A 113,010-nucleotide genomic window follows, 5' to 3' on the forward strand; every position below is an offset into this window, starting at 1 on the left:
TGGCCTTTTGCGAGTCGTCCATATGAGCAGAATGATCCGCTTCGGCCTTTACTGCAATGACGTAGGCCTCAACTTCACTAGGATGTGTAGGCAGCGGAATGTATGAATCGTCGTCGCCGTGATTATGCCCGTTGTCGACGGTGTCGTCGTGCCCTGTATGGTCGTCGCCACCATTATCGACGGTGTCGTCATGTCCTGTATGGTCGTCGCCACCATTATCGACGGTGTCGTCATGGCCTGTATGGTCGTCGCCACCATTATCGACGGTGTCGTCATGGCCTGTATGGTCATCACCGCCATTATCGACGGTATCGTCATGTCCTGTATGGTCGTCGCCACCATTATCGACGGTATCGTCATGTCCTGTGTGGTCGTCGCCGCCGTTATCGACGGTGTCGTCATGGCCTGTGTGGTCATCACCGCCATTATCGACGGTATCGTCGTGCCCGGTGTGGTCGTCGCCAGTCCCGTCGGTGTGGTCACCGTGGTCGTGATCGTCACTGGATCCGATATGCGACAGGTTGTCAGAACCGATCAGCTCTCTCTGACCGCCTGAATCGGGCCCTTGCCACTCAAGCTGCAGGGTCTGCGTGCCGCGGTTTTCGATATAGCGAATCTCGATCTCATGCGAGCCGGCTTCGAGCGTGATCCACCTGGCGGTTGTCCGGGGGTCGTTTGAATCCGAATGTTTGTTGAAAAGGACGCGCTTGCCGTCAACATAGACTGCTGCAGTATCGTCCGAAGACAAGTACAGTTTATACCGGCCGCCTTCTTCCACGTTCAGATGTCCGCTGTAGCGCGCAGCGAAGTGGTTGATCGCGCCATCTTCCCAGAAAGACTCACGGGTGCGGTAATAGCTCAGGTCGTCGACGTCTTCGACCGTGTCCGGGGTCTCGTTGAAATTGACCCGGCCCAGCGAAGTCGTCTCTTTCGACAGGATGAAATACTCGGCCTTGAGGCCCGCAACCTCCACACCTTGGTCGTCATCGTGACCGTCCATACCATCATGCAAGCCGCCGCGGGCATCCTCATGATCGTCGCGGTCAGCATGATCGCTGTCCGCCGGCGCATTCTTCTTTTGCGCGGCTTTCCTGACAGCTTCTTGATGTCTTTTCATCAGCGCGGCGATGTTGTTTTGGAAAATCCAGACGCTTGGGAATTGCCCGAGGAAGGAATCATTCTGGAATCCAGGAAAAAACAACTGGAATACCCCATTCTGGAGGTTTCTCATCGCGGACTTCTCCCGTGTTTCATACCCATCTTGGTCAATCCTTCTTTCACATTCTGGACATTTTTGAGGCCAACGCGCGGCAATATAGGGCCAGCACAATTGATACTCAGTTACGGAAAACCTTCACATTTGAACCAAAACAGAATAATTTTCGCGCGGCGAATTGCCTTGCGAAAACAATCACTTGTACATCACAACAAAACGCGCGGCTTGAGTGAGTTTCAAACCGCAAAGCGACGGGCATTCAGAACTGCGTGGACTGCCGCCACCTCAACGAGTGGATTCGCACCACCTCTTTTCTGCCGCGGACCCTAAGGCTGTTCATGATTCCGGGACAATTCAGAAACCGGAAACAACCATAAGTTGGCATTTTCCTGCTGAAACGGCTCTTTGGGATGGGGGTTTCCCGCCAATCGCTGCCGACTATACCAATGGTCAGGTTTTAATCCGGAAACCCGGCGCGGGTTGTCAGATGTTAAAGCAGAACTCGTCCTTGCTTAGGAAGGCCGATAGCCTGTCGCGCTGTGATTTCAGGAACACCGGAGAGTTCTGCAGCGCGGGTGACTGCAGCATTGCCTCATCTATCTGGATCATGCTGGGCAGTTCGGCCCGCGCCATCGGATCTTCCTGCGGAATGATGGTTGAGCCACGCAGCACGTGGAACAATCCCTGGCGGGTACCGACAAGATGATTGGGCACCCGGTTTGTGGATGTGTCTGCAGACATTCAGTTAACGGCCTTCTTTGAGCCCGATGTGAGCGTTTCGGGAATCATTAAAGAACAGTTAATGCGGGCTAAAAAATGGCAGGTTAGGTTCAATATTCTGAACGGGCTGGGTCCGCCGTCACATGGATCGCATGGCAAGGATTGTCGGACCCGTCGGCAAGAAAGCTCAGTTCCGGGACGCGAGGGCGTCCTGATAGATTTCGAGAATCCGATCGATTTTCTTTTCCCAGTCAAATTCGTGCTTGATCTTGTGTCTGCCTGCCTCGCCCATACCATACCTTGCTTGTGGGTCATTGGCCAAGTCAGAAATTGCCTGGGCCAGCCGATCGGCGAAACTATGTCGAGGCACGGGATGAACAAGAATGCCACAGCTGGAATCCAGGTAATCTGCGGGCCCGCCCCAGTCCGCGGCAATGACCGGTTTGCCAAGGCTCATCGCCTCCAGCACCACGGCACCGCCGCATTCTCGTAAAGAGTTCAGCAACAGCGCGTCGGATCTTGCCAGAATCTGCGCACATTCCTCTTGCCGGAGGAATCCGTGAAAGGTGACATGCGCGCTCAGCCCCAGCTCCGCGACCAGATTTTCAAGATCCGGCCGTTCGGGACCGTCGCCCATGATCTGCAAACTGACATCCAGGCCGTTGTCGCGCGCCAGCCGTATCGCCCTGAGCGAAACGTCCAGCGCCTTCAGCGGGATCAGCCGGCCCATGAAGACCAGGCGCAGCACGCCCGGTTCGCGCGAGGCCTCGACCGTATCCGGGCTTTGCCATATCGACAGGTCAACGCCGTTCTCGGTCAGGGTGATGACCCGCGAACGATCGTCGAATGGCAACCCGTCGCGGGTCCGATCGTTGGCCACAAGCAACACATCGGCCCGGCGCTTGCCGGGAATCACCACATTCACCAGCTTGGCCATCATTCGTCCCAGCGGGATCAGCATCCGGGCAATCCGGTTTTCATATTCCTCGTAACCTTCGGGGTAATCCATGTTGCCGTTCATCGGCCCGATCACCACGGGCACCCCAAGGCCGTAGATGCGCGAGGGGGCACGGGGCGATACGGGGATGGGCTGATGGATCAGGTCGACCTTCCCTTCGGCCAGCAGCTTGCGGATCAGGCGTTTCTGATAGACCTCGTTGACCTGGTTCACCAGGTTGCCGATCAGTGGGGTGCGGATCGCGTCGGGCAGGCGCCTACCCGCCTTCCAGATCCAGCGATGGTACCGGCTGTCCTCGATGTAATGAATATCGTCCCGATAATCGCTGAGCGCTTCCTCAAGATCGGCGCGGTTGCGGGCATGGGCAATCAGGCTGGCGCCCAGGCCCCGCTGTCTGAGGATCTGAAAATACTTCAACGGCAGAAATGCCTCGCCGCCCATGCGCGAGGAGGCGTTCGGCGCCACGATCAGGACATTGGGACCAGATGGTTTGTTCATGCTTCCGTTCCGCGCCGCGTGGCCAATAGCAAATGACCGACCCAAAAACCACCAGACCCACACCACGCCACGGCAGGGACATTTCTCTTGCCGCGGATACTATCCGCCGTGCCTTCAATGACAAGCAAATTGGCGAATGCCGTGCGCGCCCGTCGCTGCCGGGCAGAATTCGCCACCTGAGGCAGGACACACTCGAAATCTCTTCTTTTTTGGTGCCAGTTGAAACATAACAGTGCCACAAATGCGGTGTTTCTGGCGGCATGGAACAAGAAATGCGCAGGCAGCCCGGCGCAGGACGATATTGAACAAAGGCCATATTGATGAGTAACCCCCTGAGGACCGTCGCTGTCGAAGGCAAGAACACGCTTGGTTTTCTGGATCATGTTTTCAGGCTCTACGATGAGGGGCAGCTTTTTACTGTGCAGCGGCCCGGGTTGGACCTGACACGCTATCGGGGCCTGGAGGTGACCGAGACCCTGAGCGCGGGCAGCGATCTGGGCTGGGGCCGGCAGCGCTTTACCCCCGGCACATCGGATGCGCCGGCGCAGATCCTCTTTTCCTCCGGCACCGAGAGCCTGCCGAAGCCGATTGTACTCAGCCAGCGCAACATCTCGGATGTGGTAGAGCGGCTGAATGACGCGATGGCGCTGGATGACAGCGTCCGCGAATATGTCGGCGTGCCGGCCACATATTCCTTTGGCCTTGGCCGGATCCGCGCGGTGTCAGCCGTGGGGGGGCAGTATTACCTGCCCGCACGTTTCGATCCGATCGAGATCCGCGAGATGCTGGAACGCGGCGAGATCAACGCCATTTCCGCGGTGCCGACGCTGTGGCGGGTGATCCTGTCGGCGCCCGATGCGATCGGCCAGGCGGGCGAGGCGGTGCGCTGGATCGAGATTGGCAGCCAATACATGTCCGGCCCCGAAAAACTGGCGCTCAGGCAGCTTTTTCCGAAGGCCCGGATCGTGCAGCACTATGGCCTGACCGAGGCCTCGCGCACGACCTTCCTGGATATCGGCCAGAGCCCTGCCGACGCGCTGGAAAGCGTGGGCGCGGCAACCAGCCCGGCGGAAACCATGATCGGCCGCGAGGACGAGATCTGCATTCGCGGTGACCACGTGGCGCTGGGCCTGTTGCAGGAGGATGGGCAGGTTGCGCCGCTGACGGACAAGGATGGCTGGCTTCATACCAAGGACAAGGGCCGGATCGAAAACGGGATGCTCTTCTACGAGGGGCGTCTGGACGATCAGATGAACATCGCCGGGGTAAACCTGAACGCCGATAACCTTGAACAGGAGATCATCCGCATCTGCGGCGGCAGCGGCCAGATCGGCGTGACCCGCACCGATGATCCGCTGCGGGGCGATGCGGTGTTGATTGCCATCCGACGCGACGCGATGGACCGCGCAGCGATGGTGGAAAAGGCCGCCGAGATCGCGATGGCCAAGGCAGGGGTCAATCAGCCCGGCGGCGTGAACATATTTGCCGTCGACGACATCCCCGTGACCGGAACCGGCAAGGTCCAGCGCAGGAAAATCCAGGAAATCTACCTGGCGCAAAAGGACAACGCGAACGAGAGAGCCGCCAGCGTCCCAAATGCCGAGCTTTCCGAGGCGGAACAGCACGTGGCGGATGCGTGGCGCAAGGTGGTCGGCCCGGTGGCCATCCGCCCCGGTGACAGTTTCTACGATACGGGCGGCGATTCGCTGAGCGCGGTTCAGATCGGACTGGTGATGGAGAAGGAATTCAACCGTGCCGCCGTGCGGGCCACGCTGGAAGGTCAGACGCTGCGCGATGTCGCCGCCCTGCGGGATGAACCGGTTGCCGATGCCAGGACTGCCCCGTCGCAGCTGCCCGAACGGACGGCGCGGACCTGGTCGATCAACGTCACCCGCGGGCTGATGGTGCTGGCCGTGCTGCTGTCCCATTGGGGGCCGGGATTTTTCAAGCGTTTGGGCATCGGTGATCTGGCAAGCAATTACCTGGGATGGATCTACGTGATGGGCACCGAGGGCTTTGCGGTGATTTTCGGCATTGGCCTGGCGATCTTTTTCCTGCCCGGTTACGCCCTGAACAAACCCGCGGTGCGCAAGCGATTGCGCCTGTCCTTCTGGCTGGTGCTGTCCGGACTGACGATCATGGCGGTCTTTCACCTCACCCATTTCGCGCTGCGGGGCGATACAATCACCGGCCTCGGGGTCGCGTTGTCCTTCTACAATATCCTGGCCTATTACGTGCTGGCCTTTCTGACGGCGCGGTACTGGCTGGATTACCTGAGCGCGGGTGACAACGTGATCTTTCGCGCGCTTCTGGTCTGTGTGCTGGGAATGCCGGTCTACTGGCTGGCAACGATCGTGGCACCCGGCCGGTTGGACAGCATCCTGGAATGGCCCCGCCTGATGGCGGTCGCGGGCTACAGCTATTTCAAGATATCCGCCTTTGTCTTTGCCGGCATCGCGGCGGGCCACTGGTACGGCCAGCAGGCAGACAGCCAGAAGGCCAGCCGCGTCTTTGCGCTGGGCGGCGCGTTTGGCATGGCCTTCGCGATGATCGTCGGTGCGGATGCTCTTCCCGAGGCGGCCTTCGTCACGCGGGGATCGCCGTTCTTCACCAGCCTGATCGGGTTTGTGTTCTATTTCTTCCTGGTGATCTTCCTTGTAGGCGGGTTCGAAATCCTGCTGCGTGGCTGGACGGGGCTGGGGCGGGTCACGCGAGGTATCTTGCAGGTGATGATCGTGATCGGCGGTTTGGCCCTGCCGATCTATGCGTTTCACGGCGTGGTCATCCCAGCCAAGGACATCCTGAAAATTCTTGGTCTGCCGGGCGCGATCGCCCTGCTCATTCCGCTTACGGCCTTCCTGGCGCTGATGGGCTATTCCGGCTGGCGTCTGCGGCGGATGTATTTCGGCTGATCAGGACGCGCCGCGGATCAGCTCCAACAACCGGGCCGCGTTCTTGCGCACGTCGTGCCGGTCAATCACCCGGGCGCGCCCCTCGATCCCTTTTGCCTTGAGATCGGCGGGTTCGGCGGCAAGCGCCTCTTGTATCGCGCGGGCAATGTCATCGACCGAACCCGCCGGTATGATCCATCCGCAGCCCTCATCGACCAGTTCAGGAATACCGGCGATATAGGTCGAAATCGCCGGCCGACCCAGGGCCAGCGCCTCCATGATCACCACCGGCAGCCCTTCGGCGAAACTGGGCAGCAGCAGCGCGCGGGCGCGGCCCAGCTCGGCGCGGACGGTCTGGTTGTCCTGCCAGCCCATGAGCGTCACGTTCCCGGCAATGCCGTGCCGGGCAATCGCCGCCTCAACCTCGGCCCGGCTTTCGCCGTCGCCGATCAGGGTCACGCGAACCCCCGGATGATCCCTGGCGACGCGGGCCACCGCGTCGACCACCAGCGTCTGCGCCTTTTGCGGACACAGCCGCCCAACCGAGACGAAGGGCGCGGTGTCATCGAAAGGTGCCTCGCTGGGGGCAAATTCTTCCACGTCGATGCCGCAACCGACGATATGCAGCCGATCCCAGAATTCCATGCCTGCCGCGCGCGCCAGCTGCACCTTGCAGAAATGGGAAATGGCGATGACGAACCGCGCTTCGGCCACTTTCAGCCCCAGTGACGACCGGCCCCAATCGACAAATTCATCCGGCCCGTGCGCGGTAAAGCTGTAGCCCGGCCCGCCCAGCCGTTTCGACAACATCGCCACGGCGGCGGAGTTGGTGGAGAAATGCGTATGCAGATGACGTATCCCGTCGGCAGTGGCGCGACGTTTCAGCGAGACCGCCTCGAGCAAGTAGGCGACATGCGGCACGAACCCGCGCCCGGCATTGCGCCAGAGCCGCCACCAGGCCTTGAGCGCACGGGCCATTCCGGCCGGGTTAGAGACCAGTTCCTTGCCAAAATCGCCCAGCAACCCGCCCAGGCGACCCACCAGCAGATAAAAGGTGATGTCCTGTTCCGCCTTGTCCTGCGCATCCACCAGCGCCTCGGACCAGGGGCGGATGGCATAGCGTTTGACATCGACCCCCTGTTCCTCGATCGCGTGAATCTCGCGCCGGATGAAGGTGGTGGAGGTCATCGGATAGGCATTCATCAGATAGCCGATACGCATCAGGTCACGTCCCCTTGATCTGTTGACGCGCCTCGGCCAGCACGCCCTGGGTGTTCAGCGACAATTCCAGCGGCACCAGCGCGCTTTCGCTGAGGCCCTGGCGGATCAGGTCGCGGAAATGGGTCAGCATCGGTGCATATTGATCCGCCCCGTGCGGCAGGAACTGCGCCGCGCTGGCATCCTTCAGCCGCTTGAGCTTGCGCAGCACGCGGTTGGCCTTGAGCCTGTCCTTCAGGCCGGCAGAGGGCACATGTATCCCGTCCGAAGGCGCGCCACTCTCGGGCGTCATCTGCTGACCGAGGAAAGATTCCGAGCCCACCACCGGCGCCCCCAGCTGCATGGACCCATGCGTGCAGGACAGCGTGGCGGTGTTCGACATCAGCGCGTTCAGGGACACGGAAATCTGCGACGTCGCGCCGGAATAATGTTCAAGGTTGATGTCGGTCGTCAGATCGACGCCATCGCCGTTCAGCTGCGCACTGGCCTGGACCCGGTTGACCGGCCCCAGCAGGTGCAGCGCCAGAGACACGCCATAGACCCCGCGATCCAGCAGCGCGCCGCCATCCGTGGGATCGAACAGCGATGGGTAGGCCTGTGGCGTGACCGGGTAACCGAAGGAAAACTGCAGCTGCACCGCTTTGCCGTAGCTCTGACTGTTCAGACCCTCGGAGAGGCGGCGATAGGTCGGCAGCGCCAGACACCAGAGGTTTTCCAGCAGCAGGATCTTCGCCCCGCGCGCGGCATCGGTCAGGCGGGTCGCATCCTCGATACCGGTGGCCAGCGGCTTTTCCAGCAGGGTCGGTTTGCCGGCCTCGATCGCCGCCAGCGCGTCGGCAGTGTGATTGCCGCTGCGTCCGCAGATATAGACCGCATCCACATCCGCGTTTCCGGCCAGTTCCGCGGCGGAGGCACAATTGTGGGGGATGCCGAACGCCTCTGCGAAGGCGCGGGCGCGCTCGCCTGATCCCGATGCAACGCCCTGCACGGCAAACTCAGGCACGGTTGCCAGCGCCTGCATCATGCGTGAGGCCATGCGCCCGGTGCCGACAATCCCCAACTTGATCTGGTCCGCCATCACCACCTCATCCCAATCTCTGCGCCCAGGGCATCGGCTCCACCGGATCGCAGCGCGTGGTCATCCGCTGGGCGCCACCGGTTTCGCCCGCCCCCTGGATGGCAAGCGTCACCTCGGTCAGGTGCAGCGCCAGGTCGATGGACATCCGGCAGGGGCGGCCATCGCGGATCGCCTCTGCCATCTCGGTTACGCCCAGCGCGAAATTCATCGAGGCAGAGCCCCACCGGCCGACCTTGGGGTGGGTTTCTCCGGCCAGTTTCAGCCGCCGGGCAAGAGGCGATTCCATCAACCGGCGGCGCAGGTTGAACCGGCGGCGAAACCGCACCTTTGCGGCATTGTTCCATGCCTCGTCCAGCTCGATCACGCCGCGATCCCCGACAAGCCGCAGCGAATGGTTATGCGGCCCGATGATGGTACAGGTCAGCCGCGCCACGACGCCGCAGTCGAAGAACAGGGTCGCAACCGAGAAATCCGGCGCTGGATCATCCACCGGCAGCAGGTCGCTGACCTGCCGCGCCGAGGCCGCCACAACCGTGCGGACCGAGCCGAAGATCGCAATCAGCCAGGTCAGGTAATAACCCGCATGTTCCAACGTGCAGCCGACCTCGAATTCATCTCCCGCCGGCCAGGGCGCACCGCTTTCGCTGATCCAATCGGCATAGCGCGCCTGGGGGATGAACCCGTCATCCAGCTCGGCATAGATCGCGCGGATCGGGCCTGCCACATCCGCGCGGATGGCGGCCCCCACGGTCTGCGCCGCCTCGCCCAGAAAGCTGCAGGGCGCCGAGGCCAGCATCAGCCCTTTCTTGCGCGCCAGATCGCAGAGAGCCTGCGCGTCCGACACGTTCATCGCCAGCGGTTTTTCGGTGTAGACATGGCAGCCAGCCTCAAGCCCCGCGCGCCCGACCTCGTAGTGCGATGCGGGGTTGGTGAGGTTCAGCAATATGCCACCGGGACCGATCGCCGCCAGCAACGCCTCCGACGTCGCAAAGGCGGGCTGATCCCAGTGGGCACAGAATTGCGACAGCCGCTCGGGCCGGCGGTCATGGGCGCCGATCAGTTCGAAATCGGTGCCCAGAGCGAATGACCGCATGTACAAATCGGCCACAAACCCGGTTCCAATGATGCCAACCTTGATCATAGGGGTGTCCTGCCGGTCTCTCTTGTCAGCAATGTGGCCCGATTGGGGAATTCAACCATCTCTGGGCTCTCTGGTGCCGTCCGCGGGCGGATTTGTCCATGGCAATCCGTTCTGGCGGGCCGCATTGGGCGGCCGTATGTGACGCGGGGCCAACAGAAATCACCGTTTCACCCGCGATGCGGCTTGATTGTCGACAAATGCCCCAAGAAACGGGTAACGGTCTGAAAAGGGCACGAGGAACGGGCAAATCCATGGCAGCGGCGGCGGATCAGGACAATCAGGAGCGCGAGACAGCCCTGATCAACGTGATCATCGCGGCGCGCAACGAAGAGGCCTATATTGGCGCGTGCCTGGAATCGCTGTTGGGCCAATCGGACGATGCCGGTGCGGTCGAGACCATTCTGGCCGCAAACGCCTGCACCGACCGGACGGTCGAGGTTGCCCGCGCCTATTCGGACCGGTTCGCGGCGCGTGGCTGGACACTGAACATCGTCGAGGTGCCCGAGCCCGGCAAGGTCAACGCGCTGAACGCGGCGGACCAGCTGGCGGCGGGTCGTGCGCTGGTGTTTCTGGACGCCGATGTGCGGCTTGATCCCGATCTGCTGGCACAGTTGCGCGACGTTCTGATGACCGACCGTCCCCTATATGCCACGGGCCGTTTGCAGGTGGCCCCGGCGCGCAGCTGGGTGACGCGGCAATATGCCAGGCTCTGGGTCCAGCTGCCATTTGTCAAAGGTGGTGCGGTTGGCGCGGGCCTCTTTGCGCTTAACCGCGCGGGGCGGGACCGCTGGGCAGAGTTTCCCGCGATCATTTCCGACGATACCTTCGTGCGGCTCCAGTTCACCCCCGGCGAACGCATCGAAGTGACCGCGCGCTATCACTGGCCGATGGTCGAAGGTTTCGCCAACCTGGTGCGGGTGCGGCGCCGTCAGGATGACGGGGTGCGCGAAATCCAACGCCTCTACCCCGAGATCATGGACCGCGAGGCCAAGGCGCCGGTCACGGGCGCGGACCTGATCGGGTTGCTGCTGAAAATGCCGGTGCCGTTCGCCGTCTATGCGCTGGTGCATGTCGCGGTGCGGTTGCGCCGTTCGCGCGATGGCTGGGACAGGGGGCGCTAGCGCATGGAAAGGCACGTGATCCTGACCCTTGGCCGCAGCGGCAGCAACACGCTATGCGACATGCTGAACCAGAACCCCGCGGTGCTGAATTTCGGCGAGGTACTGGGCGAGTGGAACGCGGTACGGAAACTGCAGCGCAGGCTGCCGCTGATCCCGCAAGGCGACGAGGCGTTTCTGGACTGGGTGCTGTATTCCGGGGCATTTCTGCGCATGGTCAATGCCGTCCGGTCGCTGCGCAAGACGCTTGCGGGTCAGCGCGGCGCCGCCAAGCCGATACGCGATATCCAGAGCTGGGGGATCAAGGATTTCTCGCTCAATTTCACCCGCTTCGGCCTGTCGGATTACCTGGATAACCGCGCCGATCTGAAAGTGATCGGTTTGCTGCGGCAGGACGTGGTGGACCGGATGATCTCGAACGCGATGCTGGGGGCGACAGGGGTCATCAAGACGACCAGTGCCCGCAGCGGAGGGCGCAAGACCCTGCGGATCGAACCCACCCAAGTCGCTGCACTTTTGGCCGATATAGAGACTGAAAACACCGAGCTGGAGGCGATGCTGGGCCGTCTGCCGGAAGCGCGCAAGCTGGTCATCCGCTATGAAGACCTGTTTTCCGACCCTGAGTTGCGGCATCAGACGATGGCCGCGATCTTCGCCTTTCTGGGGGTCGAACCGGTGCGCACCGAAGAAAGGATGGTCAAGATCATCCGCAGGCCGGTCAAAGAGGTGATCGAGAATTTCGATGAATGCGTGGCGGCGGTGCGCGGGACACCGCACGAAGAGCTGCTGCAGCGGGCGGCGGCACGCGGCGCGACCTGAGCTACTTGTACTCCACCAGCCCGCGCGGCCGCCCCAGCAGGCGGCGCAGCCAGTATTCCATCACGCCGGTCATCTCGGCGAATTTGCCGACCACCAGCAGCACCGCTCTTTCCCACGCGGCGCTATCCCGCCCGTCGCGCAGCGCCAGGCGAACGATCTGCGCCGGATAGATCAGAAAGAGCAACAGTGCCTTGGGCGAAAAGAGCCATGCCAACAGCACAATCAGCAGCGGGATCAGCAGGCCCCAATAGATCGCCTTGCGGGTTTCGCGTACCCAATGCCGCTCGGGCGGCAACCCGTGCAGCGCGGCGCCTTCGGCAAAGGCGTGGCCGGCCCGATGGGTACGTTTCCAGAACTGCGCGAAACGGGTCATGTCGGCGTCATGCAGGGTCATTTCGTGATCCAGCCGCCAGATCTGCCAGCGCCAGGCGCGCAGCCGCACGCAAAGCTCGGGCTCTTCCCCGGCGATAAGCGACGGGTCGAAACCGTCCACGTCCTTCAGCGCCTGCACCCGCATCAGGGCATCACCGCCGCAGGAGTTAACCATGCCGATCGGCGTATCCCATTCCCAGTCGCAAAGCCGGTTGTAGATGGATTTTTCGGGGAAGCGTTCGCGCCTGCGTCCAAAGGCGACAGCCGCGTCGGAATGCTGGATCAGAAACGCGCTGGCGGTGGCAACCCAACCCTCCTGCAGCTCGCAATCGCCGTCGATGAACTGCACGAAATCCACGTCGCGCCCGGCGGTCAGCGCCTCCAGCCCGGCATTGCGCGCCCGTGCGGCGGTAAAGGGCCGGGTCATGTCCAGTTCGACCACATCGGCCCCGGCCATGCGGGCCCGTTCGACGCTGCCATCGTCGGACCCGGAATCGACATAGACGATATGCGATACCTGCTTGCCGACAGAGACAAGGCACAGGCCCAGGCGGTCGCCTTCGTTCCGGCCGATGATGACCGCGCCTATGACCGGTTCCCTATCCATGGGCAACAAACGGATAGCTGGCGTGCAGGTCATCCCGGTCCGGGAACAATGCGCGCAGGTGCTCGAAATCGCGGGCAAAGACGGTCTGAAGCTCGGCCCTTATCGCGCCCGGCAGTTCAGGCCTGTCCTGCATCTGGCGTTTCTTCTTCAATCGGTCACGTATCGACTGCGGCACCAGCGTCCGACGCAGCGCTGCGGCGACCGGGTTGCCGAAAACCAGCCAGTGCAGCGGGAATTTTCTGATGCGGTCGGCCGAGACATTGACCCGCGCATGCGCGTCCGACCAGACCGGCCGTTGATCGTAGCCCAGAAAACCACAGACCTGTTCCAGCACCTGCTGCGGCTGCGCCTTCATCGTCTCAAGGTTGAGGACCAGCACGTTTTCGGCGCCAAAAGCATGGATATAAGGGGCGATCTGTTCGGCGTAGCAACCGTAGGACACAAGTTCCGGGTGGGCGGCAAATGCCTCTTCGATGTCCGACGACATCACCCCCATCGTCCATTCATGAATGTAATGCGATACCGCCCGTGCGACCGGATCGCGGATCAGGTAGATAATTTTCGGGGCCTCCAGCATCTGTTGCATCCGTGGCAGGGCATCGGGATGCAGGGGGCTCTTGGTGTAATGCGTGCTGGCTTCGCCCCTGATGTCACCCGGGGCGGCCGGGGAGAAGAGATCCCGATACCATTCCGCACCGCGGGCAAAGACGTCGTCATCCGAAAAGAAGTTGGGTTCCTTCGGCGTGGTCATGAAAATACCGGGCTGCGCATCCAGCTGGGCCGCCAATGTGCTGGTGCCGCATTTCATGGCGCCGACGATAATGAAATCCGGTAGTGCCATAGCCTAATTCTTCGACTGGCGGCTGTCGCCAAGCGGTGAAAAGAAGTTGATCCAGATATCGCGATATTCCTGTTGATTGCTCGGTGGTACTTTCTTACCAGCTAACACGCGCATAAGGGCAATCGCACGTCCGAAAAACCACGTGAGGTTGGCAAGCAATAATCCGCCGGTGCCGTACATCTGGTACAGTACGCGCGTGCGCGAGGCGTAATAGTAGGCGGGCAAACGCTTTTTCGCCTTTGCCAGCGACTTGACCGGCCCGCTGCCGCCACGGAAATGAATGGCCCTGGCCTGGGGGACGTAGCGGATGCGCCATCCCGCTTGACGCGCGCGCCAGCAATATTCGACATCCTCGAAATAGAGGAAATACCCCTCGTCCATCGGTCCCAGCTGACGGGTCATCTTGGCGCGCAACAGGATACAGGCGAAACTGGCCCACTCCACCTGATCCGGTTCCGGCGGCATCTCCAGCGCGACGCGGCGATGTGCCAGCAGCTGCGCGACAGGTCTGCTCTCGGCGCCCCGGATCAGCTCACTCAGCGGCGACATGAACCGGAAACAGCTGATCTGCTGGCCGCCATCGTCATAGTCGATCCTTGGCGAGAAGAACCCCATAGCGGGCTCGGCATCCGCAGCGCTGAGGATCTGGTCGATGAAACCCGGCAACAAGACCGCATCGGAATTGAGTATAAGGTAGTATTCAGCGGGCATTGCGCCCATGCCCTGGTTATGCCCGCCCGAGAATCCGCTGTTTGTCGCGGACTGAACCAGGTGCACGCGATCGCCGTGATCGTTCTCGGTGATCCATGTGGAAATGCGCTCGACCGAGCCGTCATCCGATCGGTTGTCCACGATCACCACGTGGCCATCCACACCGCCGAGGCAATCCAGAACGGATTGCGTGCATTGGATGGTCAGATCGGCCGTCTTGTAGTTGATGACCGAAACCACGATTCTGGCGATCCGGGCAGGTGTGGCAGGTGGTATCGTCAATGTTCCAGGTTCCAGGTGACAGCGGGCCAGAGTCACGTCTTCATGCGTCAAAGCGGGGGCCAATCCAACCGCTGATTTCACATTTCGCTAACAGAGGGAAACAATAGCGCCGATCGTGCTACATTGTTGGGAAAGGCTGTTGCAATCGGGTTTTTTTGCGCGTCAAACCCGGCTTAGTGGTTTCTTGCGGAATACAAAATAGATACTACGGCAGCAAAATAAGTTACTGTTTCTTCTATGGCGTCTCAATTAGCACATCTTGTTCTGTTCGGCTGGCCGCTTGTGGTTTTCTTCATTTTCCGGCGGTTCGATCGGCCCACGGCCCTGTGCATATCGGTCGTGGCCGGTTATCTGCTGGTCCCGCAATTTGTCGGTTTCGACCTGCCGCTCGTGCCACCTTATGACAAGCAACTGGTGGTCAATGTCTGGGCGGCGGTGATGTGCCTCCTTGTGGGTGTAGCGAACCTGCAGAAGCAGAACGCGGGAATGACACGTGCGCAGCCGGCAGCGGGCGCGGCGGGCAAGGATCCTGCTGCCGATGGCCGCTTTGTCGTGCGGCGCGGGCGGCTCCTGTTCTGGTCGTTGCTTGCGCTGATGTTCGGTGCCACCATGATCACCGCCACGAACAACAGTGAACCGCTGATCCGCGGTACCCGGTTCCTGTCGGGCCTGCGCCCTTACGACGTCCTGTCGATCGACCTGGCGCTGCTGATCACGATCACCCCCTTTCTGCTGGCGCGGCGGTACCTTGCGACCCCTGAATCGCACGTCATATTGCTGAAGGTCTTTGTCGTTGGCTGCCTGCTCTACTCGGTGCTGGCCCTGTGGGAAATCCGGATGAGCCCGCAGCTCAACAAGCAATTCTACGGGTTCAGCACGCACAAGTTCGCACAGGCGGTCCGGGGTGACAGCTATCGTCCCATCGTCTTTATGAACCACGGTCTTTGGTTGGCAATCCTGCTGTGCATGTCTTCGATTGCGGCGATGGCCCTCTGGCGGGAAAAACTGAAATCGTCCGATGCCGCCAAATGGTTCCTGGCGTCGATTTATCTGCTGGTCATACTGTTCCTGTGCAGCTCGCTGGGCGCCCTGATAATCCTCGTTTTGCTGTTGCCTCTGGTGTTCCTCTTCGGCCCGGGGATGCAGCTGTTTCTGGCGGCGCTCGTGTCGGTCATTATCCTGCTCTATCCGATGCTGCGTGGCTCGGGTCTTGTGCCGACCCAGGCGATCTACAACGCCACCGCCCAGATTGACGCCAAGCGCGCGGAGTCGCTCTTGTACCGGTTTGACAACGAAGACGAGCTTCTGGCCCATGCGAACAGAAAGCCGCTGGCCGGATGGGGCACTTGGGGCCGGAACAGGGTCTTTAACGAGAAGGGCGGCGATATCGCCGCGACCGACGGATACTGGGTCATCGTCGTCGGCGTTTATGGCTGGCTGGGCTATATCGCGCAGTTCGGCCTGATGGGGATCGCAACGATTCTGCTGGCCCTGAACCGAAGGCGATTGCGTGTCACCCCGGCGACGGCAGGGCTGGCCATGGTCATGGCGGCGGCGTTGATCGACCTCATCCCCAACGCCACCACGTCGCCGGTGGTATGGATGATGGCCGGCGCGCTGATGGGCCGGTATCAGACCGCCGAGGCGGTCGCCAGGGAAACCAATGTCCGAAAGGCGGCCGCGGACCGGGGCCAGCGGCGCAGCGACCCGGCCGAAGCAGCGGACGGGCCCGGCCAGGTGGTACAAAAGCACCCCCCGCGCGGCGGGCGGGACAGGCCCTTGCATCAGCGGCGCCCACGTGAAGGATGACAATCGTTACAACCTCAACAATGCGATCCGCCTTGGGCGGTGATCGCGACCCCGGGACAAAGGCAGGGTAATGGCGGTGCAGACCTCTGGCATTCTTGAATTCGGACCATCCGTATGCCCCGAACACCATCTGATCACCGCCCGGTCCCACCTGATCGACCGGATCGTCGCCGCCTGCGAGATCATCCGCCTGCCGGAGAAACAGGTCGGCGGTGGCCGTCTGGAATATGCCCGGAAACAGCATGCCGCCGCGCCGCCGGACACCGGAAAACGCGGTCTGATGCCGTTCCGGAAACCGGCCGAAACCAAGACACTGCGCGATACCGTATTCTTTGATTTCCGGTTGAGAAACCCGCAGAACTGGGCGCATTTCCTCAACAACCACCTGCCCATCTGTTTTGCGCTAATGGACCGGACCGGCCTGACGCCCGCCGAGGTCACGCTGATCCTGCCCGCGCGGACACCGGGCTATATCGTCAAGGCCGCCGAATTTTTTGGTTTTAATGCCTTGCCAAGCGACGCCACGATCAGCGGCGACGCCGTGACATTTGCCTCCGAGCCCTGGATCGGAATTCGTTCGGTGCGCGAAGAATGGGCCAGCTTGCCGCGCGTCCGGGAAATACTGGCCCAGCAGAAGATTCACGACGCGGCGCCCGCGGACCAGCCGGAAAAAGTCTTTCTCTCGCGCAGGGGCACCCGCAATCTGGAGAATGAAGCGGAGGTCGAGGCATATCTTGCCGCGCGCGGATATGTGACGATCTATCCCGAAGACCTGCCCGTTGCCGAGCAATTGCGCCTGTTTGAACATGCGCATAGCATGGTCGCGATCCACGGCGCGGGGCTTGCGCCGCTTTTGTACCTTTCGGATGCGGCAAGGCTGAAACAGCTGGTCGAGATCTTTCCCTGCGGCCACATGACGGATGTATTCCGGGTGATGGCGCATCAGGTCGGCTGTAACTGGATCGGTGTGCGTGGCAAGATCAAGCCCGAACATATCGCGCCGGCCTATGATCTGGACAAGCCGTTTCTGGAATATTCCCTGCAATCGTTCGAGGTGGATCTTGCCTCGCTCGAACTGGCGTTCGAGATGATCTGATGAAGGAGCTGCTTGGGTGACGAAAAGAAAAGTGTTTTGCATCGGGTTTCACAAGACGGGCACCTCCTCGTTGGGTGTTGCCCTGGAAAAGCTGGGCTATCGGGTGACCGGCTACTACCCGTTCCGGGAGCTGGCGCAACAGGACGAGGTGGCGCTGCCCGAGCTGGAGAAGCTGGCCATAGAGGTCGCCGCCGACTACGACGCCGCACAGGACAGCCCCTGGCCCATTCTTTACCGGCAGATGGACAAGGCGTTTCCCGGCAGCCGCTTTATCCACATCACCCGCGACCGCGATGCCTGGATCAACAGCGCGCTCAAGGATTTCGACACGAACCCCAACGCCATGCGCAAGCTGATCTATGGCGCCCCGTATCCGCGCCACAACGAGGCAATCTGGCTGGAACGCTATGACCAGCACAACAGCGACGTGAAGGCGTATTTCAAGGACCGGCCCGATGATTTCATCTCGCTCGATCTGGAAAAGGGCGAGGTCAACTGGGAAAACATCTGCAGCTTTCTGGGTGAACCGGTGCCAACCATTCCCTGGCCGCACGCCAACCGGCGTGGCATCAAGAAGCAAAAGATGCTGCTCTACAAGGTACTGGAAACACTGGGCCTCAAGAGCCCCTGAGCGCCGGTAAACCCGCATTTGGCCCAATTGAGAAAGTTCTTGCCCAAATTGGCGGCAATCGGCCCGGTTCCGCCAAAATGGTGTTATTCCTTACTTCTGCCCCGTAGATTTTTCGCTTAAAGAACACGCAGTTATCGAATCCTGACAAAAGGCCCGAGATTTTCACCGCTACGCACCGTCCCCGTCAAACTAAAGACACAAAAAAACGGCACCTAGCATCCAATCAATTCACCTCACGAGCGTTTATGAGCACAAAAGTAAAAATTGCCGTTGTCGGTCTGGGAAAGATGGGCCTGTCGCATTTCGCGCTGGTCAATGCGCATCCCGATACGGAAACCTATGCCTGCGATGCGACCGGCTTCATGGTCGATGTCCTCAGCAAGAACATCCCGGCGAAGATCTACAAGAACTACGACGAGATGCTGGAGACGCAGCCGCTGGATGCGGTGGTGATCGCCACGCCCTCGCGGCTGCACGCGCCGATGGTACGCGCGGCGCTGGAAAAGGGCATTCATGTTTTCTGCGAAAAGCCGTTCTGCCTGGACTCCGCGGATGCCGAGGCGCTGGCCGATCTGGCCGATAGCAAGGGTCTGATCAACCAGGTCGGCTATCACAACCGCTATGTCGGTGCCTTCCGCAAGATGAAAGAGATCGTCGATGCCGGCGGGCTGGGCCGGATCACCCATGTGCTGGCCGAAGCTTATGGCCCGGTTGTCCTGCGTGCCAAACGCCAGACCTGGCGCACGCAGAAGACCGAGGGCGGCGGATGCCTCTATGACTACGCCGCGCATCCGCTGAACCTGCTGAACTGGATGTTCGGCGCGCCAGAACGGGTCAGCGGATCGGTTTTGAACTCGGTCTTTTCCGAGGGGATCGACGACGAAGTGTTCAGCACGCTGCAATTTCCCGATGGTCCCACCGCGCAGCTTTCGGTCAACTGGAGCGACGAATCGCACCGCAAGATGACCACCAAGATCAGCCTGATCGGCACCAATGGCCGCGTGAATGTCGACCGGCAGGAGTGCCAGGTCTACCTGCGCGAGCCCGTCGCCGCCCTGCCCGGCTATAGCAAGGGCTGGACCGTCAAATACACGACCGAGCTGACCGAAGACCCGTGGTTCTATCTGCGCGGCGAGGAATATTCCAACCAGATCGACGATTTCATCCAGGCGGTGCGCGATGGCCGCAAGTCGGCTGGCGAGAACGATTTCCGTTCCGCCGCGATGACCGACCGGTCACTGGCGATGATCCTTGACGACAGTGACGGCGTGACCCCTGCGAAACCGCAGGCAACAGACAAGCAACCGGCGCGGAAACGCGGCTGGTTCGGGCGGTCATGACAATGGGGAATGAGACCAAGATGGACCGTTTGCTGTTCGGGGATAACCAGTTTTTCGGCATCAACCACATGTCCGAGGAGAAGGCGCGCGCGCAGGCGATGCGTTTCCAGGAAACCAGTGCCATCATGGATGTGCTGGATACCGCCTACGCCGAGGGTATCAAGACCTTCATGTGCACCACCCATGACCGGATCGCCGAGATCTGCGAGATCGTGCGCGCGCACCCGGATCGTTACCCGGATTTCACCTTTTACCCCTGCATGCCCTATGCCCATAAATACGCCAATGCAGTCACCGATTACGGGATGCTGGGCGCGATCTCGCATTTCATGCCCGAAGACGGGTTCTTCAAGACCGCGCTCACCGGCGGCAAGGCGCTGGCGACCAAGGATGTGGACGGCATCGCCAAGGTTCTGATCGACGCCGAGATGAAGATGTTCAAGGGGCTGAAGACGCCCGTGATCTTCATGCAGAACGTGTTTACCGACCTGTTGCTTGGCATGGGCTTTACCGGTGCGTTCCGGGTGTTCCACGATCATATCCGCGAAAAATACAACGCCGAACCCGCCTTCATCACCATGAACATGCCGCTGCTGGTGGACACGCTCGAAGAGATCGGCATCACCAACCCGGTTGTCTGTTCCAACATCAACAAGCTGGGGTTCCGCATGTGCGGCGGGCTGGATGCCTACGTCAAAACCCTCGAAAGCGGCCGGGTGCGCGCGATCGCCATGTCGGTCTATGCCTCCGGGGCGATCTCGGCCGAAGAGGCGATCTCGTGGATTTCCGGGCTGCCGAATGTCGAATCGATCGTTTTTGGTGCCTCGAGCGCGGGCAATATTCGCAATACATGTGACCTAGTTAATCAGTATATGTGGAAGGAGTGAGAGATGGAGGGTGGTTTTATCGCCGCGCAGGATGACAGCATGATCGCGCCCGGGGGTGACAGCGCCACACGCGAGGTCGGCTATAAGAAAGTGCCTCTGCTCAACGCCTTTGTGCATGATGTAACGATGGATGAGGTCGTCCGCGACTTCAACGAGGGGCTGATGCTGACGCTGCATGTCGACATGATCATGAAGCTGCAGCAGGATCCGGAATTCTACGAGATCTTCAGGAAATTCGACCTGATCACCTGTGACAGCCAGATCATGTATTTCGCCACGAAATTCATGGGTACGCCGGTCAAGGAACGGGTGTCGGGCTCGGATTACTTCCCCAAGTTCTACATGCACCACAAGGACAACCCGGATGTCACCGTGTTCATGTGCGGGGGCAAGCCGGGGATTGCCGACATCGCGGCGGAAAAGATCAACGCCAAGGTGGGGCGTGAATTCATCTGCGGCACCTATGCGCCCAGCTTTGACTATGACCAGAAACCCGACGAGATCGAGCATATGATCGACCTCATCAACAGCTCGGGCGCGACGGTCCTGCTGGTCGGCCTGGGCGGCGGCCGTCAGGAAAAGTTCATCGTCAACCACCGGGACCGCCTGCCGAACGTGAAACTCTTCCTGCCTCTGGGTGGCACGATCGACTACGAGGCGGGAACGTTCAAACGCCCGCCCGCCTGGATCACCGAGGCCGGGTTCGAATGGCTCTATCGTCTGCTCAAGGAGCCGAAACAGCGGTGGCACCGCTATATCGTGCACGAACCGCCCTTCCTGTGGAAAATCCTGCTGCAGCGCCTGGGACTCTATCGCGACCCTTTCGCCAAGAAGTAGCGCCGCATTCCCGTCCAGCGATGCCGGATGGCACGACGGGCGCGTCCACCCGGTTCAGGTGTTCCGGGCGACGATCATGTATTGCTTTTCAAAGAACGCCCGGAAGATTCCGAAGGTGAACAGATTTGTCCATTTGTGCCACCGGGCCTTGGATTGCCTGCCCGTCACCTTCTCGACCGTCAACCCCGACGATTCCATTAACTGGATCGCGGATTCGCGGGTGAACCACCGCAGATGGGTCCGGTCACGGATACCGCTGTCCCTGAGCTCGAACTTGCCCTTGAGGACAAGCGGGCCAACCAGGTTCACATGGCGCATGTTGGGAATGCTGGCGACGATCACGCCGTTCGGGGACAGGCCCTTGTGCAGGGCGGCAATGACGTCCCATGGCTCGCGCAGATGTTCCAGCACGTCAAGGCACAGAACGCAGTCAAACGGGCCCTCTTCGTCAATGATCTGCTGAACGAAGGCCGGGTCGTCGAGGTTGCCGGCAAAGGCCCGGTCCACATCCGGATCATGGTTGTCGGCGACCAGGTCGGTCAGCACGACATATTCGGCCCTGCCCATCCGCTTGAGCTCGGAACTGGTGCCGCCAAAGCCGCCGCCGATATCGAGCAGTTTCTTGTTGTCCATCGGCACGAATGGAAAAATTTCATCTCTGATCAATCCGTAATACCGGTCCGACATTCGCCAAATTCCTTACTGTTTCAAAATGGTGCCATTACCCCTGATGCACCGGTTCTTGTGGCAAGAATAGGTCATACGAACACCATTGGCAGGTTTTGGCTAAACGGCGGGGGATTTTTCCCCGATGCGTGTTCCACGCACACCAGTTTCCTGCCGGCGCGGATTGCCTGCAGTTTTCAGAACCAGAAATCCAGCGGCTTATCGTGCCGTCTGAGGAACAACTCGGCATCGCTTTGGATTTCCGGCATCACCTTCTGCAGCAACGCGTCGTTCCAGACAATGTCTGCCTTGACCTCGTTGCTGATGCTCTTTTTCAGCAGCAGCTTGATGCGATCCGGCACAAGGGGTTTGAGCCGCTCAAAACTCCGAAATGCGCGCAGCTTTTTCATCAGCGGCGGATCGACGATTTTCTCATCCCTGGTGTTTCGGGCCTTTCGGGCCACGTAGACCGACGGATCGTCATCCACGTCGAGAAACCGCAACAGGGCCGAAAGCGTCTCTGGTTTTCTGGCCAGGTAATCTTCGAAAAAGACGACATGAACGCTCTCGGGCGAAAAAGCCTGGGACAGAATTTGATAGTTCTTTTCGTACAGACTGCCTTCGAGCAGGTTCCATTCGAACAGCGCGCGTTCGAAACTCAGAGATTTCCGGCCGTTTGCCAGTTCCTGCACATATTCCGATTCCAGACGTTTCAGCGGGCTGCGCGCCATGTAGATGATGCGCGCATCCGGGATATGTTCCAGAATTCTCTCAACGGTCAGCTTCGTCTTGCCCCGCACGCTGTATTCAGGCGATGCCTCCATGACGATTTTCTGGCCGGTCGGGCGGAACAGTGACTTGTAGTAATCGATGCCCTTGTCGTAGTTGAACGAAAAGAAATGCGTTTCTTTTGCCGGGTAGAGGTAGATATCGGGGTGGATTTCCAGATCACGGCACAGGCTGGTCGTCCCCGCTTTTGCGGCCCCGACCAGGATCGTGTTGGGTAGTGTTGCCACCTTGTCCTCCGCCGTACCGACCTTCGATTGGAGAAGTGACAAACAGGCCCGTAATTCAGTCCGGCGGCCCCATGTCAAACAGGGTCTGGGCTGCCTTTGTAATTTGCTTGTTGTCAATCACCGCACGAAAACTCGGATCGTTACTACTGCTTCGCCAGCGATCAAAGACCCCGGCCCTGACATCGGCACCCTGGGTCTGATACCCGTCAAAAGAGCTGCCATGTCCATATAACGGTACATCATCCAGACCTGTGCTGCCATCCTGAATGCGCAGCCGGCCCGCCAGATCTTGACGATAGGCGGGATCGCTCACCAACGGGTTGTAGAGGATCGGCACCACCGGCATCTCGCCAAACACAGGGACCGGGTTCAGCGCCAGCGCCGAATGGTCGGTGTAGAGTTCCTGCTGCCGCCGGATATCCGTATCGGTTGCAAACCGTTCCGGCCATTTTTTCAGGCGGCTGGCAAAGAGGTTGTAGGGATCGCGCAGGATCACGCCGGACTGGATATGCGCGTCATGCCGCGCGGCACGGTCCGCCAAGAATTCGGGCAAGGGCCCGTTCATGATTTCCGACGGTTTCAGATCCTCATAGCTGAGAATGATCTTGGGCCGCGTATTGGGAAAACGCAGACGGAACTCGCGCATGCCGACATCGAAGGGGTGCGCCGTCTGCCGGATGTTGTTGTAGAACACGGCTGATCCCGGCACCTGCCCGAGGATCCAGTTGATCGCCAGGTGATTGCCCGAACGCCGCATCCCGAAAAGCACCAGGATGTCATAGGACCGCCCGGCGGAAATCAGACGCTCGGTCAGGGTGCAGCCAAGCCTGATCAGGCCGGGTTTGAACGGGCGGGCGATTCGCCTTAGCCCGGCAAGGCGCCGGCGCTTGGGCTGCGGTTTCGAATTCATGCGGCGACACCTCGTACGGCGCCAGGCGCGCGCACTGGTCCGCTGCTATTCATTTGCCGCCATTCTGCGGAACGTGTCGCTGTTTGCGACCAGCTCATCGAATGTCCCGGCCGAGGCCAGGCGGCCTTCTTCAAGCAGGAATATCTGGTCGCAGTTTCTGACCGTACTCAGCCGGTGGGCGATCATGATGATGGTCTTGTCGTTCTGGATATTCTGCACGGCTTCCATCACGGCGCTTTCCGTCAAGTTGTCGAGCGCCGCCGTCGCCTCGTCCAGAATCAGCAGCGAGGGATCGTGGTATAGCGCCCGCGCGATCCCGATCCGCTGCCGCTGGCCTCCGGACAGGCGCACACCGCGTTCGCCGACGATCGTGTCATACTGGTCGGATAACTCGTTCATCACAAAGTCATGCAGCACGGCGGTCTTCGCCGCGCGCTCCACGGCGGCCATGTCGATCGCGTCACGGGGCACGCCAAAGGCGATGTTCTGCGCAATCGAGGCATCGGTCAGGTAGATGCTCTGCGGTACATATCCCAATGACCGACGCCAGGCGTGCATGTTGTCGCGATCAAGGGTCACGCCATCCACCTGAATGTCACCGCTGTCGGGCCGCAACAGGCCCAGGATCAGGTCTGCCACCGTGGTCTTGCCGGATCCGGTGCCACCAACGATGCCGATCGTCGAAAAGGCCGGGAATGTCAGGCTGAGGCTGTTGACAGCGGGCTTGTTGGCCTTGGCATAGCTGAAAACGATGTCGCGCAGGGCAATCTCGCGTTCCAATGGCAGCTTGTCGGTGCCGTCCGCATTGGTTGGCGCGTCGGCCTGGTGTTTCACCGCATCGGCATAATCCTCGTGAATATGATCGAGAACGGGTTTGGCATTCCGGATCTGGGACATGGCGCTGTAGATCTGTTGCAGCGCCGGCAGCAGTCGCATCACCGAAATCGCAAAGACGCCAAGGATTGGAATGGCGGTGGTAATGTCGCCCGAGTTCCTGAAGATCATGAACAGGATAACCGACAACAGCACCGCGAAGGTCAGCGCTTCGAGCGCGAAACGCGGAAGCTGATTGATGACCTGTGCCAGCGCGACGCTGCGAGCCAGACGTTTTGCCGGTTTCCGGAAGCTGGTGACGTAGCTTTCCTCGAGCCCCATCAGCTTGACCTCCTTGAAGCCGCCGGTTGCTTCCTGGGTCAGGCGGAACCGTTCCTGGTTCGCGGCTAGAATCTGCTCTCCCAACACCAGTAGCTTTACCCGCAGCTTGGCGTAGATCGCCGCATAGGCGCCCCCCAGCAGCAGCGCCGATACGATCGCGACACCGGGATCGACGATCACCAGGAAACAGATGATGGTTACCGCCAGAATCACGTTCGACAACAGCCGGCTGCCGGGGATCACGATCTGGTTGATCAGGTTCTGAACCTCGCCCAGCACGCTTTTTGACACGTCCGCGCTGTTGCGCTCCAGAAACCATGTATAGGGCTGGTGAAGATAGGCCTGCAAAAGCCGGCTGGACAGCGTGAAGCCGCGCATGGTGGAAAACCGGATGATCGCGTAATTGCCCCCCGCCTTGATGATCAGGCTGACCATCAGAATGACCAGGACGATGCTGGCCATGAAGACCTGGAAATAGAACGTGTCCGAAAATCCGAGAAACTCGTAAACCCGGTTCAGATATTCGTTTTCAAAGATGGCAGATGGGTTCGACAGGACCCGCAGCAGGATCAGGAAGGTGGAAATGCCGGAAACTTCGGCAAAGGCGACGAAGACCATCAGGCAAACAAGCACGTAGAACCGCCGCCGCTCACGCTCGTCAAACAGCGCCATCAGTTTCTTGAAAACATCAATCATTCGCGAATCTCATACTCCGAACGCTTTTTGGTCTGCCTCAAAGGCGGCGATAGGGCAAATCCTTGGCACTATGGTGTTGTCATGCACGGCGTCGACACCGATCAACCCCAGCCTTTTCACACTATATCGGCGTTTTGCCAATAGCTCCGCCCGGCTTGGTAAATATCCAACGGTTTCGGCCCGAAGACACGCTGTTTCCGCGTTGCCGCTTGACTGGACGAGGCTCATATATTCTACACCGGACCTATCCGCGTGCTAGAAATTGGTGCGTGCGGGCAAATTCGTTGGTCAATTTTACAAGCCGGGCTGGTGAGAGAAAGCATTGAGTGCCGTGACATCACAAACTTCGACTGCCAGCTATATACCGCTTCTTCGCCGGGGTGTTTCGGAGGCTTTCAAGGGCACTTCCCTGAGAGAACGCTGGCTCAAGGCCCGCATGTTCGCCGCGGGTATCCGGCATCGCGAGGCGTTGACGCGGATTAGGAACGCGCCGCAGGATTCCGCCCTGCGCATGGCGCTGGACGCGCGGGCGCAGATGCTGGGGCTTCTGATCTGGCCCTACCAATGCGCAAGCTGGGATACCGACAAGCGACTGGAGCGGTTTCAGGCGCACTATGCCGAGATCGACAGGATCGGCGCGCCGCTCAAGTTTGGTCTGGACGAAAAGCTGGTCCTGGCAAATCTGGATGCGCAATATCCCGGTTTGCGCGTCGTGCTGTACCAGCCGTTATGGCTGATGCGCGAAGGCGGGCTGACGATCAGCCTCTTCAACGAGGACACGCTGATATTCGCCCTGACCTTTTCCCTGTACAGCGATGCGGATGGCGACCGCTGCGCCCTGATCGGGGGCTGCCAGGGCCGCAATGTCGACGGGATTCTTGATGTCTACCGGGATCTGACGAAAGCGCTGCACGGATTGCGGCCGCGTGATTTCCTGATGGAATGTTTCGGCATCCTGTGCCGCATCATCGACGTGCGCCACGCCTATGCGGTCAGTGACCGGGAACGCCACCGGCGGCATCCCTTTTTCAACCAGACGGGCGATTTTCCGCAGGATTACGATATCCCCTGGCAGGAACGGGGCGGTGTTCTGGAGCCGAATGGCCTCTACAAGTTCCCGCAAGACCCGGTGCGCAAGACGCTGGACGAGATCAAGCCGAAAAAGCGGTCGCTCTATCGAAAGAGATTCGCGTTTCTGGATGAGCTGGAGCCAAGGATCGCAGAGGAATTTCCAACACTTAAACCCATTAAGTTCAAAGATTTATAGCAAATTCCGCGGATTTCCCGCGCGCTTGTCCGAACTGCTGTAATCTGGCCGAATGAGAGGCGGCAGAGAAGGAGCCGGCCCGCCCTGCACCGATGCTGGAATAATTTTGCTGGTCAAACATCGCGTTTTTGAGGAAAATTTGCCCCATGAAGTGCTTTAAAGATTTGGTCGCGCCGCGTTTGACCGCGATTTCGCTGGCATTGCTGATCTCACCCGTTGTCGCGAAGGCCGATCCCGGCGTTGTCGCGCGTGAGGATCTTGTGCCCTTCGGGCAGCTGGCCTGGAGCGCACCCAATTTCCAGATACCCATCGCCTCGCCCGGTTTGCCGCTTCTGGATCTTGCGGATAATTCCCCGGAGGCCACGCTGCTGCGGCGGCTGGACAACGAAGGCCGGGCGGCCGGGTTCAAGAACGTGGTCTATGACAACCACGATCGCGGCCATTCCCTCCCAAAGGTGGGATCGTTTCCCCGCGTGCCCAAGCTGCAGTTCAGCGATGAGCTGAAAGAACTGAACCTTGACTATGGGCTTGCCGGCAAGATCATCCTGCCCGCAATCGTCATCGGCAATTCCTCGACCGCGATCACCAAGGGGCAGCGCAAGCGCAGCCAGCCGCGTCTGGCCATGACCACCCCGGCGGGTCCGGCGCGGGCGTTCCTGACTTATGTGACCAACCATCTCTATATCTATCCCGAACACCGCGACTATGATGACAAGGACCTGTTTCCGGCAAACTGGCCCTACATGGTCATCGCCGAGGGTTCGTCTCATAACGACAAACCGTTCATCAGGGCGCTGTTGATGTCGCTTGCGGCGATGAGCCCGGAAACGCAGAAGAAACTGCAGGACAAGAACCTGATCGCGCCGACCCTGCAGATGATCATGCGGCGCAGCATGAAAACGATATATACCCGCCAATCATACCTGTCCGGGCTGGCGCACCCGCCGGTGTTCTCGAAAAAGGAGCTTGCCCCGGAACGCATGGTCACGTTGGCGGCATCGCTGAAACCGGATGAGATCCCGCCGATGGTCTTCATGGAAGTGGAGGAAGAGGATTTTTCCGACATGGCCGGGCTTGCCGGTCTGTCGGAGAAGATGTTCAACACGCCATCCGCCATCGCGCGCATATGGCGCAGCACCGATTACACCAAGCGGATGGTCGTCTCGGCCGGCAAGACCGCCGACCCGAATGGCCACGCGCTGAGTTTCAACTGGGTGGTGCTGCGCGGTGACCCGGAACGGGTGCGGATTACGCCCATCGGTGAAAACGGCGCCAAGGCGGAGATCAGCATAGACTGGCACAATACCCGCAAGATCGTGCCCACGAACAAGCGGCTGTCAAACCGCGTGGATATTGGCGTGTTTGCGTGGAACGGTTTCAACGACAGCGCGCCGGCGATTATCTCGTTCACCTTTCCCGGCCATCAGGAACGTGAATACCAGCCCGGCCCCGATGGCGAAAGCATGCGGCTGACATCGGTCAACTACGATGCCAAGCGGCGAAAGTCGTTCTACGACCCGGTGCTTTATTGGTCGGCGCCCTGGACCGACATCCTGACCTATGACGACGCCTCCGGGGGTTTGGAGATCACGAGGCAATTTCCCAAGCACACGGTCGTGCTCGATGCGCCTGACAGTCTGGCGGATGGGAAAAAGGTCAGCTACACCCTGAATGACAGAGGCAGTCACAGGGTTCTGAAAATGGACATTGACCCGGTTGAGTGAACAGTGCGTTTTCGCGGCAGGCCCCGGTGCCGCTTTCTTTCCCTGTTTATCCGTTGCATTAGCGTCAGGTGTTTGGAGAATTCGGTTTGCGTCATATCGAGAAGAGAATTCCGGCAAGATCGCACGGAGCGCCGGACGGTTGCGTTGCCGGTAAGATTCCCGCCATCATCCATCAGACTTTCCTGTCGACGGCACTGCCGGACCGCACGTTCGACGCAGCGCAGAGCTGGATCGAACACAACCCCGAATGTGAATACCGGTTCTACGACGATGACGACCAGATCGCGCTCTTGTCAGAGAAGTTCGGCAGCGATGTCCTTGCGGCCTATCACAAGATGCCGCGCGGCGCACACCGGGCCGACCTTTGGCGATACTGCGCGCTTTTCGAACATGGCGGCGTCTACGCCGATATTGATACGGTTTGCCGGGCCAGACTGAAATCCGTGCTGCGGCCTGATGATGCCTTTGTGGTGCCGAACACGGGCACGGTGCCGCATGCTGTATTCAACGCCTTCATCTGCAGTAGTGCAAGACATCCCATCCTGGAAAAGGCGATCGAATACGCCACCGAAACGATCCTGAATTCCAAGAGCTTCGAGGGCTACATGATGGCCGGACCCGGCGCATTGGGCATCGCGCTGAACCTGTGTATCGGCCGGGATGGGCATGCCCCGCACGAGATTGGCGGACATCAGGCCGGGCCGGTCACCTACCGGATCATCAAGAAATGCGCCGCATCGGACGGGCAGCCGCGCCGGGTGGAATCGGACGGAAAAACCGTCATGCTGACAAAATACGAGGGCTACATGGAAGACCTCGAAAGCGCCGGCGTCACCCATTGGGCGCATGACAAATCATCAGGCGGGCCGGTGAAATCCGTTTTCACGGCATTGAAACGGCTGATCCGATAACTATCGCTGCCGGGCGTCAGCTGTATTCCTTGCCGTATTCCTCATGCTTGCTGAGATAGCGGCACTTGTTCAGGATCACGCCCAGCACATTTGTACGCGCGGCCAGTTCCTGCTCGCATTTGTCGATCTCGTCGATGGATGATTTTTCAGCCTCGGCAATCAGCAGGACACAATCGACCTGATCCAGAAACGCCAGCGTATCGTCGCCCGAAAAGACGGGTGGTGTGTCAAAAATCATGATGTCGGGCTGCAGTTTCGCCTCGAGATCGTCGATGACCTTGCCGGCATTTGCGCCTTGCAACAGCTCTGCCGGGTTGCGCACCGTGGTCTTGTTATAGGCAAAGACAAGGTTCTTGCCATAGCGGCGCATGTGCGCCTCGGCGGTGTCCTCGCCGGACAACACGCGCGAGAACTGACATTCGTCGGTCAGCTTGAGCGTTTTGGCCAGGGCAGGCCGGCGCATGTCGAGCTCGATCAAAGCCGTGAAGAAATTGGTTTGCCGGGCCAGGCTGAAAGCCAGGTTCACGCAGGTCAGCGTCTTGCCCGCCCCCTGGGACGGTGACACGATCGCGACCCGTGTCCATTTGTTGGCGCGCATCTGATGCAGCAGCTTGGTGCGCATCACGTCATAGGGTACGGAATCGTGGCTGGACCGATACGCAACGATACGGCTGCTGGCCAGCTGCTTTTCCTTGGGGTGGAAGGCCGGCACGTTCTTCCAGACCTCTTCGCGGCTGGCGACGGACATGTCCCGGGGAATGACATAGGTACCCAGTTCGGGATCCGTGGTGCCCTCGGCGCTGGCGGCGCTGACGTCACGTTGCTGGTTTTCGCGCTGCTCCTGCCTTGCCTTGCGGGCTTTGTTCAGCGCTGACTGAATCCGTTCCATCTGTACGCCTCCAACTAGTTACCAAATGACTGCCGGAACTGCTTGACCAGATCGGCAATGCCCGTCTTGTTCAGGGCTTTTTCGATCAGCAGATCCATCGGCAGATAATACGTGTGCAACAGGAACAATGTAATGGGTATGCCAAGGCCGACCACCACAAGCGCCATGAAGATGATGAACCTTCTCAGGTTCGCCTGACGCCGCGTCCGGATATAGGGTACGGCGACAAAGGGCGCGATGCCCAGCCTGTTGGTCAGGTCGACGGAGCGGCGGACGGAATTGTTCAGAAGCTCGATCAGCACAACGACGGCAAGCCCCGCCATGATGCCGGCGGCAACACCGGCTGACGCGATCTTCTTGCGATTCGGACTTGTTGGCTGAAGCGGTACGACCGCCTGCTCGATCACGGTAATGCGCTGCCCGCGTGACTGGGCCTCGATCTGGTCTCCGGTCCGGGCCGCGGCAAAGTCGGCCTGCGCCTGGTTATACTGCAGGCGGATATTGTCATAGTCTCGTTCCAGCGAGCCGAGGGTGATCGCGTTCGCGGGGGTGCGATCAATCGATTCCTCCAGCGCCTTCAGCTCTTCCTCGACGGTCTTTTTCTCCTGCAGCAGGAATTCCATCTGGCCATCCAGATCGGCAAGCTGAACCTCATAGGCGGTCATCGCCTCGCCACCCGCACCGCTGCGCAGCGCCGCGACCTGTTGCTCTGCGGCATCCACTTGCGCTTTCAGCGCTTTCACCCGGGGATTGGTTTCCGAATAAAGTACCAGTGCCGACGCCAGCTGATTGCTGAGTTCCTGCAGGCGAAGCTCCTCCGGCGACAGTGACTCGCCGGTGACAACCACCTCTCCAGTGCGCTGGTACAGGTCAACCAGACGCGTGCGGCGGTCCCGCAGGCTGGCCAGCTCCCGCTCCATCTGCAATACCCGTTCCTGCAGCGATGCCTGACGGTTTCTGCGATAGTCCAGGCTGTCGGGCAACGCGCCCTGGTTCTGGCTCTTGAAAGCCAGGATTTTCTGACCCTGTTCTGCCAGCTCCTCGTCCAGATTCTTCACCTCGTTCTTGAAGAAATCCAGGGTTTGCCCGGTGACCGCGGTTCTGAGCGTCCGGTTTTCCTGCAGGATCAGCGTGACCAGTTCGTTCGTGACCTTGGCAGAGGTTTCGCCGGTCTTGGCCAGATACGATACCAGCACAAAAGACGCGGCATCGCGCCTGCCTGGCAACGTCATCTTGATGCGTTTTCGCATATCCGCGACGATCTGATCGGCGCTGATCTTTCTGTCATCCTCGTAGAGGTCGAATTTGCGCGCGACATCCAGCAGGTTGGCGCGGGCCAGGATCCGCTGAGCAATGATTTCAAGCAGTTCGGCCACGCCGGTGCGCACGGTGGAAGAGGCCAGGTCGCCCGGGATCTGGGGCGATTCGACCAACAGTTTCGCCTTCGCCTCGTAGCCGGCAGGCAGGGTATAGGCGACGGTCACGCCAAAGGCGGACACGGCAAGCGCGACCACAAGGAAATAGTGCAGCCGCCGAAGGAACAGCGAAAGGAAAAATTTAAAATCAAGCATCATTACGCGGTCTCGTCGTTCTTTTCAGGTGCGGGCGCGCCGAAGAAGGCGCCATCTTCGAGAACCTGTTCAACAGTCAGCAATGTTACCGTTTTCTGGTTCTTCGCAAAAGCATAGACCATAGATAGGTCGCAAAGCTGATTCACAAGTCTTGGCACGCCATGCGTATTCTTGTGGACCAGCCTGCTGGCGCTTTCGGTAAACAGGTTGCGCGGTGCGCCAGCCTTTTTCAATCTGTGACCAATGTAGGCCAAAGTTGTGCTTTCATCCATAGTGTTCAAGTGGAAACTTGACGCAACCCGTTGCGCGAATTGACGAAGTTCGGGTTGTTGAACAATCGCGCGCAGTTCTGGCTGCCCGACCAGAACCAGCTGAAGCAGCTCATCCTTGTTCGCATTGATGTTGGTGAACATCCGCAGTTCTTCGAGCGATTCCTGGCTTAGGTTCTGGGCTTCGTCGAAGATCAGGATGACCCGGTTCCCGGCGGCGTATTCCGCGATCAGGTATTCCTGGAACTGGTCGAAAAGGTCGACATAGGTGGCCGTGTCGCTGGCCGGCTGGTCCAGGGACATCAGAACCCACCGCAACAGTTCTCCTCGGGAGCCATGTGCATTTGACACAAGCCCCACCTTGAAATTGTCGTCGAGATTCTTGAGGTAGTGATGCAGCAAAGTCGTTTTACCGGCGCCGACCTCACCGGTGATTAGCGTGATCGGCGATCCGGTGAGGGTACCGTATTCCAGCATGGTGAATGCGCGCTGATGCGCGGGGGACCAGAACAGAAAATCCGGATCGGGCAAAAGCGTGAATGGTCGCTCTTTCAGCTCGAAATGTTGAGTATAAATTTCAATCGTACTGTTCATGGATTTCGTGTAACTCGAATTGCGTGGACCTTCCATTAATTTAACAAGCAGTGAAGAAGCACGTTTTTTCGCCATATAAGGCTTCTTGGCGGGATGATGAACTATGGCGCACTCTTTTTGTTGGCGTTTCGGTTTGTTGGCACCCGAGGTGCGAACGCTTGAGAATGGCACCCCCTGCGGCGGGTTCGTGCCGGTTGCTTCGGGCCCCGCGTGATCTGCGGCCCCTTTTCCCGGTGCATCGGTTTTCCGGGCTGCCCGAGTTTCCGTTCCTGAGAATATGTTGGTGATATCCGGTGGCGGCGCGGAACGGACAGGCCCGGATACTCTACCGCTCATCTCTACCTCCAAACGGTTGGCGCCGCTGCCTTTCCGTTCCGGCAACGGAAAATCCCTGCGTCCTGTAGCAGCCAAATCAGCGGGCTATGTCCAAAACAAGACAGCCCGATGGTGAATTCGTGGTTTTGAAAACGGCGGCGCGCCCACGCGTAATCTGGGCAGTGATTCGGCAAACTTGGCCGATTTCCGCCACAATCCTGGTTTCAGATGGCCACAATTTCTACACAATTGGCGAAATTGCGCGGATTGGTCGCTTGGTGTGCACAATCAGCACCCGGGGGTTGTTTAATGCAATCCCAACGTGTACAATTTTTCTTAAAATCGGAATAAGCTTTAAATGTTGCGCCGCGAATGGTAGAAAATACCTAACGAAGAAAATCGACGACACGCGCGTTGATTATAATAAAAATCTAGACGGATTGAGCAGAAGTTGTGTGGCCCGTGTTTTCGGGCTGTGAGTATGAAACGTGGTAATGATTTAGGGACGCTGTGTACGATGAGCATCCAAGACAATGATTTTGAAACAAGATTTGCATTTGCTGAAAAAGTCGCACCATTAACTGACTTTGGTAATCTGCAAAAAGGCGCCTACAGACATGTGTTCAAACGTGTCTTCGATTGCGCTCTTGTTCTTCTCTCTGCACCCATCGTGGTGCCGACCGTGCTGTTCCTGGCCCTGCTGGTAGCGCGCGATGGACATAACCCGTTCTACAAACAATCCCGTATCGGCAAGAACGGCCGCATCTTCACGATGTGGAAACTTCGCACGATGGTGCATGATGCCGAAGAGCGCCTGGAAAACCACCTTGAGAATAACCAAGGCGCGCGCGAAGAGTGGGAAGAGAAACAGAAACTCACGGATGACCCCAGGATAACGCCAAGCGGACAGTTGCTGCGCAAGACATCCCTGGACGAACTTCCCCAGCTCTGGAACGTGCTGATCGGCGACATGAGCATCGTGGGACCGCGCCCGATGATGCCCGAGCAACGCGATCTCTACCCGGGTCGCGCCTATTATGCGTTGCGCCCCGGTGTTACCGGTTACTGGCAGATTTCCGACCGCAACAAATCGACATTTGCGGCGCGTGCGAAATTTGACAATCGCTACTTCGAGGACGTGAGCCTGTCTACCGACGCGTCCATCGTCCTGTCGACAGTTGGAGTTGTGCTGCGCGGCACCGGTTGCTAAATTTCACCACAATTGCTGACTATTGATAACGCTTGCGCTTGTCCGCAAGCGTTATCTATCAATTTGGTAAGGCTGCCCCGTTAGGCCGGTGGTGGCTCTGTTATGAAAATAGGACATCAACATGCGTCTGCGATTTCCCCTTGGGTCCGCTCTTTTGTTAACAGCATTCGTGGCGCTCGCCGCCTGCGAAAGCTCCGAAGAAAGAGCTGAAAGACACTTCAAAACCGGGATGGAGTTGCTGGAGGATGGGGATGTATCCCGCGCGCTGATCGAATTTCGAAATGTCTTCAAACTGAACCCTCAGCACAAAGAGGCAAGGATGGCCTTCGCCAGGGCGCATCTGGACAATGGCAACCGTGGCAAGGCTTATGTGAACTTTCTGCGAGTCGTCGAGCAATATCCCGAGAACATCGAGGCCAGAACCGAACTGGCGGAAATGGCGATCGCAGGTAGCGATTGGGACGAAGCCGAGCGCCACGTCAAGGCGGCCTTTGAATTGGCGCCCGAAGATCCGCGAATCAAGGTGGCGAACACCGCGCTGAAATACGCCCAGGCCATCAGGACAGAGGATACCGAAACCGCAGACGAATTGGCGCTCGAGGCGTTCGAGGCGCTGGAAGAGAACCCCGAGAATTTCATTGCGCGGCGTCTGGTTGTCGATTTCCTGATCCGAAACCAGCGCTATGACGAAGTGATCCCCGTGCTGGATGTTGGTCTGGAACAGCAGCCCGAGAATTACGATCTGCACTCGACCAAGGTCAGTGTTCAGGCCAATTCGGGCCGGACGGAAGAGCTTGGCGATACCCTGCGCACCATGGTCGAAACCTTCCCCGAAGACGACGCCGCGCGCCAGATGCTTATGGGTTGGTATGTCCAGCAAGGCGACAATGCCGGTGCCGAAGCATTCCTGCGCGAACTGGCAGAACGGCCGGATGCCGAAGATGACGCACATATGGCCGTCATCCAGTTTCTGCGGCTGACCTCGGGTGAAGAGGCCGCACGGGCCGAGGTGGACCGGCTGGTCGAGACCGAGGAAAACCCGCGGCGGTTCATCGCCGTGCAGGCCGAGATGGATTACCGCGATGGTAAGCAGGATGAGGCGATGGCCAAGCTCGAGAAGCTTGTCGAAGGTGTCGAAGAACCCGATGACGTGACCAACAACATCAAGGTTCTGCTGGCGCGGATGCGAAATTCGGCAGGCAACCCCGTCGGCGCGCGCGCACTTGTCGAAGAGATCATCGAAAGTGACGGTAGCCACGTCGCCGCTCTGAAGATGCGCGCGGCCTGGAATATCGAAGAGGACCTGACCGGCGACGCGATCATCGACCTGCGCACGGCCCTGGCGCAGGCGCCGCGTGATCCCGAAATCATGACACTGATGGCCGCCGCACATGAACGTGCCGGTGACCGGGAACTTGCCGGCGAGCGTTATTCACTGGCGGTTGAGCTTTCCGAACGCGCCCCGGCGGAATCGCTCAGATATGCCAACTACCTGGTCAAAATCGAACGCATCGAAGCGGCCGAGGCGGTGCTTGACGAGGCGCTGGTCGAATCGCCAAACAATATCGAATTGTTGCAGGCGATGGTGCAGTTGCAGCTTCAGAACGAGGAGTGGAACGAGGTCCAGCGGATCATCTGGAAACTGCGTGCCATCGAAACCGAAGAAGCGCAGACCATCGCGAACGGTGCTCAGGCCGAGATGTTGCTGAAGCAGGATCGTGTGGAGGAAACAATCGAGTACCTTCGGGAACTTTCCGACGCCGAAGATGGGTTGCTGGCCTTCGCCGCGCTGGTCGAGACCCAGATGCGCGCGGGGAACACCGAAGAGGCGGTGAAACTGGTCGACGATCGGCTTGCGGAAAGCCCCGAGGACGGCAACCTGCGCAATCTGCGCGCCGCGCTGCATCTGGCGAACAACGAACGCGAAGAAGCCGAGGCCATGTACGTCGCCCTGCTCAAGGATTTTCCGGGCAGTGACCGGGTGCTGCGCACGCTCTACAGCCTTTACCTGGCAAGCGGCCGCGAGGATGAAGCGCGGAAGATGGTTGATGAACAGATTGCGCTTGCCGACGAAGTTCCTGCGGCCGCAAACGCCTTTCTGCTCAAGGCAGAAATCCTCGAACGGGACCGTGATTTCGACGGAGCGATCGCGATTTACGAGGATCTCTATGAACGCAACAGCAACAACATCATCATTGCCAACAACCTGGCCAGCCTGATCGCCACGCACAAGGAATCCGAGGAAAGCCTGAACCGGGCCTATGCGGTGGCGCGCCGTCTGCGCGGCATCGAGGTGCCGGCGCTGCAGGACACCTATGGCTGGATCGAATACCGCCGCGGCAATTACGAAGAAGCTCTGGAGCATCTGGAGCCCGCGGCAGAAGGTCTGCCTGGCGATCCCCTCGTTCAGTACCATCTGGGCCTGACATACCTTGCGCTGGAGCGGAACGAAGATGCGAAGAAGCTGCTGCAGCGCGCTGTCGATATCGCCGGTGACAATCCGCTGCCGCAGATCATCAAGGCGCGCGAGACCCTCGAAGAGCTCAACGCAGCCGCCAGCGAATAAACAAATCTGCAAGACTGACGGGAAAGGGCGCTCAAGATTGGGCGCCCTTTTTTGCCGTGATTGGCGATGTGCCTATCGACGGCGGGACAAGCCTGTAGAACGTGACGCCGGTTTACCAAAGGGTCAGCGCGTTCGCTTCGGATCGTGCAGGTGGGAAGCCACAGGTCAATGATATTGATCCAAGGTCGACAGCCTGCCTCGGTAGCCACGGTTAGGGCGGCGGCCGCGACCTCATGGGCAAGAGTGGTTGGCGCCTGGGCACGGAGATGTGCCGAACTTCCGGTTGCCATGGGGTGGTGGAGACACGGGATCAGTCCACCGGCTGTGTCAGCCAAAGAAAGAGGGGCCTTGCGGCCCCTCCTGAACTCTTGGATTGTAGCGCGCTTTAGGCTTTTTTCTTGCGGCGAACCACTGCGAAGCCGCCCAGGGCGCTCAGCAGCAGAAGACCACCTGCCGGAAGCGGTACGATCGAAATCCGGACCACCATGTCATCATGGTCTGTGTCGCCACGACCATCGCCGAAGAACGCCAGCACATTCTTGCTGTTCTCTTGGTAGAAGGCGATGCTCAGGAAGTCATCGTTCTGACCAGCAGTGTTGTTCTCGATGTCACCGCGGAAGGTCAGACCATCAGCACTGTAGGTTTCGAACACCAACTCGACCCAGTCGGGCAGGTCCAGCGAAACGATGAAGTCGCCCGGAGTGCTTGTGTTGTTGTTGAGCGAACCACCCGCCTTGTTCAGCGAGATATTCTCTGCATTGGCTTCCTCGCCCAGATAAGTGATCTGGATCCTGCTCGCTACATCAAGATGCAAGCCATTGGTTCCGTCGAACGGTTCCCATGCGCCAGCAGCACTGCCGCTGAATGCCTTCACCGAATCGCCAGCGCCGATTGTCGGAACAAGTGCCGGATCGAGGCCCGCATAGCTCGGGTTATGGTTGCCGGGAAGAACCCGGTCCGTACCGCCAACAATTGAAAGTGATGCTGCGCTTACAGCTGTCGCCAAAAACAGCGAACTGATTGCAGCGCTTATTGCTAGTTTCATTGTAAACTCCCACAATATGGTTACTCGTTTCGACCTGCCCCCCAAAGCACATACTAATTGGTTCAGCTCGAAATCAGTTTCATTTTTAATACATATGGCCGCCAAAAAAAAGCCACATATCACGTTATACACCTTAAGCGTGTATTTTTTAAGAGATTTTTCAAAAAATTTGGAAAATGGGCTGGAAATTAACCATTTGCCCCCGGCGGACTTCGCCAAATTCATCGACATTTGCCGTAAATACCGCGTTCGTTTCTAAATCAGAAACAATGGTCGCGCTAACGGGCGAATCGGCAGAGGCGCCAGCGATGTCATGTGCATTCGGAAGCGACTGCCCGAACGTGGCCAAGGAACAGGGTCAAGCGATTGAAAAATATAACTTTCGAGAAATCTCAGGTCGATTGGGAGGGCAGGTCGCGTGAACCGTTGAGATGCAGGCAGATCAGCGCCCGAATCAGAACCAGCGCCATCGTCAAAGTGCCGACGCCCGCATAGACCGAAGCCGCCACCAAAATTGAAAATCCCGAGAGAAGCATCATGCCCGCCGCGACCATTCCAATGACCATGCTGCAAAAAACAAAGACAACCATTTCCAGTCAGCTCCTGACAAACGGCCCCCGAACCCAAGCTTGATTCTGTCAGCCTGCGCTTGGAGGCGTTCTATTGTTGGTCATAATTGGGGCAAAACAGTGAACGGAGCATTAAACCGGGAAAAACTGATACAATCACGATCGCGCCGCCGGAATTGTTGCGTGTCTGGCACGCGCCAGGCAAGAACGGCGGCGATTCACGCCCATCGGTCAGAAAACTCTTCCGTAACTTCGTATTACCGCCTATTTTTAAGGTTAAGCGTATTGATATTCAAAGAATCGAGAGTTCATCATGAAACGTATCATCACAAACATCCTGGCAATCTTGCTGCTTGTTCCCGTGTTTTCGGCACCGGCATCGGCACAGGACAGCTATCGGATCAAACCCGGAGATGTCGTTCGTGTTGAAGTGCTTGAAGATGCAACTCTCAATCGTGACGCCATCGTTCTGCCCGACGGGCGTATTTCGTTGCCGCTGGCAGGCTCGGTCAAGGCCGGTGGCCGCAGCATCGAACAGGTCCGCAGCGAGGTCATCTCCAGTCTGGCACCGAACTTTGCCACCGAACCAACGGTATTCGTGTCGCTGACGCAATTGGCCGCACCTGTCGCATCCGGCGGATCGGTGAGAACCAACACCATCTACATCCTGGGCGAGGTCGCCAACCCGGGCGCCCATGCGATCGAGCGTGGCACGACAATGTTGCAGGCCCTGGCGCAGGTTGGCGGCTTCTCGAGGTTCGCCGCGACCAAGCGCATTCAGCTGCGCCGCACGGATAAATCCAAGAGAGAGCGGATTTACACTGTAAACTACAAGGAAATACTGGCAGGAAAGACCAGCATCGGAACGACGGTCATGCAATCGGGCGACGTGATCATTGTTCCGCAAAGACGATTGTTCGAATAACAACCCGATCTTGAGGGGGCAGTATTGGCAAAACAACAGATCGTTCGCGCAGCAGCAGCGGGTGGGATGACGCTTATCATCCTTCCGGCGCTTGCGCAGGAGGAGGGCGGCCTTTCGTTGACACTTGGTGTCGAGCAGCGGTTCGAAGCAGGCGACAACCTGGGACTGGAGAGGCCCGAGGAAGGCAACTCGGCCCTGTCCACGACATCGCTGACCTTTGGCCTCGACACCGCAACAAGCAACCAGTCCTTGTCGGCAACGGCGGGCTTCAGCCTGCGTGCCGGCGAGGTGCCGTCATCCAGTGATACCGAAACCGGCTTTGTCGAGCCTCAATTCACCTTCAACTACATGCGCGAGGGATACGATTCAGTATTCAACGTCGACGGCAGCTACCGCGAAAGCGATATTGCCTTTACCTCTGCGCTGAGCGATTTCACCGATGAAACCGGTGTCATCGTCCTGCCGGAGGATTTTCAGAACCTCGACGGATCCGGAACACGCCGCAACTACAGCCTGCGTACGAGCCTGGAAACCGGCCGGAATGCCCCGCTGGGCTTTGTCTTTGACGCCAATGTCAGGGGCATCAGCTATGACCAGCAATCGGCGAACCTGGACGACAATTTCCGCTATGGGGCCGGGGTGCGGGCTAATCTGCGGTTCACCGAAGTCACCACCGGCTTCGCAGCCTACAATTTCGATCACTTCGAATCCGACGACGCCCAGAATACCGAGCGTGATACCAATGCGATCGAAGTCGGCGTCGCGCAGGAACTGTCGGAGCGGGCCAGCTTCGAGGCGGCAATCGGCTTTACCGATGTCGAGGAAGAGCTGAACGGTTTCTCCATGTCCACCTCCGGGCTGACCGGGCGTTTTTCATTCAACTATCTCATGCCTGACGGCGCGATAACCTCGTCCTATTCCACGACCGTGGATCAGGACGGGTCGCGCCATACCATCAATGTCGGGCGCTCGTTCGAGTTGCCGCGCGGGATGTTCGCAATTGATGTCGGCGCGACCAAGGAAGAAAGCGCCGACGCCGACCTAATCGGCAGCGTCAGATATACCCAGCAGCTTCCGACCGGCAGTTTCAGCGTGGGGCTGAACCGGGGCGTTTCGACCAACAGCGACGACAACGAACGGATCACGACCACTGCGGACCTGGGGTATGACCACGAGATCAACAACCTTTCCAGCATCGGGTTTGATCTGTCCTTCGGCCTGTCCGAGGCATCCGGCGGTAACGCCAACGATGACACCCGCAGAACCGATGTGTCGGCCAGCTATCGCCGCCAGGTCACCAGTGACTGGAGCATGACGACCGGCGTGGCCTACCGGGTCCGCGATGAGGACATCGGCGGAAAATCCGACTCCACCTCGATCTTCCTGACGCTGAACCGCGATTTCAATCTTCTGCGCTGATATGCGATGGCGCTGCCGACGGGGGCCGGAACAGGGCCGCCAAACCGGGGCTCGATGATGCAAAGGGACGCCAAGGCAAGCATCTGGTCCCCCGCGATCCTGTTCTTTGTGCTGAGCGCGACCTTGATCGAGGTCGTGCTGCAGCTGGCGGATGCGGGGCTTTTGGGGTCAACGCGCCTTCGGATCGTGATTTACCAGAACACGGCATTCTGGCCCGGGCTGCTGTCGGGCTGGATACCGAACTATGCGGTACAGCCCTACGCGATGTTCCTGACCTATGCGTTTGTGCATGGCGGCCTGACGCACCTGATCCTCAACATGGTGACGCTGGTATCCCTTGGCGTGGCCGTGATCCGGGACGCCGGGCAGATCGGGTTTCTGCTGGTCTACCTGGTGTCTACCCTTGCCGGTGCGCTGGTTTTCGCGATCACCGCAACGTCATTCCAGCCCATGGTCGGCGCATCGGGCGCGCTGTTTGGTCTGGCCGGCGCGCTGGTCTGGTGGAACATCCGCTTTACCTTCCGCCAGGATACGACAATTGCCGTCAAGGCCGCCTCGGTCCTGTGGCCCGCGACGATCCTGACCCTGCTGAATGTCCTGATGTATTACGGGTTCGACAAGAACGTCGCATGGCAAACCCATCTGGGCGGTTTCGTCGGCGGTGTTGCCGTGGCCCTCTTCTTTCGCGATCCCGAGGATGGCGAATTCAGCGATTAGCGGGCCGTGAGTAGAAAGCCCGCGGCGCTATTCTGAGGCGACCTGCGCGGCGGTCATCACCGCATCGCGGCTGACATCCTCAACCACCTCCTCGTGCCCGACACCCAATGCCACGCGCAGTGCGATATAGGCATTGGCAAGCGTCCGCATATTGGCCGCCAGCGTCGCGCGCGCACTCGACACCGAACGCTCCCGGTCGATCAGATCCAGAACCGTGGTTTCCCCGCTCTCGATCAGCAATCGCCGGGTCAGATCCAGCGACCGCTGGTTCAGGTCAACCACCCGGCGCGATGCCCGCACCGCCTGATGCGCGGCGCGCAGATCCGCCAGCGCGGTTTCCACCTGCTCGACGGCGACCAGCACGGTCCGCCGCCAGGTCAGGTACGCCTGTTGCGCGCGGGCTTCGGCCGCGTCGACCGAGGCCGCAAGCGAGGGCTGCGAAAAGACCGGCACAGACAGGCCCGCAACGATGCTTTCATTCCATGACCCGCGGTTCAGCGGTGCGGTGATCAGCCCGCTGAGGCTGAGGCTGGGATAGCGCGATGCCTCGGCCACCCCCACATCCGACACCGCGGAGGCATAGTTGCGCTCGGCAATCCGGATGTCCGGCCTGGCGCGCAACAGATCGGCCGGCACGCCCATTTCCGCAACACCCTGCGGCATGGGTTGGCTGCCGCGATAGCCCAGATCAACGCCCAGTTCGCCCACCGGAACGCCCAGCAGGGTCGAAATTCTGTTGCGTTGCTGAATGATATCCGCGGTGATCCCGGGAATTTCGGCCCGGGTCTCGGACACCAGCGCCTCGGCCCGCAACACGTCCAGTTTGGTCGCCGCGCCCACATCAAGCTGCTTGTTCAGGTCGCGCAGCGTTCGCCGGCGCGATCTGAGGTCCTGCTGCCGGGTTTCAAGGTTACGCTGCAGGAACCGCATATCCACATAGGCCGTTCCGAGGTTGGACAGCAGCAGCCTGCGCGCCTCTCCGACGCCAATCTCGGCGGCCTCAAGCCGCTGCGACGCGGCACGGCTTGCCCATTGCGTCCGGCCGCCAAGACCGAACGAACCGGTCACGCTCACCTCGGCCGACTCGCTGGCATTGCTGTTGCCCGTGGCTTCGACCTGGCCGTTCCCCGACAGGGCCACACTGTCCCGGCGCAGATTGGCCTCGGCCTCGCGCACGCGTTCGCGCGCCTCGGCGACATCCAGGTTGCCCTCCATACCCTGGCGGATCAGCGTATTAAGCACCGGGTCATTGAAATCGGTCCACCAGTTTAGGTCACGTGTACTGGCTTTCGTTACCGGTGCCACCAGTGAATAGCGGTCCGGCAATTCAATCTCGGGCGACTTGTACAACGGGCCAACATTACAGCCCGACAGGAACAACCCTGCCCCGATTGTTAGGACAATGCGCATTTGAACTGCTCTTTTTCTGCCTCGTTTGGCCCTTTTTCGCGGGCCTTGGCTGAAAACTAGCAAAATTAACGGTTTGTCGCCACATTCGAACGGGAAAACGCGGAATTCGAAAAATCTGTTGCCCAGTTGCGTCAGGTGCGGTCTATGCCCGTGACGTGCCTTTAGCCGGGAAAATGTGTTGTCACCGGATCCAGAAGCAACGCCAACGGCGTGCGATCCCCCGTCGACAGAACCACCTCGACCGGTGAGCCATTCACCAGGGAAAACCCGTCTGACTGCAGCGACTCGCGCGTCGTCGGCACGATCTCGACCACGACGCCCCCACCGTTCATGGCAATCCTGGTCACGGTCGCGGGTACCTCCATTGGCGGCCCCCCGTGCGCGTATCGAAGCGTCAACAGTGCCGGCTGCCCCCCGAACACGCGGTCCGCAAACGCCGCATCGAGCCGCGCCGTAACATGCAGCGGTTCGTCGGGCCGATTGCTGTTCGGGTCTTCGTCGGTCTGCATGACCAGCGTTCCTGCCGCCGGAAACGTTCCCGGAACAAGCGTCCGGGTCGCCCAGAACCCGACGAAGACAGAAAAACCCAGCAGGGCCAGAATGCCCGCCGTCAGCGGCGTTGCGGCCCCCCAGCGCGGATCGTCATTTTGCGGTGTCCCAGCCTTCATGACCCGGCCCTATTCGTGACGAGTTTTCGGATGCGACGGATATTCGGATAGGTCTTCTCAAGCATTTCGTCCCGCGGTCCGATGCCCGAGAGGACGCCGTTTTCGATCACCATCAACAGATCACATTGGGCGATCGCCTGCGGGCGGTGGGTCATGATGATGACCGATTTACCAAGCGTCCTGAGTTGCCCCACGGTGCGGTTCAGCGCCTCGGACCCTTCGGTATCCAGCATCGAATTCGGCTCGTCCAGAACCAGCAGGACCGGGTCGCCATAAAGCGCGCGAGCCAGCGCGATGCGCTGCCGCTGACCCCCGGACAGGGCGCAGTCATCGCCGTCCAGGTAAGTGTCATACCCCTTGGGCAGGCCCATGATCATCTTGTGGGCATTGGCCAGTTTGGCGGCCTCGATCACCTGGCGGGAATCGCCTTGGGGCGCCATGCGGCGGATGTTTTCGGCCACCGTGCCGGCGAACAGCGAGACCGTCTGCGGCAGGTATCCGATGTACCGGCCCAGATCGTCGGCGTGGTACTGATCCAGCGTCGCCCCGTCCAGACGTACCTGACCGGAGGCCAGCGGCCAGAACCCCGTCAGCACACGCGCCAGCGATGATTTTCCCGACCCGCTTGGCCCGATCACGCCCAGCGCCTGACCCGGTTCGATAGAAAAGGAAAGATCGCGCAGCACCGGGGTTTTCGCGCCGGGGGGCAGAATGTCAGCACCCTCTACGGACAGGCGCGCCCGCGGGCGCGGCAACCGGGTCTCGGGGCCATGGTCGGGCATGTCGGAAAGCAGCTGAACAAGTGACCGCCGACCGGCGCGCGCGCGTTGCAGCACCGGCCAGTTGCCCATTGCCTGCTCGATCGGGGCCAGCGCCCGGCCCAGCAGGATGGAACACGCGATCATCGCGCCGGGCGTCAACTCTCCGCGGATCACGAAATAGGCGCCCAGACCCAGGATCGCCGATTGCAGAAACAGCCGAAACGACTTGGTGACCGACGTGAAGATGCCCGAACGGTCATTTGCGCTGACATTCTGACTTTGGGCGTCATTGCGCAGCAGCTTGTAGCGGCTGGTCATGCTGCCGCGCATACCCTGTGTCAGGACGGTTTCGCTGGCGGCCTGGGTCTGATCGGCAAAGGTGTGGGCCTGTTGGGTGGCAATCTGCGCCAGACGTACGCGATGCGCGGTCACGATCTGGTTGACCAACGTCAGGATCACGATCATCACGCCGCCGGTCACGGCCAGCCAGCCCAGCAGCGGATGAAACAGGAAAATCGCCGCAACAAAGAGCGGGGTCCAGGGCATGTCCATCACCGCAATAAGCACCGGTGACAGGAACAGGGTCTGAAGCGATTCCAGATCGCGCAGCGCCCGGCTATTGGCCTGTCTTGCCCGCGGATCTGCCGACCGGCGCATCACGATGTCGAATAACCGCCCGTCCAGATGGGTCTGGAATCGCGCCCCGATCCGGGCCATCAGGCGGCCACGCGCATAATCCAGCACGGCCATCAAGAGATAGAGCGCCGATACCAGCACGGTCAGCGCCACCAGCATATCCACCGATTGCGAGGCCAGCACCTGATCGTAGACCGCCAGCATATACAGCGGACCGGTCAGCATCAGCAGGTTTACAAAGACGGAAAAGACAAAAGCCCAGGCAAAAAGGCTGCGCCCCCGCCGCCAGGCGACGCGGAACTCGGTCATGCCGCTATCGTTTCGGCCCGTCATCGCGAAATCGTACCTTTCAAAACACCCTTACCTCATGGCGTCACCCGACACCCAACTGGCCAATCAATGCACTTCCAGCATAGTCTGGTCCGCGGAAAGTGATAAATCAACTTATGTTCGGCCAACCGAAAACCTTCATGTCCACTGCCCTTTTCAGGTGCTACCGGTGATCCGCATGAGCCGGATCGCCGATTACCTGAGCAGTCTGAGGCGCAAGAGGTCGGGTTTCGACACGCCGCCTGCGCCGGAACGGGATTTTGTCGCGATTGGCGATGTTCACGGTTGCGACGGCCTTTTGGCGCAACTTCTGGATCGGGTAGAGCACGAGGCGCCGGGGCTTCCCGTCATCTTTGTCGGCGATTACGTGGATCGCGGGCCAGACAGCGCCGGGGTGCTGGCGCGGATCATGGAACTCACCCGCTCGGGCGCGGTGGGCCTCAGGGGAAATCACGAGGCGATGATGCTTGACTTCGTCGACATGCCCGCGCGGGCAGGTCCGCAATGGCTGACGAATGGCGGTGTGCAGACGCTGGAGAGCTTCGGCGTGCCCGCGCCGGCCGATCCGTGGGATGATAATGCTCTGACCGATGCCCGCGACGCGCTGATCGACCGGGCCGGCCCTGCGCTCATCGCGTGGCTCAGGGAACGTCCGCTGATCTGGCAGAGCGGCAACGTGGCCGTCACCCACGCCGGCGGCGATCCCTCCAGCCCCCTCGAGCCGCGGCGCGGCCATGGGCTGTTATGGGGGCATCCGGATTTCTGGCGCAAACGCCGAAAGGACGGGCTGTGGATGGTGCATGGCCACTATATCGTGGCCGCACCGGGGATGCGCGACGGCCGCATTTCCATCGACACCGGGGCCTTCCACACCCATCGCCTGACCGCCGCGATCGTGACCCGCGGGGATGTCCGCTTTGTCAGCACATAGCCGCACCGCCGCATCCCGCCACGCGATGAAAAAGGCGCCGCCAAGAGGCGACCCCAAAACCTGCGCTGAGCCGAAAGATCAGATGCTGTCTTCTATCCAGCCCTGCAGGGCGGCCTTGGGGGCTGCCCCGGTCTTGTTCGAAACAACCTCGCCGTTCTTGAAAAGGAACAGCGCCGGGATGCCGCGAACACCCAGTTGCGACGGCGCATTGGGGTTTTCGTCGACATTGACTTTGACGACCTTCACCTTTCCGTCCATCTCGTTCGAAATCTCTTCGAGCGCGGGTCCGATCTGTTTACAGGGCCCACACCATTCGGCCCAGAAATCCACCACAACGGGGATGTCCGAATTCTTGACTTCGGCGTCGAAAGTATCGTCGGTAACGGCAACAGTGGCCATGATCTATTCTCCTGAGAGTAGCAGCGGTCTGGCAGAACCTATGTAGGCCGATGGGGCGCGTCAAGATATCTGGGTGGTCATCAGGGCATCTGTCGCAAGATCGTGTGGAAGTGGCATGAGTGTCGCGGTTCGTGTCCAGAGGATTGCCGTCGTGATCCGGCGTTCGGGATAGACCGCGCGCAAGGCATGGGCGTAGGCCCCCATCTGCCGCAGAATCCCCGCTGGCACATCCTCTGCCCGCGTCGGAGCGATCATGTTGGTCTTGAAATCGACTGCCAGAACGTCGCCGGGGCTCACGACCAGCCTGTCAATCGCGCCATGAATGCGTTTGCCGCCGAGCGCGTCAAGGCTGGCGCTAACCGGTACCTCGGCCAGCGCATCCGGCGCAAAGAGATGCGCAAGCGACGGCTCGGTCAGTATGATTGCTGCCTCGGCCAGCAGCATCTCCAGTTCTTCCCCCTCGGCCGCATCCGGCCCCCGCGCCAGAAGATGACCCGCCGTTTCCGCCCATTGCGGCTGACCAACCTGCGGCAGGAATTCCAGCAACCGGTGGATCTGTCGCCCCCGCCGCTTGGCGGTATCTTCGTCCAGACCGCGCTCATCCGGCAACGCTTTGGCACCGCCCAGATCAGACGGGCTGAGCGTCTTGGTCGGCGCGGGTGCGGGCGGCGCAGGCCGGTTGAAAAACGCGGCAAGCGGCGTCGTACCCGTCGCGGAGTTTTCCGCGCCGACAGTCTCTGTTTCCGCCCAAACACCGTGCTGCAGCCGCAATCCCGGACCGTTTGCAAATTCGTGCGGTACGGCATTGCAGGCGCGCATTCCGGCGTCGACCTTCTCGTACCAGGTCTCGCCCTTTTTGCCCTTTTCACCCGCTGCCGCAACGATCAGCCATTTTTCCGCGCGGGTCATCGCCACATAGAGCAGGCGATCGCGCTCGGCGATCTCGGCCGCCTTGGCCGCATCGACCGCCTCGCTGATCGTGCGGGGCGACGCATCGGCATTGCTGCGCCACAGCGCCGCCTGATCCGACACGATGACCTGATCCCGGATGACCAGATTGCGCTTGCCGGTGTCGGGCAGGATCACGATCGGCGCCTCCAGGCCCTTGGCCCCGTGAACGGTCATGACCCGGATGCGGTTTCCCGCCGCATCCATCTGGCGCTTGATTTCCACCTCGTCGGATTCGAGCCAGACAAGGAACCCCGTCAGGCTGTCCACCGCTCTTTGTTCATATGTCATCGCCTGGCTCAGCAGCGCATCGATGCCTTCCTCGGCCTCAAGCCCAAGTCGGGACAGCAACCGGCGGCGGCCGTCATGCCGGGTCAGGAGACGTTCGATCAGGTCATAGGGGCGCAAATAATCGGCCTGGCTGCGAAGATCGTTCAGGATGGCCATGGTGTCGGGAAAATCGGCGGCGCGGTTCCGCAGTTCCTGCCAGAGGTATGTCGCGTCCCTGCCCTGCGCCAGATCGTACAGCTCGGCCTCGGACCAGCCCAAAAGCGGTGATTTCAACGCGACCGCCAGCGAATAGCTGTCCTCGGGCGTGGCGAGAAACGACAAGAGCGCCGCCAGATCCCGCACGGCGATTTCCGCACCCACTTTCAGCCGGTCAGCCCCGGCGACCGGCAGGTCGAGCGCCTTGCACTCCCGGATGATGTCGTGAAACAGGTCGCTTCGGCGCTGCACGAGGATCAGGAAATCACCCGGCTGCGCGGGCTTCGAGCCATGTTTGCCATCGCTGCTGGGGACGGGGTGCCCGCTATCGACCAATCGCCGGATCTCCGATGCGATTTGCCGTGCCAGAAGGACGCTTGGATCATTGGCGGCCTTGACGTCGACCGGCGTGTGCCAGGGGGGGTTGTCCTCTGCTTCCGCCGGTTCGATATAAGGCCACAGATCGACCCGGCCCGGAAGCGCGGTCTTGTGTGCCTTGTGACCCTGTTGCGGCGAAAACCCGGATGTTCCGGCCTCTTTGAAGGTCTCGTCGACCAGCGAGAGAATGGCCTGTGACGACCGGAAGGAATATTCAAGCTCGGTTTCGAACAGCGGCGTGCCGGTATGCTTCAGCCGGGTGGCGAACTCTGCCCGCATACGGTCAAACTCCCCGGGATCGGCCCCCTGGAAGGAATAGATCGACTGCTTCTTGTCCCCAACCACAAAGATCGTGCGCGGCATGTCCCCGCGGCTGCCATGGCCGCTGGTGAATTCCTGCGCCAGGCGCTCGATGACCTGCCACTGAACCGGGCTGGTATCCTGTGCCTCGTCCACCAGGATGTGGTCGATGCCGCCGTCCAGCCGGAACAGCACCCAGGCTGCAACCCGCGGATCAACCAGCAGATCGCGGGCGCGCAGGATCAGGTCGTCGAAATCGAGCCAACCGCGCAATTGCTTGGCCGCCTGATACGCGGACAGAAAGACCGTGGCAAAATCGTGCAGCGCCCTGGTCCGGGAAATGGCCTCGACCGCCAGCCGTGCCTCGCGGGCATCGTCAACGCGCTGCATGAAGGCTTCGACTTGCGGCATGATCGCGGCCAGACCTTCCCGGCACGCCTTGGTCGGAAAAGACCCTATCTTGGCAGAAAACGGCACTTTTGCCCCGGTCCCGTTCAGGAACACCGCCTCAAGAACAGGCAGGGCGGCCGCGTTCAACGCATTCAGATCACGCAGTTTGTCACCGGCTTTCCGATCATTGGTTCCGCTAGCCAAGAGCGCGGGTACCAGGGTGTCCAGCAATTCCTGTTCATTCCCCAGAAAAACGCTGGCCGCCACCATTTCGGCGGACAAATCAGGCGATTGCCCGAACAGCGCCGCAATCTCCTTGGCGTCGATACCGTTTTCGAACCGCGTCTGGTGGCGGACGATCTCGGCGGTCAGACTGTCGAAGCTCTCGCCCGCGTATTGCCGCGCCACCGTTTCAAGCAGCCCGGCATCCGGGCTCTCGGCAATCTCCTCGACAATCTGGGCGCGCAGCAAGGTCGCGGTGCGTTCGTCCATCTCGGTAAATTGCGGGCTGACATCCGCTTCCAGCGGAAACCGGCGCAAGAGGGCGGCGCAGAAGGAATGGATCGTCTGAATCTTGAGGCCACCGGGCGCCTCGATCGCCCGCGCGAACAGGCGCCTGGCCTCTCTCAGGCGATCCGGGCCGATTTCATCCGGCAGGCCAAGATTACGCAGCTGACTGATGAGTTTCGCATCGGCCAGCATCGCCCATTCGCCCAACCGTTTGAACAGCCGGTTCTGCATCTCGCTGGCCGCGGCCTTGGTATAGGTCAGGCACAGGATGTTCTGCGGTTCGACATTCTCCAGCAGCAGGCGCGCCACCCGATCCGTCAGCACGCGGGTCTTGCCCGACCCGGCATTCGCAGACAGCCAGGTCGAAAGACCGGGGTTGGCGGCGTCAATCTGCCGTTGGCTGGCGGGGTCCCGTTTTGTCATAGCTTTATCTTCACCGGGCTGTCGGTGATGTCCCATTCGCCGAACCGCGCCAGTTGGTCGTAATCGCCCCTGTCCCGCTTGCTTTCCATCGCGCGCCGCGCCGGAAAGCCGGTATCGTCGTCCAGGTATTTTGCGATCAGGTCGTGAAATTCCGACCAGATCACATCCGTCGGTTCGGCTTCCAGCGGGGCGTCGACCTCTTTGCCGCCCGATCCCAAGCCAATATAGACCGCGCGCACAACGGTCGCAGGTGCCAGCGCGCCGAAACCCGTCCGCTCGGCCATCGCCGCCTCAAGCAGCAGTTGCTTGTCGTAATAGGTCTGCTGGTCCCTGCTGGGCGGCGATCCCGTCTTGTAGTCGTAGAGATGCAGGTTGCCGTTACGGTCCAGGTCGATACGGTCCGCCGTCGCGGTCAGCGCAAAGCCCAGATCGGGCAGTTCGGCGCGGGATTTGGCCTCGAACGCGGCCGGATCGGCCAGGGTACGCCGGGCCAGTTCACCGCTGACAAACCAGTCGGCGACGCGTTCCAGCCGGGCAAGCCAGGTGGCGCGCGCCTCGGCCCAGGGGACGTTTTCAGCCAGAACAGAGACTGCAATTTCCATCAGGCGTTCCTTTGTGCAATCCGATTCAACGTCCCGGATCTCGCTGACGAATTTCTCGAGCACCTCGTGCAGAACAATACCGCGCAACAGGGCATCCGGCGCGCGCATCAAGGGATCAAGCGGGCGCAGCCTGAGCACATGCTTGCCGTAGATCGCGTATGGGTCGCGCACCAACCGCCTGATTTCGGTGACCGAAAGCTGCCGGGGCCGCGCCGATGCGGGCGGGCAGGGTGCCGGGCGGGGCGCCGGCGCGGCGGCAATTGGTTCTTCCAGTTGCCGGGCATGCTCCAACCATCGGTCGCCACGCGCCTGCATCTGCTCCAGCGCCGCCGCCCCGCCCTGCTCGGGCAGGCCTTTGAGCAGGTTCTGCAGCCGGTTCACCCAGCGAGAGACGATGGTCTCTGCATCGTCCGAGCGGACCGAGCGCGACAGCCAGACTTCGGGCGCGGCGGCGGCCTGTTGAAAATCATGCGCGGATAAGCCGATGCGTCGCTCGGGCAGCATCAGCCCGGCGTCATGTCGCAAATTGCGGTTCAGCCAAGGGTCCGGCGCGGGCACCATCGGCCAACTGCCCTCGTTCAACCCTGCCAGGATCAGCAGGTCGGCCCCCTGAACGCGAGCCTCGAGCGTGCCCCAAATCAGGATATTCGGGTGTGGGTCGGTCGGGTTGCGCACCTCCTGACGGCTGAGAAGCGAGTGAAACAGGCTGGAATAGTCACTTGAATTGATGCTGCCGCCATAGGACGATTCCTGCAGCAACTCGGTCGTCGCCTTGCGTGCCTCGCGCCCGGCATCGCCCTCCCAAAGCTGGCCGGTGCCCGCCTCCCGACAGCCCTGCGCGATCCGTTCGGCAAGGGTCAGGTGCTGTGCCACGCGGGTTTCCAGAGGCACGTCGCCTGCGATCTGGCGTTCCGTGAAACAGTCGCAGAGCCAGCCGATCCAGGCCGGCGCCATCTCTTCCTTGCGACGTTCGCCCCAGGCTTTCAGGTCGTCGGCGCCGGGAAATGGCGGGCCGTGACGCCGCAGATGAAGCTCCAGCTCGCGCGACAACAGCAGATGCGTGCCGCGATCGGCGCCGCTATGCGTCAACGGGTGCTTGAGCAGGGTCAACAGCAGCTCGGCGCTGAGCCGTTGCCGAAAAAGATCGCCCACATGCCGAAGAAAACGGCCCGGCGGGGACAGGTGCAACGGTGTGCCCGCGCTGTCATCGGGCAGAATGTCCCAACGATCCAGCGCCGCGGTGACCTGCCGTGTCAGGGTCCGGTCAGGGGTTATCAGCGCGGCGCTCTGGCCGTTTTCCGCCGCTTCGCGCAACCGCATCGCGATGGCCAGCGCCTCTTGCCGGGGGGTTGGCGCCTCCAGCAGGGTGACATCCTGCATGGCACTGTCGATCCGGTCGAGCGCGGGCCCGTCAGTGAGCCATTGATCAGTAACCGGCGCGGGGCGGAGCGCGAGCGAGATCAGACGATTTCGCGGCTCGTTGGCCGGTTTCGCATCGCTCCAGCGGGGAATCCGGCCGGGATTCATGCCCAACTCGGACGCGAATTTGCAGAAACGGTATTGCGGGTGGTCCTCGATCGGCAAGGCGCCTTGTACGCCGCGCGTGTCACCCGCCAACGTGGTCCACACATGCTCGGGCATGTCAAAATCGAAACCGGGCAGGATAACCGCGCCCAAGGGCAATTCGGCGACCGCCTGCATCAGCAGCTGCGTTGCCCCGCGCGAGCCGGTCGAGCCCGCGACGATCACCGGATGATCGGGCGGTTGAAGCCGCCAACGGCGGATCGTGTGTTCCACCACCAACCGCTGTCGTGCCTCGGTATCGGGATCATTTGTGCTTGACTCAAAATAGTGTCTGACAATGCTCAAAAACGCCTTTACCCGCTCCCAATGGCCGGACTGATCTGAGATATCGAGCCTGTCGATCGCATCGGGGGCCACGCCCTCGCCATGCATTTCATCCATCAGCGCCGCCAGGCTGTCGGCCAGATCGTAAAGCGAGGACCGGGGCGCCAGACGGGGCGCGCGTTCCAGCAGCGCCGACAGCAACCGGACCAGTTCCAGCCGTCGGCGCAGGGGTGGTGTGGCGTCCGGAATATGTGCCAGATCCCAATGTTCGCCCAGATCAGTCACCAGTTGGATTTGCGGCAGCAACAGGGCCGGGCCCGTGTCGAACAACGTGCGTATGCGACGTGCCATGCGCCTGGTGTTGACGATCAGTTGCACCCGCGCCAGTGCCTCGGGCGGGGATCTTTTGTGCCGTTCAAGCAACCCGTCCACCAGCGCGCGCGGAAAATCCACCCCAAGGGGTACGCCAAAGACCCGCGGCGCGTCGGACGGCTCAAACATCGGAACCTGCCAAAAGCCGTTCGGCCAGCGAAATGCTTTGAGGCTGGCCGACATCGCACCACATGCCGGGGTAGGTGGCGGTAAACAGCCGCCCATGGTCCAACATGATGTCCCAGACCCGATTGAGCGAGAATTTCCGTTCTTGGAACGACGCCAGCGTTTCTGTGCGGATGATCTGCAGGCCGGAATAAATCACACCGGGGCCGCGGATCGCACGCCCCTCGGCGTCGGCGATGAAATCGCCCGCGCCGGTATGTCCAAGCGCCTGCTGTTTCCCGAGGCACAGCAAAAGAGCATCCATCTTGGCCGCGTCCCAACGTTCGGCCAGAAATGTCAGCGGGTTGGGACCGCGCCAGATCGCGTCGGTGTTCATGGTGAAAACAGGTTTGTGACCCAGCAGGGGCAGCGCCGCCCGCAAGCCGCCGCCGGTTTCCAGTATCTCGGGTTCCTCACGGGAAAAGGCGACGCCGCGATCGGCCAGATGCGCCTCAACCTGGTCGGGAAGATAGTGCAGATTGGCGACGATCCGGTCCGGCCCATAGGCATTCACAAGGTCCAGCGCATGGTCGATCAGCGCCTTGCCCGCCACGGGGATCAGGGGCTTGGGTCGATCCGCGGTAAGGGCACCCATGCGGGTACCAAAACCGGCGGCGAAGAGCATCACAGAGCCGGGACGGTCGCGCATTTTTCGCTCAGCTTCTTCAGGGTAACGGGCGTGGGTTCGGGCAGGGCATCCGTGACGATCCGGGCAACCGGCCCCAGCACCGGATGGGCAAGATCCATCTGCAGATGCGCCCACACGCGCGGGATCAGATCGATGTAACCGCGCTTGCCATCGCGGATACAAAGCCGCGCAAAAACGCCGAGGATCCGCAGGTTGCGCTGCGCCCCGAGGCAGCGATACGCGGTCTGGAAAGCCTGTTTTTCAAGGCCGGTCTTTGCCAGGTAACGGGCGATCATCCGGGTCTCGATGTCGGCCGGTACATCGCGCCGCGCGTCCTGTAGCAGGGAGACCAGATCGTAGGCCGGATGACCCAGCATCGCGTCCTGAAAATCCAGCAGGCCAACCCGCGCCACGCCTGCGCGTTCCGGCAGCCAGAGCAGATTCTCGGCGTGATAGTCCCGCTGTATCAGGACCGTTGCCTCGGCAGCGTGTTCCGCCAGCAGGTCGTGCATCGCGTCGTGCAATGCCTGCCGGGCGCCGTTGTCGGCCTTGCCAGCCCCGTTGGCATACCAATCAACCGCCAGTGCCGCCATATCGGCCATCAGCATCGGGTCATAAGCAGCAAGGCCGGGGGGCGGCGCATGATCGTGCAGCGCGACCAGCGCGTCGGTTGCAGTGGCATAAAGCGTGGATTCCAGTGCGGGATTGTCCGGTATCGCGCGGGCAAAAAGGGCATCTCCCAGATCTTCCAACAGCAGGAACCCTTTGATCTCATCCCCGGCAAGGATTCTTGGCGCACTCAGGCCGGCGCCCAGCAAATGGTGGGCGATGTGGACGAAGGGCCGGACATCCTCACCCTTTTCAGGGGGCGCATCCATCAGAACCGCGGTTTCTGCGGAATTCGGGCGGCCAAGCCGGTAATATTTCCGGTTCGACGCATCGCCCGCCAGCAGCGACGATTCAGCATTCGCCCACTCGGTTGTCGCCAGAAATTGCCGCGCGAGTGCCATGCGATCAGTCATTGAGCGCCTTTCGCAGTTTCGCGTCCCATCGAGCGTCATCCCATTCCAGCCTGACAGTGCGTCTATCATCGCCGGAGGGCACATCCAAGGACAGGCTGAGCGCCGATTCTGGCGCGTATTGACCCAGGCGGTCCGGCCATTCCACCAGGCATATGGCATCGACGAACGCCTGGGTCAGACCCAGCTCGTCGATCTCGGATATGTCTGACAGCCGGTAGAGGTCCGCATGCCAGATGTCGCCGGTCGGGCCATCATACGTCTGCACCAGCGTGTAGGTCGGCGAGGGGACATCCTCGGGCACCTCCAGCAATGACAGGATCAGGCAGCGGGCAAAATGCGTCTTGCCCGCGCCGACATCGCCGGACAGCAGCACCGTGTCTCCTTGCCCCAGAACACGGGCCAGCGACTGCGCCAGCGCACAGGTGTCGTCGGGAGAATTTAATTGCAGCTGGAGGATCTTCGCGGCCATGCCCCGACACTACACACGCCGGAACAACCTGCAACCGGGATCAGGTGTTGACGGCTTCGGCCTTGGCGGCACCGGTGACGGGATGGTCCACCGGACGACAAAGGATCGCGGCCCCACCGGAAACCGGTACAAGACGGCACATCAGTTGCCGCCCGTCTTCGGTGTCGATGATATCCTCGACCGGCTGGGACAGGGTGTTGCTGGTGGTCTGCATCTCGACCCTTTGCCAGAAATCCGGGTGCGGGTATTTTTCGCGGCAGATCGTCACCAGATCGCGGATACCCAGCTCGGCAAAGCTGGTGTCGGGATCGACGCCGAACATTTCGGTCCAGGTGGCGTTGCAGAAAATCACCACGTTATTGGCCGCGATCACCGCCACCGCATGGTCCAGCTTGTCGATCACCGATTGACGCAGATCGTTCTGAGCGCGGAACCGGCGCGTCAGCGAGATCTCCGCGGTTATGTCTTCGAACAGGAACGCCACCGCACCATCGGGATGCGGGCGCCCGGTGACCCGATAGGTCACACCCGAGGGCAGGGACCAGGTTTCCTGATAGAGCCCGTCCGACGCGGTTTCGATCATCTGGTTGATCTGTGCCCGCCAGTCCGAATAGCTTTTCGGCTCCGGCATGACCTGACGGTCGCGCAGATTGTCAAAAAAGCTCATCAGGCTGGGCCGCCCGCTGAGAAATTCGGCCGGCAGCGCGGTCAGGTCGACCAGCGCCGGGTTGAACAGTGCGAGCTGCTTGTTGCGATCGAAAATGGCCAGGCCGGTCGTCAGGTTGGCGAAGGTCTTGGTCAGGGTCTGGACGAATTCACGCTGTGCCGCCTCGGCGTGAACGGCATTGGTCACATCGGTGGCATAATGTATGACGCCACGCTCGGTCGTGAACACGTCCACGTCGCACCAGATGGTGCCACCACCATGCGGCCGCGCGATTGCGATGCGCGAACTGGTGCTTTCGTTGGCATGCGCCGGTATTTCGATGTTTTCCAGGATATGATCGAGCTGTTCGGTCAGCAGGCGCCTGCAGGCGGCGTTCTGCCAGATGACTTCGCCCGACCTGTCAGTTTTCCAGATCGCACAGGGTGCAGTCATCAACGCCAGACGGTCTTCGGACTGCGCCGTTTTCAGCCGCATCGCCTGGTGCCGGTCCGCCGGCTGAGATTCGACCGGATCTTCGAGGGTGACGCAGGTCAGGCCTTTTTCAGCCGATATTGTCAGTGTCGCAGGATCCTCCGCCGCGTTCGTGGCGCGAAAGGTCACAGTTTCCGTGCGGTCGTCGGGTAGATGTTCCGGCAATCCGGCAAACCGGTCGCCGAGCCAGTTGCGCAAGTCAATCCAGTCATCGACAGGCCCAAGATTCCCGGGTCGTATGACATCGTGGCCATCGATAACGCCGTTTCGAAACAGGATCGTGTTTTCGGTCACTGGTCGGGGGGCGGGCCGCATCTGCAGCCGGCGGCCTCTGCCAAGCGCCGCACCAAACACCCACAATACCGCAAAGGAGGCGATGACCGAGATTGCAAAGACCCCGGCAAAATTCACGACAGCAGTTGCGTCCATCGACGTCGTTCCCTTGATGCCTCAACCGCAGATTGCACGGGATTGGTTAAGGCAAGGTTAACCAAGGTAAATGCCGGGTGAACGGCTCAGACGGCAAAGGGTTCGTTCTTGGCTTCGGGGCGGCGGTTCCGGTCGTTCAAGGCGTCAATCTTTGCCCGGGGCCATGACAGTTCGACCACCGCCCCGGTTGCGGCCGCGCCACCTTCATCGCTGCGCAGCGCATCGGATCCATTGGCAAAGCTGATGTCGGCGCCGGACCGTTCCAACAGGGTCTTGGCGATAAACAGCCCCAGGCCCATGCCTTCGTATCCCGGTCTTTGCGGATCGTACTGGGACCGGCGCCTGACAAACGGTTCGCCGACACGGCCCAGAACCTGCGGCGGAAACCCCTTGCCATCGTCGGTGATCCGCAACGTGATCCGGTCCTTGGTCCAGCTGCTGCTGATCCAGACATTGGCGGCCGAAAAATCGACAGCGTTCTGAACAAGGTTGCGCAGGCCGTGAATGATCTCGGGTCGCCTGAGGATTATCGGTTGCCGCATCAGGTCCGAGGGATCCTTGCCGACATCGAAATGTACGGTCTTGCCCCGGTCCAGATGCGGCTCGGCGGCCTCCTCGACGACTGACATCAGGGGCGCCTTGCGCAAATGCAGGTCATCCTTGCCCGCGCGCCCCATCGAGCGGAGAATGTCGCGGCAGCGGTCCGCCTGCTCGCGGATCAGCAGCGCGTCATCACGCAGCTCCGGCATCTCCTCCAGCTCGTCCGCCAACTCGGAACTGGTCAGCTTGATCGTCGCGAGCGGGGTGCCCATCTCATGCGCCGCCGCGGCCACGACGCCGCCCAGATCGGTCAGCTTCTGCTCGCGCGCAAGCGCCATCTGGGTGGCCTCCAGCGCATCGGACATCGCTTGCATCTCGCTCACGATCCAGCGGGAATAGACCCCCAGGAATATCACCGCAATCACGATTGCCACCCAATTGCCAAAGCGGAAGATGTCCGGCACCCGCATGATGAACCCCTGTTCGGTACGCAGCGGCAGGTGGAAATCCATCAGCAGCGATACGATCGCAATCGCCGCCAGTCCCAGGAACACTGTCGAGCGCGACGACAGGGCGGACGCCGCCACCGTGACCGGCCCCACGATCAGGATCGAGAACGGGTTGTTCAACCCGCCGGTCAGGTGCAGCATCAACCCCAACTGCAGCATGTCGAACAACACAAAGAGCATCGTCTCGGTCTCGCGCAGCCGCTTGTTCTCGGGGTAGATGAAGAACGCGACCAGATTGCTCAGAACCGAGACGCCGATCACCAGGAAACACAGCCCCATCTCCAGGTTCAGCGCATAGACCCGCTGCGCGATCAGAAGGGCTGAAAGCTGCCCGGCAATCGCCCACCAGCGCAACAGCACCAGCGTGCGCAACCGGATCCAGTTGCCACGGTCGCGTGATTTGATCGGGCCCGAACTAATATCCGTCATCTGCGCGCCTTGGTCCCGTTGCGGTTTTGGATCGTGGTGCTAGATATGCGGTCAAACAGCGCCAACAGTGTCCAGAGTAAGGATTACACCATGACACGCAACATAGCGATTCTAGCCACCGTTCTGGTGGTTCTGTTCCTGGGTGGCATGTTCGCGGCAACGACGTTCATTGCGCCGGATGATGAATTCGCCCAGTGCCGGGCAAGTGCGGTTGCCGGCGGTGCGGCGGAAATCGGCGGCCCGTTCACGCTGATCAGTGAAACCGGCGAAACAGTGACTGAAAAAGAGGTGATCGACCAGCCGTCGCTGGTCTATTTCGGCTATACGTTCTGCCCCGATGTCTGCCCGATCGACGCCGCACGCAATGCCGATGCCGCCGCCATTCTCGAAGAACGCGGCACCATCGTGAAACCGGTCTTCATCACCGTCGACCCCAAACGCGACACGCCCGAAGTCGTGCGCGAGTTTACCGATTACATGCACCCGCGCATGCTGGGTCTCACCGGCTCTGATGAGCAGATCAGCGCCGCCAGCAAAGCTTACCGCGCCTATTTCAAGATTCACGAAGCCGAAGAAGGCGACGAGGATTTTTATCTGGTCGACCACTCCACGCAGACCTACCTGATGTTCCCCGACAAGGGTTTCGTGGAATTCTTCCGCCGCTCGGACACGGCCGAACAGATGGCCGACCGGGTGCAGTGCTTTGTCGAGGCCAGCCAGGGGTAGCGTCGCCGTTTGACGCACCCTTCCGGGCGGGATACCATTTTCGACGACCTGCGCCAAATGGGAGAGAGTGATGGCAGAAGACCTGCGCGAGATTGGCGAAGACAGATCCATCCTCCTTCTGGATGACGATGAACCGTTTCTGCGGCGCCTGGCCAAGGCGATGGAAAAACGCGGCTTCGAAGTTGAAACGGCGGGTTCCGTCGCCGCCGGAAAGGCGATCGCCACGGCGCGTCCGCCCGCCTACGCGGTGTGCGACCTGCGGCTGGAAGACGGCAACGGGCTGGATGTGGTCGAGGTCATTCGCGAACGCCGCCCGGACAGCCGTGTGGTGGTCCTGACCGGATATGGGGCAATCGCCACGGCCGTCGCCGCGGTCAAGATCGGGGCGACGGATTACCTGTCGAAACCCGCGGACGCGACCGACATCACCAATGCGCTGCTGGCGGGCGATGACGCGTTGCCGCCACCGCCCGAGAACCCGATGAGTGCCGACCGGGTGCGCTGGGAGCATATTCAGCGCGTGTACGAGCTGTGCGACCGGAATGTCAGCGAAACGGCGCGCCGGCTGAACATGCACCGGCGTACCTTGCAGCGCATCCTGGCCAAGCGATCACCCCGGTAAATCGGCGAATCTTGCTGAATTAGAGCCTCTTTTGACGCGGATACCGTCAGAGCGCCGTCAACAATTCCGCATGACGCGCCAGATAGTCGTTCCGCGCCTCGATCGGCGGGCGCAGGCGCAGTTCCAGCCCCTCGATCACAGCCGGATCGGGCTGGCCGAAAAACCGGTTTGCCTCGGCCTCGGAAAACCCGGCAATGCGCGTGGCCTCCATCCAGGCGCTGATCTTGTCAGCTTTCTTGATCTGCCTCTTGACCGTCACCGGCACCGCTGCCGGCAGGCCAAACCGGATATGAATGGCCGCTGCCAGCCGCAAATCCAGCTCACCATATCCCGGCCCGACCGAATTCTTCACCGGAGAGATCATGTCACCGATCACGTATTCCGGCGCATCATGCAAAAGCGCCGCCAGCCGCCACCTGGCCGGTGCCCTGGGGTTGAGCCGCGCATAGAGAATTTCGACCAGCAGCGAATGTTCGGCGACGGAATAGGCGAAATCGCCCAATGTCTGTCCGTTCCACCGGGCCACGAAAGACAGCCCGTGGGCGATATCCTCGATCTCGATATCCACGGGGGTAGGATCCAGCAGGTCAAGACGGCGACCCGATAACATTTTCTGCCAGGCGCGGGGTTTTGGCACGGTGCCCTCTCATTCGTTGGGTGGGACAGTCCTAGCCTTCCGCGTGCCGGTTTGCAAAGCCTTCCAGGATGGCCTTCAACAACGCCGAATCCTGCCGTGCCACAAGGAAGTTGTACCCCTTGTAGCGATCGGTCTTCACCGCCCTGATCGCGTCGATGCTGCTTAGGTTTTCCGGCTTGTTCGCCACGAAATAGATACAGTTTTTGACATTCCCCAACAGATGGGCACTGGGCAGGCAATCGGGATCGTTGCCATGATCTTCGTAGATGAATACCGATCCGTCTTGCAGCGCCCGCTTGCCGCCATCGAACGCCGCGATCTCGGCGCCTTCGACATCAAGCTTGATCAGCGCGGCAGTGCCGGGCGGTATCAGATCGTCGATGGCGATGGTTTCGACGGTCTCATCCGCGCCTTCCGTGGCGTCGGCAAGCCGCGCCGACGCATGGCTGAGCGGGACGTTCAGAAACTGCAGTTTCTTTCCCGTTTCCGAATGAATGGCCCGCTTGTGCCGCGTGACATTGGGCAGGTCCCGGGTGTTTTCGACCAGGGTCGCGAATGTCTCGGTCGAGGCTTCGACCGCGTGGATACGTGCAAAATGCGGTGCCGCGCGCACCGACCAGTAGCCCTTGTTCGCGCCGAGGTCACAAAACACATTCGTGTGTCCCGCCGCCAGGTGCAAAACCCGTTCAACCTCGGGTTCATACGCGGTATGGAACAGCGCAAATCGGGTCCAGTAGCCGTCATTCAGATAGATCTTGAAAGGCGGTTCGCGGTCATGGCGGACAAAGACCGCATTCGCGGCCGGAAACAACCGGCCCAACCCGCGCGCGAACCGGCCAAAGAGACCGCGCGTCACCGCCACGCGGAAAAGCGCCATCAACAGCCAGTACTGAACCCGTGCGGCAGGGCCGGAAAAACCGATTGTCACGTTTCTTGACATCTACGGGCAACTCCCTTTCCTGCGTCACGGGCGTGACTATCCGGTGGCATCCGCATGTGCAAATGCGTCCGGGACACCACAGCCGGCTATGGTTGGTCCGGCGCGCCACATTTCTGCCACAATTCGGTCGCAGTCTCGCCTCACGATCTGCTGCCATTTCGTGATCGGGGCTTGAACAACCGACCCGTTTTCGCGAAAGAACGAATGCAGCATTGGGGGGCGCGTAACCCTCCGTTTTACGTGCCTGTCCCATCAAAAAAGAAAAGGAGCTTGCCATGTACAAGCATCTGTTAGGGGCGGGTTTGAGCATCTCGCTGGCATTGGCAGCCCTGCCGGCCAGCGCAGGAAATTGCGCCCAACGTGACAGGGTCGTCGAAAGACTGAAATCCAAGTATTCCGAAAGCTTCGCCGGGGGCGGGCTTCAGGCCTCGCGAACGCGCAGTTCAGTGGTTGAGGTCTGGGCGTCCAAGGAAACCGGCACATTTACGGTGATCCTGACGACACCCGAGGGCATGGCCTGCATCGTGGCGACCGGCACCGACTGGCACCAGGCCCATCTGGTGGATTTTCCGGAAGGCACGGAAAGCTGACCTGATCCAATTCGGCCAGTCAATTCAGGCGGTTGGCCGGAAAGATTACGGGTGTGACACAGGTTTGTGTCCCGTTTTTCGTCGCATATGGCCGCGAGAGACCCCATATATAGTGTATCGACAACCGGGCCCTACGCTCGATGGCGTGGTGTGCCCCAAAAAGGAGATACACCATGTTCAAACGACTTTTCTCGATGGCACTTGTCTTTGGCGCCGCTGCCCTGGCGCCGCCCGCGCAGGCACAGGGAATCCACTGCATGCCGCGTGACGTTCTGGTTCAGCGGCTTGCCAATAATCATGACGAAGAGCTCAAGGGCGGCGGGCTGCAGAACGCGCAGCAGCTGCTGGAGATCTGGAGCTCGGACAGCACGGGCAGTTTCACTGTGTTCATCACCCGCCCGAACGGGCAAAGCTGTGTCGTTGCCACGGGGCAGAACTGGATGGGGATGACGAAGCCGTCAGGGCAAGGCAGCGCCAGCTAATCCCGCATTGCCGAACAGGGTATCCGGTGTTATCTGCCCCTCAAGCAGATTTCACGAAGGAGCCACGAGTATGGCAAAAGATTTTCTGGTCAAGGATATCAGCCTGGCTGCGTTCGGGCGCAAGGAACTGGATATCGCGGAAACCGAAATGCCGGGCCTGATGGCGCTGCGCGAGGAATACGGCGCGTCGAAGCCCCTGAAGGGCGCGCGCATCGCGGGCAGCCTTCACATGACGATCCAGACGGCCGTTCTGATTGAAACGCTGGTCGCCCTGGGCGCCGATGTGCGCTGGGCATCGTGCAACATCTTCTCAACCCAGGATCACGCCGCCGCGGCCATCGCCGAAAGCGGCACGCCGGTCTTTGCGGTCAAGGGCGAGACGCTGGAAGAATACTGGGACTATGCCGACCGCATCTTCCAGTTCCCCGAAGGCGGCGCCAACATGATCCTGGATGATGGCGGTGATGCCACGCTCTATATCCTGATCGGCGCGCGGGTCGAGGCCGGAGAAACCGGCCTGATCGAAACGCCCGGTTCGGACGAGGAGGTGGCGCTGTTTGCCCAGATCAAGAAACGCCTTGCCGCAAGCCCTGGCTGGTTCACCAAGCAGCGTGACATGATCAAGGGCGTGTCCGAAGAAACCACCACCGGTGTGCATCGCCTCTACAAGATGGTCGAGGAAGGTCAGCTGCCCTTCCCGGCGATCAACGTCAACGACAGCGTGACCAAGTCGAAATTCGACAACAAATACGGCTGCAAGGAATCGCTGGTGGATGGCATCCGCCGCGCCACCGACACGATGATGGCCGGCAAGGTCGCCGTCGTGATGGGTTATGGCGATGTCGGCAAGGGTTCGGCCGCATCCCTGCGCGGTGCCGGCGCCCGTGTGAAGGTAACCGAAGTAGACCCGATCTGCGCCCTTCAGGCCGCCATGGACGGGTTCGAGGTGGTGCGGCTGGAAGATGTTGTCGGCACCGCCGACATCTTCATCACCACCACCGGCAACAAGGATGTGATCCGGATCGAGCATATGCGCGAGATGAAGGACATGGCGATCGTCGGCAATATTGGCCATTTCGACAATGAAATTCAGGTGGCGAACCTGAAGAACCACAAGTGGACCAACATCAAGGACCAGGTGGACATGATCGAGATGCCGTCGGGCAACCGCCTGATCCTGCTGTCCGAAGGGCGGCTGCTGAACTTGGGGAATGCCACCGGTCACCCGTCCTTCGTGATGTCGGCCAGCTTTACCAACCAGGTGCTGGCGCAGATCGAGCTGTGGACGAAAGGCGACGAATACGGCAACAACGTCTACATCCTGCCCAAGCATCTGGATGAGAAGGTCGCGCGCCTGCATCTGGACCGGATCGGCGTCAGGCTTACCGAGCTGAGCCCCGAACAGGCGTCTTATATCGGTGTCAAACCCGAAGGGCCGTTCAAGCCTGAGCATTACCGCTACTGAGCGGCATGCGTTATGATTGGAAAGCGTTCCGCCCGGCCCTGCGCCGGGCGGTTTTGCGTTTCAGTCTGGTGGTGATCCTTTTCGGCGGGTATGTGACCCTGTTTCACCCCAAATCGCCTCTTCCCGACGAATGGCACCCCCTGACCCCACTTGATGTCAAGGCGCCGGTATCGGGGTTGACCAAGTGGAAATTGCGTAACGCGCTGTCGGATGATGCCGCCTGCCTGCAGGCGCTTCGGGGCAGCCGCTACGCGCAATTGGAGTCGCTGCGCGAAAGCGCGCAATGCCATATCTCGCCCCGTGTCGCGCTGACCGGTCTGGGCGCCGCCAGGCTGGAACGGATCGAAACGCGATGCCAGACCGCCCTGCGCCTTGCGATGTGGGAACGGCACGGGCTGCAGGCCGCGGCCGAGCGGCATCTGGGTGCACAGGTCTCGGAAATCCGGCATTTCTCAAGCTACAGCTGCCGCGAAATCCGCAGGCCCGGCGGGTCCGGCGGCAGAATGAGCAGCCACGCCACCGCCGATGCGATAGATGTGTCCGGCTTTCGCATCAGTGACGGCAGGCTGATCCAGCTCAAGAGCGATTGGGCGGGGCCTGGGCCCGCCGCGCGGTTTCTTCGGGACGCGTTCGCAAGCGCCTGTCTGCGGTTCCCGGTGGCTCTTGGCCCCGGCTACAACGCGCTTCATGCTGACCACTTTCATTTGCAGGGCAGCGGGTGGGGGTTGTGCCGTTGATGGCCGACGGGGAGAACTCTCCAAGTTTTCCCTTTGAGCGGGTCGGCTCAGTGGTTATCGTGACGCCAGCACCACTTGGGGCTGAATAGGTGAATGAACCGGCATGTTGCCGGAAAAGAGGGAGACTATTTATGGGACGACGTGACGATCTGATTGCACAATATGCGGATGACCTGCGGAACAAATGCGGCATGACACCGGATATGGATCTGCTGACCAAGGTGACAATCGGCTGCGGTCCGGCGATTTATGACGCCGACGCATCGACAGTGGCCGCAGGACAGCCGCAGGAACTTGAAACCGTCAAAGACAACTTTCTGGTCAAGAAACTTGGCCTGGCCGATGGGCCGCAATTGATGGATGCAGTCAATCAGGTGATCGACACCTATGGTCGTTCCGAGCGCAACAAATACCGCGCCGTGGTCTATTACATGCTGACCAAGCATTTCGGGAAAGAGGCGATCTACGGCTGATTTCTTCCGGTTACGGACAAAGGCGCCCGCCATCGGCGGGCGTTTCGCGTCTGGATCAGGCCGGTTTGAAACGAATTCTAACTACTTGATGTTTGTGAAAACCGCGCGTTTGCGCTAGGGTTCTTGCGATAGGCCAGTATGGCCGGAACCTATTTCGAGATACGCGTGTGGTGTGTAGGGAGCACGTGGGGAAACGGAGGGTGCCGGCGTATTTGCCTGCATCCTCCGTTCGATTCTGCACCTTAGAACAACGCCAGGACGGCGCCCATGATGGCGCTTCCGAAAGTGACGTAGCCGGCGTCAATCAAGGTGAGCTTGAAAGGCCGGCCACCGAAGGCATAACAGGTCGCAAGCCACGGGCTTGCCAGGAAAAGGCCGATGCCGAAACCCGAAACCAGGCCCTTGCCAAAGCTGTCGATACCGCTGAGCGCGAATACGTGCCGCATCATGCCGGCCACGACCACCGCCATCACGAAGGCGATCAGGTAGGGCACAGGATTGGATTTGTTCGCGGGCTGCCCATCGTCTCCGACCTTGACGCCAGAGGCTTCCATCCACGGTTTTGACAGGGTCATGTACCACGCCGCGCCAAAGGCATAGGACGCGATCGCTGCGACCAGCACGTTCAGAATTTCCATGTCTTCCTCCCTTTGTGTTCCCAGGCCGGTCCAACGCGGCTGAGGGCGCAAGATTTCTCGCCAGGTCAGGCGGCGACCCCGGCCATTTCGCAGACGATGCGCCATTCATCCGGCGTCACCGGCTGCACCGACAGGCGCGAGTTCTTGACCAGCACCATCTCGGCCAGGCGCGGATCATCCTTGATCATTTCCAGCGTTACCGGGGTCTCGACGGGGCCTGTCGCCTTGATGTCAACGCATTCCCACCGGTCGTCATCGGTCGTGCTGTCGGGATGCGCCAGGGCCATGACTTCGACAATGCCAACAACGGCCTTTTCCGTCTGGCTGTGATAGAAGAACCCGCGGTCGCCAATCTCCATCTGGCGCATGAAATTGCGCGCCTGGTAATTGCGCACACCGTCCCATTCCTCCCCGGCGTCGCCCTTGGCCATCTGGTCATCCCAGCTCCAGGTCGACGGCTCGGACTTGAATAGCCAGTATTGCATCGCTCAGATTACCTTGTTCCATTGAATGAGCTGCACATCGGCAAAGAGGCCCGCATGTGCGTAAGGATCCTTGTCGGCCCAGGCGCGCGCCGCCGCCATGTCCGGGACATCCAGCACGATCAGCGATCCGCACATCTGCCCCTCGTCATCCAAGAGCGGGCCCGCCTGGGACACGCCGGTTTCCTTCAGATAGGCGACATGGGCCTCGCGTGTGTCCAGTCGGATCTGCAGCGCGCCGGGTTTGTCTTTGGCAATCAGGGCAATCAGCATCATTCTTCCTTCAATGGTCTTGAGAGCAGCATATCCATCGCCTGACCGACACGCAATTTCCCATCGATCAGCGCCACGACGGCATCGGTGATCGGCATGTCGATCTCCATCTTCTTCGCCTGTTCCAGCACCGCCTTGGCAGTGGCGGCACCTTCGACGGTAATTGACGTGTCGAACGGCTCATTTCGGCCCAAACTCTGCCCGAAACGGTAGTTTCTGGATTGATCCGACGTGCAGGTCAGAGCGAGATCGCCAAAGCCCGACAGCCCCGCAAGGGTGTCCGGTTCGGCGCCGAGGGCCGCGGCCATGCGGAACATTTCGGCGTATCCACGGGTCATCACGGCCGCCCGAGCGCTTTCGCCCAGGCCAGCGCCCATCGTCACGCCGCAGGCAATGGCGACGACATTCTTGAGCGCACCACCCAATTCGGCCCCGATGGTATCGGTTGTGCGGTAAAGCCGCAGATTGCGCGTGGTCAGTGCCTGCTGCAAAGCCTTTCCGGCCGGGACATCCGCACAGGCCAAGGTCAGTGCCGTGGGCATCCCGCGGGCGATATCGTGGGCAAAACTGGGCCCGGTCAGAATGGCCGGCATGGCCGACGGCACCCGTTCGGCGATGATCCGCGTCGGCCCCAGGCCGGTGCCGGTTTCGACGCCTTTGCAACAGGCCACAAGGTGGCATTCCCGCAGGGCATCGCCATGCGTTTCCAGAAAGCTGCGCAATTGCTGCGTCGGTACGGCCAGCAGGCCAATTCCCTCTTGGGGCATTTCCGGCATCTGGGCGGTGACGTGGACATGCGCGGGCAGCGCGGCGCCGGGCAGGCGCGCCTTGTTCTCACGCGTTTTTCGCATGTCATCCGCATGGGCTGCATCCCGTGCCCACAGGCAAACCGGGCCGTTCCCGGCCAGGGAAATGGCCAACGCGGTCCCAAAAGCACCTGAACCGAAGACGGTAATCATGCCTTGGCCCCTTTCTTGCCGCTCCCCAGCAGTGCCGGGCTGGTTTGGTCCAATGGCCAGCGCGGGCGCGCCGCCAGCGTCATGTCATCGCGCCGTCCGGCAACGAACAGCTCGGCCCCGGCATAGGCGATCATCGCGGCATTGTCGGTGCAGAGGGCCAGTGGGGGCGAGACGAATTCACAGCCCGCCTGGGCAGTAACAGTCTCTAACCCTGCGCGAATGGCCTTGTTCGCCGCAACCCCCCCGGCCACCGCCAAAATCGGGATATCGGGGTGTTCGGCGGCGTAGATATCAAGCGCCCGGCGGGTTTTTTCGGCCAGAACATCGGCAATGGCGGCCTGAAATCCTGCGCACAGATCGGCGCGATCCTGCGGCGAAAGCCCGCCTTTCCCGGCGACAACCTGATCCCGCGTTCTCAGCAGGGCGGTCTTCAGCCCTGAGAAGGACATGTCACATCCGGCCCGGTCCAGCAGCGGGCGGGGAAATCTGAATCGTGCCGGATCACCACTAGCCGCCTGTCGTTCCACCGCCGGGCCGCCGGGTTGGCCCAGCCCCAGCAAACGCGCTGTCTTGTCGAACGCCTCGCCCGGGGCATCGTCGATCGTACCGCCAAGGCGGGTGAAATCCTCGCTTCCGCGCACGATCAGCAACTGGCAGTGTCCGCCCGAAACCAGCAGCATGAGATAGGGGTAGGGCGTGCCGTCTGTCAGCCGCGGCGTCAGCGCGTGGCCGGCCAGATGGTTGACGCCGACCAGCGGGATACCCGACCCTGCGGCGATACCCTTGGCACACATCACCCCGGACATCACACCGCCAATCAAACCGGGCCCTGCCGTGACGGCGACCGCATCGACATTGCGCAGTGCGCAGCCAGCCTCGGACAGACACTGTTTCACGCAAATGTCGAGTTTTTCGGCATGGGCGCGGGCGGCGATTTCAGGCACCACACCGCCATAATCCACATGCAGCGCCTCCTGCCCATACACGACGGAGGACAAGATCCGGGTGCGCTTGCCTGCTTCGACCCGTACCACCGCCGCAGCCGTATCGTCGCAGCTGCTCTCAAGCCCCAGAACTGTCAGCGCTTCGCTCATTGGTTGTCCGTTGCGTGTTGTCCCTCTGGCAGGTATCACCGGTGCGTCCCGCAAACAACACCAGAGCTTTGATGACGCCCACCATCCTGATCACCCGGCCCGATCCGGCGGGCGCCGAGTTTTCCGACAGGATCAGGGATAGGCTGGGCCCGGGTGTCACGATCGTTCTGGCGCCGGTGATGCAGATCGAATTCCACGATACGCCGCCTGATCTGGGCGGCGTACGAACGCTGATCTTTACCTCTGCCAATGGCGTTCTGGCCTATGTCAGGTCAACCGATCGACGCGACATCGGGTGCTATTGCGTCGGTGACGCAACCGCAGCCTTGGCGCAAGAACATGGCATGGCGGCAATTTCGTGTTCGGGTACCGCCGATGATCTGGTCGCCCGGATCGTGGCGGACGGGGTGCAGGGCCCCTGTTTGCACATCCGAGGGGAGCACGGGGCAGGGAATGTCGCCGCGCGTCTCAGCGCCGCCGGTATCCCCACCCAAGAGGTCGTGCTCTATCGGCAGGCAGCCCTTCCAATCTCAAATAGCACCAAACATCTGTTGTGCGGGGAATGCCACGTGATTCTCCCCTTGTTCTCGCCCCGTACAGCGGCGTTGTTGTTTGCAGGTGACATGACAACAGCGAACCTGACCGTTGCCGCGCTGAGCGCGAATGTCGCGGCGGCCTTGCCAGAAGCGTTCGCCGGCGAATTGGTTGTGGCGAAACGGCCCGACGCGGAGGCGATGCTGGACACGATTCAGGGCATTGTTGACCACGGGAAGGCGCTTGAGGCATGAAATCTGCCGCAGTAAGGTCGATCAGGTGTCGTGACGGTGCGAGATTCGAAAAGGGTGGCTGACGTTGGCAAACAAAAAGAAATCTTCGAAGGCTGAGGGTTCAGACACCAATCAGACAAAAGAAGTCGAAACGGGCGAAGATACCGTGCCCGGTCAGGCGGAAGATCCTGCTAAGGATACGAAGAACGCGTCCGGAGCGGATGATGCCGCGCCGGCGGCCGGACCAGAAGCCCTTGAGATGGTCGATCACGCAGATAACCCGGACGAAGGAGATGCCGGCACCGACGCGGCAGAATCGGATCAGGCCGTAGCGGCAGAGGACGACGCCGCGGCTGAGCCCGAACTTGAACAGGCCGACAATTCCACGCCCGCCGCCGAACCCGTAATCATTCGCCAGGGTGGTTTTGTTCCGATGGTTCTGGGCGGCCTGGTGGCGGCTGCAATCGGGTTCGGCCTGGCGCGGTTCGTGTTGCCCGAAACCGGGGCTGATCCCGCCGTTGTCGTCGATATCCAACGCAAGGTCGAAGGCCAGACCGGCGCGGTTACCAAGCTTTCCGAGCGGGTGGAAACGCTTGAACTGGGCAGCGATCTGAGCGCGCTCGAAGCGGCGCGGGACGATGTGCAGGCAACCATCGCAGGGCTGGCGGATCGCTTGGCGGGGCTGGAATCCGAGTTGGCGGAGATACGGAACCTGCCCCGGGGCGACGGCGCATCGGGTGCGGCGCTGGCGGCCTATGAGCAGGAACTGAGCGACTTGCGGACCACTGTCGAAGCCATGACCGAACGTTCCGCCGTGCTGGAAGAAAACGCCCGGGCCGCGGCGCAGGCAACGCTGCAGCGCGCCGCCCTGACCCGGATCATGACCGCGCTGGATGCGGGGGTGGCATTTGAATCCGCTGTTGCGGATCTTGCGGGCTTGGGTGTTGCGGTGCCCGAGGTGCTACAGCAGGCCGCGGCCACGGGTGTGCCGTCGCTGACGGCGCTGCAGGAAAGCTTTCCGGATGCTGCACGAGCGGCGCTGGCGGCCTCTCGCGATGCCGGTGCGGAGGCTGAATCCGGCGGTTTGACCTCATTCCTGCGCAGTCAGCTGGGCGCGCGGTCGCTGGTCCCGCGCGAGGGGAATGACCCGGATGCGGTACTGTCCCGTGTCGAGGCGGCGGCGCGCGAAGGCCGGATGTCTGACGCGCTGGCCGAAATCGAGGCGCTGCCCGAAGAGGGTCGCGCCGAACTGGCGGAATGGGTGTCGCAGGTTCAAAGCCGCCAGGAAGCCGTTTCAGCCGCGCATGAATTGAGCGCGGCGCTGAATTGATACCGAGAGGGCAAGCATAATGCTTTGGTCGATTACCAAGATCGTTGTTTTCATCGCCCTCGTTGCGGTTGCGGCCATCGGTGCCGGGTATCTGCTGGAGCTTGATGGCGGGGTTCGCATTGTCATGGCGGGGCAGGAGCTGAACCTGACGCCGATGATGGCAGTTGTGGCGCTTCTGGTTCTGGTTGTCGGGATCTGGGTTTTCCTGAAGCTGGCGTCGCTGCTGGTTGCCATCCTCCGGTTCATCAATGGCGACGAAACCGCGATTTCACGGTATTTCGACCGAAATCGCGAGCAAAAGGGCTACAAGGCACTGTCCGAGGGCATGATGGCGCTGGCCTCGGGCGAGGGCGACCTGGCGATGTCCAAGGCCAGCCGGGCAGAGCGGTTTTTGCGCAGGCCCGAACTGACCAACCTGATCACCGCCCAGGCGGCGGAAATGTCCGGAGACCGGCGCAAGGCCGAAGAGGTCTACAAGCGGCTCTTGCGGAACGAGCAGACCCGTTTTGTCGGCGTGCGCGGCATTCTCAAGCAGAAACTGGCCGACGGTGATACGGAAACGGCGCTGAAACTGGCGGAAACTGCGTTTGCGCTGAAACCGAAACATGCCGAAATCCAGGACACGCTTCTGACCCTTCAAGCCCGGAGCGAGGATTGGGCAGGCGCCCGCAGGACGTTGAGCGCCAAGCTCAAGCACGGGACGTTGCCGCGCGACGTGCACAAGCGTCGCGATGCGGTGCTGGCCCTGTCAGAGGCCCGCGACATCCTGGACGAGGGCAAGACGATCGAGGCCCGCGAAGCAGCGATCGAGGCCAATCGCCTGTCACCCGACCTGGTGCCGGCGGCGGTTCTGGCGGCGCGGGGCTATATCGAGAAGGGTTCGAACCGCTACGCGGCACGGGTGGTGAAAAAGGCTTGGGATGCCCGGCCGCACCCCGATCTGGCGGCGGTATTCGCCGAGATAGAGCCTGATGAGACGCCGGAGGCGCGGCTCAAACGATTTGCCAAGTTGCTGAAATCCCATCCCGATGACCGCGAAACCAAGCTGTTGGAAGCCGAGCTGCAGATCGCGGCCGAAGACTTCCCCGCCGCGCGGCGGGCCCTTGGTGATCTGGCGGATACTGACCCCGATGCCCGCGCCCTGACAATCATGGCCGCAGTCGAGCGTGGCGAAGGGGCGTCGGATGCGGTGGTCAAGGGATGGCTGGCGCGGGCCCTGTCGGCCCCCCGCGGCCCGCAATGGGTGTGTGACAACTGTCACCATATTCATGCGGAATGGGTGCCGGCCTGTGACAATTGTCAATCCTTCGACACGCTCAGCTGGACCACGCCTCCGGCCGCGTCGGTCAGCAGTTCGACCGGGGTGGAAATGCTTCCCTTGATCGTCGGGTCGATCGAGGATCAGACCGGCGAGATGGACGATGATGACGTCGATGTCGATGAGGTGGCAGACGATGTCGCTGACGCGGAAATCGTCGAAGTGGACGAGGCCAAGGTGGCAAAGGCCTGACCGCTGCGCACAGCCTTTTGTCAGCGTTATGGAATCACAAAACCGCTGTTTCCGAGGTGGCGGACCTTCGCGCCCTTGGGTCGCCACTGGTATTTGTGACAGTTTTGTAAACGCGAAATGAATTGTGTAATCAGAAGTTTACAAAACCGCTACCGCTTTTCACTTGAGCTATCGCCAACCTTGTCAGATTATCCGCGGGAACTGATTACGGGAGCTGACATGAACTGGAAAATTCTATCTATGAGTGCATCTGCCCTGGCCGTTAGTGCCAGCGTTGCATTCGCGCAAACCGAAATTCAATGGTGGCACGCCATGGGCGGCACCAACGGCGAGCGGGTCGACAAGATCGCCGCGGATTTCAACGCCAGCCAGTCTGACTACAAGGTGGTCCCGACCTACAAGGGCAACTACACCGAAACGATGACCGCCGCCGTGGCCGCGTTCCGGGCCAAGGAACATCCCCATCTGGTACAGGTTTTCGAGGTTGGCACCGCCACGATGATGGCCGCCGAAGGGGCGATCTATCCGGTTGAAAAGCTGATGAACGACGCCGGCGAGAGCTTTGACAAGTCGGATTTCCTGCCGGCCGTGATTTCCTATTACCAGACGCCTGAAGGCGAGTTGCTGTCGATGCCCTTTAACAGCTCGACCCCGGTGCTGTGGTATAATGCCGACGCGCTGGAAGCCGCCGGCGTGACCCCGCCCGAGACCTGGGACGAGGTCAAGACCGCCGCCAAGGCGCTGGTCGATAATGGCATGGAATGCGGTATTTCCTTTGGCTGGCAGTCCTGGGTCATGATCGAAAACTACTCGGCCTGGCACGATATCGGCCTTGGTACCAAGGAAAACGGTTTTGCCGGGTTCGACACCGAGTTCACCTTCAACAACGATCAGGTCGCCGCGCGGCTGGATGACGTGGCCGCCATGAGCAAGGACAACCTGTTCAAGTACGGCGGACGGCGCGGCGACAGCCTGCCGATGTTCACCAACGGCGAATGTGGCATGTGGATGAACTCTTCCGCCTATTACGGCTCGATCAAGTCACAGGCCGAGTTTAAGTTTGGCCAGACGATGCTGCCGCTGGACACCTCCGTTGCCGACGCACCGCAAAACTCGATCATTGGCGGCGCGACCCTATGGGCGCTGGCTGGGCACGCGGACGAGGAATACAAGGGCGTGGCCAAGTTCATGACCTACCTGTCCTCGCCCGAGGTGCAGGCCTGGTGGCACCAGGAAACCGGCTATGTCCCCATCACCACCGCCGCGTATGAGCTGAGCAAGACCCAAGGCTTCTATGACAGCAACCCCGGCACGGATACGGCGATCAAACAACTGAGCCTGAATACGCCCACGCCCAATTCGCGCGGTCTGCGCTTTGGCAATTTCGTGCAGGTGCGCGACATCATCAACGAAGAGATGGAGGCGCTCTGGGCCGGTGACAAGACCGCGAAAGAGGCCCTGGACGCCGCCGCCGAGCGGGGCAACGCCCTGCTGCGGAAGTTCGAACGCTCTGCGAACTGACCCTGTGCCAATGAACCGACCCGGCGGACGTGTTCCGCCGGGTTGCGGCATTCCATGAAACACCGCCTGAACGCTGATGCTTAAACGGGTCCATTTCCCCGCGTCCCTGCTGCCATACCTGCTGGTGGCGCCGCAGATCCTGATCACGCTTGTCTTCTTCATCTGGCCTGCCAGCCAGGCGATCTATCAATCCTTCCTGATCGAAGACGCTTTTGGCCTGTCGACGGAATTCGTCTGGTTCGAAAACTTCTCGCTGCTCTTCGACGATGATCAGTACCTGGCCACGTTCTGGCGCACGATGTTCTTCTCCTTCGCGGTGGCGGCGCTGTCGATGTCGGTGGCCCTAGTGCTGGCCGGGTTCGCAGACCGGGTCGTGCGCGGTGCCACGACCTATCGCACGCTGCTGATCTGGCCCTATGCTGTCGCCCCCGTGCTGGCCGGGGCGCTCTGGGTGTTCATGTTCAACCCGACTTTGGGTATCTTTCCGTTTCTGCTGGACATGGTCGGGATCGACTGGAACCACTACCTGAACGGCAAACAGGCGATGGCGCTGGTTATCCTTGCCGCCGCGTGGAAGCAGATCGCCTATAACTTCCTATTCTACCTGGCCGCCATGCAATCCATTCCGCGCTCGGTGATCGAGGCCGCCGCCATCGACGGCGCCGGGCCGGTGCGGCGGTTCTGGGATCTGATCTTTCCACTGATTTCACCCACGACCTTCTTCTTGCTGGTCATCAACGCGGTCTACGCGTTCTTCGACACGTTCGGGATCATCCACGCGGTCACCCAGGGAGGGCCGGCAAACGCGACGACGATCCTTGTCTACAAGGTCTACAACGATGGTTTCGTGGGTCTTGACCTTGGCGGATCGGCGGCGCAATCGGTGATCCTGATGGTCCTTGTGATCACCATGACCGTGATCCAGTTCCGGTATGTTGAACGGAAGGTCGAGTACTGATGGTCGAAAACCGCCCCCTTCTGAACCTTCTCAGTCACCTGGTCCTGATCCTGGGCATAGCCATCGTGGCGTTGCCCATCTGGATCACCTTTGTTGCGGCGTCGCATGACGCGGTGCGGATGACACAGGCCCCGATCCCGATGCTGCCTGGCCCCTATTTCTGGGAGAATTTCAAGCAGACGCTGTTTGGCGGCGGGCTGTCGGGGACCGAGGTTGCCCCGGTCTGGCGCATGCTCCTGAACTCACTGGCGATGGCGATGTTGATCGCGCTGGGCAAGATCGCGATTTCGCTGCTTTCGGCCTTTGCCATCGTCTATTTCAAGTTTCCCTTCCGAATGGGGTTCTTCTGGCTGATCTTCATCACCCTGATGCTGCCGGTCGAGGTGCGAATCCTGCCCACGTTCGAGGTGGTCGCCGACCTGGGTATGCTCAACAGTTACTGGGGCTTGTCGATCCCGCTGATTGCCTCGGCAACGGCCACCTTCATGTTCCGCCAGGTGTTCCTGACGATCCCGGACGAAATGCTGGAAAGCGCACGGATCGACGGCGCCGGGCCGCTGCGGTTCTTCTGGGATATCCTGGTCCCTCTTAGCCGCACCAACATCGCCGCGCTGTTCGTGATCCTTTTCATCTATGGCTGGAACCAGTACCTCTGGCCGCTGCTGATCACGACCGACACGGACATGACGACCATCGTCATGAGCATCAAGCAGATGCTGGAAGCGGCCGAGCAATCCCCGCAATGGAACATCATCATGATGACCGCGCTGCTGGCAATGATCCCGCCGGTTTTCGTGGTGATCGCGATGCAGAGGCTCTTTGTGCAGGGCCTGACCGAGACAGACAAATAGGCAGCAGAACATGGCGTCCATTACCCTGAACAAACTGGTCAAAGCCTATGGCGACACCGAAGTGCTGCACCATGTTGACGGCCAGATCGACGATGGTGAGTTCATCGTGATCGTGGGCCCGTCCGGTTGCGGGAAATCCACGCTCCTGCGGATGGTGGCGGGCCTGGAATCGGTGACATCGGGCGACATAAGCATCGGCGAAAAGGTCGTGAACGACCTGGAACCGGCGGACCGGGATATCGCGATGGTGTTTCAGAACTACGCGTTATACCCGCACATGAGCGTGCGGCAGAACATGGCTTACGGGCTGAAGATCAGGAAGGTTTCGAAATCCGAGATCGACCGCCGCGTCGAAGAGGCCGCCGACATACTGGAGATCCGTCCGTATCTGGACCGCAAACCGCGGCAATTGTCGGGTGGCCAGCGGCAGCGCGTCGCGATGGGCCGGGCCATCGTGCGCGACCCGCAGGTATTCCTGTTCGACGAGCCGCTGTCGAACCTCGATGCCAAGTTGCGCGTACAGATGCGCCTGGAAATCCGCAAACTGCAACAGCGTCTCGGTGTCACCTCGATCTATGTCACCCATGACCAGGTCGAGGCGATGACATTGGGCGATCGTCTGATGGTGCTGAATGGCGGATATGTCGAGCAGTTCGGCACGCCGATCGAACTATACGACCGGCCCGAAACCATCTTCGTTGCCGGGTTCATCGGTAGCCCGTCGATGAATTTCCTGACCGCGACGGCGCGGGGCGGCGCGCTGACCCTCGGCAATGGCGCCCGGATTGACATCGCAGCGGGGTCGGATGCGGAAACGATCCTCGGGCTCCGGCCGGAACATCTGATCCCTGATGAAACCGGACCGATCAAGGTCAGGACCGAATTGCAAGAGCAGCTGGGTGCCAACACGTTGCTGCATGGCACCCTGGACGGCAGCGACGAACAGATCGTCGTCAGCCTGCCGGGCCACGTGGCGGCCTCGCCGGGGACGATCATGTCATTCGGGTTTGAGCAGCAGAATATCCATTTGTTCGATCCGCAGACCGGTAAACGTATCAACCCGGCGTGACAGGACGCGGCAGCCGTCCACCAGAGAACTGCCGGCGATAAACAGTGACCGCAGCGGAGAACGGGCACCTGCCCGGCCGGTCGCGATTCCCGATGCCAGATATAGTCATGCCAGGCCTCTGAAGGCCCGGAAAAGGCTATTCCGACATCACGAATATGGGCATTTTAGCGCGTGTCACATATTAAGGACTGGTAATGCCCAAATATGGTCTTAATTCACATTTATAGGTTTCCCATGACCCGACGCGTTGTCGGGCATGCGTAACGAGTGGAGTCGGTCTTTCATGAGTATATTGGGTAAATACCCTTCGCTTCAGCAGGGGCGTGTGAAGTTTGTCCCTGCTGAAGCGCAGCTGAGCGAGGCCGAAACGCTCGAGGATTTTGTGCGGATAATTCGCGTTCGGGAAAACAGCCGGGCAAAACGTGCGCTGCTGCCCGAGCTTGGCCCCGGCGAGGCCGTGCACGATCACGGCAGAAATTTTCTAAGACGCCTGAGGCAAAGGATCCTGTGCCTGCAATAGCCATCAAGCCGAGCCAGAGGCGAATCTTCATTTAGACCGAACGGAACCGATCCTGTACGCTGGAAGATCGACCATTTCGGGCGGTTGGGTCCCGAAAGGCGGCCGAACCCTCGCGAAACAGGATATAATCCTGTTGGTCTTGCGAAAAATCGAAGGGTATGGCCCTGAAGCGCGTTCAATAAAACCGGCCTTCGAAACATCCATGCGCCAGGAAATGATCCCGGGCCCTGACCTTCGTGCGCGCGATGTCTGGGTTCAGGATGAAATACTGCGCGGTCCGTTTCGCTCAGCTGAATTGGGAAACTCTCTTACCGCTTCGACCTTGCCAACAGCGAACATTTGGTAAAGCTAACGGGTCATGAGCATATATAAGTTCGGCGCGGATCTGGCGCTTTCCGCCCGGTTGCCACGATTTGGCCTGACCACGCGCGAGCCCGTGCGTGTTGGCCTGTTGGCGTCGCCGACCGGCGATGCCGCCAAGCCGGGGATTCCCGGCCTGAACGGCTGCAAGCTCTGGGCCGAGCGGGTCAACACGAAGGGCGGTCTGCAGATCGGCGACCGGCGCCGGCTGGTCGAGGTAATCGCCTTTGACGACCAGCTTGATCCGGGCCGCGCCGTACTGGGTGTCAAACATCTGGTGCTGGAGCAGGAGGTCAAGTTCATCCTGATGCGGGGCGGCGACACCGTCTCCGGCATCGTGGATTTCCTGAACCGTCACAAGGTTCTGGCCAGCACAAATTCGCCCAGCGATCTGGGGCCGGACAGGCCCTATCTGATCGCGCCATGTCAGTGCCATCCGTTATATGTGGCCATCGGCGTGGACTGGCTGCGCGAGAACCGCCCCCAGCTAAAGACCGTCTCGATCTGCGCGCAGCAGGACAGTGTGGGACTGCAGTCATTGGCAACCTACCGGGCGGCGTTCAAACTGTCGGGGATACAGATCGTCAAGGAAGTCCACTATGCGGCTGATACCCATGACGTGGAGGGAATCGTGGACGCGATGCTTGGGCCGCAACCCGATATCATGTGCTGGAACACTTCCAGTGAGCCCCTCATCCATGCCTTGAGCGAGGCGGCTTATCGCAAGGGCTTCAATGGGCAGATCCTCTCCTATGCTGCGGATAACTACCAGTCGCTGATTGCCAGGACGAGCGCGGAGTTCATGGAAGGAACGGTTTTTCATTTCCCCGAATTCGATGATCCGGCGCTTGGCGCGGGTTTCATCAACTTTCCGCAACCCGCCGAGTTCTATGCCGAATACAACCGCCGCTTTCCCGGTGAATGGAGCCCGGATTCCTGGGTATATTGCTCTGTGCTGGAAATGTGGCGCAGGGCCGTGGAGCGGATCCAGACTTCCGATCCGGTCGCCGTGCTGTCGGCGATGAAGTTCGGCGGATTTTCTGCAAACGTATTCGGTGATGCCCGGTGGTGGGGGCGCGAGATTTTCGGCATGGATCACGTTCTGATCGGATCCTGGCCTGTGGTTGAAATCCGGAACAAGAAAGCGAAGATCGTGGAGTTTCGCTCGGTTCTGGACTGGTGCAACATCCACGGCGACGCCTTGGTGCAGGAAATGCGCGACCTTGGGCAGACATGGCATCAAAGGTCCGAAGACAGCAGCGCGTGACGCAGGTCAAGAACCACGCATCAGATCCTGGTTGAAGTCTGTCAGCAGCAGTTTCAGGTATTCCACCGCCGCTTCGATATCTCGTTGTCTGATGGCTTCGCACAGCGAACGGTTCTGCAACTGATATTCGCGAATGCGCGCAGGCGTGAGTGACTTCTGCCGTTGCGCTGCCCAGGCGGCATCCCGGCTGACCAGGTTGATCATTTCGTAGGTTGCGACCAGCAGAGGGTTGTGACTGCCGTAAGCGATCTGCATCCGTAACGCATCATCCAGTTCGGCAAATCTCTCTCCATCAGTGACGATCTTGTCCATCTCATCCAAGATAAGGAAAAGCTGTTTGATGTCGTTGGGCGTCATGCTCAGCACCGCAAGCCGCGCGATTTCAGGCTCGATGATCGAGCGGGCGACGCTCAGTTCCAAAGGACTGGTATTGTCGCCCAGCTCTGTCAGGTCCAACATGCTGCGGGGCGGGGTGATCTGGGTTTGCTCGTCGGCCTGCCGTGCGCGGGGCCGATAGCAGACCACCGACCCGCTGCCGGCCTGGCGTTTCGTGAGCCCGTACTCCTCCAGCAGAGCCAGCGCCTGGCGCACCGTGTTTCGCGATACGCCGCATTTTTGCGTCAATGCGCGCTCCGACGGCAGCCGGGTGCCGTAGCTATGTGTTCCTTTCGCAATTTCGCCGAAGATCTCATCCGCGATTCGCCGGGCATCGGCGGAAACGGGCGTCCTGATTTCGTCATCGACATCCCAGGGCGGGTGCAGAATCGTTGCCATTACGTTGCCTTCGTCCTCTTGCCGGGCTGCAACCCCTGCGGAGGGGCTTTGGTTTCTGACATAATGTGGCCGACCGCCGCCGCGCCGTTGTCCGGGTTGCCAGACCATTGAACTCATTCAGGAAAACGCTTCCTGACCAGGTGGCTTCTTCCCCGTGGGCGATGTCGGTGCAACAACATGTTTATCCCAATTACAACCAATTTCAACCAATTAAGCCGGGAAAATTCTATAATTGATCTCTTTTGGTCTATCTTTGGTGCTAAATTGCACTAATCTGGTACTGCACCACAAGATTAATGCTCATCCGAAACTGCCAATTGGGATGAGAAATAAGACAAGGCGCACAACAGCGCCAACAGACAGGGAGACAAGTTATGAAGTTCAGACGTTATGCCTTGGGTCAGACGCGCCGGGGGTTCCTGCGGGGGTCGGCCGGATTATTGGGGTCGTCAGCGTTGCTTGGCGCCGTCGGGTCAAGGGCCTCGGCCGCTGACAAGGTTATAAAAATTGGCTTTCTGGCGCCGTTGACCGGGCCGGTCAGCGCCTGGGGCAAACCGGGGCTTGACGGCTGCGAGATCTGGGCGGAGAGGGTCAACGCCGCCGGTGGCGTCAAGCTGGCCGACGGGGATTACATGGTCGAGTTCGTGCCCTACGACAATGAATATGACCCGGCCAAGGCACGAACCGGCGCAACCAAACTGGTCCGCGAGGACGGCGTGAGCTTCATCATGATGCTTGGCGGCGATACCTGGCCGGGCGCCCAGCCGGTTGCCGATAAGACGGGCATGCTGTTTTCGACCCTGCTGCCTTCGGATCTGGCGCCCGACACGCAAACTCTGCTGGCCCCGGCAGAGGTCCACCCGATTTACAACGTGACAGGCGTCGAATGGCTGGCCGAGAACCGGCCCGAACTGAAGACCGCCGTGATGTGCGCGCAGGACGATGCGCTTGGGCTGCCGTCGGTCGCAACCTATCTGGCCGCGTTCGAGGCCGCCGGTATTGAAATGCTGGAGGAACCGCTGCTGTTCGATCCGGCCACCACGGATTTTGCGCCGGTCGTGACCAAGCTGATCGCGGGCAACCCGGATATCGTCTGCCTTGATACCTGCTATTCCGACTATGTTCACCCGATCGCGGAACAGCTGTTCCAGCAGGGCTATGAGGGCCAGATCATCAGCTGCACGGCGGATTTCTACGACCAGATGATCGAAAAGACGTCGAAAGAGTTCATGGAGGGCTTCGTATTCCAGTTCCCGGATTTCGACGATCCGGCGCTGAATGGCGACAATATCAACTTCGACGATCCCAACGGGTTCTTCGCCGAGTTCAACAACCGTTTCCCCGGACAGTGGGGCGCGGTAAGCTGGGAATATGCGTCGATCATGGATCTGTGGAAAGACGCCGCCGAAAAGGCCGGCTCGGCCGATCCGGACGCGGTATTGGCGGCGATGAAAGAGGGCGGCAAGGGCCTTCATGCCTTTGGCGAGGCCAACTGGTGGGGCACCGACCTCTTTGGGATCGACAATGCGCTTGTCGGTGACTGGCCGGTTGTCGTGATCCGCGACGGCAAAGCCACGATCGCCGAATTCCGCTCGATCCCGGAATGGTACGACAAGCATGGCGAGTTGTTGAAGAAGCACATGTCTGCCTATGGGCAGATGTGGGATCAGCGCAGCTGATCCGTAACCGGATGCGCTGACAAGGGCGTTGCCTGGAACCGATGGTCAGGCAACGCCGGGTTTCTCTGTAACTGGCGGGAAGGGATCATGGCTGATCTACTGATGCAGACCGGGCTGAACGCAATCTATGCCGCAAGCTACATTTCGCTGATCGCGGTCGGCCTGGTGCTGATATTCGGCGTCATGGGCGTGATCAATTTCGCCCATGGCGAGCTCTACATGGCGGGCGCCTATGCGGTGGTGCTTTTCTATTCGGATTTTCAGATGCCTTTCCTGGTGGCGATCGCCGCGGGGCTACTTTTCGTCGGATGTCTGGGGCTGGCGATGGAGCGGGCGCTGTTCCGGCCGCTCAGGGGCAATCCGCTGGGCGGGCTGGTGGCGTCGATCGGGTTCTTGCTGATCCTGCAATCGCTGGCGGTGATGGGATTCGGCGTGCGGATGGAGCATATCCCGCCAGTGACCCAGTACGTGATCGAATTCTCCGATCGTGTTCGGCTGCCGCTGTCCCGTCTCTATGTGATTTTGGCGGCGGTCGTCCTACTGTCGGCGCTATGGATCTTCCTGAAGAAAACCCGTTTTGGATGGGCGTTGCGTGCCGCGGCGCAGGATCCCGAGGCGGCGGCGCTGCAGGGTATTTCCATCACGCAAACCGCGCGGATTGCCATGTTCATCGGCGCGGGGCTGGCGGGTATCGCGGGTGCCCTGACAGCGCCCCTTGTTTCGGTTCAGCCCCATATGGGACATTCGGTAATCGTCACGGCCTTCATCGTCATCATCGTGGGTGGGGTGGGATCGCTGGAGGGCGCAATCGTTGCCTCGATCGCCTATGCCATCGTTCATACTTTCGTCACGACATTCTATGACGGGGTGATCGCTGATATCGTCGGTCTGTCGCTGATGCTGCTGGTCCTGATCGTCAAGCCCACCGGCCTGTTCGGGAGTGCGGATCGTGCGTAACCTGATCGTTCTGGCCGCCGGATTGGCCGCGCTGATCGGCCTGCCACACGCTCTCAGCTTCTCACAGCAGGAAATCCTCGTATTCCTGACGATCAACATCCTGCTGGTATCCTCTTACCGCCTGCTGACATTGACCGGCGAATGGTCGCTGGGTCACGTGGTCATCATGGGCGTGGGGGCCTATGCCAGCGCGCTCTATACCAAGGAGCTGGGCATCTACGTGCCCGTCGGCATCCTGTTGGGCGGGATCACGGCGGCGCTGCTGGCGGTGCTGCTGTCCTTTCCGCTGTTTCGGATGAAGGGGTTCTATTTCCTGATCGGCAGCTTTGCCGCCGGTGAGATCATCCGCCTGCTCTGGAAACGTTTCCGCGACCCGTTCGGCGGGCCGAAGGGGATCAAGGGGATCGACCCGATGCCGGATTTCTCGATCGGTTTCTACGATTTCGATTTCTTCGAGCCGGTCAGCTACTATTACCTCTCCGGGGTGGTGGTGTTGGTGTGCCTGTGGATCCTCTGGCGGATCGAGCGCAGCCCCGTTGGCCTGACCTTCCACGCGGTGCACTGGCAGGACAAGCTGGCCGAGGCATCCGGCGTCAACCTGCGTGCTTACCGGACGCTGGCCTTTGCGATTGCAAGCGGGTTTGCCGGTATCGGCGGCGCGCTGCAGGCACATTACCTGGGAACGATCAATCCAAACAGCTTTGACGTGGACCTGATGGTGTTTGTCCTGACCTGGGCCATCGTCGGCGGCACCGCCACGTTCTATGGGCCAATCCTGGGCTGCGTGGTGCTGACCGTCTTGAACGAGATCATCCTGCGCGAAATGGGGTTCGAGCAGATGCGCCCGCTGATCTACGGCGCAATCATGATCCTGTCGATCCTGTTCATGCCGAAGGGGCTTGAAAGCGTGGTTCAGCGGTTCACCACAAAGCGCACGGCCGAAAGCGCGCCGCGGCAGGAGGCAAACACATGACCCATTTCCTTGAAGTCGATAACCTGACCATGCGCTTTGGCGGTCTGACCGCGGTAGACGGGCTGAGTTTTCGGGTCGAACATGGCGAGATTCACGGGCTGATCGGGCCGAACGGGGCGGGCAAGACCACCACGTTCAACATGATCTCGGGCTTCTACAAACCGACCGAGGGGCATGTCCGCCTGCGGGGTGAAAATATCTCAGGCCTGAAGATGCACGAGGTTGCGCGGCGCGGTGTCGTCCGCACCTTTCAGCATTCGACCCTGTTTGCCGAACTGACGGTCATGGACAACGCGCTGGTCGGCACCCATATGCCGTTCCGCCCCAATATCTTTGCCGCCATCATCGGCTGGGACCGTGAGGACCGGCGCGGGGCCGAGGCGCGGGCCAACGAGGCGCTGGAGTTCTTCGGCCTGGCGGACCTGAAGGATGATCTGGCCGGCGATCTCAGCCACGGCCACCAGCGGGCGCTAGGCATGGCGGTTGCCTATGCCAGCCACCCGGACGTGATGTTGCTGGATGAACCCTTCACCGGCATGAACCCGGAAGAAACGCGCGCCATGATGGAGCTGATGCGCAAGCTGCGCAACGAGGGGCTTACAATCCTGATCGTTGAACATGACATGCAGGCGATCATGGGGCTGTGTGACACCATCACCTGCATGAGTTTTGGAAAATTCCTGGCCGAAGGTGGCCCGGATGAGATCCGCAACCACCCCGCCGTGATCGAAGCCTATCTGGGGGGTGCGCGGCATGTTGCTTGAGATGAAGGATATCTCGGTCAACTACGGCAAGGTGTCGGCGGTGCGGAAGATCTCGATCTCGGTGCCCGAGGGCAAGATCGTCACCATCATCGGCGGCAACGGCGCGGGCAAGACAACGACCTTGCGGGCGATGTCCGGCATGGTGCCCCTAAGTGGCGGCGAAATCCATTTCGAAGGCACCCGCGTTGACGGGTTGACCAGCGACAAGATCGTGGCGCGCGGCATTGCCCATGTTCCCGAGGGTCGCCGAATATTCCCCGACATGACGGTCGAGGAGAACCTGCGCACCGGGGCATTTCTGCGCCGCGACAAGAACGCGGTCGAAGACGATCTTGAGAAAGTATTTGCGCGATTCCCACGGCTCAGGGAACGTCGTCGCCAGATGGCCAAGACGATGTCGGGCGGCGAACAGCAGATGCTGGCGATCGGCCGGGCGCTGATGTCGGCACCGAAGCTTCTGTTGATGGATGAGCCATCGATGGGTCTGGCGCCGGTCATCGTCGAGGAAATCGCGCAGATCATCGAAGAGATAAACGCGCAGGGCCTGTCGGTGGTGCTGGTAGAGCAGAATGCCGAGCTGGCGCTGGAACTGGCCGATCATGCCTATGTACTGGAAACCGGCAACATGGCGTTGGAGGGACCCGCAGATGAACTACACGACAATGACCATGTTCGCGCCGCGTATCTGGGGATCTGATCCGGAGATGCGCATGGCCCGGCAGGCCGGGTGGCGCCGCGCCGATCTGATCTGGGAGCGGCTAAGCGAGGCCGGAAACGCGGCCCTGTCACAAGGCAGGACCGGTCCGGCGGCGCGGGCATTTCGTTTGGCACACCTGGTGGCATGGCTGTGCTTTGCGCGAACCGACCCGCGCTATGCGACCAGCCTGGCGAATGCCGGCCTGATGGCGATGCGCCGTGGGCGGACAGGCACCGGTGCCCGGCGGCTGGCACGGGCGCGGGCGCTCTGGCAAAGGGTTCCAGAGCGGCTGCCCGACATCACCATTGCGCCGCGCGCGCGCAGTTCGTTATTTCACTTGCGCATGGAGGCCCGGCACCGGGACACCTACCACAGCAACATGCGCGCACGGCTGCTTGGATTCGTGGAAGAGACCGCCCGGGCCCTGAATGACCTGTCCGAGGGTCGCGCGACGGACCTGCGGTTCTATTCCCGCTGGCGGGGCGAGAAACCGAACGTGTTCGATGACACGCGCATATACCTCTCTGCCGCGTTGCTGCTTGCCGGCGAACATGTCGACCAGGCCCGTACCCCGGAACGGCAGTAGAAATACCGCTGATCCTGTACTGCGCTAGATGCTCTGGTCCATCGATTGCGACGGCACCTGTTCGGATTGGTGCCAGCGCACGACCTTCGCCGGAATGCCGGCGACCGTGCAATTGGGAAGAACGTCTTTCAGCACGACGCTGCCGGCTGCGACCTTGCTCATGGCGCCGACCGTCACGTTCCCCAGGATCTTTGCGCCCGCGCCGATCATGACCCCCTGCGCGATCTTCGGATGGCGGTCCCCGACCTCGTTGCCTGTGCCGCCCAGGGTCACGTTCTGCATGATCGAGACATTGTCTTCGACAATCGCCGTTTCCCCGATCACAACGCCGGAACCGTGATCAACAAGTACACCTCTGCCAAGCTTTGCCGCGGGGTGGATGTCCGGGCCAAGGGCAAACGAGACGCGGTTCGCCAGCCAGGCTGCAAGCTCGGCGCGGCCGTCATGCAGCAGCTTGTGCGAGATCCGATGCGCCTGCAGAGCCTGGAACCCCTTGTAATTGACCAGCGCGTGAAGGAAGCTGGTGCAAGCGGGATCCCGTGTGCGAACGGCTTCGAAATCCGTAACCACGGCGTTCGCAATCGACGGGTCTGACAGCAATACCTCGGCAAACAGGTCCGACAGCGCCTGACCTTCTGCTCTATCGGTTCGCAGCACTGCTGCCAACTGCTGTGCCAGCATCCACTCCAGCGAGCGTGCCGTGGCCAGGGGTTCAAGGATGTCACGCAGGATCGGTTCCTGCGCGCCCACCCGATCAACCTCTGCCAACAGGGCTCGCCACATATCCTGCCGCGAATGGCCGTTTGCTCTTATCACTTTCACGGTATTCTCCTTCGCCGCGGGTTCGCCCGATACTGGCCAGGCAAGTCAGAAGTTCTCGACCAGCGGGCGCAGTTCGATTTCGTAGGTCCAGGCGCTGTTGTGCTGCCGAGAAAGCTCAAGATAGGTCCGCGCTATTTCCTCGGGATGGAGCGTGGTGTCGGGGTTGTCGTAGGGATGTCCGCGTTCCGGTTGCAGGATCATGCCGTCCAGAACAACATGGACAACGTGGACGTTCTTGGGTGCGAGTTCGCGCGACAGGCTTTGGCAAAGCCCGCGCAATGCAAATTTGCCCATCGCGAAAGGGGCGGATTCCGCAAAACCTTTCAGACCTGCCGAGGCGCCGGTAAACAGCATCGTTCCGCTGCCCCGCGGGATCATCCGCCGGGCGGCTTCGCGGGCCACGACCAGTGCCCCCCACCCGTTCACCGACAGGGTTGAGCGCACCACGTCCAGATCGAGCTCGGCGATCGGGCCGCGGGTATAGGCGCCCGCATTGTAGACGACCAGATCGGGCGCCCCCAGTTCCGCGTCAACCTGCGTGAACAGGTCCTGAACGCTGGCCGCGTCGGACGCATCACAGGCAAAATGCCTGGCGCCTGTCTCCTTGCACATTCCTTGCAACGCATCCGGATGCCGCGACGCGACCGCCACATCATATCCTGCGCGCTGAAAGGTCCTGGCAAGCGAGGCCCCGAGTCCGGGGCCCGCGCCAACGATCAGGGCGATCTTATTCATGGAACTGTTGCCAAGACACGGGCGATGTTGCCGACATCTTTACGACCTCGACGGGTGCCCGCAGCCAATCCTCATACTGTTTGAAGACCTCTTTCGTGTAATCCTGCGCATAGTGCAGATCCAGCGCGTCCTCGTCTTCGAAGCACTCGAACAGGTTCAGGGTATGGTCCGAGGTCTTGCTTTCGAAGGCCGAAAAGACATGGCAGCCGACTTCTTCCAGTGTCGGCGGAACGATCCGGTCCAGCGCGGCCTTGGCCTCTTCGAAATGCTCCGGTTTGGGCTGGATGGTCGCGAAAAGGAACAGTTTCTTAGTATCAGACATTTACATTTCTCCCATGTAGACAGGTTTCAGACCCTTGATAAGCTCGGCCTGGATCGGCGCGACAGCTTCATTGACAGCGGTGACGCCCATATCGTGGCCCACCTGCGTACGGATCGGACGCGGCGCATCCATCTCGACCAGATCGGCGATACGCTCGGCGACGTTGTTGGCGTCCGTGCTGGTGTCGCCCTGATCGAACATGCCCTGGAACATCCCCAGAAGCCGGTCCCGGCCCTTTGCCAGATCGCCATATTCCTGCACGCGCGTCGTGTCGTTCGGAGCGGGCGATGTCGTGACGAGGTCGGTCCCGTGGCCACTGGGTTCGACAAGGATCGATTCGATGCCAAAGGGTTCTAGTTCGTAGTGCAGGGCCTCACAATAAGCTTCCATCGCCCATTTGCTGGAGCAGTAGAGCCCGAAGAAGGGCATGCCAAACCGTCCCGCGGCCGAACTGAGGTTGATGATCAGCCCCGATTTTCGTGGGCGCATATGGCTAAGGGCGGCGCGGCTCATGCGTATGATGCCATAGAGGTTGACGTCGAACAGTTCCTTTGCCTGGTCGAGTGAGAAGGCCTCGGTCAGGCCGACCGGCATAACGCCTGCGTTGTTGACCAGCGCATCAAGCGGCTGCGCCGCCTCGATCTTGGCGATTGCCGCCTCGCAGGCCACATCAACGGTCACATCCAGTTCGATCGGTTCAATACCGCCGGCGACCTCGTTCGAGAAGGCGACAAGGGTATCTGCAGCTTCCTTGTTCCGCCCGCTCACATCGCGCATCCCCGCGTAAACCTTGTGCCCTCGCGTCGCGAGCACTTTTGCCGTAAGCAGCCCGATGCCGCGGCTGGCTCCGGTGACTAGGATCGTCTTTTGCGTAGTCATTTCTGGGTTTCCTCTGTTTTGAATATCGTGCGCATGAAAAGCGCCAGCGGCTTGTCATTGCCGCTGGCCTTCATCCGGGTAAGCGCCCCGCTCCACGCGTTCATGAGCCAGTCGGCGGCATCGGAAGGGCTGAGATGCTGAAGCCCGATTTCCGACAGATCCGCCGCGCTTAGGCAGTTGGTCAGCTCGGCAACGAGCTCATCCCAATGTTGATCCAGCTCCGCCCGGAAGGCCGGCCGCTTGTCCGCCAGTTCGGTTGACAGGTTGCACATCAGGCAGCCTTGCGTGTACTGACGGCTTTTCATGTCCGCGCGCGCGCCGTCAAAGAAGGAGCGCAGGCGTGCTAATGGCGGTGTTGAGGGATCACCAAGGCAGTCTCTTGCGTATTCAACCTGTCTTTCATGGTAGCGGCGGGCAACCTCGATTCCGAACGCTTCCTTGGAATCGAAGTAATGGTAGAAGGATCCCTTTGGCGCGGCGGCTTTGGCAAGGATGCCATTGATACCGCTCTGTGCGTAGCTTGTTGACCGGATCGCCTGTTCTCCGGCTTCCAGCAGCTTTTCCCGATTGGAAAGATAAGCTTTCTGGTCATGCGGGCGCGCCATTCCGAACTCCTAACGTTGCGTTCGCACCGTTATTAGACCAGTCTCTTATTAATGGACATTAACAAAAACTCACGACGGCGTGAACGCCCATGCAACAGTTTTTCAGGCTAGCTGAATAACGGAATAAGCCGGCACCCCAGGGAGGAGGAAGGGGCGCCGGCTCAAACTAACGGCTTCGGGAGGAAGGACCGTCAATCATCGGTGTCTAGCTGACTCTGGGAGGAGAAAGAGCCGACACCTTTCAGGGCCAATCCGTTTGGGAAGGCGCTGAATCTGTTTTGGTGCACCAGTCGTCTGCTTCCGCAGGAGCAACTAGAGACCATCGTATTCATAGGTCGCCAGCGTCTCTGCGTGGCGCCTGATATCGCTGCGTTCAACCCCGATCTTCGTCAGTTGCTCGTCGGTATATCCGTTGAGCACCGATTGCATCCGAGCGATCTGAATCCTTGTTCGTATCTTCGACAATACATGGTGCATCATCGCTGCTCCTTTGTTCGCTCCTGCGGGCATAGGCCGCCAAATTTGCCGCTTTTTTGACCACGGCCCTCGATTGTTTTGCCGTCCGTCCAGGTGGACGCTTGCAATTGTCATCGGGTTGGCTTCCTACTCTTGCTGCGCTGCAGAATTTATGCTGCACTGCAGATATAGCGCGCCGAGATAGCGCTATCTACCCGATGATCGAGCAAAGGGGCTATGCAAATTTTGAAAGGATAATTCAGAAGCATGGATGTTTCATCTCAGATGTTACTATTTGTAAAGGTTGTAGAAATGGGCAGTATCTCTGCCGTCTCTAGGTCCGCCGGACAGATGCCATCGACGGTCAGCAGGCAGATCCGGCAATTGGAAGATCATGCCGGCTACCGATTGCTGCACCGCAAAAAAACAGGGGTCTCGTTAACCGCCGAGGGCAGGGAGTTTTACGAAAAATGCCGCGCCGTCGCCGACACCTATTGTGAGGCCGAGGAACTTATCTCGGGCTTCGGTGGAAGACCCCGGGGCGTGCTGCATGTCGCTTCCAGCGTGGCTTTCGGCAAGGCGCAGCTGATACCGATCCTGCCAAGGTTCCTGAGTAGCTACCCGGAGATTACGTTTTCACTGGAGCTGACCGACCGGGTGATCGACGTCGAAGAAGAGGACTTTGACGCGGCCATCAATTTTGCGGAGCAGCAGCAAAACCCGAACGTGATTACCAGAAAGATCATGAAGAACGAACGCATTCTATGCGCATCGCCCGAGTATATCGAGCGTCACGGCTCGCCGGTTTCGTTCGACGACCTGGTAAATTTCAACTGCCTGCGGACATCTGACGCCGCCGACCGCAACGATTGGCGTGCCGAGATGGGGGGCATTGAATACAATGTCGGGGCGACGGGAAACTTCCAGGGCAATAGCGCAGATACTGTCTATCGGGCGACGCTGGCCGGCCTTGGCATCGCGAGGTTGTCTACGTACCTTGTGACCCTCGACATCGCGTCGGGCGCGTTGGTCCGGGTGCTGCCGGAATACACCCAGAAACACGCCGACATCACCGTTGCCTTCGCGGACAGGCGCAACCTGGCCCCTAAAACCAGAGTATTCGTCGAGTTCCTGGCAGACCATTTCAAGCACGCGAAAAACGGCAATGAAGCGTAGCTGTTCGGTCAACTGCCGGGTTTCCGAAGTCTTGACGAGGCCAACATCAGGATCGCGCAGATAGACCGGCTTGATGACCCCTAGCGCGCGGGGGTGGGGCGGTTCATGGTCTGTCTTGCTTTTGGATTGTGATTGTAATCCAAAATGTCAGGCTTTAGATTTCGCGCTGACTCTCTCGCAGTTGCCGAAAGGAATACCCATGCGTGTCGACAGGGAGACCGCCAGGAAAAACCGCGAAGCTGTTGTCGACGCCGCCGCGCGGCTGTTCCGCGAGCAGGGGTTCGATGGCATCGGAATCGCACCCTTGATGAAACAGGCCGGGCTGACGAACGGAGCGTTCTACAAACAGTTCGAAAGCAAGGAAGCCCTGGGGCTGGAAGCAACCGAGCGCGCGCTTGAGCAGAACCAGACGGCGTGGCGGGAAACTCTGGAAACGGCACAGGGCGATGCCATCTCAGCCTTCTGCAAATGGTATCTTGCACAGGATCATATCGCGCATCGGGGCGTTGGGTGTGCATTTTCCACCTTGGCAAGCGAGGCGCCGCGTCGGGGCAAGAAAGCAGAGGCGATTTTCGCTGACGCGATCGAACAATCGCTCGACCTGCTGGGCGGCTATGCACCCATGGATCGGGCAAAGGCACTAAATCTCATCAGCGGCTTGGTCGGCACGCTGATACTGGCACGCGCCGTTGGAGACAGCGATCTGCGGACGGAAATCGTTGCTGCGATGACTGAAGGTACCTCTGGACTGTCACGCTAAGCCCTTAATCTATCCGAACATTCAATCCTGGCACGCGTGAACCGCAGATACTGCGCCTCACGTAATTTTCATCGAGCTCTGAACTGATTTTCCTTGTTTAGATTATGAATATAATCTTATCTCCCCATAGGAGCCAAATGGAGTCACGTGAATGCGATCAGATCTTTTGCCTGCCAAAGTCGGGAACGTGGTGAACACCCGGAGAAACTCACCGCAAGATCGCGTTCGTACCTCTCGCAGGCCGAAATCGGCGGTCCGTCGGCAGCCCAAGGTCTGGGCCCTGATTGCCGCCACTATGGTCCTGCTGACGGGCATGCAGACCAACGCGGGCGAGTTACAGGAATTCGAAGAGCGCGTGGCGCATCACACCGTTTCAACATCTGGCATCAATATTCACTACGCCGCGACAGGAGAGGGTGACACGGTTCTTTTCCTGCATGGCTTTCCGGACCACTGGCTGACCTGGTGGCGGCAGATGGACGCCCTGTCGGAAAATCACCACGTTGCCGCGATGGACCTGAGAGGCTTTAACCTGAGCGAGCAGCCGATCGCGCCCGACGCTTATGAAGTCGACCACCTGATCGCGGATGTCGAAGCGGTCATCAACGATATCGGGTCCGGCCCGGTCACCCTGGTCGGGCATGACTGGGGCGGGTTCGTGGCCTGGCATGTGGCGATGCGTCGCCCGGAGTTGATCTCGCGTCTGGCGATCGTCAACATTCCTCACCCGTGGTCGGTGGCACAGGCGCTTGCGACAAATCCCGCGCAGGAAGCGGCCAGTCAATATGTCGATTTCTTTCGCAGTCCGGGCGCGGCCGATGCCATCACACGTGACCAGATCAGCAGCTGGATATCGGACCCGCTCTACCTGATGCGTCACAACGCGGCGATGGACCGGTCGGAAATGAACGCGATGCTGAACTATTACCGAACGCTTTATCCGCAGCGTCCCTACCACCCCTATGACACGGAACCGGCAAAGATCACCGTGCCCACGCTCGTGATCTTTGGGGCGCAAGATCCGTTTCTGTTGGTGTCCGGGCTCAACGATAGCTGGAACTACGTGGCGGCGCCCCTGACGCTTGCGATCTGGCCCGATGCCGGCCACTTCGCCCAGCACGACCAGCCAGAACGCATGAACCGCGTGCTGCAGGACTGGCTGACCTCCAACTGAGCCACCGGGGCGACCTGGCAAGAAAGAAGGAATATCGGCGATGAACGGAAAGAGAATTCTGATCACCGGCGCCACCGGATTAACCGGTGGGCACGCGTTGAGGCAGTTGATAGGCGGCGATATCCGGATCAGGGCGCTTGTCCGCACTGCGGATGATCGGGCAAAGGCGCTTGAGCAGATGGGCGTCGAGATCTTTACCGGCGACATATCGGATTTCGCGGATGTTCGCCGTGCGTTGGCCGGTGTTGACAGCGCCTATTTCGTTTACCCGATCCGGCCGGGGCTGGTATCCGCCACGGTGCAATTCGCCGAAGCCGCGCGGGAAGCAGGCGTTCAATACATCGTCAACATGTCGCAGATCTCGGCAGGCCCGGACGCAACCAGCAAAGCCGCGTTGGCGCATTGGCTGTCAGAACGCGTGCTGGATTGGTCCGGTGTTCCGGTCACCCATCTTCGCCCGACTTTCTTTGCCGAATGGATGACGCGAACGGCCCCCATGCTGACCCGCGGTGACGTCATCTATCTGCCCTTTGGCGGTGGCACCCATGCACCAATTGCCGGCCCCGACCAGGGAAGGGTCATTGCGGAATTGCTGCGATCACCCGATGCCCATATCGGCCAGACATACACGTTGGTCGGCACAGAAGAGGTGACGCCCGAAGCGATGGTAAACCAGTTGGGGGCCACGCTTGGCCGCAACCTCAAATACCTGCAAATCCCCGCGACGGATTTCTGTGAATCGATCAAGCAGCAAATTCTCCATTCACATCTAGACAAGCCTGAAGCCTACCTGACCGCGAAGCTGGCAGAGGTCGATTTCCTTGCGCAGCACCTGACCGAAGTGGCCAAGGATTATGCCGCCGGAAAGTTCGGGGGAACAAATACTGCGATCGTGGACATCACCGGCACACCACCGCAGTCCCTTGAAACATTCCTTCAGGAAAACAAAGCGGTATTCTGATGTGACACGCCCGGATCGGCAGACCGGGCAGAAGCTCAATCCGCCGTCTGACCCTCTCTGATATCCGCGATGGTCTGGCGCAGGAGCAAGATCTTGCCGCCAACGTCTTGCGCATTCAGCAACCCCTGCTCGGTCAAGGTCTCTTCGACCGCCTGCAGCCAGCAATCGAAGTAGCGGTCTTCAACCGCGCCGGCGCTTTCGGCAGGTTCGCTCTGTTCCCGTTTGGGTATCAGTGCGGCCAATCTGGATTGGAACGCGGTCCAGGGAAAATGACCTTGTTGAACCATCGCCACGATAAGGGCAAAAATACGGGTCTGCCAGGGGGCACGAAACAGCGGACCCTCATCGGTGATCGCCGGAATCGCGCCGCGTACCTGCGCGATGACCTCTCGGTGCTGATCAAGCGGGTTCAAGATAGCTCTCCCACAGATCCAGGCAGACACGCCCGTTGGGGTCCGCTGCGCTTCCCCACAGATCCGTCGCCAGAAACTCCACCGTGTAGCAATGCTGCGGGCACGGGCCCCGCCCCGCGGCCATGCTGTCGGCAAACTGGAACACGCCGGAATTCGCGGTAATGCAGCCCACATGCTTGCGCGCGTAACGCGGCACGCGGGTATGCCCGGCGGGGCTGTTGGCGAGAACGCGAACCGGTTGCCCCATCCCAAAGCGCGGTGTGGCCGCCGCAGAAGGGAATGTCATCTCGGCCCCGGCTCTGGTGGCCGCCAGTACCTCTGCCGGGCCGGCGGCAGCGTGACCTTCCTGCACGATGTCGAACCGTTTGCGTCCCGTGTCCAGTTCCTGCTGATCGACCAGTCCGGCCTCTTGCACCAGCATCGCGGCGGCAATCGCCCATTTCTCGAAATAGTCGCGGCGCAGATACTCTTCCGGCGCGATGCGCTCGATCGCGTGGCGGTGCTCGTCCGCGCAGAAAGGCACCGACCAGGCCAGCGCCTCGGTCAGGGCAAAGGCGCGTTTCTGCCAGTCGTGGTCGAATGTCCCGTCCTGATCGCACGGGATATTGCCGAATCCGTGCATGCCGCCCATATCGTGAATTCCGTCCATCCTGCCGCCCCTATACCAGCGCCGTACCGATCATGCCGTTGCGGGTGACAAGGCCTGCCAGCTCCTCGGCTGATCTGTCATCGGTTCCTGCGGGGCGGCGCGGCAGGACCAGATAGCGGATCTCGGCGGTGCTGTCCCAGACCTTGACCTGAACGTCCTTCGGCAGCCTGAGCCCGAATTCCGCCAGAACCACACGGGGTTCACGCACCACGCGCGACCGATAGGCGGGGCTCTTGTACCAGGTGGGCGGCAGGCCCAGAACCGGCCACGGATAGCAAGAGCACAGCGTGCACACGACCACATGGTGCATGGCCTTGGTGTTTTCGAGCACCCGGATATGTTCCCCCTGAAAGCCGCTGAACCCCATTGCGTTGATCGCTGCCGTGCCATCGCGCAGCAGCCAGTCCTTGTATGCGGGATCCGTCCAGGCCCGCGCCACCACCGCCGCGCCGTTGCGGGGGCCGGTTTCGCGCTCGTAATATTCGGCGATACTGTCCAGCGTGTCGGGATCGACCAGACCTTTGTCCACCATCAGCGCCTCAAGCGCGCGCACGCGCAGGGCGGGGCCTTCCTCCAACGGGTCATGATCATGGGGCATGGTACGGTCCTATTCCATCGCCCCCAGAATACGCGCCAGATTCGAAAATCGCGCAATCAGGGCAAAGATTAAAATGTTGATGACCATAAAGATCACCGCGATCGACGCGATCACCGGCGTGTAGCCATAGCGCAGCGCGTTGAAGATCTTGATCGGCAATGTTTCCACCGAAAAGCCCACCGTCATCAGCGCGATGATATATTCGTTCAGGCTGAGAACGAAGCAAAAGGCAAATCCGGCAAAGGCAAACGGGGCTGCGATCGGCAGGATCACCGTGCGGAACACCACCGCATTCGAGGCACCCATGGTCTGGCTCGCCTCGATCAGCGAACGGTCGACGCTTTCCAGACCCAGCGAGATCGTCACCAGCGGCAGAGCCAGCAGGAACACCGCGTGCGCAATGATGACGTTGATCATCAGACCATTCACACCGATCCCGGTGAAGAACAACAGGAAGGCCAGCGCCATGATGACCGGCGGCAGGATGAACGGCGCCACTCCAAGCGCCAGCAGCGCCTTGGCATAGCGCAACCCGTATCGCCACGCGAAATAGGCCACCGGCATAGCAATCAGAACAGATAGGCTGGCCGAAGCAAATGCGATAAACAGCGAGTTTTTCAGTGCGGTGAACCAGTCATTGGCGACAAAAACCTCGATATACCAGCGGAATGAAAACCCGCGAGGAGGGAAGGCCAGGAACTTCTTGGCATTGAACGATACGGCTGCGATCACAAGGATCGGACCAACCAGGTACAGTGCGAACAGCGCCAGATAGATGCTGCGCAGGCCCTTCATGCCTTTTTCCCCGAGAATTTCGTCACCAACCAGATCACCGTAGCGCTCAGCACCAGCAACACCACCGCCAGCGCCGAGGCAAACGGCATATTGAAGTTGAAGATCGCCTGATCGGTGATCAGCACCGAAAGTGTCCAGTGTTCGGGTTTGCCCAGAACCTGCGGCACGATGATGGCCCCAAGTGTCAGCACGAACACCGTCACCCCGCCCGAGATAATCGCCGGGCGGGTGACGGGCACCACGACAGTAAAGAAGGTTCGCAGCGGCGATGCACCCAGCGTACGCGATGCCTCGATCAGGCTCTTATCCAACCGGCTGAGCGCGGGAAACAGCAGCAGCACCGAAAACGGCACGGTCAGATACACCAGGCCGGCCACGACCGCCCCCGCCGAGGGCGTCATCGCAAAGCTTTTCTCGATCACGCCGATCCAGACAAGGATGTTGGCCACGCCTGCCGTGCGGGACAACAGGATTTGCCAGCTGAAGGCGATCAGCACCTCGGACAGTGAAAGCTGTGCCAGGATGTAGATCAGCCAAACGGTCTGCGCGCGCGCGCTGAAGGTGGTCAGGAAATAGGTGAACGGATAGGCGATCAGCAGGCTGAGCACCGCAATCAGCGCACACAACCCCGCCGAAAACAGCGCCCGTTCGATATAGAACCAGGTCAGGAAGCGCTGGAAATGCTGCAGGTCAAAGCTGGTCGCGTAACCACCATCCTCGGTCGGGGTTGAAACGCTGGTCAGCAGGATCAACGTGAAAGGGATCACGAAAAAAGCCCCGATCATCACCGAGGACGGGATAAGGCCCACATAGCGTGACAAGGCGCTTGTCTGCATGTCGCCCCCTATGCCGCCAGCACGCTGCAGGCGGCGGCCGGCAGTTCGACAAGCACCTGATCGCCGACCTTCACGCCCGGCCAATCCTTGGGCGTCAGGACCGAGATCACCTCGTGCCCCGCGCAGTCCACCAGGATTTCGATGGTGGCGCCGATGTCGCGCACAAATGTCACTTTGCCCGCGACCGCGTTGGCCATGGCCGTCTCTGACCGGTGATGCACGACCACCTCCTCGGGGCGCGTCATCAACAGAACCGCGTCGCCCTTGGCAAACCTGTCGGTATTCCCGTCAACCTTCAGTTCGGCGCCATTGACATGCACGCTGTGGGGCCCGGACAGCGTGGCCGGTAACAGGTTGCTGGTGCCGATGAACCCGGCCACGAATTTGTCGACCGGTTTCTTGTAGATATCCATTGGTGTGCCGGTCTGCAGGACACGGGCATTGCCCATGACCACGATCTGATCGGCCATTGTCATCGCTTCGGTCTGGTCATGGGTCACGACAACGGTCGTTATCCCCAATTCCTGCTGCAGCTTGCGCAGTTCGATCTGCATCACCTCGCGAAGATTGGCATCCAGTGCCGACATCGGCTCGTCCAGCAGAAACACTTGCGGGTTCAGCGCCAAGGCCCGCGCGATGGCCACGCGCTGGCGCTGGCCGCCGGACAGTTGCGATATGTTCCGATCTTCAAGCCCCGGCAGATGCACCATATCCAGCAACTGCCGGGCCCGGTCACTGCATTCCGACCGCGAGTGGCCGCGAATGCGCATTGCATAGCTGATATTCTCGCCCACGTTCAGGTGCGGAAACAGGGCAAAGGACTGGAACACCATTCCGATGTTGCGCTGATGCACCGGTACACCCGTCAGATCCTTGTCCTCGAACCGGATCGATCCGCTTGTCGGATCATCCAGCCCCGCGATCATCCGCAGCAAGGTGGTCTTGCCGCATCCCGAAGGGCCGAGAAAACAGATCATCTCGCCGCTGTTGAACTGAAGGTCTACATCGCTCACGGCTGTCACGGACCCAAATTTCTTGGTGACGTTTTCGATGCGCAAACCTGGCATAGGGGCGAAATCTTTCTTCGATGGCGCTGGCCCGCCTCTTTGGCGCAGGACGGGCCGGCGCTATGAGCATTAACCGGCGATCATCTTGTTCCAGGTGTCAGAAATCCAGTCCGCGTGATCCTTGTAGATGTCATAGCGTGGCACGATCGGGGTCTTCGGACTGCTGACTGCCGCCAGTTCGTCCGCCGACAGATCCGTCAGGGCCGGGTCGATCACCGGTGCCGTGCCGACGTTGCGCGACAGCAGGGCCTGCGTTTCGGGGGCCGCGATGAAGTTGATGAACGCGTGGATCTCTTCGACCGGCTTGGCGTGTTCGGGTACGATCCAATAGCCGGAATCAACGATTGCGCCCTCTTTCGGGAAGGTCGATACCACCGGGAACCCTTCGGCCGCCGCCAGGCCCGCCACATCGTGGTAATACTGGCCCATTGGAATTTCGCCATCCTGCAGGGCCTGTTGGAACGCGCCCTCGTCCTTGTACCAAAGACGTACATTGGGGACGAGCTCGGACAACTTGTCAAAGACCTGCTGAATACCCTCCCTGGTGTCGAGAATGTCGGTGCTGCCAAAGAATGTCGCCGCCGTGACCTCAAGCATGTGCGAGTTAGACGCCAGTCCCAGCAGGCCGATCTGGTCCTTGTAGGTCTCGTCCCACAGGGCGGCCCAGCTTTCGGGGGTCTCAGGGATTTCGTCCGAATTGGTGCACAGCGTGATATACCACGAAACCGCCCCGACCCCGAACAGGCGACCGTCGTCATACCGGTCCTGGAAACGGTCAGGCATGTTGGCGAGGTTCGGAATCTTGGAATCGTCCAGCTTCCGGAAGACGTTCTGATCCGCCCCGTGGCTGCGCGGGATACCGGCCATCAGGGAGACATCCGCCGGGGCGGTCTTGGCGCGGGCAGCGTTCTTGATCTGCACTAGCCAGGTTTCCCCTGTGGGCACCGCGACCGAGTTCACCTCGATCCCGGTGGCCTTGGTGAATTCGGGATAGATGAACTGTTTGAAGCTGTCTTCGAAGAACCCGCCATAGGTTCCGACCTTGAGCGGCTGCGCCGCCTTGGCGATCGAGGGCGCCGCCAAGGTGGCTACCCCGGTCGCGGCGGTGGTGCTCAGAAATCGGCGGCGTGTCAAAGTGGTGGGCATTGTGATCTCCTGTTGGTTTTTTCAGTTGGCCCGGTTCCCGGGCAGGACGCAGAGCATTTCATAGGCCAGGTTTGCGCCGATCAGCGCGGTACATCCGCTGACGTCATACTGCGGTGAGACTTCGACCAGATCGGCCCCGACCAGGTTCAGACCGGCACAGCCGCGCACGATCTCAAGCGCCTGAATGTTGGTCAGCCCGCCCATCTCGACGGTGCCGGTGCCGGGTGCATAGGCCGGATCCAGGCTGTCGATGTCATAGGTCAGATAGGTCGGCGCATCGCCGATCCGGGCGCGGATCTCTTGCATCAGGGGGGTCAGCGATTTGTGCCAGCACTCTTCCGCCGGGACCACGGTGAACCCTTGCTGACGACCCCAGTCAAAATCATCGGGTGCGTAACCCGTGCCTCTCAGGCCGATCTGAAACACCTTGTCCTTCTGCAGCAGCCCATCTTCGACCGCGCGCCGAAACGGGGTGCCGTGGGTGATCTTTTCGCCGAACATTTCGTCATTCGTGTCGGCATGAGCATCCACATGGATCAGCGCCACGGGCCCATGTTTTCGCGCAATGGCGCGCAGCACCGGATAGGTCAGAGAGTGATCGCCACCCAGCGTGATCGGCACCGTGTCGTGGCGCAGAATTTCGTCGTAGGCGTCGGTAATGATGCCCATGGTTTTCTTCAGGTCGAACGTATTGATCGCAACATCGCCGATATCGGCCACCTGCATATTGGCAAAAGGCGCGGCGCCGGTGGCCATGTTGAAGGGGCGCAACATGCAGCTTTCGGCACGGATCGCACGGGGCCCGTGGCGCGCACCAGTCCGGTTCGAGGTGCCGATATCCATGGGAATGCCCACGAAACATGCGTCCAACCCCTGGGCCGTATCCTGCGCCGGCAGCCGCATCATTGTGGCTCCACCCCCGAAGCGGGGCATTTCGTTGCCGCCCAGTGGCTGGTTAAACTGCGCCCCGCCTTTCCCTGACATTGCCGCTCCCGTGGTTTGTAATTCCTGACATCATCAGACCTAGCGGGCGGGATCTGAGCAAAAAATACCGTTGCGCAAACTCTTACATTCTCAACGCGCAATGTATCTTTCGCCATAAACTTCCTTGAGTATCGACATGAAGACCTCGTTCACCTTGGGCGTTGTCCCCGACCGGGTGACGATCTGCATGGTGCAGGTGTAATCGGCCTGGTTCTTGGGCAAGCGCCGCAGACGACCCTGCTCTTCCAGGATCGCGGCAAGATGCAGTGGCAATAGGCCGATATAGGCCCCGCTCAGCACCAGCATCAGCTGGGCCTCGATTTCATGCACGAACAGATCCCGGTCGGACAGGTTCAGCGTTTTCCGTCTTTGCTTGTTCCAGTATCCGCGATGCACCCAGACCTGCCGCGCAAGCGTATCGTCCGTGATGGTTTCGGCGGGTGCGTTGAACAGCGAATGTGTATCCGCACAATAAAGAGCATGGGTTTCTTCGTACAGATCCGTCAGGCGCAAGCCGTTGCTGACATTATCGAAACTACCGATGCCGATATGCTGGCTGCCGTCCAGAATACCATGCAGGATCTCCTGCGGTTCCGAGATCACAAGATCAATCCGCACCGCGGGCGCGGCTTCTGTAAACCGCTTGATCGCCAGTGGCAGTTTGAAATTACGGTCCGTCGTGGTGGCATCGACCACGGCAATTTTCAGGCGGCCTACCAGATTACCCTTCAACTCGGCCAGCTGGGTGGAATGTTCATCCAGCGAATCCAGCAGCGCCTCGCCGATCCGGTGCACCATCTGGCCCTTCTCGGTCAGCATGAATCCACGCCGTCCCCGCTGGCACAGGCGCACGCCCAGACGCTCTTCGAGTGCGGTGATATGGTTCGAGATTGTGGGCTGGCTGAGTCCCAGTTCGACCTGTGCAGCCGAAAAGCCGCCATTGCGTACGACGCTGTTGAAAACGGTCAGAAGGTGGATGTCCGAGCCGGTGATTTTCATCCTCGCATTGATGAGGAGGAATGTATTGGTTTGCAACGTGCTATTTGCAACACCCGGCCGGACAACTACGGTCCGGTGCAGAAGCGCTGAAAATTTGACCATGCGGCGCTGAAAAGGGGATATTCTTTCATGAAGATTGCCGCATTCCAGATGCAGGCGGGCGGCGACCCCGAGGACCGCTTTGGCAGGATCGAACAGGCGATGCGAGACGCAAAGGCCGACGGCGCCGATCTACTGGTCGCACCAGAGCTGGCAGTCACCGGATATGGCGGTGGTGCGGCGCTGCGGTCACTGGCGCAGCCGGCCGGCGGGCAATGGACGAAGCGGCTGACACAGGCGGTGCGCGAGATCGGGATCGGTCTGGTCGCCGGGTTCCCCGAAGCCGAGAACGAGGCCCGGTTCATCAGCGCCCTTGTCATCAACAGGACCGATCCGGACAATCCGCTGATCTATCGAAAGAACTGCCTGTACGGAGATTATGAAAAAGCAATCTTCCAGATACCCGACCGGTCTCTGGTTCTGACCTGCATGCAGGGGCTGAAGGTGGGGTTTCTGATCTGCTACGATGTCGAATTCCCGGAAAATGCCCGAAGGCTTGCGCAGGCCGGCGCGCAGGTCATCGTCGTGCCAACGGCCATGGCCGCAGGCCCGGCAGGCGCCTTCATTACCCAACAGCTTATCCCGGTGCGGGCCTTTGAAAACCAGGTGTTCATTGTCTATGCCAACCATGCCGGAAGCGACGAAAGTTACAGCTATCAGGGCATGTCTTCCATCGTGGCCCCGGACGGGCAAAGGCTGGCCTTTGCGCCAATGGACAAGCCTGCGTTAATTTCGGCCCGGATCGAGCCTGCGGATTATGCGCAATCCCGTGCTGACAACCCGTATCTGTCGGACCTATCGAGCTTGCATCAGTGAGCTGCGTGCCGGGCTGGTCTTGCGACGGGGCGATGATGTCGTCAGAAACCGGCACATTCAGGGAAGACGGTGATGAACGCGCCCGCTGCAATCGTACTTGCCTCTGCTCAAGCGACGGATCCCGGGGACAAGGATCTTGTCCGGTCAGAACCGAAGGACCGGAGTTGGTTGATTGTGGACAAGGGGGCATGCAGGCTTGTCGTAGACCGCGGCAGTGGCGATCAGGATGCGATCCGGGAAGCGGAACACGACGGCAGCGCAGGCCGCATCCGAGACGCCCAAGATACCCAGACAATGACGCACCCTGTGGCCGAACACTTGTAGAATGCAGATTCCCGACACTACACTGAGCTGACTTGCAGACCACGAACATCCGGGTGCTTTGATTGAAACCTGCCATATCGCAAGAAACCATCGGGAAATGGCAACGGATTGTTGATCTGATCGCACGCGTTGCAGACGTGCCGGCCAGTCTGGTGATGCGCACGCACGCCCCACATCATTCGGTTTTTGTCACCAGTGAGACCGAGGGGAACCCCTATGCGACGGGCCGCCGGTTCAGGTTGAACGAGAAGCTCTATTGCTATGGTGTCTTGCAGCGCGACGGTGAACTGACGGTCGAAGACGCAACCTGTGATCCGGTATGGTCGGACAATGACGATATGGAACACGGAATGCGTTTTTATATCGGCTATCCTTTGAAATGGCCGGATGGATCAGTGTTTGGAACGATTTGCGTTCTCGACACGCGGCGCAACCGGCGCGCTCTTCTGTTTCGCGAAGGGTTGCAGGAATTCGCGAGGGTCATCGAGGCCGACCTGGAATTGCTGGTTGAGATCGAACGCCGGATCGCGCTGGAAGCAGAGCTGCAGGCCACGCTGGATCAGTTGGAACAACGCGTTGCCACGCGCACAGCGGATCTTGAAGAGGCAAATACAGCGCTTCGCGTCCTGCTCAACAGCGTGGAAACATCGCGCGAGGAATATGACGAAAAGATATTGCGCCAGATCAAGGGGCTCGTTGTGCCCCACCTTGCGAAACTTCGCGGCAGACTCGACGGTGACCCGGCCGGGCGCGCCTATCTGGAACTGGCCGAAGAAAACCTGAAATCCATCACGTCGGAAATGAGCGGCCAGCTCACCACGGTTTTCGAAACGCTTACGCCGTCAGAACAGGAAGTGGCGCAGTTGATCATGCGCGGCCAGACCACCAAGGATATTGCGCGTACGTTGTCGCGCGAACCAAGCACGATCGAATTTCATCGCAACAACATCCGCGCGAAACTGGGGCTTAGGCGAAGCGGCCGGAACCTGCGAAGCCTGTTGTTGTCCTATCAGTAAACATGGGGTTATGCCCCTTGTTTCCCCCTTGGTTTTCCCATGCCCCGGTTTGCAGGCGCGATTGCTACGCTTGCTTCATCCGAGGTGATCTCGGATCACGAGACAACAGGGAAACCAAACAATGGAAAAAGAAGATCTGCATCTCAAACCGGCATTTGTGCGCGGTGACAAAGATGATATCGCACCCGCTCTGTCGCGCCGCTCGTTCTTTATGGCTGCCGGCGCCGCCGGGTTGGGTAGTGCCGCAACCCTTTTAGGCGGCACATCCGTAAGGGCGCAGTCCACGGACTGGACGCAGCCGGGCAACAACAATGGCGTGATCGAATTGCAGAAGACGACCGGCACCACGGTCGAAGGCGCGGTTGGTGTCGACTATTTCGGCCATTGCGCAATCAAGATCACCTCGCCCGGAGGGGCCACGGTTCTGTTCGATCCCTGGCGGGATGATCCATCTGGCGCCTGGGGGCTCTGGTTCAAGAACGAATTTCCCGAAACTCCTGTCGATATTTGCATGTCGACGCATACCCATTTTGACCATGACGCGATTCACCGGCCAGTCTCGACCATGGTTCTGGACCGGATGGTCGGAAATTTCGAGTTTGCCGATGTAAAGATCACGGGCTTCGCGGACAAACATGTATGCCGTGCGCCGGGCTGGTACGATTGGACCAATGCTCTTGGCGAATTCGGCGTGCAGGCCTGCCCGCCTGACAATGTCAGCCACATGGACATGGTCGTCTATCTGATCGAGACCGGCGGCATCAGGACGTTGATCTGGGGCGACAACCGCCACAACCCGCCGCAAGAATTCTGGGACGCCATCGGCCAGGTAGATGTCTTGACCCTTCCGGTGGACGGATCGCAGCATATCCTGGACTACAAACAGGGCAATGACATCGTAGCCAGGCTAAAGCCCAAGATTATCATTCCCACTCACTACTTGAACGAAACCACCAGTTATACGCTGACAACCCTTCAGAATGCGGATGAATGGGTCAAATCTCAGCAAAGTTACAAGATGCTCGACAGTCCAAGCCTGTCACTGGAGGCCGGTGATGTCCGGGGCATGGACCGCGAGTTCCTGTATTTCGGGCATAACGCACAGACAAGTTGATCGCACTTGCGGTGGGGCGAAAGTCGCCCCACTTGCGGCTTGGGCCTGCGGGTGATCGGCGCGCTTGCCGTTTCTCAAGGTGTCTTTGTCCCGGCCCGCGCTACCAATGGATGCACTGGTAGCTATCCGTTCCCCGATGGACGCGGCAGAGGATGAAGGCAGGACACTTCGCGGTGGTGTCCAAACAGGGGTCTTGGGGTGTCAGGTCGGACAATGCCATGTGCCCGGTTTGCGACCTGAATCGCGGGCAATTCGCAACAATCGCATGTCAGAAGCTTGCGACAGAACCGGTTGGCGGCGCGAACCTTACTGCGCAGTCACGATCTGCGAAACCAGTTCGGCGGCATTGTTCACGTTGAACTTTTTCATCAAACGCGCACGGTGAACATCCACCGTGCGATGGGATATCCCGAGCTTCGCGCCGATCTGCTTGGAGGTCATACCATTGCCGATCAGTGGCGCGATCTGCCGTTCACGGGGTGTCAGATTGACCGATTTGACCTTGCGTTCGCCGACACGCTCGAAGGTCCAGATCATCAACGCAAACGGATCCTCGGGGGATAACGTGACCCCCTTGGCGCGGGCCCAGAACACCTGTTGATCGTGGCTTTGCATGAACCGCTCGTCCTCATAGACCAGCTCACCGCTTTCTTTCATCAGACTTTCGCATTTTTCGCCGATGCGAATGAAATCCGCGGTTGACGGATAGAGCCGCTGAACCGACCGCCCGATCAGCTGATCGCGTTGAACACCGAACAATCGTTCCAGCGCCCTGTTCACTTCGACGGCGCGGCGATAGCGGGACACAAGATGCGCGACGGGCGACTCCGCGAAGGCCAGCATTGGAATATTCTCTGGGGTCAGTTCGTTGCTCATCGCGGGCTCTGTTGGCTTACCTACGTAGCTCTACGTAGGAAATTACGTAATTCTACCAATTTCGCAAGCGCTCGGAACAGGCCATTTTTCCCTATCGGAGGACGATGACATGACAACCACTATCTCTATCGTCGGCGCGGGCCACACCAAGTTTGGCCGGCTGGACTGCAGTTTCGAGCAACTGATCATCGATGCCACCCGCGAGGCGGTCAGCGATGCGAATCTTGATCCCGCCGCGATCGATGCCGTGTTCCTGGGGCATTTCAATTCAGGCATGGTGCCGGACGGTTTTGCATCGTCGCTTGTGCATCAAGCCTATCCTGAACTGCGGTTTACCCCCGCGATGCGCGCGGAAAACGCCTGTGCGTCGGGTTCTGCGGCGATACACGCCGGTATCAATGCGATCCGGTCCGGTCAGGCAAAGACCGTGCTGGTGGTCGGCGCCGAAAAGATGACCCACCGATCAACCGAAGATGTCACCAGATCACTGGCCGGTGCGGGGTATCAGAACGACCCCGTCGAAAGCGGCCTGAGCTTTCCGCAGGTCTTTGCCATTGCCGCACGGGAATACGCCAGCCGGTATGGCAGCCCGCTGGACGCAATGGCGCATATTTCGGTCAAGAACCACGCCAATGCGATGCAGAATCCGCTGGCGCAGATGCAACGCGAATTCACCTTCGCCGAGGCCAGCGAGGTATCCGACAGGAATCCCGAAATCGCGCCGCCGCTGCGGCTGACGGATTGCTCACTGGTGACGGATGGCGCCGCGGCCATCGTGTTGACCTCGGCCGAAAGTGCCGCTGGTTTCGACCGCGCGGTCGAGTTTCGCGCGGCGGAGCATGTCAGTGATTTCCTGCCCATGTCACAGCGCGATTTCTTGGCGTTCGAAGGTCCGGCGCTGGCCTTTCAACGGGCGTTTGACGCAGCAGGCGTTCAACTCTCCAATATCGACTTTGCCGAGGTTCACGATTGCTTCACCATTGCCGAATTGCTGACATATGAGGCGATGGGCCTGACCGCCAAGGGCAAGGGCGCAGAGGCGCTTGAATCAGGCGCTGTCTACCGCGGCGGGGCGTTGCCGGTGAACCTGTCGGGCGGGCTCAAGGCCAAGGGGCACCCAGTGGGCGCAACCGGTGTCTCGATGCACGCGCTGGCGTTTCGGCAGCTGACGGGCGGTGCCGGCAGCCTGCAATTGCCGGGTGCACGGTGCGGGCTGATCTTCAACATGGGCGGTTCGGCCGTGGCCAACTATGTCTCGGTTCTTCAAACTCAGAAGGCCTGACACCGCGAAGCTTGCCAACTGGCTATACTCCGTTCGGGCATGACCGACGCGACAAGCATGAAGATGGCAAAGGGGCCGGTCCAGATCATGCCCGCAGGTTTCATTCTGCGCGCTTCTTGTCTTCGGCAAGCGTATAGGCGACCAGGGCATTGGCGTGGCCATGACCCAGGCCGTGTTCCGCCTTGAGCCAGGCCACGAGCTCCATGTGTTTCTTGCCGGTGTTTTCCCGGATGAGAGAGGTCCATTCGGCGATCGGCCGGCCGTATTTCTTCTCGATCGAGGGGAAATAGGACGCCGGGCCTTTGACCGGCTGTCGGGGGTCAGATGGTGTCATCAGGCGATCCTTTCACTGTTTCGCAAGCGATTGCGCATATTCTTCAAGCTGCGTGGCAACCGTGCCCCACCCGCCGAAGAAGCCCATGTCCTCGTGCGTCTGGCGCGCCTCCGGTGAGCGATGCCGCGCGATTGCCGTGTAGATCGTGCCGCCGTTGCCGTCGTCCTTGAACACGACGATGGCGGTCATGAACGGGTCGGGTGCCGGGGCCCAGCCTTCGCTGTAACCGTCAGTGAAGACAAGCCGTTCGCCATCCACGATCTCAAGGTAAACCCCCTTGTTTTCGATCTGTTTGCCGTCGACATTCATCACCGTGTTGAACTTGCCGCCGACCCGCAGATCGATCTCGCACGCGTCGAGGCTGTGGGGCTTGGGCATGAAGAAATTCATGATGTGCTTCGGCGTTGTCCAGCATTCCCAAAGCACCGAGCGGGGCGCATCGAGAGTGCGGGTGAAGCTGAGATCGGTTGCCGGGTTGAGGTTCATTCCCTGCGCTCCTTCATGAGGGTTGTGACGTAATCATCAAGACGATCAAGGCGTCCCTCCCAGATGTCGCTTTGCTCGCGCAGCCAATCCCTGGCGGGTGTGAACGCATCCGGCGTCAGCGCGCAGATCCGTGTCCTGCCCTGCTTGGCCGACGTCACCAGCCCGGCGTCTTCCAGTTTCCGGAGGTGCCCCATGAAGGAGGGAAGCGCCATGTCATGCGGTTCTGCCAATTCGCTGACGCTCGCCTCGCCACGGGTCAGACGTTGCAGGATCATCCGGCGCGTCGGGTCGCCGAGCGCAGAGAAACATCGATCGAGGGTCGAATCAAACTTAGCCATATAGCTAAGTAACGCTCGGCGGCAGCCGCTGTCAATAACACTTAGGAAAATACCTTATTATTTGCGGGGTGCGAAACCGCAGCGTCAGACCATTTTGCAGCGCCGGCTATAGTATCTGGTTCAAAAACGTCTTCAGGCGCGCATCTTCCGGTGCGTCAAAAAAGGTGTCGGGCGCAGATTCTTCGACAATTTCACCATCGCACATGAAAATAACCCGGTCGGCGACCCGGCGGGCGAAACCCATTTCGTGCGTTACCACCACCATCGTCATGCCATCGGCCGCAAGATCGGCCATCAATTCCAGCACACCGCGCACGGTTTCGGGGTCAAGCGCAGAGGTTGCCTCGTCGAAGAGCATCACCTTGGGTTCCATGGCCAGTGAACGGGCAATGGCCACGCGCTGCTGTTGCCCGCCGGAAAGCTGGCTTGGGTAGGAATTTGCCATGCCGGCCAGCCCGACCCGCTTAAGAAGCCGGCGCGCGCGTGCTTCCGCATCGCTCTTTGATCGCTTCAGCACCACGGTTTGTGGCATCACGATGTTTTCCAGCGCGGTCTTGTGCTGAAACAGGTTGAAGTGCTGAAACACCATGCCAATTTCCTGGCGCAGTTTGTTCATATCCGTATGCCGGCCATTCAGGGTGGTGTCGCCAAACCGGATTTCACCTTGATCGACCAGTTCAAGGCCGTTGAGCGTTCGCAAGAGCGTTGACTTGCCGAAGCCGCTGGGGCCAACGATCGCAACAACCTCTCCGATCCGAAAGGTTGCGCTGACATTCACGAGCGCCCGCACCGGCTCGCGTCCCGGAACGTTAAAGGTACGGGAGACGTCTTCGATCTGGAGAATTGTATCACTCTGGCTCATTCGATTGCTTTCCAACGTTTCAATCATCGCCTGATCCGACATGACGGGGGAGGGCGTCCACGGCGACGTCGACATGGACTTCGAGCGCATCGTGGCGCCAATATTCCTGATCAAACTCGATGATGTTACCGTTTTGATCGCTTGCCGCCCGCGAAATCTTGAGACCCGGCAGCCCGGCGGAAACACCCAACGCCTCGGCTTGCGCCGCTGTCAGCGCCGTCGGGTGAAGCTGCACCGAGGCGCGCCTGAGCTGGATGCCAAAATGCTGCTCAAGAATATCGGTAAGGGAAACCTCGAGCGGCAAGGTCAGCAGACCGGGGCAATATTTTGCGTTGAGGTGAATATGTTCCACCAGGACGGGACGGTCGTCGATCAGCCGTACCCGCTCGACAAGATAGATCGTATCGTCGTGACCGGCACCCAGCTTTTCGCGTAGCCAGGGTGTTGACGCGACTTCGCGGCGGCCAAGAACCGCGGTGCCGGGCATGCGACCGCTGGCGGTGACATTGCGCGTAAAGCTCACGTTGACGGACGGATTATAACGAAGCCGCGGCGGCGAAACGAACCAGCCACGCCGGTTGAGGCGATAGATCAATCCCTCCATTTCAAGCTGGATAAGCGCCTGATGCGCAGTGACGCGCGTGATCTGGAACGCCTCGCTAAGATCCCGTTCGGCGGGCAAACGGCTGTCTACCGCCAAGGTGCCCGCTTCGATCAGCCCTGCCAGATGGTCGCGAACCCGCAGGTAATAGGGCGTCCGGCGGTCCCAGGCGCGACGTTCATTTTCAGAGATCGAAATACTCATGTTTCTGGCCTAGTCCAAAACTTTTACAATGATAAACCTTTGGCTGACTGATATGTCAATCATATTATAAAGGAAAAAATTCTTGCATTTTGTGATCTCTCTGTCATGAATGAACACCATCATCCCATCTGGTATATACCAGCAGGATTTTTCCCGCGGGTATTTCAACTCGGACGGAACACTGAAACGGAGACAGGCGTAATGAACTGGAACAAGTTGATCATGATCCTCGCAGGAAGCCTTTGCACGGGGTTTCTTTCTGCAGGTACTGTCAAGGCGGGGGCCCTTGAGGATATCGTCAAGAGCGGCGAGCTGCGCGTCGCAGTGCAGACCCAGGGACCGCCCGTCAGCTTCATCGACAAGAATGGCGAGCGCACCGGTTTTGCCATCGAAGTCGTGAAGCTGATGGCGGCGGATATCGGCGTCGAGCCGGTCTTTCTAGATTATGACTGGAAGGGCCTTATCCCCGCGGTTCAGGGGGGCAAGGCAGATTTTCTTGCGGCTGACATGACGCCCAATGCCAAACGCACTTTGGTGCTGAGCTTTACCGAGCCGTACCTCTACAGCGATGTCGTGCTTTATGCCAAGAAAGACAAACCCTTCGACGCCTGGCAGGACGCCTGTGCAGCGGGTTTCAGCATCGGCGTGGTCCAGGGCAGCTCGAACGTGGGTCTGCTGAAGGACAAATGCCCGGAAGCCGAGATCAAGGAATTCGCCGGCGGCGGGGCGGCGGTTGCCCAGGCGGTTGCGGCTGACCGTGTTGACGCCGGAATCAACGATCAGGCGGCGGCTGCCGGCTACATGATCGAGTACCCGGATTTTCACATCCTGGAAGGCGCGCCCAAGCGCTGGCCACTAAGCTTTGGCACGCGGCCAGATGAAACCCACCTGCTGCGCTGGCTGGACAATTACTTCATGCTCATCCGCAATGATGGGCGGCTGGACGAGCTGGCCGATTACTGGATGCGCGGTCCGGCCTGGAAAGCCGACCACTAGCACCCGGCTGTTGCATGTGCCCGGCGCGGATCGCCGCGCCGGGCGTCATCATGAAGGTACCCGCCAACATGGACTGGCTCGTCGATATCTACAATTTTCGCGTGGTCGCGCAATTTGCACCTGACCTGGTCAGGGGCCTTGTCGCGACAATCTGGATTTCGGCGCTGGCCCTGTCCATTGCGTTGGTCGTCGGAACGCTGACGGCCTTCGCCCGGCTAGAAACGCGGGCCGGTGACCGGATCGGCGCAACCTATGTGCAGGTCATCCGCTCGACCCCGCTGCTGGTCCAGATCTACCTGATCTATTTCGCGCTGCCGGAACTGCCGCTTCTGGGCCGAAGGCTGGATGAGTTCGAATGCGGTATGCTGGCGCTGGGCCTGAACGCGGGCGCCTACATGAGCGAGATCATTCGCAGCGGCATCGAGGCCGTGCCACGCGGACAGGTTGAAGGCGCCAAGTCCGTGGGCATGTCCTATGTCCAGCGGATGCGTTACGTCGTGTTGCCGCAGGCCATTTCCAAGGTCGTGCCGCCGCTTCTCGGCCAGACGGCCATTCTGGTGAAAGACAGCTCTCTGGTCAGCTTCATCGGTGTGTTCGAACTGTTCAGCGCAGGGCTGGCCATTCTCAGCGAACGCTTGATGCCCAACGAGGCCTTCATGACGCTCGCGGCCTGTTACCTGTTCATCTACGCCATCCTGCTCTTTCTCGCGACCCAGGCACAGCGCAGGCTTGGCGGCGCACAGTGAGGACCGCCCGATGATCTCTGCCATCTCCTCTGCGCTGCCCTTTCTTCTCGACGGGCTCTGGATGACGTTCAAGATCTCGCTGGCGACGATTTTTTTCGGCAGCCTGCTGGGCGCGATGGTCGGTACGGTCCGTGCCTCGCCGCTCAGGTCCCTGTCGTTCGTCTTGGGGCTTTATATCCACGCATTGCGCGGAACGCCGTTCCTGATCCATCTCTACGCGGTCTATTTCATGCTGCCCGCGACCGGTGTGGCGTGGCTGCAGTTCGACGCGATCACCGCCTCCATCATCGCGCTCAGCCTCTATACCTCGACCTATGTCGCCGAAGTCGTGCGCGCAGCGCTCGAAGCCGTGCCACGTGGTCAGGTCGAGGCCGCACGCTCGGTCGGCATGAGCACGCTGCAGACATTGCGTCATGTCGTGGTGCCACAGGCCCTGAAGCTGATGATACCGCCGATGGGCGGCGTCTATGTCATCATCATCAAGGGTACGTCCATCGTGTCCGTCGTGGGCGTTTCGGAACTAGTGCGCGCAGGCGAGCAGGCCGCCCAGCGCGACCCAAGCCACATGCTTGTGATCTACGGGCTCGTGGCGCTCATGTACCTGGCCTATTGCTACCCGGTCCTGCGGATCGTGCGCTGGCTGGAAACGCGCTTTGGCGCCGGTGTCACCATCAATATCTAGGATTTGGGAAAAATGACCGCTGTCCCATTGCAGCTTGGGCTGCACACTTACAGTTTCGAAAACCACTTTCGGTATGCGCCCGGTTTCGATGTCTTCGACTTCATAAGGCTGGCCCGCTTCCTGAAGCTATCTGGCGTGCATATCAGCATGAATGACGAGCATTACCGATGGGTCGGCGGCACTTCCGTCGAACAGCTGCACCGTGTCGGCAAGGCCGTGCGCGACGCCGGGCTGTTTCTTGAGGTCGATACCTCGGGCACCGACCCCGCGCATCTTGCCCGTGTACTAAAGGCGAGCCGGGAGATGGGGGCCGACCGTCTGCGGACCTACACCGCCCACACCGGCACGCCCGAAGAGCAGCTGGCGAAGACCACGCGGGATCTGAAGGTCGCCGCCCCGATCGCAGCCGACCACGGCATCGCCGTGTTGCTGGAAAATCACGAGGATTTCACCGGCGCCGAGGTCGCCCGCATCATCGACGCCGTCGACCATCCCAATATTGGCGCGCTCTTCGACTTCGGAAATTCGATGATGGTGCTCGAAGAACCAATGGCCGCCGCGCAGGCCATGGCGCCCCATGTGCGCACGGTTCATGTCAAGGATCAGATCGTGGTGCAGCCTGATGCCGCGCCGCGCCCCATCGTGTGCGGCGCACCCATCGGGCGGGGCAATATCGATGTCGCCGGTATTCTGGATTACGTCACCCGTGCCAGCGGTCTTGAGCGGATATGTATCCAGAGCGTCTATGCCTATGCGGCGCCCATCGTGCGCAATCTTGACCGGTTTCGCGAAACCAGTGCCGCATCGCCGACGTTCCGGGTCACGGAGCAACGCACCGATGAAAGCCTTTTTGCACTGGATCACCGCCGGGAATCGCAAACCGACCTTGCCCGATTGCTGAATTTCGAACTGTCAGCCGTAGCGTATGGTGTGGGGCGGCTGCGCACGATCCTGGGCCAACTGGGTTTCGCAATCGCATCGGAATAACCAGCCGCGAAGCCGCAGACACCCCGGCGGCTTCGCAGGTCACTTGACAAACGCACGGTCGTCGAGCCGCCCGTGATCTGTAATCCGATAAACCGCGCCACCTCTGAAAAACCAGATCGGTCACGCCGTCGGCAAATTCGGGGACGTCGATGCCCCGCGTCATCCAGACCCGTGCGAGAAAGTTGTTGGCAAAGGGCTTTTCACCGGGTGCCCGCCCGGCGCGGATCGTCGTCCAGTCGGCGTCAAGCTCTTCGGCGGCCAGCAAGCGGACGCCTCGCGTACGCGTGGATATGTGCCGCACCAGCAGATGTTGGTCATTGCCGCATCAATCTCGTCATCGCTCGGGGTCGCCGAAATCGTCCGCAGAGATTCCTTGGCAATAGGTCTTTGCGAAGTCGATAAAGACGTCGCGGGCAGGGTGTGGCTCCCTGGCCTTCCAGCAAAGAGCGAAGGGCAATACCGGGACGTCTTGCCCCTCAAGCGGGCGGAAACACACGCCGGGGCGCGAAAGGTCGGCCATGGGCTCGATCACGAAACCAACGCCGCGCCCAGCGGCCACCAACCCGATCACCGCGGCCGAGTTCGACACCTCATGCGCGATCTGCGGTTCAACCCCCGTCTGACGGACCATGTGGACCAGCCGATCGAAAATCGCCGGGCCGGTGCTGCGCTTGGTGACGATCAGGCTTTCGCCAGCCAAGGTCGATGGGTCGATCGATTCCTGCGCAATAAGCGGATGATCCTTCGGCAAGGCGGCGAAGTATCGCTCGCCCGGCAAATCGACGTGGGGTTTGGCGGCCCGGCGCAGCGGCGGATGCAGGAAGCCCAGGTCAAGCCGCCCGGCCTCCAGTTCAACTTCAATCCCATCGGACAGGTATTCCGTCAGTTCCAGCCGCACGCCGGGATGTCGGGTTTCGAAGGCCTGGATCAGCAACGGCACGAAA

Annotated in this window: 112 protein-coding genes (1 of these 112 only partly in view); 52 read left to right on the plus strand and 60 right to left on the minus strand. The window is 60.3% G+C overall.

Features of this window, described 5'->3' with window-relative positions; genetic code table 11:
• From AAFO92_RS20655 to AAFO92_RS20665, 3 genes are all read right to left on the minus strand, one after another.
• The coding region (locus AAFO92_RS20655) for a PA14 domain-containing protein (protein WP_347538488.1) at nt 1-1,231 on the minus strand (1,231 nt) is incomplete at its 3' end.
• A gap of 468 nt (nt 1,232-1,699) precedes the next feature.
• Nucleotides 1,700-1,957: a hypothetical protein gene (locus tag AAFO92_RS20660; RefSeq protein ID WP_347538490.1), complete on the minus strand. Its 258-nt coding sequence runs from the start codon at nt 1,955-1,957 to the stop codon at nt 1,700-1,702.
• A gap of 166 nt (nt 1,958-2,123) precedes the next feature.
• Complete coding sequence (locus tag AAFO92_RS20665) at nt 2,124-3,392, minus strand: glycosyltransferase family 4 protein (RefSeq protein WP_347538492.1); 1,269 nt, start codon at nt 3,390-3,392, stop codon at nt 2,124-2,126.
• A 320-nt stretch (nt 3,393-3,712) separates the two neighbouring features.
• Between AAFO92_RS20665 and AAFO92_RS20670 the strand changes: the two genes are divergently transcribed.
• Nucleotides 3,713-6,304, plus strand: coding sequence for an AMP-binding protein (locus tag AAFO92_RS20670; RefSeq protein ID WP_347538494.1), 2,592 nt, complete (start codon nt 3,713-3,715; stop codon nt 6,302-6,304).
• Here AAFO92_RS20670 and AAFO92_RS20675 read toward each other — a convergent pair whose 3' ends face one another.
• Genes AAFO92_RS20675 through AAFO92_RS20685 form a run of 3 tightly spaced genes read right to left on the minus strand, consistent with a single transcriptional unit; the run spans nt 6,305 to nt 9,720 of the window.
• Nucleotides 6,305-7,504 carry a glycosyltransferase family 4 protein gene (locus tag AAFO92_RS20675; RefSeq protein ID WP_347538496.1) on the minus strand — a complete coding sequence of 400 codons (1,200 nt, stop codon included), beginning with the start codon at nt 7,502-7,504 and terminating at the stop codon, nt 6,305-6,307.
• A 4-nt stretch (nt 7,505-7,508) separates the two neighbouring features.
• Nucleotides 7,509-8,579, minus strand: coding sequence for a Gfo/Idh/MocA family oxidoreductase (locus tag AAFO92_RS20680; RefSeq protein WP_347538498.1), 1,071 nt, complete (start codon nt 8,577-8,579; stop codon nt 7,509-7,511).
• 7 nt (nt 8,580-8,586) lie between these two features.
• Nucleotides 8,587-9,720, minus strand: a complete 1,134-nt coding sequence (locus tag AAFO92_RS20685) for a Gfo/Idh/MocA family oxidoreductase (RefSeq protein WP_347538500.1) — start codon at nt 9,718-9,720, stop codon at nt 8,587-8,589.
• A 251-nt stretch (nt 9,721-9,971) separates the two neighbouring features.
• Here AAFO92_RS20685 and AAFO92_RS20690 point away from each other — a divergent pair, with 251 nt between their 5' ends.
• Together AAFO92_RS20690 and AAFO92_RS20695 are read left to right on the plus strand one after the other, a co-directional pair.
• Entirely contained in the window at nt 9,972-10,841 is an 870-nt protein-coding gene (locus AAFO92_RS20690; RefSeq protein ID WP_347538502.1) for a glycosyltransferase family 2 protein, read from the plus strand.
• Between the two features lie 3 nt (nt 10,842-10,844).
• On the plus strand, nt 10,845-11,657 hold the full coding sequence (locus tag AAFO92_RS20695) for a sulfotransferase (protein ID WP_347538504.1): 813 nt from the start codon (nt 10,845-10,847) through the stop codon (nt 11,655-11,657).
• A 1-nt stretch (nt 11,658) separates the two neighbouring features.
• On the opposite strand, the gene AAFO92_RS20700 is transcribed toward AAFO92_RS20695, so the two are convergent.
• Genes AAFO92_RS20700 through AAFO92_RS20710 form a run of 3 tightly spaced genes read right to left on the minus strand, consistent with a single transcriptional unit; the run spans nt 11,659 to nt 14,470 of the window.
• The gene (locus AAFO92_RS20700) at nt 11,659-12,636 is read right to left on the minus strand and encodes a glycosyltransferase family A protein (RefSeq protein ID WP_347538506.1); all 978 of its coding nucleotides are present in this window, start codon (nt 12,634-12,636) and stop codon (nt 11,659-11,661) included.
• On the minus strand, nt 12,629-13,477 hold the full coding sequence (locus AAFO92_RS20705; RefSeq protein ID WP_347538508.1) for a sulfotransferase domain-containing protein: 849 nt from the start codon (nt 13,475-13,477) through the stop codon (nt 12,629-12,631). Before AAFO92_RS20705 ends, AAFO92_RS20700 begins: the two co-directional genes overlap by 8 nt.
• Nucleotides 13,478-13,480: 3 nt before the next feature.
• On the minus strand, nt 13,481-14,470 hold the full coding sequence (locus tag AAFO92_RS20710) for a glycosyltransferase family 2 protein (RefSeq protein ID WP_347538510.1): 990 nt from the start codon (nt 14,468-14,470) through the stop codon (nt 13,481-13,483).
• 237 nt (nt 14,471-14,707) lie between these two features.
• Between AAFO92_RS20710 and AAFO92_RS20715 the strand changes: the two genes are divergently transcribed.
• From AAFO92_RS20715 to AAFO92_RS20740, 6 genes are all read left to right on the plus strand, one after another.
• Complete coding sequence (locus AAFO92_RS20715) at nt 14,708-16,279, plus strand: hypothetical protein (RefSeq protein WP_347538512.1); 1,572 nt, start codon at nt 14,708-14,710, stop codon at nt 16,277-16,279.
• A gap of 70 nt (nt 16,280-16,349) precedes the next feature.
• On the plus strand, nt 16,350-17,375 hold the full coding sequence (locus tag AAFO92_RS20720; RefSeq protein ID WP_347538514.1) for a glycosyltransferase 61 family protein: 1,026 nt from the start codon (nt 16,350-16,352) through the stop codon (nt 17,373-17,375).
• Between the two features lie 16 nt (nt 17,376-17,391).
• Entirely contained in the window at nt 17,392-18,006 is a 615-nt protein-coding gene (locus tag AAFO92_RS20725) for a sulfotransferase family protein (protein ID WP_347538516.1), read from the plus strand.
• 245 nt (nt 18,007-18,251) lie between these two features.
• Nucleotides 18,252-19,346: a Gfo/Idh/MocA family oxidoreductase gene (locus tag AAFO92_RS20730; RefSeq protein WP_347538518.1), complete on the plus strand. Its 1,095-nt coding sequence runs from the start codon at nt 18,252-18,254 to the stop codon at nt 19,344-19,346.
• A gap of 20 nt (nt 19,347-19,366) precedes the next feature.
• Complete coding sequence (locus AAFO92_RS20735; protein WP_347538520.1) at nt 19,367-20,233, plus strand: hypothetical protein; 867 nt, start codon at nt 19,367-19,369, stop codon at nt 20,231-20,233.
• 3 nt (nt 20,234-20,236) lie between these two features.
• Complete coding sequence (locus tag AAFO92_RS20740) at nt 20,237-21,070, plus strand: WecB/TagA/CpsF family glycosyltransferase (protein WP_347538522.1); 834 nt, start codon at nt 20,237-20,239, stop codon at nt 21,068-21,070.
• Between the two features lie 54 nt (nt 21,071-21,124).
• On the opposite strand, the gene AAFO92_RS20745 is transcribed toward AAFO92_RS20740, so the two are convergent.
• From AAFO92_RS20745 to AAFO92_RS20760, 4 genes are all read right to left on the minus strand, one after another.
• Complete coding sequence (locus AAFO92_RS20745) at nt 21,125-21,757, minus strand: class I SAM-dependent methyltransferase (RefSeq protein WP_347538524.1); 633 nt, start codon at nt 21,755-21,757, stop codon at nt 21,125-21,127.
• 176 nt (nt 21,758-21,933) lie between these two features.
• Nucleotides 21,934-22,752 carry a sulfotransferase gene (locus AAFO92_RS20750; RefSeq protein WP_347538526.1) on the minus strand — a complete coding sequence of 273 codons (819 nt, stop codon included), beginning with the start codon at nt 22,750-22,752 and terminating at the stop codon, nt 21,934-21,936.
• A 55-nt stretch (nt 22,753-22,807) separates the two neighbouring features.
• Nucleotides 22,808-23,662 (minus strand): hypothetical protein, encoded by an 855-nt coding sequence (locus AAFO92_RS20755; protein ID WP_347538528.1) that lies wholly within the window; start codon nt 23,660-23,662, stop codon nt 22,808-22,810.
• Between the two features lie 45 nt (nt 23,663-23,707).
• Nucleotides 23,708-25,513: an ABC transporter ATP-binding protein gene (locus AAFO92_RS20760; protein ID WP_347538530.1), complete on the minus strand. Its 1,806-nt coding sequence runs from the start codon at nt 25,511-25,513 to the stop codon at nt 23,708-23,710.
• A 331-nt stretch (nt 25,514-25,844) separates the two neighbouring features.
• Between AAFO92_RS20760 and AAFO92_RS20765 the strand changes: the two genes are divergently transcribed.
• The 3 genes from AAFO92_RS20765 (at nt 25,845) to AAFO92_RS20775 (ending at nt 29,415) form a co-directional block, all read left to right on the plus strand.
• Nucleotides 25,845-26,780 carry a DUF535 family protein gene (locus AAFO92_RS20765; RefSeq protein WP_347538532.1) on the plus strand — a complete coding sequence of 312 codons (936 nt, stop codon included), beginning with the start codon at nt 25,845-25,847 and terminating at the stop codon, nt 26,778-26,780.
• 146 nt (nt 26,781-26,926) lie between these two features.
• Nucleotides 26,927-28,504, plus strand: coding sequence for a hypothetical protein (locus AAFO92_RS20770; protein WP_347538534.1), 1,578 nt, complete (start codon nt 26,927-26,929; stop codon nt 28,502-28,504).
• A gap of 86 nt (nt 28,505-28,590) precedes the next feature.
• Nucleotides 28,591-29,415, plus strand: a complete 825-nt coding sequence (locus AAFO92_RS20775) for a glycosyltransferase (RefSeq protein WP_347538536.1) — start codon at nt 28,591-28,593, stop codon at nt 29,413-29,415.
• 16 nt (nt 29,416-29,431) lie between these two features.
• Here AAFO92_RS20775 and AAFO92_RS20780 read toward each other — a convergent pair whose 3' ends face one another.
• Genes AAFO92_RS20780 through AAFO92_RS20790 form a run of 3 tightly spaced genes read right to left on the minus strand, consistent with a single transcriptional unit; the run spans nt 29,432 to nt 33,074 of the window.
• Complete coding sequence (locus AAFO92_RS20780) at nt 29,432-30,304, minus strand: CpsD/CapB family tyrosine-protein kinase (protein WP_347538538.1); 873 nt, start codon at nt 30,302-30,304, stop codon at nt 29,432-29,434.
• 14 nt (nt 30,305-30,318) lie between these two features.
• Nucleotides 30,319-31,878, minus strand: a complete 1,560-nt coding sequence (locus AAFO92_RS20785) for a lipopolysaccharide biosynthesis protein (protein WP_347538540.1) — start codon at nt 31,876-31,878, stop codon at nt 30,319-30,321.
• A complete protein-coding gene (locus AAFO92_RS20790; RefSeq protein WP_347538542.1) occupies nt 31,878-33,074 on the minus strand; it encodes an AAA family ATPase in 1,197 nt (398 codons plus the stop codon). The genes AAFO92_RS20785 and AAFO92_RS20790 overlap by 1 nt, the downstream gene beginning before the upstream one ends.
• Before the next feature lie 496 nt (nt 33,075-33,570).
• Between AAFO92_RS20790 and AAFO92_RS20795 the strand changes: the two genes are divergently transcribed.
• Both AAFO92_RS20795 and AAFO92_RS20800 read left to right on the plus strand, forming a co-directional pair.
• Nucleotides 33,571-34,263 (plus strand): sugar transferase, encoded by a 693-nt coding sequence (locus AAFO92_RS20795; protein ID WP_347538544.1) that lies wholly within the window; start codon nt 33,571-33,573, stop codon nt 34,261-34,263.
• A 319-nt stretch (nt 34,264-34,582) separates the two neighbouring features.
• A complete protein-coding gene (locus AAFO92_RS20800; RefSeq protein ID WP_347538546.1) occupies nt 34,583-36,829 on the plus strand; it encodes a tetratricopeptide repeat protein in 2,247 nt (748 codons plus the stop codon).
• Between the two features lie 385 nt (nt 36,830-37,214).
• Here the strand turns inward: AAFO92_RS20800 and AAFO92_RS20805 are convergent, their stop codons facing one another.
• Nucleotides 37,215-38,099, minus strand: a complete 885-nt coding sequence (locus AAFO92_RS20805) for a VPLPA-CTERM sorting domain-containing protein (protein ID WP_347538547.1) — start codon at nt 38,097-38,099, stop codon at nt 37,215-37,217.
• Nucleotides 38,100-38,266: 167 nt separating this feature from the next.
• Nucleotides 38,267-38,464, minus strand: a complete 198-nt coding sequence (locus AAFO92_RS20810) for a hypothetical protein (RefSeq protein WP_347538549.1) — start codon at nt 38,462-38,464, stop codon at nt 38,267-38,269.
• Between the two features lie 292 nt (nt 38,465-38,756).
• On the opposite strand from AAFO92_RS20810, the gene AAFO92_RS20815 reads away from it, so the two are divergent.
• The 3 genes from AAFO92_RS20815 to AAFO92_RS20825 all read left to right on the plus strand — a co-directional run bounded on the left by AAFO92_RS20815 (nt 38,757) and on the right by AAFO92_RS20825 (nt 41,504).
• On the plus strand, nt 38,757-39,368 hold the full coding sequence (locus AAFO92_RS20815; protein WP_347538551.1) for a polysaccharide biosynthesis/export family protein: 612 nt from the start codon (nt 38,757-38,759) through the stop codon (nt 39,366-39,368).
• Between the two features lie 66 nt (nt 39,369-39,434).
• Complete coding sequence (locus tag AAFO92_RS20820) at nt 39,435-40,787, plus strand: hypothetical protein (RefSeq protein WP_347538553.1); 1,353 nt, start codon at nt 39,435-39,437, stop codon at nt 40,785-40,787.
• A gap of 54 nt (nt 40,788-40,841) precedes the next feature.
• Nucleotides 40,842-41,504: a rhomboid family intramembrane serine protease gene (locus AAFO92_RS20825; protein ID WP_347538555.1), complete on the plus strand. Its 663-nt coding sequence runs from the start codon at nt 40,842-40,844 to the stop codon at nt 41,502-41,504.
• 27 nt (nt 41,505-41,531) lie between these two features.
• On the opposite strand, the gene AAFO92_RS20830 is transcribed toward AAFO92_RS20825, so the two are convergent.
• The 3 genes from AAFO92_RS20830 to AAFO92_RS20840 all read right to left on the minus strand — a co-directional run bounded on the left by AAFO92_RS20830 (nt 41,532) and on the right by AAFO92_RS20840 (nt 45,312).
• Nucleotides 41,532-42,914, minus strand: a complete 1,383-nt coding sequence (locus AAFO92_RS20830) for an efflux transporter outer membrane subunit (protein WP_347538557.1) — start codon at nt 42,912-42,914, stop codon at nt 41,532-41,534.
• 161 nt (nt 42,915-43,075) lie between these two features.
• Nucleotides 43,076-43,582, minus strand: coding sequence for a hypothetical protein (locus AAFO92_RS20835; protein ID WP_347538559.1), 507 nt, complete (start codon nt 43,580-43,582; stop codon nt 43,076-43,078).
• Nucleotides 43,579-45,312 (minus strand): type I secretion system permease/ATPase, encoded by a 1,734-nt coding sequence (locus tag AAFO92_RS20840; protein WP_347538561.1) that lies wholly within the window; start codon nt 45,310-45,312, stop codon nt 43,579-43,581. Before AAFO92_RS20840 ends, AAFO92_RS20835 begins: the two co-directional genes overlap by 4 nt.
• Nucleotides 45,313-45,487: 175 nt before the next feature.
• Here AAFO92_RS20840 and AAFO92_RS20845 point away from each other — a divergent pair, with 175 nt between their 5' ends.
• The gene (locus AAFO92_RS20845; RefSeq protein ID WP_347538563.1) at nt 45,488-46,240 is read left to right on the plus strand and encodes a metallophosphoesterase; all 753 of its coding nucleotides are present in this window, start codon (nt 45,488-45,490) and stop codon (nt 46,238-46,240) included.
• A 78-nt stretch (nt 46,241-46,318) separates the two neighbouring features.
• Here the strand turns inward: AAFO92_RS20845 and trxA are convergent, their stop codons facing one another.
• From trxA to AAFO92_RS20885, 8 genes are all read right to left on the minus strand, one after another.
• The gene (gene trxA / locus AAFO92_RS20850; RefSeq protein WP_347538565.1) at nt 46,319-46,639 is read right to left on the minus strand and encodes a thioredoxin; all 321 of its coding nucleotides are present in this window, start codon (nt 46,637-46,639) and stop codon (nt 46,319-46,321) included.
• A 60-nt stretch (nt 46,640-46,699) separates the two neighbouring features.
• Nucleotides 46,700-50,074, minus strand: a complete 3,375-nt coding sequence (gene addA / locus AAFO92_RS20855) for a double-strand break repair helicase AddA (protein WP_347538567.1) — start codon at nt 50,072-50,074, stop codon at nt 46,700-46,702.
• Nucleotides 50,071-53,025 carry a double-strand break repair protein AddB gene (addB, locus tag AAFO92_RS20860; protein WP_347538569.1) on the minus strand — a complete coding sequence of 985 codons (2,955 nt, stop codon included), beginning with the start codon at nt 53,023-53,025 and terminating at the stop codon, nt 50,071-50,073. Before addB ends, addA begins: the two co-directional genes overlap by 4 nt.
• On the minus strand, nt 53,018-53,710 hold the full coding sequence (locus tag AAFO92_RS20865) for a nucleotidyltransferase family protein (RefSeq protein WP_347538571.1): 693 nt from the start codon (nt 53,708-53,710) through the stop codon (nt 53,018-53,020). Before AAFO92_RS20865 ends, addB begins: the two co-directional genes overlap by 8 nt.
• Entirely contained in the window at nt 53,686-54,711 is a 1,026-nt protein-coding gene (locus tag AAFO92_RS20870; RefSeq protein WP_347538573.1) for a phosphotransferase, read from the minus strand. The genes AAFO92_RS20865 and AAFO92_RS20870 overlap by 25 nt, the downstream gene beginning before the upstream one ends.
• Nucleotides 54,704-55,180 (minus strand): tRNA (adenosine(37)-N6)-threonylcarbamoyltransferase complex ATPase subunit type 1 TsaE, encoded by a 477-nt coding sequence (gene tsaE / locus AAFO92_RS20875; RefSeq protein ID WP_347538575.1) that lies wholly within the window; start codon nt 55,178-55,180, stop codon nt 54,704-54,706. The genes AAFO92_RS20870 and tsaE overlap by 8 nt, the downstream gene beginning before the upstream one ends.
• A 40-nt stretch (nt 55,181-55,220) precedes the next feature.
• Nucleotides 55,221-56,747: a PAS-domain containing protein gene (locus tag AAFO92_RS20880; RefSeq protein ID WP_347538577.1), complete on the minus strand. Its 1,527-nt coding sequence runs from the start codon at nt 56,745-56,747 to the stop codon at nt 55,221-55,223.
• An 86-nt stretch (nt 56,748-56,833) separates the two neighbouring features.
• Nucleotides 56,834-58,225, minus strand: coding sequence for an ActS/PrrB/RegB family redox-sensitive histidine kinase (locus AAFO92_RS20885; RefSeq protein WP_347538579.1), 1,392 nt, complete (start codon nt 58,223-58,225; stop codon nt 56,834-56,836).
• 90 nt (nt 58,226-58,315) lie between these two features.
• Here AAFO92_RS20885 and AAFO92_RS20890 point away from each other — a divergent pair, with 90 nt between their 5' ends.
• Both AAFO92_RS20890 and AAFO92_RS20895 read left to right on the plus strand, forming a co-directional pair.
• Complete coding sequence (locus AAFO92_RS20890) at nt 58,316-58,951, plus strand: SCO family protein (RefSeq protein WP_347538580.1); 636 nt, start codon at nt 58,316-58,318, stop codon at nt 58,949-58,951.
• A gap of 70 nt (nt 58,952-59,021) precedes the next feature.
• Nucleotides 59,022-59,573 carry an ActR/PrrA/RegA family redox response regulator transcription factor gene (locus AAFO92_RS20895; protein WP_347538582.1) on the plus strand — a complete coding sequence of 184 codons (552 nt, stop codon included), beginning with the start codon at nt 59,022-59,024 and terminating at the stop codon, nt 59,571-59,573.
• A gap of 46 nt (nt 59,574-59,619) precedes the next feature.
• Here the strand turns inward: AAFO92_RS20895 and AAFO92_RS20900 are convergent, their stop codons facing one another.
• Both AAFO92_RS20900 and AAFO92_RS20905 read right to left on the minus strand, forming a co-directional pair.
• Nucleotides 59,620-60,183 carry an HD family hydrolase gene (locus tag AAFO92_RS20900; protein WP_347538847.1) on the minus strand — a complete coding sequence of 188 codons (564 nt, stop codon included), beginning with the start codon at nt 60,181-60,183 and terminating at the stop codon, nt 59,620-59,622.
• A 58-nt stretch (nt 60,184-60,241) separates the two neighbouring features.
• Nucleotides 60,242-61,150 carry an FkbM family methyltransferase gene (locus AAFO92_RS20905; protein WP_347538584.1) on the minus strand — a complete coding sequence of 303 codons (909 nt, stop codon included), beginning with the start codon at nt 61,148-61,150 and terminating at the stop codon, nt 60,242-60,244.
• Nucleotides 61,151-61,425: 275 nt separating this feature from the next.
• Between AAFO92_RS20905 and AAFO92_RS20910 the strand changes: the two genes are divergently transcribed.
• From AAFO92_RS20910 to AAFO92_RS20930, 5 genes are all read left to right on the plus strand, one after another.
• Nucleotides 61,426-61,740: a hypothetical protein gene (locus AAFO92_RS20910; RefSeq protein ID WP_347538586.1), complete on the plus strand. Its 315-nt coding sequence runs from the start codon at nt 61,426-61,428 to the stop codon at nt 61,738-61,740.
• 173 nt (nt 61,741-61,913) lie between these two features.
• The gene (locus AAFO92_RS20915; protein WP_347538588.1) at nt 61,914-62,222 is read left to right on the plus strand and encodes a hypothetical protein; all 309 of its coding nucleotides are present in this window, start codon (nt 61,914-61,916) and stop codon (nt 62,220-62,222) included.
• Nucleotides 62,223-62,292: 70 nt separating this feature from the next.
• A complete protein-coding gene (gene ahcY, locus AAFO92_RS20920) occupies nt 62,293-63,687 on the plus strand; it encodes an adenosylhomocysteinase (protein ID WP_347538590.1) in 1,395 nt (464 codons plus the stop codon).
• A 5-nt stretch (nt 63,688-63,692) separates the two neighbouring features.
• Entirely contained in the window at nt 63,693-64,424 is a 732-nt protein-coding gene (locus AAFO92_RS20925) for an extensin family protein (protein ID WP_347538592.1), read from the plus strand.
• Between the two features lie 131 nt (nt 64,425-64,555).
• Entirely contained in the window at nt 64,556-64,897 is a 342-nt protein-coding gene (locus AAFO92_RS20930) for a DUF2853 family protein (protein ID WP_347538594.1), read from the plus strand.
• A gap of 242 nt (nt 64,898-65,139) precedes the next feature.
• On the opposite strand, the gene AAFO92_RS20935 is transcribed toward AAFO92_RS20930, so the two are convergent.
• From AAFO92_RS20935 to tsaD, 5 genes are all read right to left on the minus strand, one after another.
• Nucleotides 65,140-65,535, minus strand: a complete 396-nt coding sequence (locus AAFO92_RS20935; RefSeq protein ID WP_347538596.1) for a DUF1761 domain-containing protein — start codon at nt 65,533-65,535, stop codon at nt 65,140-65,142.
• A 65-nt stretch (nt 65,536-65,600) separates the two neighbouring features.
• A complete protein-coding gene (locus tag AAFO92_RS20940) occupies nt 65,601-66,020 on the minus strand; it encodes an EVE domain-containing protein (protein ID WP_347538597.1) in 420 nt (139 codons plus the stop codon).
• 3 nt (nt 66,021-66,023) lie between these two features.
• Nucleotides 66,024-66,290 (minus strand): YciI family protein, encoded by a 267-nt coding sequence (locus AAFO92_RS20945; protein WP_347538849.1) that lies wholly within the window; start codon nt 66,288-66,290, stop codon nt 66,024-66,026.
• The gene (locus tag AAFO92_RS20950; protein WP_347538598.1) at nt 66,290-67,249 is read right to left on the minus strand and encodes an NAD(P)H-dependent glycerol-3-phosphate dehydrogenase; all 960 of its coding nucleotides are present in this window, start codon (nt 67,247-67,249) and stop codon (nt 66,290-66,292) included. The genes AAFO92_RS20945 and AAFO92_RS20950 overlap by 1 nt, the downstream gene beginning before the upstream one ends.
• Complete coding sequence (tsaD, locus tag AAFO92_RS20955) at nt 67,246-68,343, minus strand: tRNA (adenosine(37)-N6)-threonylcarbamoyltransferase complex transferase subunit TsaD (RefSeq protein WP_347538599.1); 1,098 nt, start codon at nt 68,341-68,343, stop codon at nt 67,246-67,248. The genes AAFO92_RS20950 and tsaD overlap by 4 nt, the downstream gene beginning before the upstream one ends.
• A gap of 71 nt (nt 68,344-68,414) precedes the next feature.
• Between tsaD and AAFO92_RS20960 the strand changes: the two genes are divergently transcribed.
• Nucleotides 68,415-69,131, plus strand: a complete 717-nt coding sequence (locus AAFO92_RS20960) for a uroporphyrinogen-III synthase (RefSeq protein WP_347538601.1) — start codon at nt 68,415-68,417, stop codon at nt 69,129-69,131.
• 100 nt (nt 69,132-69,231) lie between these two features.
• On the opposite strand, the gene AAFO92_RS20965 is transcribed toward AAFO92_RS20960, so the two are convergent.
• On the minus strand, nt 69,232-69,381 hold the full coding sequence (locus tag AAFO92_RS20965; RefSeq protein WP_347538603.1) for a hypothetical protein: 150 nt from the start codon (nt 69,379-69,381) through the stop codon (nt 69,232-69,234).
• Between AAFO92_RS20965 and AAFO92_RS20970 the strand changes: the two genes are divergently transcribed.
• The 8 genes from AAFO92_RS20970 to AAFO92_RS21005 all read left to right on the plus strand — a co-directional run bounded on the left by AAFO92_RS20970 (nt 69,370) and on the right by AAFO92_RS21005 (nt 78,496).
• Nucleotides 69,370-70,440, plus strand: coding sequence for a hypothetical protein (locus AAFO92_RS20970; RefSeq protein ID WP_347538605.1), 1,071 nt, complete (start codon nt 69,370-69,372; stop codon nt 70,438-70,440). The genes AAFO92_RS20965 and AAFO92_RS20970 overlap by 12 nt on opposite strands.
• A 19-nt stretch (nt 70,441-70,459) precedes the next feature.
• Entirely contained in the window at nt 70,460-71,950 is a 1,491-nt protein-coding gene (locus AAFO92_RS20975) for a heme biosynthesis HemY N-terminal domain-containing protein (protein WP_347538607.1), read from the plus strand.
• 219 nt (nt 71,951-72,169) lie between these two features.
• Nucleotides 72,170-73,471, plus strand: coding sequence for a sn-glycerol-3-phosphate ABC transporter substrate-binding protein UgpB (gene ugpB, locus AAFO92_RS20980; RefSeq protein WP_347538609.1), 1,302 nt, complete (start codon nt 72,170-72,172; stop codon nt 73,469-73,471).
• A gap of 76 nt (nt 73,472-73,547) precedes the next feature.
• On the plus strand, nt 73,548-74,429 hold the full coding sequence (gene ugpA, locus AAFO92_RS20985) for a sn-glycerol-3-phosphate ABC transporter permease UgpA (protein ID WP_347538611.1): 882 nt from the start codon (nt 73,548-73,550) through the stop codon (nt 74,427-74,429).
• Nucleotides 74,429-75,280 carry a sn-glycerol-3-phosphate ABC transporter permease UgpE gene (gene ugpE, locus AAFO92_RS20990; protein ID WP_347538613.1) on the plus strand — a complete coding sequence of 284 codons (852 nt, stop codon included), beginning with the start codon at nt 74,429-74,431 and terminating at the stop codon, nt 75,278-75,280. The genes ugpA and ugpE overlap by 1 nt, the downstream gene beginning before the upstream one ends.
• 10 nt (nt 75,281-75,290) lie before the next feature.
• Nucleotides 75,291-76,349, plus strand: coding sequence for a sn-glycerol-3-phosphate import ATP-binding protein UgpC (locus AAFO92_RS20995; RefSeq protein WP_347538615.1), 1,059 nt, complete (start codon nt 75,291-75,293; stop codon nt 76,347-76,349).
• A 283-nt stretch (nt 76,350-76,632) separates the two neighbouring features.
• The gene (locus AAFO92_RS21000) at nt 76,633-76,869 is read left to right on the plus strand and encodes a hypothetical protein (protein WP_347538617.1); all 237 of its coding nucleotides are present in this window, start codon (nt 76,633-76,635) and stop codon (nt 76,867-76,869) included.
• 358 nt (nt 76,870-77,227) lie between these two features.
• Nucleotides 77,228-78,496, plus strand: a complete 1,269-nt coding sequence (locus tag AAFO92_RS21005; RefSeq protein WP_347538618.1) for an ABC transporter substrate-binding protein — start codon at nt 77,228-77,230, stop codon at nt 78,494-78,496.
• Nucleotides 78,497-78,502: 6 nt separating this feature from the next.
• Here AAFO92_RS21005 and AAFO92_RS21010 read toward each other — a convergent pair whose 3' ends face one another.
• Nucleotides 78,503-79,270 (minus strand): FCD domain-containing protein, encoded by a 768-nt coding sequence (locus AAFO92_RS21010; protein WP_347538619.1) that lies wholly within the window; start codon nt 79,268-79,270, stop codon nt 78,503-78,505.
• Nucleotides 79,271-79,644: 374 nt separating this feature from the next.
• On the opposite strand from AAFO92_RS21010, the gene AAFO92_RS21015 reads away from it, so the two are divergent.
• The 6 genes from AAFO92_RS21015 to AAFO92_RS21040 all read left to right on the plus strand — a co-directional run bounded on the left by AAFO92_RS21015 (nt 79,645) and on the right by AAFO92_RS21040 (nt 84,926).
• Nucleotides 79,645-80,949 carry an ABC transporter substrate-binding protein gene (locus AAFO92_RS21015; RefSeq protein WP_347538620.1) on the plus strand — a complete coding sequence of 435 codons (1,305 nt, stop codon included), beginning with the start codon at nt 79,645-79,647 and terminating at the stop codon, nt 80,947-80,949.
• 87 nt (nt 80,950-81,036) lie between these two features.
• Nucleotides 81,037-81,906, plus strand: a complete 870-nt coding sequence (locus tag AAFO92_RS21020) for a branched-chain amino acid ABC transporter permease (protein WP_347538621.1) — start codon at nt 81,037-81,039, stop codon at nt 81,904-81,906.
• The gene (locus AAFO92_RS21025; RefSeq protein WP_347538622.1) at nt 81,899-82,879 is read left to right on the plus strand and encodes a branched-chain amino acid ABC transporter permease; all 981 of its coding nucleotides are present in this window, start codon (nt 81,899-81,901) and stop codon (nt 82,877-82,879) included. The genes AAFO92_RS21020 and AAFO92_RS21025 overlap by 8 nt, the downstream gene beginning before the upstream one ends.
• On the plus strand, nt 82,876-83,643 hold the full coding sequence (locus tag AAFO92_RS21030) for an ABC transporter ATP-binding protein (RefSeq protein ID WP_347538624.1): 768 nt from the start codon (nt 82,876-82,878) through the stop codon (nt 83,641-83,643). Before AAFO92_RS21025 ends, AAFO92_RS21030 begins: the two co-directional genes overlap by 4 nt.
• The gene (locus tag AAFO92_RS21035; RefSeq protein ID WP_347538626.1) at nt 83,633-84,340 is read left to right on the plus strand and encodes an ABC transporter ATP-binding protein; all 708 of its coding nucleotides are present in this window, start codon (nt 83,633-83,635) and stop codon (nt 84,338-84,340) included. The genes AAFO92_RS21030 and AAFO92_RS21035 overlap by 11 nt, the downstream gene beginning before the upstream one ends.
• Nucleotides 84,291-84,926: a tetratricopeptide repeat-containing protein gene (locus AAFO92_RS21040; protein WP_347538628.1), complete on the plus strand. Its 636-nt coding sequence runs from the start codon at nt 84,291-84,293 to the stop codon at nt 84,924-84,926. The genes AAFO92_RS21035 and AAFO92_RS21040 overlap by 50 nt, the downstream gene beginning before the upstream one ends.
• Nucleotides 84,927-84,950: 24 nt before the next feature.
• On the opposite strand, the gene cysE is transcribed toward AAFO92_RS21040, so the two are convergent.
• The 6 genes from cysE to AAFO92_RS21070 all read right to left on the minus strand — a co-directional run bounded on the left by cysE (nt 84,951) and on the right by AAFO92_RS21070 (nt 88,769).
• On the minus strand, nt 84,951-85,748 hold the full coding sequence (cysE, locus tag AAFO92_RS21045; protein WP_347538630.1) for a serine O-acetyltransferase: 798 nt from the start codon (nt 85,746-85,748) through the stop codon (nt 84,951-84,953).
• Between the two features lie 45 nt (nt 85,749-85,793).
• Nucleotides 85,794-86,483, minus strand: a complete 690-nt coding sequence (locus AAFO92_RS21050) for an SDR family NAD(P)-dependent oxidoreductase (protein WP_347538632.1) — start codon at nt 86,481-86,483, stop codon at nt 85,794-85,796.
• Nucleotides 86,476-86,805, minus strand: coding sequence for a putative quinol monooxygenase (locus AAFO92_RS21055; RefSeq protein ID WP_347538634.1), 330 nt, complete (start codon nt 86,803-86,805; stop codon nt 86,476-86,478). The genes AAFO92_RS21050 and AAFO92_RS21055 overlap by 8 nt, the downstream gene beginning before the upstream one ends.
• Nucleotides 86,806-87,684 (minus strand): SDR family oxidoreductase, encoded by an 879-nt coding sequence (locus tag AAFO92_RS21060; protein ID WP_347538636.1) that lies wholly within the window; start codon nt 87,682-87,684, stop codon nt 86,806-86,808.
• Nucleotides 87,681-88,289, minus strand: coding sequence for a TetR family transcriptional regulator C-terminal domain-containing protein (locus AAFO92_RS21065; RefSeq protein ID WP_347538638.1), 609 nt, complete (start codon nt 88,287-88,289; stop codon nt 87,681-87,683). Before AAFO92_RS21065 ends, AAFO92_RS21060 begins: the two co-directional genes overlap by 4 nt.
• Before the next feature lie 312 nt (nt 88,290-88,601).
• On the minus strand, nt 88,602-88,769 hold the full coding sequence (locus AAFO92_RS21070; protein ID WP_347538640.1) for a hypothetical protein: 168 nt from the start codon (nt 88,767-88,769) through the stop codon (nt 88,602-88,604).
• A gap of 243 nt (nt 88,770-89,012) precedes the next feature.
• Here AAFO92_RS21070 and AAFO92_RS21075 point away from each other — a divergent pair, with 243 nt between their 5' ends.
• From AAFO92_RS21075 to AAFO92_RS21090, 4 genes are all read left to right on the plus strand, one after another.
• Nucleotides 89,013-89,921 carry a LysR family transcriptional regulator gene (locus AAFO92_RS21075; RefSeq protein WP_347538642.1) on the plus strand — a complete coding sequence of 303 codons (909 nt, stop codon included), beginning with the start codon at nt 89,013-89,015 and terminating at the stop codon, nt 89,919-89,921.
• A 199-nt stretch (nt 89,922-90,120) separates the two neighbouring features.
• The gene (locus AAFO92_RS21080; protein ID WP_347538644.1) at nt 90,121-90,681 is read left to right on the plus strand and encodes a TetR/AcrR family transcriptional regulator; all 561 of its coding nucleotides are present in this window, start codon (nt 90,121-90,123) and stop codon (nt 90,679-90,681) included.
• Between the two features lie 151 nt (nt 90,682-90,832).
• Nucleotides 90,833-91,855: an alpha/beta hydrolase gene (locus tag AAFO92_RS21085; RefSeq protein ID WP_347538648.1), complete on the plus strand. Its 1,023-nt coding sequence runs from the start codon at nt 90,833-90,835 to the stop codon at nt 91,853-91,855.
• 40 nt (nt 91,856-91,895) lie between these two features.
• Nucleotides 91,896-92,816: an NmrA family NAD(P)-binding protein gene (locus AAFO92_RS21090; protein WP_347538650.1), complete on the plus strand. Its 921-nt coding sequence runs from the start codon at nt 91,896-91,898 to the stop codon at nt 92,814-92,816.
• A gap of 35 nt (nt 92,817-92,851) precedes the next feature.
• On the opposite strand, the gene AAFO92_RS21095 is transcribed toward AAFO92_RS21090, so the two are convergent.
• The 9 genes from AAFO92_RS21095 to AAFO92_RS21135 form a co-directional block, all read right to left on the minus strand.
• Complete coding sequence (locus AAFO92_RS21095) at nt 92,852-93,229, minus strand: nitrile hydratase accessory protein (protein WP_347538652.1); 378 nt, start codon at nt 93,227-93,229, stop codon at nt 92,852-92,854.
• Entirely contained in the window at nt 93,216-93,878 is a 663-nt protein-coding gene (gene nthB / locus AAFO92_RS21100; RefSeq protein ID WP_347538654.1) for a nitrile hydratase subunit beta, read from the minus strand. The genes AAFO92_RS21095 and nthB overlap by 14 nt, the downstream gene beginning before the upstream one ends.
• Before the next feature lie 10 nt (nt 93,879-93,888).
• On the minus strand, nt 93,889-94,476 hold the full coding sequence (gene nthA, locus AAFO92_RS21105) for a nitrile hydratase subunit alpha (protein ID WP_347538656.1): 588 nt from the start codon (nt 94,474-94,476) through the stop codon (nt 93,889-93,891).
• A 9-nt stretch (nt 94,477-94,485) separates the two neighbouring features.
• Nucleotides 94,486-95,271 (minus strand): ABC transporter permease, encoded by a 786-nt coding sequence (locus AAFO92_RS21110; protein ID WP_347538658.1) that lies wholly within the window; start codon nt 95,269-95,271, stop codon nt 94,486-94,488.
• Nucleotides 95,268-96,107 carry an ABC transporter permease gene (locus AAFO92_RS21115; RefSeq protein WP_347538660.1) on the minus strand — a complete coding sequence of 280 codons (840 nt, stop codon included), beginning with the start codon at nt 96,105-96,107 and terminating at the stop codon, nt 95,268-95,270. The genes AAFO92_RS21110 and AAFO92_RS21115 overlap by 4 nt, the downstream gene beginning before the upstream one ends.
• A gap of 8 nt (nt 96,108-96,115) precedes the next feature.
• The gene (locus tag AAFO92_RS21120) at nt 96,116-97,174 is read right to left on the minus strand and encodes an ABC transporter ATP-binding protein (protein WP_347538662.1); all 1,059 of its coding nucleotides are present in this window, start codon (nt 97,172-97,174) and stop codon (nt 96,116-96,118) included.
• Nucleotides 97,175-97,243: 69 nt separating this feature from the next.
• Complete coding sequence (locus AAFO92_RS21125) at nt 97,244-98,320, minus strand: extracellular solute-binding protein (protein WP_347538664.1); 1,077 nt, start codon at nt 98,318-98,320, stop codon at nt 97,244-97,246.
• 21 nt (nt 98,321-98,341) lie between these two features.
• Nucleotides 98,342-99,304 (minus strand): agmatinase, encoded by a 963-nt coding sequence (gene speB / locus AAFO92_RS21130; protein ID WP_347538666.1) that lies wholly within the window; start codon nt 99,302-99,304, stop codon nt 98,342-98,344.
• Nucleotides 99,305-99,394: 90 nt separating this feature from the next.
• Nucleotides 99,395-100,303, minus strand: a complete 909-nt coding sequence (locus tag AAFO92_RS21135) for a LysR family transcriptional regulator (RefSeq protein WP_347538668.1) — start codon at nt 100,301-100,303, stop codon at nt 99,395-99,397.
• 129 nt (nt 100,304-100,432) lie between these two features.
• Here AAFO92_RS21135 and AAFO92_RS21140 point away from each other — a divergent pair, with 129 nt between their 5' ends.
• The 3 genes from AAFO92_RS21140 to AAFO92_RS21150 all read left to right on the plus strand — a co-directional run bounded on the left by AAFO92_RS21140 (nt 100,433) and on the right by AAFO92_RS21150 (nt 103,672).
• A complete protein-coding gene (locus tag AAFO92_RS21140; RefSeq protein ID WP_347538670.1) occupies nt 100,433-101,218 on the plus strand; it encodes a carbon-nitrogen hydrolase family protein in 786 nt (261 codons plus the stop codon).
• A 386-nt stretch (nt 101,219-101,604) separates the two neighbouring features.
• Nucleotides 101,605-102,558, plus strand: coding sequence for a LuxR C-terminal-related transcriptional regulator (locus AAFO92_RS21145; RefSeq protein WP_347538672.1), 954 nt, complete (start codon nt 101,605-101,607; stop codon nt 102,556-102,558).
• Nucleotides 102,559-102,679: 121 nt separating this feature from the next.
• Nucleotides 102,680-103,672: an MBL fold metallo-hydrolase gene (locus AAFO92_RS21150; protein WP_347538673.1), complete on the plus strand. Its 993-nt coding sequence runs from the start codon at nt 102,680-102,682 to the stop codon at nt 103,670-103,672.
• Between the two features lie 306 nt (nt 103,673-103,978).
• Here AAFO92_RS21150 and AAFO92_RS21155 read toward each other — a convergent pair whose 3' ends face one another.
• Nucleotides 103,979-104,548 (minus strand): PAS and helix-turn-helix domain-containing protein, encoded by a 570-nt coding sequence (locus AAFO92_RS21155; RefSeq protein ID WP_347538675.1) that lies wholly within the window; start codon nt 104,546-104,548, stop codon nt 103,979-103,981.
• 109 nt (nt 104,549-104,657) lie between these two features.
• Here AAFO92_RS21155 and AAFO92_RS21160 point away from each other — a divergent pair, with 109 nt between their 5' ends.
• Nucleotides 104,658-105,830: a thiolase domain-containing protein gene (locus tag AAFO92_RS21160; RefSeq protein ID WP_347538677.1), complete on the plus strand. Its 1,173-nt coding sequence runs from the start codon at nt 104,658-104,660 to the stop codon at nt 105,828-105,830.
• A gap of 100 nt (nt 105,831-105,930) precedes the next feature.
• On the opposite strand, the gene AAFO92_RS21165 is transcribed toward AAFO92_RS21160, so the two are convergent.
• The 5 genes from AAFO92_RS21165 to AAFO92_RS21185 form a co-directional block, all read right to left on the minus strand.
• Nucleotides 105,931-106,164, minus strand: coding sequence for a DUF4287 domain-containing protein (locus AAFO92_RS21165; RefSeq protein ID WP_347538679.1), 234 nt, complete (start codon nt 106,162-106,164; stop codon nt 105,931-105,933).
• A gap of 12 nt (nt 106,165-106,176) precedes the next feature.
• The gene (locus tag AAFO92_RS21170) at nt 106,177-106,650 is read right to left on the minus strand and encodes an SRPBCC family protein (protein ID WP_347538681.1); all 474 of its coding nucleotides are present in this window, start codon (nt 106,648-106,650) and stop codon (nt 106,177-106,179) included.
• Nucleotides 106,647-106,988, minus strand: a complete 342-nt coding sequence (locus tag AAFO92_RS21175; protein ID WP_347538683.1) for a metalloregulator ArsR/SmtB family transcription factor — start codon at nt 106,986-106,988, stop codon at nt 106,647-106,649. Before AAFO92_RS21175 ends, AAFO92_RS21170 begins: the two co-directional genes overlap by 4 nt.
• A 106-nt stretch (nt 106,989-107,094) precedes the next feature.
• Nucleotides 107,095-107,892, minus strand: coding sequence for an amino acid ABC transporter ATP-binding protein (locus tag AAFO92_RS21180; RefSeq protein WP_347538685.1), 798 nt, complete (start codon nt 107,890-107,892; stop codon nt 107,095-107,097).
• Nucleotides 107,870-108,655, minus strand: coding sequence for a UTRA domain-containing protein (locus tag AAFO92_RS21185; protein ID WP_347538687.1), 786 nt, complete (start codon nt 108,653-108,655; stop codon nt 107,870-107,872). Before AAFO92_RS21185 ends, AAFO92_RS21180 begins: the two co-directional genes overlap by 23 nt.
• A 201-nt stretch (nt 108,656-108,856) precedes the next feature.
• On the opposite strand from AAFO92_RS21185, the gene AAFO92_RS21190 reads away from it, so the two are divergent.
• Genes AAFO92_RS21190 through AAFO92_RS21205 form a run of 4 tightly spaced genes read left to right on the plus strand, consistent with a single transcriptional unit; the run spans nt 108,857 to nt 112,066 of the window.
• Nucleotides 108,857-109,651 carry an ABC transporter substrate-binding protein gene (locus AAFO92_RS21190; RefSeq protein WP_347538690.1) on the plus strand — a complete coding sequence of 265 codons (795 nt, stop codon included), beginning with the start codon at nt 108,857-108,859 and terminating at the stop codon, nt 109,649-109,651.
• Between the two features lie 50 nt (nt 109,652-109,701).
• Nucleotides 109,702-110,397 (plus strand): amino acid ABC transporter permease, encoded by a 696-nt coding sequence (locus tag AAFO92_RS21195; RefSeq protein WP_347538692.1) that lies wholly within the window; start codon nt 109,702-109,704, stop codon nt 110,395-110,397.
• 10 nt (nt 110,398-110,407) lie between these two features.
• Nucleotides 110,408-111,079: an amino acid ABC transporter permease gene (locus tag AAFO92_RS21200; RefSeq protein WP_347538694.1), complete on the plus strand. Its 672-nt coding sequence runs from the start codon at nt 110,408-110,410 to the stop codon at nt 111,077-111,079.
• 12 nt (nt 111,080-111,091) lie between these two features.
• Nucleotides 111,092-112,066, plus strand: a complete 975-nt coding sequence (locus tag AAFO92_RS21205) for a TIM barrel protein (protein ID WP_347538696.1) — start codon at nt 111,092-111,094, stop codon at nt 112,064-112,066.
• A 334-nt stretch (nt 112,067-112,400) separates the two neighbouring features.
• On the opposite strand, the gene AAFO92_RS21210 is transcribed toward AAFO92_RS21205, so the two are convergent.
• Nucleotides 112,401-113,010: the 3' portion of a LysR family transcriptional regulator gene (locus AAFO92_RS21210; RefSeq protein WP_347538698.1), read on the minus strand. Its footprint extends 317 nt past the window's final position; only the last 610 of its 927 coding nucleotides appear in the window; its start codon lies off the right edge, out of view; its stop codon occupies nt 112,401-112,403.

The organism is Roseovarius sp. CAU 1744, assembly GCF_039839345.1.
GTDB lineage: Bacteria > Pseudomonadota > Alphaproteobacteria > Rhodobacterales > Rhodobacteraceae > Roseovarius.

Coding starts and splice junctions, on each gene's coding strand:
- AAFO92_RS20660 (WP_347538490.1), bottom strand. CDS start 1,957: ATGTCTGCAGACACATCCACAAACCGGGTGCCCAATCATCTTGTCGGT.
- AAFO92_RS20665 (WP_347538492.1), bottom strand. CDS start 3,392: ATGAACAAACCATCTGGTCCCAATGTCCTGATCGTGGCGCCGAACGCC.
- AAFO92_RS20670 (WP_347538494.1), top strand. CDS start 3,713: ATGAGTAACCCCCTGAGGACCGTCGCTGTCGAAGGCAAGAACACGCTT.
- AAFO92_RS20675 (WP_347538496.1), bottom strand. CDS start 7,504: ATGCGTATCGGCTATCTGATGAATGCCTATCCGATGACCTCCACCACC.
- AAFO92_RS20680 (WP_347538498.1), bottom strand. CDS start 8,579: ATGGCGGACCAGATCAAGTTGGGGATTGTCGGCACCGGGCGCATGGCC.
- AAFO92_RS20685 (WP_347538500.1), bottom strand. CDS start 9,720: ATGATCAAGGTTGGCATCATTGGAACCGGGTTTGTGGCCGATTTGTAC.
- AAFO92_RS20690 (WP_347538502.1), top strand. CDS start 9,972: ATGGCAGCGGCGGCGGATCAGGACAATCAGGAGCGCGAGACAGCCCTG.
- AAFO92_RS20695 (WP_347538504.1), top strand. CDS start 10,845: ATGGAAAGGCACGTGATCCTGACCCTTGGCCGCAGCGGCAGCAACACG.
- AAFO92_RS20700 (WP_347538506.1), bottom strand. CDS start 12,636: ATGGATAGGGAACCGGTCATAGGCGCGGTCATCATCGGCCGGAACGAA.
- AAFO92_RS20705 (WP_347538508.1), bottom strand. CDS start 13,477: ATGGCACTACCGGATTTCATTATCGTCGGCGCCATGAAATGCGGCACC.
- AAFO92_RS20715 (WP_347538512.1), top strand. CDS start 14,708: ATGGCGTCTCAATTAGCACATCTTGTTCTGTTCGGCTGGCCGCTTGTG.
- AAFO92_RS20720 (WP_347538514.1), top strand. CDS start 16,350: ATGGCGGTGCAGACCTCTGGCATTCTTGAATTCGGACCATCCGTATGC.
- AAFO92_RS20730 (WP_347538518.1), top strand. CDS start 18,252: ATGAGCACAAAAGTAAAAATTGCCGTTGTCGGTCTGGGAAAGATGGGC.
- AAFO92_RS20735 (WP_347538520.1), top strand. CDS start 19,367: ATGGACCGTTTGCTGTTCGGGGATAACCAGTTTTTCGGCATCAACCAC.
- AAFO92_RS20740 (WP_347538522.1), top strand. CDS start 20,237: ATGGAGGGTGGTTTTATCGCCGCGCAGGATGACAGCATGATCGCGCCC.
- AAFO92_RS20745 (WP_347538524.1), bottom strand. CDS start 21,757: ATGTCGGACCGGTATTACGGATTGATCAGAGATGAAATTTTTCCATTC.
- AAFO92_RS20755 (WP_347538528.1), bottom strand. CDS start 23,662: ATGAATTCGAAACCGCAGCCCAAGCGCCGGCGCCTTGCCGGGCTAAGG.
- AAFO92_RS20760 (WP_347538530.1), bottom strand. CDS start 25,513: ATGATTGATGTTTTCAAGAAACTGATGGCGCTGTTTGACGAGCGTGAG.
- AAFO92_RS20770 (WP_347538534.1), top strand. CDS start 26,927: ATGAAGTGCTTTAAAGATTTGGTCGCGCCGCGTTTGACCGCGATTTCG.
- AAFO92_RS20780 (WP_347538538.1), bottom strand. CDS start 30,304: ATGGAACGGATTCAGTCAGCGCTGAACAAAGCCCGCAAGGCAAGGCAG.
- AAFO92_RS20785 (WP_347538540.1), bottom strand. CDS start 31,878: ATGATGCTTGATTTTAAATTTTTCCTTTCGCTGTTCCTTCGGCGGCTG.
- AAFO92_RS20790 (WP_347538542.1), bottom strand. CDS start 33,074: ATGAGCGGTAGAGTATCCGGGCCTGTCCGTTCCGCGCCGCCACCGGAT.
- AAFO92_RS20795 (WP_347538544.1), top strand. CDS start 33,571: ATGAGCATCCAAGACAATGATTTTGAAACAAGATTTGCATTTGCTGAA.
- AAFO92_RS20800 (WP_347538546.1), top strand. CDS start 34,583: ATGGCCTTCGCCAGGGCGCATCTGGACAATGGCAACCGTGGCAAGGCT.
- AAFO92_RS20805 (WP_347538547.1), bottom strand. CDS start 38,099: ATGAATTTGGCGAAGTCCGCCGGGGGCAAATGGTTAATTTCCAGCCCA.
- AAFO92_RS20810 (WP_347538549.1), bottom strand. CDS start 38,464: ATGGTTGTCTTTGTTTTTTGCAGCATGGTCATTGGAATGGTCGCGGCG.
- AAFO92_RS20815 (WP_347538551.1), top strand. CDS start 38,757: ATGAAACGTATCATCACAAACATCCTGGCAATCTTGCTGCTTGTTCCC.
- AAFO92_RS20820 (WP_347538553.1), top strand. CDS start 39,435: ATGACGCTTATCATCCTTCCGGCGCTTGCGCAGGAGGAGGGCGGCCTT.
- AAFO92_RS20825 (WP_347538555.1), top strand. CDS start 40,842: ATGATGCAAAGGGACGCCAAGGCAAGCATCTGGTCCCCCGCGATCCTG.
- AAFO92_RS20830 (WP_347538557.1), bottom strand. CDS start 42,914: ATGCGCATTGTCCTAACAATCGGGGCAGGGTTGTTCCTGTCGGGCTGT.
- AAFO92_RS20835 (WP_347538559.1), bottom strand. CDS start 43,582: ATGAAGGCTGGGACACCGCAAAATGACGATCCGCGCTGGGGGGCCGCA.
- AAFO92_RS20840 (WP_347538561.1), bottom strand. CDS start 45,312: ATGACGGGCCGAAACGATAGCGGCATGACCGAGTTCCGCGTCGCCTGG.
- AAFO92_RS20845 (WP_347538563.1), top strand. CDS start 45,488: ATGAGCCGGATCGCCGATTACCTGAGCAGTCTGAGGCGCAAGAGGTCG.
- trxA (WP_347538565.1), bottom strand. CDS start 46,639: ATGGCCACTGTTGCCGTTACCGACGATACTTTCGACGCCGAAGTCAAG.
- addA (WP_347538567.1), bottom strand. CDS start 50,074: ATGACAAAACGGGACCCCGCCAGCCAACGGCAGATTGACGCCGCCAAC.
- addB (WP_347538569.1), bottom strand. CDS start 53,025: ATGTTTGAGCCGTCCGACGCGCCGCGGGTCTTTGGCGTACCCCTTGGG.
- AAFO92_RS20865 (WP_347538571.1), bottom strand. CDS start 53,710: ATGCGCGACCGTCCCGGCTCTGTGATGCTCTTCGCCGCCGGTTTTGGT.
- AAFO92_RS20870 (WP_347538573.1), bottom strand. CDS start 54,711: ATGACTGATCGCATGGCACTCGCGCGGCAATTTCTGGCGACAACCGAG.
- tsaE (WP_347538575.1), bottom strand. CDS start 55,180: ATGGCCGCGAAGATCCTCCAGCTGCAATTAAATTCTCCCGACGACACC.
- AAFO92_RS20880 (WP_347538577.1), bottom strand. CDS start 56,747: ATGGACGCAACTGCTGTCGTGAATTTTGCCGGGGTCTTTGCAATCTCG.
- AAFO92_RS20885 (WP_347538579.1), bottom strand. CDS start 58,225: ATGACGGATATTAGTTCGGGCCCGATCAAATCACGCGACCGTGGCAAC.
- AAFO92_RS20890 (WP_347538580.1), top strand. CDS start 58,316: ATGACACGCAACATAGCGATTCTAGCCACCGTTCTGGTGGTTCTGTTC.
- AAFO92_RS20895 (WP_347538582.1), top strand. CDS start 59,022: ATGGCAGAAGACCTGCGCGAGATTGGCGAAGACAGATCCATCCTCCTT.
- AAFO92_RS20900 (WP_347538847.1), bottom strand. CDS start 60,183: ATGTTATCGGGTCGCCGTCTTGACCTGCTGGATCCTACCCCCGTGGAT.
- AAFO92_RS20905 (WP_347538584.1), bottom strand. CDS start 61,150: ATGTCAAGAAACGTGACAATCGGTTTTTCCGGCCCTGCCGCACGGGTT.
- AAFO92_RS20910 (WP_347538586.1), top strand. CDS start 61,426: ATGTACAAGCATCTGTTAGGGGCGGGTTTGAGCATCTCGCTGGCATTG.
- AAFO92_RS20915 (WP_347538588.1), top strand. CDS start 61,914: ATGTTCAAACGACTTTTCTCGATGGCACTTGTCTTTGGCGCCGCTGCC.
- ahcY (WP_347538590.1), top strand. CDS start 62,293: ATGGCAAAAGATTTTCTGGTCAAGGATATCAGCCTGGCTGCGTTCGGG.
- AAFO92_RS20925 (WP_347538592.1), top strand. CDS start 63,693: ATGCGTTATGATTGGAAAGCGTTCCGCCCGGCCCTGCGCCGGGCGGTT.
- AAFO92_RS20930 (WP_347538594.1), top strand. CDS start 64,556: ATGGGACGACGTGACGATCTGATTGCACAATATGCGGATGACCTGCGG.
- AAFO92_RS20935 (WP_347538596.1), bottom strand. CDS start 65,535: ATGGAAATTCTGAACGTGCTGGTCGCAGCGATCGCGTCCTATGCCTTT.
- AAFO92_RS20940 (WP_347538597.1), bottom strand. CDS start 66,020: ATGCAATACTGGCTATTCAAGTCCGAGCCGTCGACCTGGAGCTGGGAT.
- AAFO92_RS20945 (WP_347538849.1), bottom strand. CDS start 66,290: ATGCTGATTGCCCTGATTGCCAAAGACAAACCCGGCGCGCTGCAGATC.
- AAFO92_RS20950 (WP_347538598.1), bottom strand. CDS start 67,249: ATGATTACCGTCTTCGGTTCAGGTGCTTTTGGGACCGCGTTGGCCATT.
- tsaD (WP_347538599.1), bottom strand. CDS start 68,343: ATGAGCGAAGCGCTGACAGTTCTGGGGCTTGAGAGCAGCTGCGACGAT.
- AAFO92_RS20960 (WP_347538601.1), top strand. CDS start 68,415: ATGACGCCCACCATCCTGATCACCCGGCCCGATCCGGCGGGCGCCGAG.
- AAFO92_RS20970 (WP_347538605.1), top strand. CDS start 69,370: ATGGTCGATCACGCAGATAACCCGGACGAAGGAGATGCCGGCACCGAC.
- AAFO92_RS20975 (WP_347538607.1), top strand. CDS start 70,460: ATGCTTTGGTCGATTACCAAGATCGTTGTTTTCATCGCCCTCGTTGCG.
- ugpB (WP_347538609.1), top strand. CDS start 72,170: ATGAACTGGAAAATTCTATCTATGAGTGCATCTGCCCTGGCCGTTAGT.
- ugpA (WP_347538611.1), top strand. CDS start 73,548: ATGCTTAAACGGGTCCATTTCCCCGCGTCCCTGCTGCCATACCTGCTG.
- ugpE (WP_347538613.1), top strand. CDS start 74,429: ATGGTCGAAAACCGCCCCCTTCTGAACCTTCTCAGTCACCTGGTCCTG.
- AAFO92_RS20995 (WP_347538615.1), top strand. CDS start 75,291: ATGGCGTCCATTACCCTGAACAAACTGGTCAAAGCCTATGGCGACACC.
- AAFO92_RS21000 (WP_347538617.1), top strand. CDS start 76,633: ATGAGTATATTGGGTAAATACCCTTCGCTTCAGCAGGGGCGTGTGAAG.
- AAFO92_RS21005 (WP_347538618.1), top strand. CDS start 77,228: ATGAGCATATATAAGTTCGGCGCGGATCTGGCGCTTTCCGCCCGGTTG.
- AAFO92_RS21010 (WP_347538619.1), bottom strand. CDS start 79,270: ATGGCAACGATTCTGCACCCGCCCTGGGATGTCGATGACGAAATCAGG.
- AAFO92_RS21015 (WP_347538620.1), top strand. CDS start 79,645: ATGAAGTTCAGACGTTATGCCTTGGGTCAGACGCGCCGGGGGTTCCTG.
- AAFO92_RS21020 (WP_347538621.1), top strand. CDS start 81,037: ATGGCTGATCTACTGATGCAGACCGGGCTGAACGCAATCTATGCCGCA.
- AAFO92_RS21030 (WP_347538624.1), top strand. CDS start 82,876: ATGACCCATTTCCTTGAAGTCGATAACCTGACCATGCGCTTTGGCGGT.
- AAFO92_RS21035 (WP_347538626.1), top strand. CDS start 83,633: ATGTTGCTTGAGATGAAGGATATCTCGGTCAACTACGGCAAGGTGTCG.
- AAFO92_RS21040 (WP_347538628.1), top strand. CDS start 84,291: ATGAACTACACGACAATGACCATGTTCGCGCCGCGTATCTGGGGATCT.
- AAFO92_RS21050 (WP_347538632.1), bottom strand. CDS start 86,483: ATGAATAAGATCGCCCTGATCGTTGGCGCGGGCCCCGGACTCGGGGCC.
- AAFO92_RS21055 (WP_347538634.1), bottom strand. CDS start 86,805: ATGTCTGATACTAAGAAACTGTTCCTTTTCGCGACCATCCAGCCCAAA.
- AAFO92_RS21060 (WP_347538636.1), bottom strand. CDS start 87,684: ATGACTACGCAAAAGACGATCCTAGTCACCGGAGCCAGCCGCGGCATC.
- AAFO92_RS21065 (WP_347538638.1), bottom strand. CDS start 88,289: ATGGCGCGCCCGCATGACCAGAAAGCTTATCTTTCCAATCGGGAAAAG.
- AAFO92_RS21070 (WP_347538640.1), bottom strand. CDS start 88,769: ATGATGCACCATGTATTGTCGAAGATACGAACAAGGATTCAGATCGCT.
- AAFO92_RS21075 (WP_347538642.1), top strand. CDS start 89,013: ATGGATGTTTCATCTCAGATGTTACTATTTGTAAAGGTTGTAGAAATG.
- AAFO92_RS21080 (WP_347538644.1), top strand. CDS start 90,121: ATGCGTGTCGACAGGGAGACCGCCAGGAAAAACCGCGAAGCTGTTGTC.
- AAFO92_RS21085 (WP_347538648.1), top strand. CDS start 90,833: ATGCGATCAGATCTTTTGCCTGCCAAAGTCGGGAACGTGGTGAACACC.
- AAFO92_RS21090 (WP_347538650.1), top strand. CDS start 91,896: ATGAACGGAAAGAGAATTCTGATCACCGGCGCCACCGGATTAACCGGT.
- nthB (WP_347538654.1), bottom strand. CDS start 93,878: ATGGACGGAATTCACGATATGGGCGGCATGCACGGATTCGGCAATATC.
- nthA (WP_347538656.1), bottom strand. CDS start 94,476: ATGCCCCATGATCATGACCCGTTGGAGGAAGGCCCCGCCCTGCGCGTG.
- AAFO92_RS21110 (WP_347538658.1), bottom strand. CDS start 95,271: ATGAAGGGCCTGCGCAGCATCTATCTGGCGCTGTTCGCACTGTACCTG.
- AAFO92_RS21115 (WP_347538660.1), bottom strand. CDS start 96,107: ATGCAGACAAGCGCCTTGTCACGCTATGTGGGCCTTATCCCGTCCTCG.
- AAFO92_RS21120 (WP_347538662.1), bottom strand. CDS start 97,174: ATGCCAGGTTTGCGCATCGAAAACGTCACCAAGAAATTTGGGTCCGTG.
- AAFO92_RS21125 (WP_347538664.1), bottom strand. CDS start 98,320: ATGCCCACCACTTTGACACGCCGCCGATTTCTGAGCACCACCGCCGCG.
- speB (WP_347538666.1), bottom strand. CDS start 99,304: ATGTCAGGGAAAGGCGGGGCGCAGTTTAACCAGCCACTGGGCGGCAAC.
- AAFO92_RS21135 (WP_347538668.1), bottom strand. CDS start 100,303: ATGAAAATCACCGGCTCGGACATCCACCTTCTGACCGTTTTCAACAGC.
- AAFO92_RS21140 (WP_347538670.1), top strand. CDS start 100,433: ATGAAGATTGCCGCATTCCAGATGCAGGCGGGCGGCGACCCCGAGGAC.
- AAFO92_RS21150 (WP_347538673.1), top strand. CDS start 102,680: ATGGAAAAAGAAGATCTGCATCTCAAACCGGCATTTGTGCGCGGTGAC.
- AAFO92_RS21155 (WP_347538675.1), bottom strand. CDS start 104,548: ATGAGCAACGAACTGACCCCAGAGAATATTCCAATGCTGGCCTTCGCG.
- AAFO92_RS21160 (WP_347538677.1), top strand. CDS start 104,658: ATGACAACCACTATCTCTATCGTCGGCGCGGGCCACACCAAGTTTGGC.
- AAFO92_RS21165 (WP_347538679.1), bottom strand. CDS start 106,164: ATGACACCATCTGACCCCCGACAGCCGGTCAAAGGCCCGGCGTCCTAT.
- AAFO92_RS21170 (WP_347538681.1), bottom strand. CDS start 106,650: ATGAACCTCAACCCGGCAACCGATCTCAGCTTCACCCGCACTCTCGAT.
- AAFO92_RS21175 (WP_347538683.1), bottom strand. CDS start 106,988: ATGGCTAAGTTTGATTCGACCCTCGATCGATGTTTCTCTGCGCTCGGC.
- AAFO92_RS21180 (WP_347538685.1), bottom strand. CDS start 107,892: ATGTCGGATCAGGCGATGATTGAAACGTTGGAAAGCAATCGAATGAGC.
- AAFO92_RS21185 (WP_347538687.1), bottom strand. CDS start 108,655: ATGAGTATTTCGATCTCTGAAAATGAACGTCGCGCCTGGGACCGCCGG.
- AAFO92_RS21190 (WP_347538690.1), top strand. CDS start 108,857: ATGAACTGGAACAAGTTGATCATGATCCTCGCAGGAAGCCTTTGCACG.
- AAFO92_RS21195 (WP_347538692.1), top strand. CDS start 109,702: ATGAAGGTACCCGCCAACATGGACTGGCTCGTCGATATCTACAATTTT.
- AAFO92_RS21200 (WP_347538694.1), top strand. CDS start 110,408: ATGATCTCTGCCATCTCCTCTGCGCTGCCCTTTCTTCTCGACGGGCTC.
- AAFO92_RS21205 (WP_347538696.1), top strand. CDS start 111,092: ATGACCGCTGTCCCATTGCAGCTTGGGCTGCACACTTACAGTTTCGAA.